Source organism: Pseudomonas sp. Z3-8, assembly GCF_051131975.1.
GTDB lineage: Bacteria > Pseudomonadota > Gammaproteobacteria > Pseudomonadales > Pseudomonadaceae > Aquipseudomonas.
In genome coordinates this window covers 3,679,847-3,790,808 of the sequence record NZ_CP071643.1, presented here as the reverse complement: position 1 = coordinate 3,790,808, position 110,962 = coordinate 3,679,847, and the positions used below count along the sequence as shown (strand labels likewise).

Sequence of the window (110,962 nt, the reverse complement as noted above, 5' to 3'; positions counted from 1 at the left end):
AAATGCTCGAACAACATCTCGGTGTCTCCCTACTGCTACGGACTACGCGCAGGCAAAGCCTTACTGACTTCGGCAGGACGTTCTACCAGCGCGCGAAACTAATCCTTGCAGACATGCAGTCTGCCGAAAGCCTGGCTGCCCTTACTCGTGGCACACCAATCGGTCGCCTTCGTATCAACGCACCGGTCACGTTCGGAATTCGCGCGCTTTCGCCACGCCTGCTGGAATACATGGTTCGATATCCACAGGTGTCTATCGACCTAACTCTATCGAACGAGCTGGTCGATATCGTCGATCATGGTTACGACGTGGTCTTTCGCATCGGCGAGCTGGTGAGCAGTGGGTTGAAGGCGATGCCGCTAGAGCCCTATCAAATGGTTTTGTGCGCTGCACCGTCCTACCTTGCACGTCGCCCTCCCATCACGAATCCATGGGATCTACAGCAACAGGAGTGTCTGGGTTTTACCTATTCTGACGGTCGTTCGCACTGGAGCTTCGATAGCCAAGAGGGGAGTATCGATGTTCCAATTACAAGCAAATTGACGATTAATCAGGGTGATCCTCTGCTGGCAGCAGCTGTAGCGGGTCTGGGTGTAGTTCTACAGCCGATAGAGCTGGTTAGCGATGCGTTGCGTGATGGGACGTTGGTGCGTCTGCTCCCGCAGTACCCAGTGCCGACCACCTCAATGCATTTGCTTTACGCCCCTGACCGAAGAATGACCCCAAAGCTGCGCAGTTTCTTGGAATTCGCACGTGAGGCGTTTGGGCAACGGGGGCCTCTCTAACTACAGGAGAATCAATGTCCGCTCCTGGCCGATTGCTGCCGTTCAGTACTCTTCAAAATGCGCCACGGCGCCAAACGCAAAACTTTCTAGTACCCCATTCGTTCATCTGAGGCAGAAAAACGGGCGCTTCCAGCGCCCGTTCTCTTTCACCCCTCAACGCCCTCCTGAAGCCGCCGCCCAATCACCTCCAACAAATCACACCCATCCCTTAGCGGAATCGCCAGCAACTGCGCAAAATCCATTAGCACTACCGTATCGCTACCAATCTCGGCACGAAACGCAATATTTTCCAGAACCTGTGTCACAACGCGGATACGGTAATCAGCCGTAGCATGCAGAACATCAAGCGGTGCCTGACTATCAATCAGCAGCGAAGCCGGGGTGCAGTCGATGCCGGTGATGGGGATGTATCTTTCCATGGGATTGCTCCGATCAGATTAATGGGCTGATCCGATCCCAGGTCGCCAAACCTGGTCGCTCTTCAAGGCGACGCAACCGACTATAAGTTCAAGTACCCGTCACGAACAGGTGACCATTTCCGAGACTCGCGTAGGAATTATCACAACTCACCCCCAACGCGTCCCCAACACAATCCCCTGCGCCTTGAACCCCTCAAGCGCCGCTACCCCCATCGGCATCAACTCCCGCACCGACACTCCAACCACTTCAGCCAACGCCACCAAATGCTCGCGCCCACTGCGCCGATTCTCCATCAGCGAAACCAACAGCGCATACGCCATCGGCGCCATCCGCGAAAACGTCACTTGCCCTTCGCGCCGCTGCAACAGTACCAACGTTGGGGCGGTAGGCTTTTCTGTGGGTTGATGATCCGGCCCGATGTCGCATACCGGCCATTCATAGGCGTGTGCCTGCGCGAGTCGGGAGACCACGGGGGCGCCTTCCATCAGATCGCCGTGGGGATTGTGTGACGGCTCCACCGCATCGCTCAGCAGCAGGGCACTTTCGCTCCATTCGTGCTGGGCGAGTTCGGGCAGCCATGGTGGGAGGCCGTGCAGATCCTCGTGTTGCTCCAGGTAGGCGACAAATTCGCCGGCCAGCTGTGTGAACAGTGGCGTCTGGCAGCGGTAGTTGGCGTAGAAGTCGTGAACCAGTCGTTGCCAGTCGGCGCGCGGCAGGGTTTGGTGGATGACCGGGAAGCTGGCGGCGAGCAGTGATTCGATGTTGCCGATGAACAGTTGGCGGTAGATGGCCAGGCGTCGGGCTTCCAGCCCGGGTGGGGGCGGGTGGTGGGGGTTGCGGACGTAGTTGGCCATGCAGTTGAGTTGGTCGAGCAGTTGTTCAGGCATGGCGGGCCTCCGGGGTGGCCGGGCAGGCGAGTTGTTGGAGCTGTTTGATCTGCTCGACTTCGGCGAGCAGTTCGGTCAACGGCGGGAAGTTGAAGTCGCGTTCCAGCAATGTCGGCACCGGTCCGAATCGTTGGTAGGTCTGGTACAGCAGTGTCCAGACATCTTGCTTGACCGCCGCGCCGTGGGTGTCGATTTTCAGGTCGTCGGCTTCGTCGTAATGGCCGGCGACGTGCAGGTAGCTGACGCGTTGCGCGGGCAGGGCGGCGAGGAATTTCTGGGCGTCGTAGCGGTGGTTGATGGCGTTGACGTAGAGGTTGTTGACGTCCAGCAGCAGGTCGCAGTCGGCTTCTTCGAGGACTGCGGTGATGAAGTCGATTTCGCTCATGGCCTGGAAGGGCGCGGCGTAGTAGGAGATGTTTTCCACGGCGATGCGCTGGCCCAGTAGGTCCTGGGTCTGGCGTATGCGCGCGGCAACGTGGTGCACAGCTTCTTCGGTGAAGGGGATCGGCAAGAGGTCGTAGAGGTGGCCGCTGGCGGAGCAATAGCTCAGGTGCTCGCTGTAGATCGCCACGCCGTAGCGATCGAGAAAGCGCCGGGTGCCGCGCAGCAGGTCGAGGTCGAGAGGTTGTGGGCCGCCGAGGGACAGGGACAGGCCGTGGCAGGTGATGGGGTGTCTTGCGGCCAGTTGATCGAGTTGTTCGGCGTAGACACCACCGACGCCGATCCAGTTATCCGGCGCGCATTCGAGGAAATCCGCGGCGCCCGAGGGCATTTTCAGCAAGTCGCCAAGCATGGCGCGACGCAGGCCGAGCCCGGCGCCGTTGGGTGAAGTGAAGGTGCTCATCGCAATTCTCCAGGGATGGCCAGACCCTCCCGGTGTGAACCGCCGGGAGGGCGCGGGCGAAGGGCTTTATTCCTTGGCTTGGCTCATGCGGGTGAACAGCTCGGTGGGCACTTTCTTGCCATTGGCGGTGTATTGGCCGGTGCGATATTTGTAGGTTTCCGCTTCGGACAGGTAGCCGTCGTGGTTGCTGTCCATCTTTTCGAACTCGGCTTTTTCGGTCGGCACCACGCTGAGGAATTCCTTCAGCGACACGCGATCATCTTTGTCGGTGTCAGTGCTGGCGAAGGACGCGTCGCCACATTTGCCTTCACCGCATTTGCCTTCGGCCTGGGTGACTTTTTTGCCCGATTCGGCGGCGCCGCATTTGCCTTCGCCGCACTTGCCTTCGGAGGTTTTTTCCGCCGAGGCCAGTTGATAACCCTGGGGCAGGGCGTCGACCGCGAAAGCCGACTGGGCGAGGCTCAAGCCGCCGGACAGGGCGAGGGCGGCAAGGGCGAGGCGAGCGGTGTTCGAGTTTTTTGTACGGGTCATGAGATTTCTCCAGATAAGAGCTGTTTGGCCCCTGGCAACGTTGCGCGGGGCGTGTGCCGTGGCGGCGTCACGTTGCTTGCCCGGTGCTGGGCACGTCGGGTCGAAGCAAGGCGCGACTGGCCTGTTCGGACGGGGCCATTTGGCGCTTGTCGTGTATCTGGGATGTGTCGTGCGGCGGTGTGTTTGTATTGCTGTGTGTCGCGGATACAGAGCGCTGCAACAGGGGCCGCGCTCAGGTCAGATCATGCAAGTCCTTGCCCAGCGCAGGCCCTAGGGTCCAGTCGGAAAAAGCGACTTTCAAGCCGCCGCGCTTGGGGCTGCACGCCATCGGGCCGACGCGGTAGGTCGGTGCGATGGGAAACGGGCATAAGCGCACCAGCGGCCAACGAAGTCCATCGGCGGAAACCTGCAAGCGTAGTACGCCGTTGGCGACCGTGGCGCGCATCCAGAAGTCGTTGGGATCGGCGGTGTACGGGCTGGTCGCCCAGTCGGATTGTCCGTCGGTGAGTACGCTGCCGAGCATCGCCTGGCCGTCGCTCAGTTCGATCCCGGCCTTGACCCATTGGCGTTCGTTGATGCGGACCATGAGACCGGCCTGGTCGTACAGGGCTTCGAAGGTGCCTTGGATGCGTAGTTGGCAGGTGAAGCTGGGTGGGGCTTCGACGCCGAGGAAATGGCCGCTGTCGTGGGTGAAGCCGTAGTGGGTTTCGCGCCAGAAGTCAGTGTTGGTGTCGGTTTCCAGGCGCAGGGAATTCGTTGTGGCGGTGCTGTGGATTTTGGGTTCGTTCAGCCATGAGCCGTTTAGCAGGCTGTGGGGGTGTGTATCGTTTTTGATGTTTTGATCAGGCGTGGTCATCACGAATCCTTCTGTAAGCTTCGCTGTAGAAAGCTGGGGGACCCCGGGGACCTATTGATCCTCAGCATAATCAACGATATGACTGATCGGACGAAAAGAAAGCACAAACCCAATAAAAAAAGGAGAGTTGATGGACGCATGGACGTTGCACTGGCTAGAAGCCTCGGGGAGTCTGGCTGAGTTTCGCAAGGAGCTGGTTGGTGAGTTCGAAACCGCTTTTGAGGCCTTGGCTTATCGGATGGTCCCGCCCCGACTTGATGTCCTGGTCCAGCGATTGCCGGGCGAAACCATTCCGGAATTGGGCCTGGTAGGGCGAGCGTATCGAAGCTCGATGTTCAGCATGACGCTTGATCCAGATAATCCCAACTTCATTCCCAGCCTGCGCGCTGGCGCGCTACATCGTCAGATTATCCATGAGGTCCATCATTGTCTGCGCATGGCAGGGCCGGGCTATGGCTGGACGTTGGGCGAGGCTTTGGTGAGCGAAGGACTTGCCGGACAGTTCGTCCGATATCTGCTCAACACCGATCCAGAGCCTTGGGAGCGGGAAGTTAGCTCAACTGAGCTGTTGAATTCGCCGGTTGGGCTGCAAGCACTTGAATCGAGTTATTACGATCACAGCGAATGGTTTTTTGGTAGTGGGAACAAGCCCAAATGGCTGGGGTACTCGCTGGGCTACGAGATGGTGGGGTGTTGGCTTGGGTCCAGGCAGGAGGTAGACATTTTTACTTGGGTCAACGTACCTGCAACCGACATCATCGCTACCGCGCTTGAGCGAGGTCTGATAACAGCGACTTCTTGAACGACCGCATGAACGGTTTATTCACGATCGGTTGAAGCTCTTACCGAGCCGCTGGTGGGGTGGGGCCGCTGCGCAGCCCAGCGGGAGCAAGCTCCCTCGCCACGGTTTCGTGATTACTTCTTGACCGAATAATCCGCCCCCCAGACCCGTACGGCACTGATCGCTTCGTTCATGCCTTCGAAAACGAATTTCTGTCGTACGGCGATCTTCGGTGGGACGGTGACTTCGTCGGGGTTGTCCAGACCGGTGAGGCGGTTGGCGTAGCCGGCCTGGTCGATGGCCAGCAGGGTGCCGGTTTGTCCGAGGTTGATCAGGCGCAGTTGGGTGTCGGTGCTGTTCTTGAAGCCGAGGGTGATGGTGACGTTTTCTTCGCTTGGCTCAAGCTTCAGCACTTCGATAGTGATGCGGTCTTTCATTTGCTCGCCGGAGGAGATGATCGCGGCGCCATCGGTGCCCTGGACCGACTCGCGCCCGTCGAGCACGCCTTCGCTCACACCGCCCAACAGGTTCTTGCCTGCGGTGATGAACGACGAGACCGCGGATTTGGTCGAGTCCTTGATGACGCTTTCCGCCGGCTCGCCCTCGGCCAGGCACAGAGAGCTGATCAGAAGACCTGAGACGAGGAAGGTGGCGCGTGAAGGCAGAAGGGGCATACCTGAATCCTTTAGGGTGGCTAGCAGCACGCCGGGCAAATAAGCGTGCGGCATGATAGCCGGGATCATGGCGTACTTCTGCAGTTCTGGCTTGGCGGGTTTCTGGCTTTATGCACTGATCCGCATTTTTTGGTCGCAGGTGCGTCTGTAACGGTATCAGTTACCGCTCCACAATTCGGCCGTGCCGCAATGGCTCTTATTGGGGGAATGCTCATGGCGAAGATGGCGATTTTTCTGGGTGGTTTTCTGGCGTTGACGTTGCTGATCGGTGTGCTGGCGACGATCTCGCCTGTTTAAACAGCTTTTCTTGTGGCGAGGGAGCTTGCTCCCGCTGGGGCGCGCAGCGGCCCTGAACCCTGGCAACTCGATCTGCAACGGCGCCTCCGAGTATTTGGGGCCGCTGCGCAGCCCAGCGGGAGCAAGCTCCCTCGCCACAACAGCTCTCACTCAACAACAGGTGCTTTGTTCAGCGATGCAATATCACCTGCGCAATCTCCTGCAACGGCATCACCCGCTGCGCGGCGTTGAGTTTGATGGCTTCCTTGGGCATGCCGAACACCACGCAGCTGGCCTCGTCCTGGGCTACGGTGGCGCTGCCGGCGTCGAGCATTTCCTTCAGGCCGCGGGCGCCGTCGTCGCCCATGCCGGTCATGATGATGCCCGTGGCGTTACGGCCGGCGAACTTCGCCACCGAGCGGAACAGCACATCCACCGAAGGGCGATGGCGATTGACCAGCGGGCCGTCCACTACCTGCACGTGATAGAACGCGCCGCTGCGGGTCACCATCATGTGCTTGCCGCCGGGGGCGATGAGGGCCAGGCCCGGGTGGATGCGGTCGTTGTTTTTCGCTTCGCGCACTTCGATCTGGCAGAGGCTGTTGAGCCTTGCGGCGAAGGATGCGGTGAATTTTTCCGGCATGTGCTGGACGATGACGATGCCCGGACACACCCGTGGCAGGGCGGTGAGCACCGCTTCCAGCGCCTGGGTGCCGCCGGTGGAGGTGCCCATGGCGACGATGCGTTCGGTGGTCTGGGCCATGGCGTGGCCGTTGGCGGCGGGCAGCATGGCGTCGGCGGTGAGTTTGGTCGCCGGGGTCAGCGGCGTCGCCGGAGCCGGGCGCTTGCCCAGGTTGCGGACGTTGACCTGGGCGGCGGCGCGGATGGCGGACACCAGTTCCGGGGCCGATTCCAAGAGGAAATTCTTCAAGCCGCTGGTGGGCTTGGTGATGATTTCCACCGCACCGGCGGCCATGGCTTGCAAGGTGGTTTCCGCGCCCTTGGGCGTCAGCGACGAGCAGATCACTACCGGGGTAGGCCGTTCGCTCATGATTTTTTTCAGGAAGGTGATGCCGTCCATGCGCGGCATTTCCACGTCCATCACGATCACGTCGGGCCATTCCTTCGCCAGTTTGTCCATGGCAAAGATCGGGTCGGAAGCCGCACCGATGACGTTGATGTCCGGCGTGTCACTCAGGATCGCCAGCAATACCTGGCGGACCACGGCGGAATCATCCACCAGCAATACGTTTATTTTTTTGCCTGACATGGTTAGTGCAGGGTCCTTATCGGTTGGTGCCTGACCCAGACGTCGCCCGTGCAAAGGTCGAAAATGATGCTGCGGTGGCCGGTGCTGCCCATGTCCTGGGCGATCAGGTCCAGGCGATAGAGCGCGGCCATCTCCAGCGCCGCGTTGACGTTCGACCGTGCCACGTCGCCGAATGCCACATGGCGTTGCAGTTCGGGAAACATCTCGCCGCCGCCGAACAGCTTGAGCTGGTATTCCTCGGGCTCGGTGTGATGGGCACGGGCCTGACGGACGAACAGCTCGATGGCTTCATCGGCGTACATCCCGTTCAACGCGGTGGAGCACCGTACCCGGCTGGGCAACATGAAATGGCACATGCCGCCGATCTTGCGTTGCGGGTGCCAGAGCGTGATTGCCACGCAGGAGCCGAGGATCGTCCGCAGCCGGGTCGGGCAGGTCGCAAAGCGAAACTCTCCCGGCCCGAGGTAGACCTCCGCTACCTGCTTTATCGCGGCGCTCATGGCTTGCGATAAATCGAAGGGGCGACCAACTTCAGCGCATCGGACACGCCATTGAGGCTCTCCGAATGGCTGACGATGAAATACCCGCCGGACTTGAGCCGAGGGATCAGCCGCGCAACCACTTTGCTCTTGGTGGGCTGGTCGAAATAGATCATCACGTTGCGCAGGAAAATCACATCGAACTCCCCCAGCTCCGGCAGGGTGTCGTTGAGGTTGACCTGGATGAAGTTGACGCGGTTGCGCAGCGCCCGATCGATGAGCATCGTGCCTTGCTGGCTGCCGGTGCCCTTGAGGCAATATTTCACCAGCAACGGATGGGGCAGGTTGCGCGCGCGTTCCATTGGGTAATGCCCGGAACGGGCCTTCGCCAACACCTGGGTGCTGATGTCCGAACCGATGACTTCCCATGGCGTGGTGCCCAGGCTTTCGGCCAGAGTCATGGCGAGGCTATAGGGCTCCTCGCCGGAGGAACTGGCCGCGCTCCACAGGCGGAAGGTCTTGCCCGGCGTCGCGTGGGGCAGCACATGGTCGCGAAGAAAGTCGAAGTGCTTGGGCTCGCGGAAAAAATAGGTCTCGTTGGTCGTGAGCAGGTCCAGCGCCACCTGCAGTTCGTCGCTGCGCTGGCCGCTCATGATCAGCGTGAAATATTCGCCATAACTGTCCAGTTCATAGTGCTTGAGGCGCTTGAACAGCCGCCCGGCCACCAGGGCTTTCTTGGCCGGCGACAGGTTGATGCCGGCGGCCTGGTACAGCCAGGACTGGAACTGGCTGAACTCCCGGTCGCTGAGGGCCATTGAATTCACTGTGCGTTCCTTGCAAGTGTCTGTGCTCATGAGACTGGTGCTTCCAACGCAGCGGGGCTGGCCTGGGCGAGTTCGGACATCTCGTCGATGGACAGCACCCGGTCGACCTCCAGCACGATGACGAACTTGCCATCGACCTTGGCCATGCCGCTGATGAAGTCGGCGCGGATCTTCGCGCCGAAACTCGGCGGTGGTTCGATCTGCGAGGCCGGGATCTCCAGCACCGCCGACACCGTGTCCACCAGCAGGCCGATATCCTGGGCCTGACCATCAGCGCTGGCGGCCTCGATGATGACCACGCAACTGCGCCGGCTGATGGCGGAATTTGGCCGGCCGAAACGGGCCGACAGGTCCACCACCGGCACGACCGCACCCCGCAGGTTGATCACCCCGCGCACGAAGGCCGGCATCATCGGCACGACGGTCAGGTTGCCGTACTCGATGATTTCCTTGATGCACAGGATGCCGATGGCGAACATCTCCGTGCCGAGCATGAACGTCAGGTATTGCGCTTCTTCCTCGACCGCGCTGACGGTTTGACGTGTGGTCGCGATGGCGCCCATAGCTTTTTCTCCTTTAGGCAAGCCTGTGGAACCGGGCCATCAGAACCGGGTAAATTCCGATTCGTCCGGCGCGCTGGCCATGTTGTAGGCAAATGCCTTGGGCATCACCGGTGCCGGTGCCCGTGCCGGTTTGCGGCTGGACGGACCTGGGGTGTTATCGACCCTGGCGCTCTGCATGGCGGACTTGGCTGGCGTGTCCAGAGTGAAGAAGCTCATGGCCTGTTGCAGCTGTTCGGCCTGGCTGCTCATCTCTTCGGCGGTGGCGGCCAGTTCTTCGCTGCTGGAGGCGTTCTGCTGGGTCACCTGGTTGAGCTGGGTCATGGCGGTGTTGATCTGCGCCACGCCGGCGGCCTGTTCTTCGGACGCGGCGCTGATTTCCTGCACCAGGTCCGAAGTCTTGTTGATGGACGGGACCATTTCGTTGAGCAGGTTCCCGGCCTTCTCCGCCATGTCGACGCTGCTGGACGACAGTTCGCCGATTTCCTGGGCGGCAACCTGGCTGCGCTCAGCCAGTTTGCGCACTTCGGCGGCGACCACCGCGAAGCCTTTGCCATGTTCGCCGGCGCGGGCCGCTTCGATGGCGGCGTTAAGCGCAAGCAGGTTGGTCTGGTAGGCGATGTCGTCGATGATGCTGATGCGCTGGGCGATTTTTTTCATCGCCACCACGGTCTGCTGCACCGACTCGCCGCCGTCGGTGGCTTCCTTGGCGGCCTTGCTGGCCATGCCGTCGGTAACCTTGGCGTTCTCGGTGTTCTGGTTGATGCTGGCGCTCATCTGCTCGATGGAGGCGCTGGTTTCCTCGACGCTGGCCGCCTGTTCGCTGGTGGCCTGGCTCATCGATTGCGCGGTGGCGCTGACTTCTTCGGAGGCGCTGGCGAGGTTGTCCGCCGCGTTGCGCACTTCACCGATGATGTGCGAGAGCTTGCCAACCATATTCTGCATGGCATTGAGCACCATGCCGGTTTCGTCCTTGGAGCCGGCTTCGATTTTCGCGTTCAGGTTACCTTCGGCCAGTTGTTCGGCGACGGCGGCGGCCTGCTTCAGCGGACGGGAAATGATCCGCGAAATGAACAGCGCCAGACCCAGGCCCACCAGCAGGGCGGCAGCCAGCACGGCGATGATCGACAGGCGTGCATTCTCATACAGCTGGGTGCCGTGTTCGCTGGCGGCGCCGGCACCGACGTCGTTCAGTTCCACGAGTTTTTGCAGGTCGCTTGTCACCAGGTCGAACTGGCGTTTGGACTCGCCTTTGAGCAGCGCCATGGCTTGCTCGGTCTGGTTCTGCCGGGACAGCGCGAACAGATCCTTGCTGACCACCAGGTAAGCGGCCCAGTCGTTGCGGGTGGTTTCGAACAGTTGACGGTCTTCGGCGGTGGAGAGCAGTTTTTCATAGGTGCCGAGACGGGTTTCGAAGGCCTTTTTCGCTTCGTCGGCTTCCTGCTCCAGCGTTACGCGTTCTTGCTCGGAGTCGGCGGAAATATGACGGTTTTCCTTGAGGCGAAAGCTCGCTGCGTAGAAGCGCATGCCCGAGGCGGCGCGCATGGACGGCATCCAGTTCTCGCGGATCTCGGTGGTGGTGCCGTTCACCTGGCCCAGCTGGTGGATCGAAAACACGCCCATGACGGCGGTCAGCGCCAACACCACGAGGAACGAGGTGATCAGTTTGGTGGCGATTCTAAGGTCGTAGAACCATTTCATTGGGGAATACCTCTCCATGGAGTGTTGAAGCGTCAGCGAGCGTTGGCTTGTTGTAATGGGGTCGGGTTGTAGCGGTTTTCTGTTTGTGCGATCTGGGTGAGCAGGGCAGGTACGTCGAGAATCAACGCCACCGCACCGCTGCCCAGAATGGTCGAGCCGCTGATGCCGCGCAGTGCGCCGAACAGCTTGCCCAAGGGTTTGATCACGGTCTGGAATTCACCCAGCAGGTCATCCACCACCAGCCCGGCCTTGAGTTCGGCGTAGCGCACCACCACCACGTTCTGCCGGCGCGAGGCCGGGCCTTCGTGATGGAAGTGATCGCGCAGGTACACCAGCGGCAGCACTTCGCCGCGCAGGTCGAGGTAGCCTTGTTCGCGGCTGGCGACGCCATCGTCTTCGCTCAGCTCGATGCATTCCTGGACCATGTCCAACGGAATCACATAGGTGGACTGGCCGATGCCGACGAGGAAGCCATTGATGATCGCCAGCGTCAGCGGCAGGCGGATGCGCACCACGGTGCCCTTGCCCGGTTGGCTGTCGAGGTCGACGGTGCCGCGCAGCAGTGTGATGTTGCGCTTGACCACGTCCATGCCCACACCGCGCCCGGACAGGTTGGTGACGGCCTGGGCGGTGGAGAAGCCGGGTTCGAAAATCAGGTTGTAGATTTCCTGGTCGCTCAGGTTTGCGCCGGCGGCGATCAGGCCGCGCTCATGGGCTTTTTCCAGGATGCGGTCGCGGTTCAGGCCGGCGCCATCGTCGGCGATTTCCAGCACGATGCTGCCCGAGTCGTGGTAGGCGTTGAGGTGCAGGTGACCCTTGGCCGGTTTGCCGGCGGCCATCCGCGCCTCGGCGGTTTCGATGCCGTGGTCCATGGCGTTGCGCAGCAGGTGCATGAGCGGGTCGCCGATCTTTTCCACGACGGTCTTGTCCAGCTCGGTTTCCGCGCCGCTGATGATCAGGTCGATGTCCTTGCCCAGTTCCTGGCTGACGTCGCGCACCACCCGGCGAAAGCGGTTGAAGGTTTCGCCGATGGGGATCATCCGCAGGCGCAGGGCGCCGTCGAGAATCTCTTCCACCAGCCCGGACACCGATGAGGTGGCTTCCTGCAACGGGTCGTTCTGGCACGTGCGGGCCAGCAGGCTGGCGCCGGCACTGGCGATCACCAGCTCGCCGACCAGGTTGATCAGTTCGTCGAGTTTGTCGGCGTTGACCCGGACGTACGTGCCGTCCCTGCTTTTGCCGTCGCTGGCCACGGCCTGTTTGTCGGGCGCGACCTGGGCCGGCATGCGCGGGGTTTTGCGCTGGTCTGGCAACAGCTCGCCGGTGGTGACCATGGCGGTGCTTTCTTCGCTGGCTGTCTGGGCGGTGGTGACCAAATCGGTGCTCGCCTGGGGCTCTGCCTCCGCCTCTGCCTCTGGCGCGGCAACGATCTCGATCACGCAATCTTCGCGGACAAAATCGAAGACTTCGTTGATCGCGGCATGACCGGCGGCGGAGCGAAACCCGATATCAAAACCCAGGTAGCAGGATTCGGCATCCCAGGCTTCGATAGCCGGCATCGCTTCGGTCAGCGTGGTGATCTCGACGATCTCACCGAGGGTCTGCAGATAGCGCAGGAACGACAGCGGGTCCATGCCATTGCGGAACACTTCCTGCCCAAAGCGCAGGCTGATGTGCCAGAGGCGCGCGTCGGTTGACTCGCTCGTTTCAGTTGCCTCTGCCGCAGTCGTTTCGGGCGCGGTCGGGGGCGCCTGGTATTCCTGGAGGATCTGGCACAACTCCATTTCCCGAGCCAGGGCAGGGGGCTGCAACGTCGAGCCCTGGTTGGCGACCACGTCGATCAGTTCAAGCATGTGATCGCCGGACTTGAGCAGCACCGCGATCAGGCCCGGGTCCACCGCGACGCTGCCTTCACGCAAGCGGTCGAGCACGTCCTCGACGATGTGGGTGAAGCTGACGATCGGCTCCAGGCCGAACAGCCCGGCCGAACCCTTGATGGTGTGCGCCGCGCGGAAAATTGCGCCGATGGCGTCATCGTCGGCGGGGTCGTTTTCCAGTTGCAGCAGCGATTCTTCCATCGCCTGCAACTGCTCTCGTGCCTCGACGATAAACGTTTGTTGTGCCTGATCGAGATTGATGCTCACGCTCATATCCTTTGTCGTGTCCGACGTGTCGCGGGGCCTCTAGGCAACGAGGTTGCACAGGGCGAGTGTCTCCGTAACGGCTTTGCTCTGGCCGGTCACTGTCAGTTGGGTGCCGGCCTTGGGTGCCTCGCGCTGAATCATCAGCAGCAGTTGCAGGCCGGCGCCGTCCATCTCGGTGATCTGCGACAGGTCCAGTGCCATGTTCGGCGTGGCCCCCAACCGTGGCAGCAATTGTGCGGCCAGGTCGGCAGCGGTGTAGATCGTCAGCTCGCCGTCGATCTGCACCTGCGCGGTGTCATCTTCTGTTTCGTACAGCAGCGGCATCGAAGCCTCCGGCCATCAAGGAAGAATCAGCTTGGATACCGCCGCCAGCATCTGCGCCGGTTGGAACGGCTTGACCACCCAGGCCTTGGCACCTGCGGCCTGGCCTTCCTGCTTCTTCGATTCCTGGGATTCGGTGGTGAGCATGATGATCGGCGTGAACTTGTAGCTGGCGAGCTTCTTGACCTCCTTGACGAAGGTGATGCCGTCCATGTTCGGCATGTTCACGTCGCTGATGATCAGGTGCACTTTCTGCCCGGTGAGCTTGCCCAGTGCGTCCTTGCCATCGCTGGCTTCGATCACGTCGTAGCCGGCACTTTTCAACGCGATGCCGACTACCTGCCGAACGCTCGCGGAGTCGTCGACAACCAATACACTTTTAGCCATGAACGGCTCTCCTAAAAGAAGGTTATTTCCTGTGAAGTCTGTTGCGCGGCCGAGTCGCCATGATGATTGCGGCGTTGCTCGTCGGTGGCGTAGGTGGTTTCCATGCGCGCCAGCCATTGGCGGGCGTCGATGGAGGCAGCGTGGTCCGGCGACTGGCTGGCCTGCTGCATATGCACGTGCAGGTCCTCGATGTTGTCGCGCACGTGGCTGAGGATCTGGCTGACCCGATCCTGGAATTGGAGATTGACCAGCACTTCGGTGAGCTCGTCGCGAATGCCGAAGCTTTCCCGTTGCAGCATGTCGGCCGAATCGGCGAGACGCTCAGTGACGCTTTTGAAGCGTTCCAGCACGCGCTGAATGCTGCCTTCGGACACGGCCACGGACTGGCTGTCCTGGTCGGCGCCGCTGGAGGCGGCCTGGACCAGTTGAGTGATGGCGGTATTGATGACGTCGACCTTGGCCGACATCTGTTGGCCGGTCTCGCTGGATTTGCTCGACAGTGCGCGCACCGCATCGGCCACCACCGCAAAACCGCGCCCGGCTTCGCCCGCCCGGGCGGCCTCGATGGCGGCGTTCAGGGCCAGCAGGTTGGTCTGGGCGGCAATCGCCGCGACATCGGCGGCCATGGTCCGCAGTTCGCCGGTGTAGGCGGTCAGGTTGCGGACCTGGGTCAGGGTTTCATCACGGCTGGCCTGGGTGGTTTTCAGCGAGTCGATGACCTTGACCAGTTCACCTTCGCTCTGCGCCAGTACCTGGACGGCACCGCCACCGCCGCTGCCGGCCAACTCGCCGGCGGCCTGTTGCGAGGCTTGCACGGTCTCTTCGAGGCGCGAAGAGATACCGGTGAAGCGGGTGGTCAGCGAGACGATTGCGGTTTCAGTCTGCTGGCGTGAGCTTTCGACTTGCTTGGCCCAGATCGGCATCGCGCCGAGGATCACTTCGTTGAGCTGCGCGCTGGCTTTATGGGAAACATGACCGGCGGCTTGCAACTCGTGGCGGGTGATGGCCGCGGCCGTCGCCTCGTCGAGTTGAAGACGTTGTGAACGCGCGCCCAAGATGCCGACGGCCACGCCAAGAACCACCAGCACGATGCTCAAACCGATATTCTGTGTGCTCGCACCGTTGAGTGCCAGCACGCCGACGCTTGCGGCGACGGCCACGATCAAGGCGTGCCAGAGAATGCGTGGCTGGGTTTTGGCGAGGGAGTGGTCGTGGGAATACGACGTCATGGTTCGGTCCTTGAACAGTGTTGCTGACAGGATATTTGCTGATGACTGGTTATCTGCAAAGCCGACGCGGTCTTGAGGACCAGTCGTCCGGTTTCGATAAAAATAATGGCACATTGCTATCTAAGAATAGACCAAATCGGAGAAATGTCGAGAAGGCCTGACCTGCGGATAACCCGTGGCGAGGGAGCTTGCTCCCGCTGGGCCGAGCAACGGCCCCGTTTTAATCGGGTTTAGCCAGAAGTAATCAGCCTTATGGATTTTGGGCCTGCTGCGCAGTCCAGCGGGAGCAAGCTCCCTCGCCACAAAGGCGACATCTCTGCAACAGAACGAGAGGATTGAGCTAAATTACCCGGCATTGATTTCGAACCTGCCATCGAGCCCCCATGCCTGCCCAGCCGCTCTGGAAAACCTACTTGCTATTCCTGGCCCCCATGGTCCTGTCCAATTTCCTCCAGTCGATGTCCGGTACGCTCAACAGCATCTACATCGGCCAGATGCTCGGTACCCAGGCTTTGGCGGCGGTGTCGGGGATGTTTCCCATCGTGTTTTTCTTCATCGCCCTGGTGATTGGACTGGGCGCGGGGGCGGGCGTGTTGATCGGGCAGGCCTATGGCGCCGGCGAGACCGGAACGGTGAAGGCGATCGCCGGCTCGACGTTGCTGTTGGGGGCGATCATCGGGCTGGTGGCCGCGGTGTTGGGCAGCGTCTTTGCTCGCGAGGCCCTGCAAGGGCTCGGCACGCCCGACGATGTGCTCGAAGATGCCATTTCTTACGCGCGGGTGATGATGTGGATCCTGCCGATGCTACTGGTGTTCGTGCTCTTCACCCAGCTGCTGCGCGGTGTGAGTGATACCGTCTCGCCGCTGCTGGCGTTGCTGGTATCCACCAGCGTCGGGATGCTGCTGACGCCGGTGCTGATCCGCGGCTGGCTGGGATTGCCACAGATGGGTATCCAGAGCGCGGCGTGGGCGGGATTGGTGGGCACCGCATCGGCCATGGCCATGCTGGCGTGGCGCCTCAACCGGCGGGCGCATGCCTTGGCGCCGGACCGCGCGCTGTTCGCCGCGATGCGCCTGGACCGGGATATTCTCGCCAAGGTGCTGCGCATCGGCTTGCCGACAGGGTTGCAGATGGTGGTGATTTCGTTGTCGGAGCTGGTCGTCCTGGCGTTGGTCAATCACCACGGCTCCCAGGCCACGGCCGCCTACGGGGCGGTGACGCAGATCGTCAATTACGTGCAGTTTCCGGCGCTGTCGATCGCCATCACCGCCTCGATCCTCGGCGCCCAGGCCATCGGCGCCGGACACCTGGAACGTCTCGGGCCGATCCTGCGCACGGGGCTGTTGATCAACGTCTGGCTGACCGGTGGCCTGGTGCTGCTGGGGTATCTGTTGTCCCACTGGCTGCTGGGGCTGTTCATCACCGACCCGGCGGCGCGGGTCCAGGCCGAGCACCTGTTGCACATCATGCTCTGGAGCCTGCTGGTGTTCGGCTTCCAGGCCATCATCGGCGGCATCATGCGCGCCAGCGGCACGGTGCTGGTGCCGGTGGCCATCTCGATCTTCTGCATCATCGGCGTGCAAGTGCCGGCGGCCTACCTGCTGGACGCGCACTTCGGCCTGCAAGGGGTGTGGATGGCGTTTCCGGTGGCTTACCTGAGCATGCTGATTTTGCAGGCGGTGTATTACAAACGGGTCTGGCAGCATCAGCGAATCGAGCGGTTGGTATAGCCGGCCCACCACCGACCCCCCTGTGGGAGCGAGCCTGCTCGCGAAAGCGGTGGTTCAGCCAGCACTGATGTGACTGGCCCGACGTATTCGCGAGCAGGCTCGCTCCCACATGAAACCGGCGGTTGGTAGATAGGCGAGTGTTACAGTGCCCACTGCCCCGTCTTGTCATCCACGAGGAATTCAATGCCTGTAAAACTCCCCTCCGTCGCCTACCGCGCCTTCCTCTTCGACATGGACGGCACGCTGCTCAATTCTGTCGCCGCCACCGAGCGGATCTGGACACGCTGGGCCATGCGCCATGGCCTGGACGTGGCGAAATTCCTGCCGACCATCCATGGCGTGCGCGCTGTCGACACCGTCGCCCGCCAGAACCTGCCGGGCGTGGATGCCCAGGCCGAGGCCGCGCAGCTCACCGTCGAAGAAATCGAGGACGTGGAGGGCGTGGTCGAGGTGCCCGGTGCGCTGGCCTTTCTCAAATGCCTGCCGCCGACGCAATGGGCGATCGTCACCTCGGCGCCCATGGCCTTGGCTTTGCGCCGCATGGAAGCAGCCGGGATTGTGCGTCCGGCGGTGATGGTGACTGCTGAAGACGTGAGCGCCGGCAAGCCGAACCCCGATTGCTATCTACTCGCGGCGCAGCGCTTGCAGGTGAAACCGCAGGAATGCCTGGTGTTCGAGGATGCCGAAGCCGGGATCAAGGCCGGCGAGGCGGCGGGCGCGGATGTGATGGTGGTGACGGCCACGCACACGCATCCGGTGGTGACGTTGCACTCGCAGATCGAGGATTACCGTGGGCTGAGTGTCGCGGTGAATGGCGGGTTGATGCGCCTCTCAAGCCACCGCTGAACCCAGTGGGAGCGAGCCTGCTCGCGAAAGCGGTGGTTCAGCCAGCATTGATCTGGCTGACCCGACGCCTTCGCGAGCAGGCTCGCTCCCACATTTCTTATGGGGTGCCTGCGAATCAGGTCACCACGCGATAGCACGGCACATACGCCGCGCCGCCCGGCAGTTTCATCCGGTGCTGGGCGACGAAGGCCTGCAGCAGGCGGTCAAGCGGTTCCATGATGGCGGAGTCGCCGTGGATCTCGTACGGGCCGTGCTCCTCGATCAGACGGATGCCCTTGTCCTTGACGTTACCGGCGACGATTCCCGAAAACGCCCGGCGCAGGTTGGCGGCCAGTTCGTGGGGCGGCAGGTCGCGGCTCAGGCCGAGGCTGGCCATGTTGGCGTGGGTCGGGTCGAACGGGCGCTGGAAACCTTCGTCGATCTTCAACAGCCAGTTGAAGTGGAACGCGTCGTTGCGCTCGCGGCGGAACTGCTTCACTTCTTTCAGGCCCTGGGTCATCTGCCGCGCCACTTCAGCCGGATCGTCGATGATGATCTGGTAGTGCTTCTGCGCGGCTTCGCCCAAGGTCGCGCCGACAAACGCGTGCAACTGGTCCAGGTACGGCGCGGCGCTTTTCGGTCCGGTGAGCACGACCGGGAAGGGTAGGTCCTGGTTGGCCGGGTGCATGAGGATGCCCAGCAGGTAGAGGAACTCTTCCGCCGTACCGGCGCCGCCCGGGAAGATGATGATGCCGTGGCCGACGCGCACGAAGGCTTCCAGGCGCTTCTCGATGTCCGGCAGGATTACCAGCTCGTTGACGATCGGGTTCGGCGCCTCGGCGGCGATGATGCCCGGCTCCGTCAGGCCCAGGTAACGCCCGCCATGGATACGCTGCTTGGCGTGGGCAATGGTCGCGCCTTTCATCGGGCCTTTCATCACGCCGGGGCCGCAGCCGGTGCAGATGTCCAGGCTGCGCAGGCCAAGCTCGTGGCCGACTTTCTTGGTGTATTTGTATTCTTCGGTGTTGATCGAATGACCGCCCCAGCACACGACGATTTTCGGTTCCACGCCGGGACGCAGGGTGCGGGCGTTGCGCAGCAGGTGGAAGACGTAGTCACTGATGCCCTGGGACGAACTCAGGTCGATGCGCTGGCTGTCCAGTTCGTTCTCGGTGTAGACGATGTCGCGCAGGGCGCTGAAGAGCATTTCCCGGGTGCTGGCGATCATCTCGCCGTCGACGAACGCATCGGCCGGCGCGTTCAGCAGCTCCAGGCGCACGCCCCGGTCCTGCTGGTGAATGCGGATCTCGAAATCCTTGTAGGCTTCGAGGATGGTCTTGGCATTGTCGACATGGGCGCCGGTGTTGAGGATAGCCAGGGCGCACTGGCGGAAAAGATCGTAGATGCTGCCGGAACCGGCTTCGCTCAGTTGCTGGACTTCGCGCTGGGACAAGGTCTCCAGGCTGCCCTTGGGGCTTACCGAGGCGTTGATTACATGTCTTTGAGTCATTCAGCTTTCCTTGAAAACGATGCCGCGCGCACGACGGCGGCATCTTTGAAAAAACGTCCACGCAGGAAGATCGCACGATCCTTGCGGTATCGCCATGGACTTTGATCCGGGTCCTTCGGGTCGGTGCAACACAAATGAGCCCCAGCATAGCCAAATCGACCGGGGAGGCGATAATGCGCGAGTCTTTTCACGCCACACAAGGAAAATGCGACGCGATGTTCGAGATCAAACCGTGGGACGCCGTGACCTACCGGCAGCAGACCCGCCGCAGCACGCTCATCCTCGCCGTGGTATTCCTGGCCTTGGCGATGCTGCTATCGAGCCTGGCGGTGATGCTGTTCGGCACACCCGGGGGCGATAATTTTCGCTTCAACGTGGGCGGGGTTTTCGCCGCCGTGCTGCTGATGGCCGCGCTCATGCGCGGGTATTTCTGGCAACAGCCGTGGATGAACGCGGCGGTGTACGGCTGGCAGCTCAAGCGCAGCCTGATGAGCGTTACCAACGTGATGCACCAGGTAAAGGCTGGGGTGCAGGCCCAGGATCCGGCGGCAATGAAGCTGCTGCGCTTCTATCATTTGGGCCTGGCCCAGATGCACCTGCTGGATGCCAACTCCAGCGACCAGGCCTCGTTGAGTCGCGAGGCCGATGAACATCTGCAGAACATGCAGGCGCGCGGTCTGGACCCCGAGCAGTCGCGCCTTGACCCGGCCTGGATCGATACCGTGAAACAGGCCTATAAGGCCCGCGATTAGCGGCCGCTCGTCGGTTGCTCAGGTGAAAAATCAAACCCGGGTGAGCGGGCGCCTTTCTCATGAACAGTCATGAGAAGGAGAGTCGAGATGCCTGGAAAAGTCACTCAAGGAACCTGGGCCATGCTTTGCGTGGCAACGGTGGGGTTGGCAGGCTGCGCGGGCGGCGACAGCCATTCACCGGTGGACGCGCCAGGAGCCGCGAAGAGCCCGACCACCGCGACGCTGGAAGCCGGGGCGGGGCTCATGCAGAACAAACCCCCGTTGCAAGCGCTGGACACCTACCTGGATGGCTTCCATTTCTATAACGGGCGGATGTCCGGGCAAATGGAAGCGCATCACTACTGCACGGCACTGAACGAAGAAGTGTTCCAGTGCGCCATCTTTGATGCCAACACCGCGAACGCCAAGCTCATGGGCGTGGAGTACATCATCAGCAAGCGCTTGTTCGAGGGCCTGCCGGCCAGCGAAAAACAGTTGTGGCACAGCCATGTGCATGAGGTGAAGTCCGGGCAATTGGTCGCGCCAGGGATTCCCGAGGTGGTGGAAACCCGCTTGATGAAAAACCTCGTCAGCACCTACGGCAAGACCTGGCACACCTGGCACACCGAACAGGGCGACGCGCTGCCTTACGGTGTTCCGCAACTGATGATGGGCTTTACCGCCGACGGCCAGATCGACCCGCAGTTGGTGCGTGAGCGCGACAGCCGGATGGGCATCTCCAGCGAAGAGAAAAAACGCGCCCGCGCGGCAATCGAAGCGCCGACAATCGATCCCGGTGCGGATGCGTGGCAGAAGGGGCAGGTGTGGCAGATCAAGGACCCGACGGGGCATGCTCATTAAACGCGAATTTGCCGAATATGCTTTTGTGGCGAGGGAGCTTGCTCCCGCTGGGTTGCGCAGCAGCCCCAAGGCAATCAACTTGGATACTGTGTTTAATTGGATAATTATCAGGGCTGCTGTGCAGCCCAGCGGGAGCAAGCTCCCTCGCCACGGGGCAGGGATAAATTAATTACGGCTGTTTGAAGTGCCCTGGAACATCATGTTCCGTTTCGTTTGGCTTGGTTCTTTTCTGAACTTGGACGTCGCTTATTCCGACGCTTTTCAATTCGGTGAAGGTCACTCTCAAGAGTGCCTCGGCTTCTTCGGTGCTCAGGGTCTCGGTGTCAGCCGCCAGCACCCGGTTATCGGGCTGGCCGTCGGCGATGAAACTGACAATGAATCGGTCCTGGCTCATTCGTGACCTCGACAGGTTTAAGCGCCAGGGCGCAGCAACGCTACGCCCCAACGGTTTTTCCGGGTTACGATTTTCTGCCGCCGCCATGGCTGCGTTCGCCACCTTTCTTACCGGCTTCAGAGGCTTTTTCCCGGTCGTTGGCAAAGTTTCCGCCGGAAGCATGTCCGCCTTTCTTGCCGGCTTCAGATGCTTTTTCTCGGTCGTTTGCGAAGTTACCTGGGTTTTTGTTTCCGCTATTAGCCATTTCGAGAATCCTCATTTTGGTTAAGCGAGTAAAACGTGCCTCGCAGTACTGTGAAAGAAATTTGCGGATGGAAGTTTAAAAAAAACGTTTCGCTGGCGACGAACGGTATCAACTAAAGAATTAACACCTGGGTAACTTATACAACCGTCTCGCTTGAACTTGTACAGCATCGATTTAGTTAATAAGGCAAGCGGCGGCAAATTGTATTTATTCATCATCAAAGGAGTGATTCAGTCCTCGCCGCCGCTGACTTTCCAATGTTTCGCCTCGGGCGCAAACACCACTTGTTCCACCCGGTGTGCAATGCCGAAAGCCAACGAATTTTCCGCCGGTATCACTCGCTCCTCGGCGCACAGGCATTTGAAGATATCCAGTTGCGTGGCGGCGCCGGCGGTTTCCTTGACGTAGATTTCCACGTACCGCGCCACGTCGTTGTCCAGGCTCGAGAGGTATTCACGCAAGCGCGAGTGATCCACTGATTTCTGGCCGAAATACCAATTCATCGGGTGTATCAGGAAGCGTGAATGCGGGGTGGTGGTGCGGTCGCTGGCGGCCAGGTACATGACGATGCCCATCGACTCGATGTTGCCGGCATTCACCGCGCGCACGGGCACCGGAAGGGATTTGATAAAGGTATAGAGGGTGAAACCGAAATTGGTGCTGCCACCGACGGTAGAGAGGTTGAGCATCAGCGAGTCGGCGCCTTTTTCAATGGCTTCCAGGCAATTGTCCCGGAAGCGCTCGGTGGTCCCCTGGTCGATCTGGCAATGGAAATGGACGATGTGTTCGGACATCTGAAACTCCTCTCGACTTCACGCGTTGACGAGTCTGCGGATCAGCGGCTCTGTACAGTTGGGAGTCCACCGGCTGTCGGATGTTCCACTTCCGTCATGCGCTTGTTCAGGTCCGGCAATCAGCCGCCGCTTCGCTCAACAGGCTTCGACGGCTTGGGCCATACGCTGCAGGAACATTGTCAGTGCGGCTTCTTGCGCACTGAGTCCCTTGCGTTCGCGAGGTTTGGGCAGGTCGCTCAGCACACCGCCCATGAAGCCTTCCAGCACGGCGGGGTGGATGTAGCATTTGCGACAGACGGCAGGCGTATTGCCCAACTGCCGGGCGACCTGCCTGACCATTTCGGCAGCGTGTCGCTTGGCTTCGGTCTCGGTTTCCCACTGCAATGTGCGCAGCCCGTCCAGCGCCGCCGCGCTGCCTGCCCAGGTGCGATAGTCCTTGGCGGTGAAATCGGCGCCGGTGAGTGTCTTGAGGTAGGCGTTGATGTCCGAAGAGGTAACGGCGTGGCGCTCGCCGTGTTCGTCCAGGTACTGGAACAGGTTCTGCCCGGGAATTTCCTGGCAGCGCTTGATGATCCGTGCCAGGCGTCGGTCCTTCACGGTGATCTGGTGTTCAACGCCGCTCTTGCCACGGAACTGGAAAGCGATGGCGCTGCCGTTGACCGCGACATGCTTGTTGCGCAGCGTGGTCAGGCCGTAGGAACGGTTGTCCCGGGCGTATTGGCTATTGCCGACGCGGATCAGCGTGACGTCGAGCAGCGTGATGACCGTTGCGAGGACTTTATCGCGGCTGAAACCGGGCGTGGCGAGGATTTCCTCGAGGCGTTTGCGCAGTCGCGGCAGGGTGCGGCCGAATTCGAGCATGCGTGAGTACTTGTCCGCATCGCGCACTTCGCGCCAGCGCGAATGGTAGCGGTACTGCTTGCGTCCTCGGGCGTCGCGTCCGGTGGCCTGGAGGTGGCCGCGCGGGTCGGTACAGATCCACACATCGGTGTAGGCCGGCGGAACGGCCAGGGCGTTGATCCGCTGGATTTCGGCGGGATCGGTAATGCGCTGGCCCGACGGGTCGAAGTAACAGAACTTGCCCCGCAGTTTGCGGCGGGTGATGCCCGGGGCGGTGTCGTCGACGTAGTGCAGATCAGCCGGGAGTGCATCGGGCGGCAGGGTGTCGGGCATGTTTGATCCTTGGCGATGAATTCGAATGGCCTGTGAATTGATTGACCGCTGCCCGTTGCGGTCGTGCCGAGTTTCTTACATCACCCAAATCGCCCCTGTGGGAGCGAGCCTGCTCGCGAAAGCGCCAGCACAGCCAACACTGGAGGAAACGGGGCCACCGCTTCGCGAGCAGGCTCGCTCCCACAGGAGCTGTGTCGATACCTACGCCAACACCGCCACCGCCTTGATCTGTGCCCACAGCATCTGCCCCGGATGCAGCTTCAACTGATCCCGGGAGTACCGGGTAATCCGCGCCAGCAACGGCGTGCCAGCGGCCTCCAGCCGGATCAGTACATGAGCCGCGTTGTCGCCCGCCAGTTCGCTGACGACCGTCACCGGCAGGCGATTGAGAATGCTGGTCTGTGCATCGTTCGCCAGGCTCAGGCTGACATCCCGCGCCTGTACCTTGAAGCGCAACGGTCGGCCGACAGCCATCGGCTGATGGGCGACACGCACCTGCAACTGGCTGTCGGGCAACGTCAGGGTAAGTAGCTGGTATTGCGGGTCATGGGCGCTGACTTTGCCCTGGATCACCACGCCCGCGTCATCGCCCTGGGCCAATGGCAGGTCGAGTCGCGCCAGGGTCTCGGCGATCGGCCCGCTGGCCAGGGCGCGCCCGGCATCGAGTAGCACGATGTGATCAGCCAGGCGCGCGACTTCGTCCTGGGAATGGCTGACGTACAGCACCGGGATGTCCAGTTCGTCGTGGAGTCGTTGCAGGTAAGGCAGGATTTCGTTTTTGCGCCGCGTATCGAGGGCCGCCAGTGGCTCGTCCATCAGCAGCAATCGCGGGCTGGTCAGCAAGGCGCGGGCGATGCCGACGCGCTGGCGTTCGCCGCCGGAGAGGTTATGGGGTTGCCTGTCGAGAAGGTGACCGATGCCGAGCAGTTCCGTCGCGTGGTTCATGTCCACGCGCCGTTGCGCCGGTGCTACGCGTTTGAGGCCGAACGCCAGATTGTCGCGTACCGACAGGTGGTCAAACAGGCTCGCCTCCTGGAAAACATAGCCCAGCGCGCGCTGATGAGGTGGCACGAATACGCCGCGCTCACTGTCTTGCCAGACCTCGCCATTGACCTCGATGAAGCCCTGTGAGGGTCGCTCCAGGCCGGCGATGCAGCGCAGGCAGGTGGTCTTGCCAGAGCCGGATTCGCCGTACAGCGCCGTCACCCCACGGCCAGGCAATTGCACGTCCAGGTCGAGGAAAAAGTCGCCGTGGTCGAGTTGAAATCTTGCCTGGATCATCGCTCAGCTCCAGCCGGCACGGGTTCGGTGGCTGGAGTACAGCGCCAGCAGCACCAGGAAGGAAAACCCCAGCATCGCCGCCGCCAGCCAATGGGCCTGGGCATATTCGAGGGCTTCGACATGGTCGTAGATCTGCACCGACACCACCCGGGTCTTTTCCGGGATGTTGCCGCCGATCATCAGCACCACGCCGAATTCACCGACCGTGTGGGCGAAACCGAGAATCGCCGCGGTGATGAAACCGGGTCGGGCCAAGGGCAGGATAACGTGGAAAAAAGTGTCCCACGGACCTGCTCGCAGCGTGGCGGCGACTTCCAATGGACGATCGCCGATGGCGGAAAACGCGTTCTGCAAGGGCTGGACAACAAACGGCATGGAATAGATCACCGAGCCGATCACCAACCCGGTAAAGCTGAAGGTGAGGGTGCCCAGGCCGAGAGCCTGGGTGAACTGGCCGATCCAGCCGTTCGGACCCAACGCCAGCAACAGATAAAAGCCGATCACGGTGGGCGGCAACACCAGCGGCAGTGCCACCACCGCGCCCACCGGCCCGCGCAGCCAGGATCGGGTGCGCGACAGCCACAGGGCGATGGGTGTGCCGATGAGCAGCAGGATCACCGTGGTCAGCGAGGCCAGTTTCAGCGTCAGCCAGATGGCCGCGTAATCGGCGCCGGTCAGCGGCATCAGCGTTGATAACCGAAGGACTGGATGATGGCGGCGGCTTGCGGGCCCTTGAGGTATTCCATCAAGGCCAGGGCGGCAGGGTTGTCCCGGCCTTTGTCGAGAATAACCGCGTCCTGTTTGATCGGATCATGCAGCTCGGCCGGAACGATCCATGCCGAACCGCTTGCCAGCTTGCCGTCCTTGTATACCTGGGACAGAGCGACGAAGCCCAGTTCGGCGTTGCCAGTGGAAACGAACTGATAGGCCTGGGTGATGTTCTGGCCTTCGACGAGCTTGTTCTTCACCGGCGTGGACAGCCCGAGTTTTTCCAGGACCTGGGTCGCGGCCAGGCCATACGGCGCGGTTTTCGGATTGGCGATGGACAGGTGCGTGAATGCATTGTCGCGCAGGACCTGGCCCTGGTTGTCGACGTAGTTGTCCTTGGCCGACCACAGCGCCAACGTGCCGATGGCATACGTGAAGCGCGAGCCCTTGACGGTAGCGCCTTCGCTTTCGAGCCTGGCCGGGGTGGTGTCGTCGGCGGCGAGGAAAACTTCGAAGGGCGCACCATTCCTGATCTGCGTATAAAACTGCCCGGTCGCGCCATAGGCGGCTATCAGCTTGTGGCCGGTGTCTTTTTCGAAATCGGCGGCGATGGCCTGTATCGGCGCAGTGAAGTTGGCAGCGACGGCTACCTGCACCTCGTCGGCTTGGGCGGCACTGACACAAAAGCAGGTAGCCAGCAGCAGCCGGGCGAAAGGGTTCGAGCGCATGGTCGGGGTTCCGTGGGGATGGGTTCGCTATATAGCGGAATATATAGCGAATGCCTGGGAAACGGAACGCGGTATTTTGCTGGGAATTTGCGGTGACAGGGCCACCGCCTTCGCGAGCAGGCTCGCTCCCACACTGGATTTACGGTGGATGCGGAATCAGATCCGACACAAAACCCTGTGGGAGCGAGCCTGCTCGCGAAGGCGTCAGTCGACCAAGTCAGCCCTTGAACCGCGCCAGCGCTTCTTCGGCCAAGCGCCGGGTCAGTTCGGCGCTCGGCAGCTCACGCCCCAGGGGAAACGCCTGGCCGGCCCAGAGGTTGGCGAAATCCGCTTCGTCTTTCGCCCGCAGCGGCATCAAGGCGCCGCCCGCCAGGGGGAAAGCCGGCGCGAGCGGGCTCATCGGGCCGACCTCGCGCATCACCCGGTTGACGATGCCCCGGGCCGGGCGGCCGGTGAACAGGTTGGTAACGGCGGTCTGGCTTTCCCTGGCCGTGCGTAGCGCCCGGTGATGGGAAGGTGTGATCTTGGCTTCCGGTGTGAACAGATAAGCGCTGCCCAACTGCACCGCCGACGCGCCCAGGGCAAACGCCGCGACAATCCCGCGCGCGTCGCCGATCCCGCCGGTGGCGATCACCGGCACCTTCACCGCATCCACCACTTGCGGCAGCAGGGCGAACAGACCCACCTGGGTGTTGAGGTCCTCGCTCAGGAACATCCCGCGATGACCGCCGGCCTCATAGCCCATGGCGATGATCGCGTCGCAGCCGTGCTGTTCGAGCCAGATGGCTTCTTCGACGGTGGTGGCCGAGGAGAGGATTTTCGCGCCGGTGGCCTTGACCCGATCCAGCAACGATTTTTCCGGCAGGCCGAAGTGGAAGCTGACCACCTTGGGCCGCAGTTCCTCCAGCACGCGACAGGCCGCGTCATCGAACGGGGTGCGATTGGACACCGGCGTCGGCGCTTCGAAGTCGGCGCCCAGTTCTTCGTAATAAGGCTTGAGCCGCTGTTTCCAGGCCTCGGCCCGTTGTTCATCGAACGCCGGTGGCTGGTGCGAGAAAAAATTCACGTTGAACGGTTTGTCGGTCTGTTCGCTGATGGTCGTCAGCGCCTGGCGCAGTTGCTCCACGTCGAGCATCGCCGCCGGCATCGAGCCCAGCCCGCCGGCATTGCAGGTGGCGACTACCATGGCCGGACCGGTTACGCCGGCCAGAGGCCCCTGGATGATGGGCAGCTCGATGCCGAGCAGGTCGAGAATGCGGGTGTCTGGCCACTGACTCATGTTCGGGTGTCTCCGACGGCAGAAGGAAAGCGTGTTTTTAGCAGGTGTCGCCCGGCCAGGACCAGTCGAGTTTTTCAATCGATGTTCGGGTTTGATCCGGGCAAAGGGATGGGTACCATGCGGCTTCCCCCATCAAGGAGCTCGATCCATGGACGTGAAACTCAAAACTGTCGAACCCTTCACCGTCGCCGGTTTGCAGGTGCGCACCCGCAATGCCGACGAGCAGCAAGGCGACACGGCAAAGATCGGCCCGATGTGGCACCAGTTCTTCACCGAAGGGCTGTTCGACAACGTTCCGGCCCGGCAGTGCGAGTCGTTCGTCTATGGGGTGTATTCCGATTACGAGTCCGATGCCACCGGCTACTTCAACGTGACGGCCGGTGTGCAGGTCGATGCCACGAGCGCAGGTTACCCCGCCGTGGACGTCGAGGGTGGGGACTACCTGGTGTTTTCAGCCAAGGGGCCGATGCCAGATTGCGTGATCCAGGCCTGGGGTCTGATCTGGGCGTACTTCGCCGATAACCCGCAGACCGTGCGCCGGTTCACCACCGATTTCGAGGTCTACAATGCGCCCGACTCGGTGGCGATCTATATCGGCGTTCAGTCTGCGGACGAGCGTTCCAGCGCCAGCAACTGACGCTTGCGCTCGACGCCCCAGCGATAGCCCGAGAGGTTGCCGTCGCTGCGCACCACCCGGTGGCAGGGGATCGCCACGGCGAGGCTGTTGGCGCCGCAGGCCTGGGCCACGGCGCGAACGGCTTTGGGCAGGCCGATGCGCTGGGCGATCTCGGCGTAGCTGGCGGTGCTGCCCGGCGGAATCTCCCGCAGGGCCTGCCAGACCCGTTCCTGAAAGGCCGTGCCGCGCAGGTCCAGCGGCAGGTCGAGGCCCAGGGCCGGCGCTTCGATGAACCCCACGACCTGGGCAATCAACTGCTCGAATTCCCGGTCGGCGCCGATGAGGTTGGCGCGGCGGAATTTGTCCTGCAGGTCGCGCACCAGTGCGTCCGGATCATCCCCCAGCAGAATCGCGCACACGCCACGGTCGCTTTGCGCCACCAGGATCGCCCCCAGGGAGCACTGGCCGACGGCGAAGCGAATGTCGGTGTTCTGCCCGGCGGCGCGGTAGTCGGCCGGTTTCATGCCGAGGACTTTGTCGGCGGCTTCATAGAAGCGGCTGTTGGAATTGAAACCGGCGTCATACAGCGCCTCGGTCACCGTCCCGGCTTCGGCCAGGCGTTCGCGCACTTTGCGCGAGCGGTGGGCGGCGGCGTAGGCCCTGGGCGTCAGGCCGGTGACAGACTTGAAAACGCGATGGAAATGAAAAGGGCTCAAACCCGCGCTCAGCGCCAGTTCATTCAGGCCTGGCAGTTCCTCGGCGGCCTCGATCTGCCGGCAGGCGGCCGCGACCCGGGCGGCCTGTTGCGCGGCGATCTGGGTCTGGTCCCTGGCCACGCGTTTGCTGGGACGATAACCGGCCGCCTGGGCCTGTTCCGGTGTGTCGAAGAATTCGACGTTACGCGGGTTGGGCAGGCGCGACAGGCTGCTGGGGTGGCAATAGATGCCGGTGGTTTTCACGCCATAGACAAATTGTCCGTCGGCGCGCGGATCCCGGGCGAGCACGGCCGCCCAGCGTGGGTCCTGTTCAGAGGCGAGAGTGTTTGAAGTGCTGTTCATGGTCGTTATTCCATTGGCCCGTTTTGCCTACAGTAGCGAGCCGTCCAGGTGGCGACACTCCGGGTCTTGCGGTTGAATTCTGCGCTGTTATCCGGCCATGCGGAACGTCAGATTGATCCGCTGGGCACCCAGCGTCGGATGCTCTCCCGGCTTGAGTGGCAGCACGCCGTGGTAACGCAAGCGATCCACACCGCCCCAGACCACGATGTCGCCGTGGAACAGCGCAATGCGCTGGCTTTTGTCGCTGCGCTCGAACCCGCCGAACTGGAACATCGCCGGCAGGCCAAGGGAGAGCGAGACGACGGGGGCCGTCAGGGAGCGTTCGTTCTTGTCCTGGTGCAGCGACATTCGGGCGCCGGGCACGTAGCGGTTGATCAGGCAGGCATCGGGCTCGAAGTGCTCGAACCCCGCCTGCCGGGCGGCGTTACGGGCCAGTTCGCGAAACAGCTGTGGCATGTCGGGCCAGGGCTGGCCGGTCTGCGGATCGTGGGCCGTGTAGCGATAGCCGCTGCGGTCGGTGGTCCAGCCGAGCGCGCCGCAACTGGTCAAGGCCACCGACATGGTAAAACCGCCGGGCGTGACCATCTGCCGGAATGGCGCCGCTTGCAAGACGCTTTCCAGCGCGGGCAGCACGCGGTCGAGCCAGGGCAGGGCAAACCCGCGTAATACGAAGGATTGCTGGCCGATCTGTTCGACCTCGCCGGGCGTGGTGGGCGGTTGATCGGCGAACAGATCCAGGGTGATGGGCGTGTGGTCATTGCGCATCATGAAAAATGATCCCAAGTGTATGCCGGCGGCCGCTGTGCAAGCGGCTGACGCCATGGCGCAGGTTCACTCGATAATAACCGCGAACGCCTTTGACGGGTCGCTGGTGTACGGCGAACATCACGGCGTCGCCCTGTTTCAGATCGATGACCTGTGGTCGTGACTGCATGCGCGGGCGCTGTTCGGTGAGGACAAACTCGCCGCCGGTAAAGTCCTCGCCCGGCTCCGCCAGCAGGATTGCCACCTGCAGCGGGAATACGTGCTCGCCGTACAGGTCCTGATGCAGGCAATTGTAGTCCTGCGGGCCATATTGCAGCAGCAGCGGCGTAGGGCGTTGTTGGCCGGCGTCGTGGCAGCGCCGGATGAAATCGGCGTGCCGGTCGGGATAGCGCACTGGCAGGCCCATGCAATCGTTCCAGCGATTGGCCAGCGGCACCAGCCGGGCATATAGCGATTGACGTAATTGCTGAACCACCTCGGGCAGCGGATAAGCAAAGTACTGGTACTCGCCGCGTCCGAATCCATGACGGGCCATCACCACCCGGGAGCGAAACAGCCCCGGGTCGCTGTACAAGCCTCGCAGCTGCAGGCACAGCGCTGCCGGAAGCAGCTTGCGAATGATCGCGCAGCCGTCCTGGTCGAGGCTTTGTTCCAGGGCGGGCCAGTCGAGGTCGGCGATGGGGCGGGGCAGGGAGGACTCAGAGGGCATGATTGCAATCCTGAATGGGAGGACTGCCCAGTCTGAGCACTACCGCGTCGCCCGCACCCCGATTCTTGCGGTGTGATGAGCTTTCTGTGGCGAGGGAGCTTGCTTCCGCTGGGTGGCGCAGCCGCCCCAATCAGGCAGATGAAGCCATTATGATGTACCGCGTCAATGCGCTTTACGACTGCTGCGCAGCCGAGCGGGAGCAAGCTCCCTCGCCACGAAAGGCATTTTGTCCCGCCGTTCAGAGTGCCTTGCTGACCTTGAGGTCGCTGATCACATCATCGCTCTCGCCATGCAGCTTCTTCAGCTCTGCCAGGGCTTCTTCCTCGGTGCCATTTTGCAACTGCGCGAACTCGAAGCGGCGTTCGCCGTTGAGCTTGTACTTGATGACGTATTTGGTCGTCTGGGCCACGGTTATTCCTGTCTTCGTCTGGGACGCTGCTCAGCTCAGTTTCGAGCTGGAGCGCCGGATGATCTTGATCTTGTGGGTCAGGGTCGGCTTGCGGGTAACGCTGATGGCGCGACGGTTGACGGTATCGATGGTGATGTTCCAGAAGCCTGTGCTCGGTGCGGTGATCCGTGCCGGGAACGTGTCGAACGCGCCGCCATGGTACGTGTGCCGGCCACCGTTCTTGAAGCTGCGGAAATTGGCGTCGTTCATCAAACGGATGTTGCACATTTGGGAGCATTCGATAACGACGATATCGTCCTCGTTGAGGTGCTCGCGCTGGTGGATGAATTTCAAGGGTGCCTCCAGAAGGGCATTTCTTGCCGGGTCAGGACAGAAGATGAAGCAAATAATGGCGCGCAGTTTATCAGCACCACGGGTTAATATCCGACCCCTGTCCCAGGCTGGGCTGATTTATTACCGGCCACTGGGTAAAAAAGCGCAGCGCAGGGGAGAAAAGCAGTGTTTATGCTGTCGGAGGGTCTTTATCGGAGGAATCGTATGAAGCGCAGCGTGTGGGTATTGGCTTTGGCCCTGAGTGGATGTGCGTCGGTATCGGACATCAACCAGACACCGCCCACCATGAGCGTCATCTCCGGAAAGAAACCCCATGAATACGCCCGGTGTGTTGCCGACAAGCTGCTCGAGAGCCGTGGCCCGCTGCAAATGGAGCCGCATAAAAACGGCGTTCGGGTGATCGTTCCCGGCAAGCTGTCGGCGCTGCCGGCGGCGGTGTTCGACATTGACGAGCGCTCCAGCGGCAGCAGCATCAAGCTGCATGAAAGCATGTCCAACGTGCCCGTGCGCCCCGGGGATGTACAGGACGCGGCCAACGCCTGCATTTCCGGTTGAGCGTGGGCTCGGCCTGACGGATCGCCAGGCATCGGTTAAACTTCCACCCTCGATACAAGAATGCCGCCACGGTCGCCGTTGGCGGCATTGTCATTTATGGAGCCCGGTCAATGAAACGCGAACAGGTGCGCGAGCGCCATGCAGAAGGCCTGATCTGCGCCACCCACGTGATCCAGAACCCTGGGAGCCCGGGCGAGTGGATTGTGTTTTTCAAGAAAAGCGCCGGACGCAGTTTTTTCCTGGTGGACGACCAGGACGAAGTTGAATCCTTCTCTCGGCTCGACGACCTGATCGAGACCTTGCGGGGCCTGGGGATCAAGTTCGCCGAGATTCACATCTAGTTTATTTGCCCACTTTTATTTGCACACCACGACGACACTGCGGCTGCTGAAGTTGCCCACGTCGACCCCCAGAGTCTTTTCGCTTTCCTTGGCTTGTGGTGTGCCGTCGGTGCCGACGATGCGATAACCCGTGCCGGCGCAGGACGCATCGGCTTTTTCGTAGCAGGTCGCCCAGGAATTGGCTTCGCCCGAGCAGTCGATGGCCAGGCCTTGTTCACCGTTGGCCAGGTAGGTTTTTTCCGCCGAGGCACAGCCCGCCAGGGCCAGGACTGTAAACAGCGCCAAAAGTGTTTTCATGGGATCGTCATCGAGAGGGGGGAGGAATGGCGCGAGATTATAGCGAATGGCCATTCCGGTACAGCTAAACCACAGTTCCCATCAAGGCAATGATGGGATGGCCCGACTATTTCTTGCGGCGAGTATTGCGTGCCGGAGCCTTTTCGCGCTCCCGGGGCGCCGGGGCAGAGCGTTCATCCTGGAATACCGCAGCCACTTCCACCGCCATGGCCTTGCTGGGCAAGGGGCCGGCGACCTGTTCACCGTGGTAATTGGTAATCCACCACTGGCCGTCCTTGTCCTGGCTGACCGAGTAACCGTTTGCGTTTGGAGTTGCCGACATCTAATTGCCCCGTTGGCGTGATCAAGGCGGCCATGATACGTCAAAAGCTCGCAAACAGCGCCCATGGGCGTAGAGTGGGACCGCTGGAACCATCGAAGCGAAAGGCGATTGAACTATCCGCCGGTTTATTTCTCTATGATGGCATCGGTTGGCCAGCGTGGGCATTGTAAGGTGCCTGCGGCCTGATTAGACTGCGCCGAAACTCGTACATACCGCCTTTTCAAGGACTTATATGATCAAGAAATGCTTGTTCCCAGCAGCCGGTTACGGTACTCGCTTCCTGCCAGCGACTAAAGCCATGCCCAAAGAAATGCTGCCGGTGGTGAACAAGCCACTGATCCAGTACGGTGTCGAAGAAGCCCTTGACGCAGGCCTGACGGAAATTTCCATCGTCACCGGCCGTGGCAAGCGCGCCCTGGAAGACCATTTCGACATCAGCTACGAGCTGGAAAACCAGATCAAGGGCACCGACAAGGAAAAATACCTGGTCGGCATCCGCAAGCTGCTGGACGAGTGCTCGTTCTCCTATACCCGCCAGACCGAAATGAAAGGCCTGGGCCACGCGATCCTGACCGGTCGCCCGCTGATCGGTGACGAACCGTTCGCCGTGGTGCTGGCGGACGACTTGTGCGTCAACCTCGAAGGCGATGGCGTACTGACCCAGATGGTCAAGCTGTACAAGCAGTTCCGCTGCTCCATCGTGGCGATCCAGGAAGTGGATCCGCAGGAAACCAACAAGTACGGTGTGATCGCCGGCGAGATGATCCGCGAAGACATCTACCGGGTTCACAGCATGGTCGAGAAGCCAAAGCCTGAAGACGCACCGTCGAACCTGGCGATCATCGGCCGCTACATCCTGACTCCGGACATCTTCGACCTGATCGAACAGACCGAGCCAGGCAAGGGCGGCGAAATCCAGATCACCGACGCCCTGATGAAACAAGCCCAGAACGGCTGCGTAATGGCCTACAAGTTCAAGGGCAAGCGTTTCGACTGCGGTGGCGCCGAAGGTTACATCGACGCGACCAACTTCTGCTTCGAGAACTTCTACAAGACCGGCAAGGCTTACTGATAGCCTGCACCGCGCCTTGAAAAAACGCCCCGACTGGTTCGGGGCGTTTTTTTGTGTACAGGAAAGGCACCCGCAACTCATCAATTCGCTAGTACACCCCGTGGGAGCGAGCTTGCTCGCGATAGCGTCGGCACATTCAGCCTTGGTGCAAGCTGGCCCACCGCCATCGCGAGCAAGCTCGCTCCCACAGGGATTGCGCTTGACCTGAGCAATGGCCATCCATTGATCCGATCCAGCTGGCTTTCCCATTTTCCGTCCCCATAACCATCGCAACGCTGCCGCAGCTGGAAACAGCAGGTATGCTGACGGCCTGCCGAAGGAGATGAATGATGGCCTACGATTTTGACCTGTATGTGATTGGCGCCGGTTCCGGCGGTGTTCGAGCCGCACGGTTTGCCGCCGGTTTTGGAGCCAAGGTGGCCGTGGCGGAAAGCCGCTACCTGGGCGGCACCTGCGTGAATGTCGGCTGCGTGCCGAAAAAACTGCTGGTCTACGGCGCGCATTACGCCGAGGACTTCGAGCAAGCGTCGGCCTATGGCTGGACAGCGGGCGAGGCGAGTTTCGACTGGGCCACGCTGATCGCCAACAAGGATCGCGAGATTAATCGCCTCAACGGCATCTATCGCAACCTGCTGGTCAACAGCGGTGTCACGCTGCATGAAGGTCACGCGAAGATTACCGGCCCTCACGAAGTGGAAATCAACGGCCAGCGCCACACCGCACAGCACATCATGATCGCCACGGGCGGCTGGCCGGTGATCCCGGAGATTCCCGGGCGCGAGCACGCCATCAGTTCCAACGAGGCGTTTTTCCTCAAGTCGCTGCCCAAGCGCATGCTGGTGGTCGGTGGCGGCTATATCGCGGTGGAGTTCGCCGGGATTTTCCATGGCATGGGCGCGCAGACCTCCTTGCTGTATCGCGGCGACCTGTTCTTGCGCGGTTTCGACGGCGCGGTGCGCAAACACCTGGCCGAAGAGCTGCAACGCCGTGGCCTCGACCTGCAATTCAAGGCCGACATCCAGCGCATCGACAAGGAAGCCGACGGCAGCCTGAAGGTGACGCTCAAGGACGGTCGCACGCTGGTCACCGATTGCGTGTTCTACGCCACTGGCCGCCGCCCGATGCTGGACAACCTCGGCCTGGAAAACACCGGCGTCACGCTGGACGACAAGGGTTTTGTGCAGGTCAACGAAAAGTACGAGACCGCCGAGCCGTCGATCCTGGCGATTGGCGACGTGATCGGTCGCGTGCAGTTGACCCCCGTCGCACTGGCCGAAGGCATGGCAGTGGCGCGGCGCCTGTTCAAGCCCGAGCAATACCGTCTGGTGGATTATCGGATGATTCCCACAGCCGTGTTCAGCCTGCCAAACATCGGCACCGTTGGCCTGACTGAAGAGCAGGCCCGGGAGGAGGGCCATGAGGTGCAGATTTTCGAAAGCCGTTTCCGGCCGATGAAGCTGACTCTCACCGAGTGCCAGGAGCGCACGCTGATGAAGCTGGTGGTCGATGCCAGCTCCGACAAGGTGCTGGGTTGCCACATGGTCGGGCCGGACGCCGGGGAAATTGTCCAGGGCCTGGCGATCGCCCTCAAGGCCGGGGCCACCAAGCGCGACTTCGACGAGACCATTGGCGTGCACCCAACCGCCGCCGAAGAATTCGTCACCATGCGCACGCCAACCGCCTGATTGGCGCCTGCGAACCAAGGCTGTGATCCATCGGTCCAGCCTTGTGAACTGTTTGGCAACTGCCACGATCAACAAAGGGTCGCCTGTGGCAGGTCCACAGATTTCTTCTATCTATATAGATTCCTGATAGCCAAAACCAATCATTCGCATGAGCTTTGCCAATGAGCCAGCGGCGGCATGAGTGGCTAAGATTCACTTCATCAACTTCTCAACCCCTGACGGAGAGTCAACGATGCCTATCATCAACAGCCAAGTTAAACCGTTCAAAGCTACCGCTTTCAAAAACGGCGCATTCGTCGAAGTCTCGGACGCCGACCTGAAAGGCAAATGGTCTGTCGTGTTCTTCTACCCGGCTGACTTCACCTTCGTTTGCCCAACCGAACTGGAAGACCTCGCCGACAACTACGCCGAGTTCCAGAAGCTGGGTGTCGAGATCTACAGCGTGTCGACCGACACTCACTTCGCCCACGCTGCCTGGCACAACACCTCGCCAGCCATCGGCAAGATCCAGTACACCATGATCGGCGACCCGACCCTGGCCATCTCCCGCAACTTCGACGTGCTGATCGAAGAAGCCGGTCTGGCGGATCGCGGTACTTTCGTGATCAACCCGGAAGGCCAGATCAAGATCGTTGAAATCAACGACGGCGGTGTAGGCCGTGACGCTTCCGAGCTGCTGCGCAAGATCAAGGCTGCTCAGTACGTTGCTGCCCACCCAGGCGAAGTCTGCCCAGCCAAATGGAAAGAAGGCGAGGCCACTCTGGCTCCGTCCCTGGACCTGGTCGGCAAGATCTAAACCAGTGCGTTATCCGAGGGCGATTCGCTCTTAGCCAAGTAAGCCGCTTCGCCCCAAAAAACGCCCGGGCGAGATTCGCTCGGGCGTTGTTTTTTCTGAAATTCAAACATGGAAATCGCCCGTATGTTGGACGCCAATCTTAAAGCTCAGTTGAAGTCATACCTGGAACGGGTCACCCAGCCGATCGAGATCGTTGCATCCCTCGACGACGGTGCGAAATCCCAGGAAATGCTTGCATTACTCAAAGACGTTGCCAGTCTTTCCAACCAGATTACCTTGCTCGACAACGGTACTGATGCGCGCAAGCCATCGTTCTCGTTGAATCGCCCGGGAGCCGATATCAGCCTGCGCTTCGCCGGCATTCCCATGGGGCACGAATTCACTTCGCTGGTGCTGGCCCTGCTGCAAGTCGGCGGCCATCCTTCGAAGGCCAGTGTCGAAGTGATCGAACAGATCCGCTCGCTCAAGGGCGAGTTCAACTTCGAGACGTATTTCTCGCTGTCGTGCCAGAACTGCCCGGACGTGGTCCAGGCGTTGAACCTGATGGCGGTGCTGAACCCGAACATCCGTCACGTCGCCATCGACGGCGCGCTGTTCCAGGCCGAAGTCGACGAACGCCAGATCATGGCGGTGCCGAGCATCTACCTGAACGGCGTCAACTTCGGCCAGGGTCGCATGGGCCTGGAAGAAATCCTCGCCAAGATCGACACCAGCGGCATCGAGCGTCAGGCCGAGAAGATCAGCGCCAAGGATGCTTTTGATGTACTGGTGGTCGGCGGTGGCCCGGCCGGTGCTTCGGCAGCGATCTACGCGGCCCGTAAAGGCATCCGCACCGGCGTCGCGGCCGAGCGTTTCGGCGGCCAGGTGCTCGACACCATGGCGATCGAGAACTTCATCTCGGTCCAGGAAACCGAAGGCCCAAAACTGGCCGTCGCCCTGGAAGAGCACGTCAAGCAGTACGACGTCGACATCATGAACCTGCAACGTGCCGACGCTTTGGTCGCTGGCAAAGACGGCGGGCTGCATGAAATCAAGTTCGCCAGCGGTGCGAGCCTCAAGGCCAGGACCGTGATCCTGGCGACCGGTGCCCGCTGGCGTGAAATGAACGTGCCGGGCGAGCAGCAATACCGCAACAAGGGCGTGGCGTACTGCCCGCACTGTGACGGTCCGCTGTTCAAAGGCAAGCGCGTAGCGGTGATCGGCGGCGGCAACTCCGGCGTCGAAGCGGCCATCGACCTCGCGGGTATCGTGGCTCATGTCACCTTGCTGGAGTTCGACGTGCAATTGCGTGCCGACGCGGTGTTGCAGCGCAAACTGCACAGCCTGCCGAACGTGACGGTGATCACCAACGCCCAGACCACCGAAGTGACGGGCGACGGCCAGAAGGTCAACGGTTTGCGCTACAAGGACCGTCCAAGCGGTGAAGTGCGCGACGTGACGCTGGAAGGCATCTTCGTGCAGATCGGCCTGTTGCCAAACACCGATTGGCTCAAGGGCACCGTCGAGCTGTCGCCGCGTGGCGAGATCATCGTCGATGCGCGCGGTGAAACCTCGATTCCGGGTGTGTTCGCCGCCGGTGACGTGACCACCGTGCCGTACAAGCAGATCGTGATCGCCGTGGGCGAGGGTGCCAAGGCTTCGTTGAGCGCCTTCGATCACCTGATCCGTACGTCCGCCCCGGCCTGACGCCAGCCGCTGGAAAAACAAACCCCATGGGCCACGGCTCATGGGGTTTTTTTTGGATCATGCATAACCCTGTGGGAGCGAGCCTGCTCGCGAAGCGGTGTGTCAGCTACGTCATTGTCAACTGATCCGCCGCCTTCGCGAGCAGGCTCGCTCCCACAAGGGCTCCACCATAAGGAGAGGGCCGTGAGGTCTACAGCGGTGCAGGCTGAATGATCTCGACCCAGTAGCCATCCGGGTCCTTGATGAACGCCAGGCTTTTCATGCGGCCATCGCTCAGGCGCTTCTGGAAGTCGCAGCCCAGCGCTTCGAAGCGCTCGCAGGCGGCAACGACGTCCGGCACCGAGATGCAGATGTGGCCGAAGCCGCGCGGGTCGCTGTTACCGTTGTGGTAGGCAAACGCCGGATCGTTTTCGGTGCCATGGTTATGCGTCAGTTCGAGGATGCCGGGGATCGACTTCATCCACTCGGTACGTGCCGCGGCGTCTGCCGGGATCTGGCTCTTGTCGACCAGTGCGAGGAAGTAAAGGCTGAATTCGGCTTCGGGAAAGTCGCGTTTTTCCACCAGCGAGAAACCCAGTACACGGGTGTAGAAATCGAGGGACTTGGTGATTTCCTTGACCCGCAGCATGGTGTGGTTGAAGACGAATCTGGCCGTGGCGGCGTCGGGCTGGGCAGTAACGCCTGGGAAAGTGTCGAGTTCGTGCAGGCTCATGGGCCCTCCGGAAAATAAGTGGGGCAAACGGCGTCGCAACCGGGCTGCGACGGTTCCTGGGCTTGCGTCAGATGGCTTCCTTGCAGGTGCGTCCATGATACGCAAGGCGCACGCCATCGCCAAACCGCGTGTGGCTATTGCCTGGTGCTGCGGCGGGCTTCAGACTTTACGATTCGTCCTTGAGTGCAACGCAATGATTCGACCTTGTCTTACGCTGTTCATTCTCTTGTCAGCCGGCATTGCGAGTAGCGGTGCCCTTGCGCTCGAACTGCAGGTTGCATGGCCATCGGGCTGGGTAGTCGAATCGCTCCCCGCGCAGGCGTCCGCGCCGGCGGCTGCGCAGTCGATCAGTCGTGAACGCGCGACCAAGAACGATTCCGCGGGTAATGCGGTGATGGTGATGGAACTGACAACCACGCCCGTCGAACCCGATCATCAGGTCAACTTGCAAGGTGTGTTGCTGGAGATGCGAAAATCCGTTCAGAAGGATTTTTTCCAGGGCGGTTATCAAAGCGTCTGCAATAAGATTCATTCTTCCCTGTTGGGCGGGACTGCAGCGCTGGAAACCACTTGCACGATCACGCAGAACGGCAGACATGTGTTGTCTCAAACACTTGTTGCTGCGCTAAAAGAGGGCAGGGCGTATGTGCTGTCCTACGCCGGTCAGGCCCAGGTATTTGTTCAAAGCCAGGAGGAAGTTCAGTCTGTAAGAAATAGCCTGAAATTCTAATGCGTCTAATACTCAAGGCTTGATACTGAAGTTGTCCGGCACAAAAAAGCCCTGAACCAGTCAGGGCTTCTCAATAATGCCGATGGTCAACCGCGCAACCAGGAATCAACGGTTTGAGCCCCGTATTGTTCCTTCCACGCTTTCAGGCCGCGGTGGTTGCCGCCCTTGGTTTCGATCAGCTCGCCGGTGTGCGGGTTCTGGTACACCTTGACCACGCGGGCGCGGCGGGTCTTGGTTGGCTTGACCGCCTGCGGGCCGGCCTTGGACGGCTTCGGATCAAGAATGGCGACGATGTCGCGCAAGCTCTTGCCGTAGGTTTTCATCAGCCCCAAGAGCTTTTCTTCAAATTCGATCTCTTTTTTCAGCCCGGCGTCATTCTTCAGAGATTCCAGCTGTTTGAGCTGCTCCTGAAGGGCCCTTTCGGCTGCACGGAATTCAGCGAGTCTGGACAATATCGTTACTCCAATCAAAATGTCTGGCTGATACAAACCGCCAACAAAGCATTAAGCCAAGCGCTTTGCAGCGACTCGATGATAATGACTTCCTGCTCTCTGGCACAGGCAAAAAAATTGTAGTAGTTAATTCAGAAAGTGTAAATCGTAACTTTTTCGTTATGTAACAGGAACAATTGTTCCAACGCGTGTGGCGTGTATCGGTCAATCGAGCGGTGTCGTGGGCGGGTTTTTAGCGGCGGTCAGCGCAGCATTGAAGTCTTGGCCACTAATAGGCCGGCCAAACAGATAGCCTTGTAGAAAGTTGACGTTGTGAGCCGTCAGGTAATCGCTTTGCTCAACGGTTTCGACGCCCTCTGCGACGATCTCCAACTGCAGTTTTCCCGACAACTCGATGATGCTGTCCAGGATATGGCGTGACAGCGCATCGGCGCCGATCATCGCGACGAAGCTTTGATCGATTTTCAGAAAGTCGACGTTGAACTGCTGCAAGTACCCCAGGCTGGAATGGCCGGTGCCGAAATCGTCGATGGCGATCTTGACGCCCAGATCGTGCAGCAGCTCGAACAGTTGGTGGGTCACTGGGCTCGGTTCGATCAGCTCGCGCTCGGTCAGTTCCAGCACCAGCGTGACGACGCCCGGTGGGAACGCGGCCAGGAACTCGCGGCAATCCTCCAGCAGCGCCAGGTCCTTGCAGTGGCGGGCGGTGATGTTGATACCGACATGGAACGGCGCCTCCAGCAGAGGCGCGAGCGGCGCCAGCAATTGCCTGGTCTGCTGCATCAGTGCCTGGGTCATCGGCACGATCAGCCCGCTGTGTTCGGCGAGCGGAATAAACAGGTCCGGACGCACCAGGCCTTCCTTGGGGTGGTTCCAGCGCATCAGCACCTCAACCCCGGCCCAACGCTTGTCGTCGCCGCGCACCACCGGTTGCAGATACGGCACAAACTCCCCGGCCTCGAGAGCGCGTAGCAGTTCATGGCTGGGGGAGGAGGCGCGTTTCTGTGTCCAATGCGCGAGCAGCGCCGCGATGGCGCCGAAGACAATCAGCAGGCTGAACAGCGGCGGATATTCCCGCGTCATGTAGCGCCAGGTTTCCCCTTCATCGAAGCCGGCTTCGACGTTGAAGGCATAGCGTGACGAGGCCAACTCGTTGCGAGCTACCGGCTGGGCAGGCGGCGGGGTTTGCCGAACCTTGCCGTCCGCCGCCAGCCAGCTCGGTCCTACTTGCAGCAACAAACGCGTCTCGCCGCCAATCAGGCGCAGGACATTGGCCAGGTGGAAACCGTCCAGTGTCGCCAGTGCCCCTCGCCGACCCTCGTTGAGCCGGTAGACCAGCAACGCGGTGTCGGGCGTGACCGGGTTGCCGTCCATCAGCCACAGAGTGCCTTGGTGGTAATTGTGCGGGTTGACCGGCTCCTCGAATTCGCCGAACAGCGAGCTGCAATACAGCGTGTCGTCCCATATCAGGTTGGTCGAACGGACGAAGGGCCGGCGGGTCACCTGGTCACGCAGGGCCAGTTTTACCGCTTCGCAAGGTTGACCGGCCAGGGGCAGCAGTGCGCGCGCCGCCAGCGCGGTATTGTCGAGCATCAGCTCGACTTGCCGGACCAGCTCTCCCGCGGTCTGGCGGGCCTGCTGTTGCAATGTCCGTTCGGCCTGGATATGGAGAATGCCCACCCCCGAGAGCACCGGCAGCACCCCGCAGAGCAGGGTGATCAGATTGCGACGGGACCGCTTGCGTATCTGTGTGGCGGACAATGGCATCGGTACGACCTTGTTGAGCCTGGGCGGGGGACAGCGTCGATGATAGACGGCCAGGCGGTTGCGCGCCCGCCGGCCTCCAGGTGGCTTATGGTTGCCGGGCCACTTCGATAAACGCCAGCGTCGCGGGCGAGGCCTGGCGGCTGTCCAGCACCGCAAGGCCGATCTGGCGCGGAACGCGCGGCGACAAGGGACGTACGACAAACCCGGGATTTTCCATGGCTGGCAGCGAACCCTCGGAAACCACGGTCACGGCTTCGCCCCGGCTGACCACATCCAGCGTGCTGAGCAGTTGCGAACAGCGATAGCGGATATTCGGCGTGAGCCGGGCGGCGCTGAACAGCCGCCGGACCACTTCCGAGGAGCCGGCCTCGGTGAGTATGAAGGGGTCGTTGCACAGCGCCTTGAGCTCCATGCAGGCGCGCTCGGCGAGGGGATGATGGGTGGGCAGCAGGGCGACCATCTGGTCTTCCATCAAGGCGAACGTATCGAAACGTTCCTCGGGCAGGACCACGAAACCGACGTCGATCCGTCGTTCATCCAGCCATTGCAGCACTTGCCGGTCCGGCCCTTCATCGATGTGCACTTCGATTCCCGGATGCAGGGTGCGGTACCGCTGCAGGATGGCGGGCAGCAGTTTCATCGACGACGTCGGTCCGAACGAGCCGATACGCAGGGTCCCACGGCGCATGCCGCGGGCATCCGCGGCCTCCTGTTGCAGGGTGTTGGCCAGGCCGAGCATGGCCCGGGCACGCAGCAACAATTGCTGGCCGATGTCGCTGAGCTCGACAAGGGATTGATGACGCCTGAACAGTTCGACGCCCAACTCCTGTTCCAGGGATTTTATCGCGTGGGACACCGCTGACTGGCCGATGCCAAGGCGTGTCGCGGCCGCGGTGAAACCTTGCAGTTCGGCGACCAGCGAAAAGATTTCGAGTTGGGTGAGGGTCATGAGTAAACGCTCATTTTACGATGATGTTTCATGAGCGGAACAATACGCCATCCCAGCGACACACGGGACATTGATTAATCTCCTAGTGGTGGACTATGAAAGCCCTGGAACAAACTGCCTCGACACCCTCGGACCTGCCGGTCTACCTCAAGCTTGCGATGGTCACGATGATCTGGGGCGGCACCTTTGTGGCCGGTAGGATCCTTGCCGATGCGCTGACGCCGATGTTCGCCGCCAGCTTGCGTTTTCTCCTGGCGAGCATCGCGTTGTTGCTGTTTCTCGGCGTCGCCGGTATCCCCCTGGCCAGGCCCGGCTTGAAGCAGGGCCTGCAGCTGGCCGCGCTGGGGTTCTTCGGGATTTTTTTCTACAACCTGTGTTTCTTCCATGGCTTGCAATACATCAACGCATCGCGCGCCTCGTTGATCGTCGCGTTGAACCCGGCAGTGATCGGCTTGGCCTCCTGGTGCTTGTTCAAGGAACGGTTGGGCCGCTTTAAAGTCGCCGGTATCGTGCTGTGCATCGGCGGGGCGGGGTTGGTCATCATCAGTCGCGAACCGGCGCTGTTGCAGGCGACGGAACAGGCTTGGCGCGGGGATCTGCTGATTTTCGGCTGTGTGCTGGGGTGGGGCATCTATTCGCTGTTTTCCAAAGGCCTGAATGAGAGTCTGGGTCCTTTGCAGACAGTGACCTGGTCGATCCTGCTGGGCACGCTGATGTTGTGGCTGGCGTGCGCAGCCGGCGGTGAGGTCCGCTTCGAGGCATTGCGCGGGCTGGATCTCAGGCAATGGTTGAGCCTGCTGTACCTCGGCGTGCTGGGTTCGGCCCTGGCCTATATCGCCTGGTATCAGGGCATCCGCCGGATCGGTGCGACGCGTTCCGGCGTCTTCATTGCGCTCAACCCGCTGACGGCGGTACTGCTGGGCGCGATGCTGCTCGACGAACGGCTCACTTTGTTGATGTGCGTAGGCGGCGGGTTGATCCTGGCGGGGATCTTCCTGTGCAACAAACCGCTTGCACGTTCGGCAAAAAAGACGATTTGATACCTGAGGCGGACAAATCTGGTTACGCTGTGTAGAATCGGGTTACGCATATAAGAATAAGGTCTTCTGGCAGCAGAAGCCTCGCCCACAATAGCCTTGGGTCGACAATGAAGATACTTGGGTTTCAACTGATCTATGGCGACTTCCTCGCCCGCAGTGTCCGCGGCATTTCCTGCGCGCCGCCCCGCGTCCTCAGCATCACTGGCAACTAACGTTTTTTTGTTAATTGATAAGTTTGATGAGGCGCCGACATGGCAGATCTATACGAAAACCCGATGGGCCTGATGGGCTTCGAATTCATTGAGTTCGCATCCCCGACCCCGAATACCCTGGAGCCGATCTTCGAGATCATGGGCTTCACCAAGGTGGCCACCCACCGTTCCAAAGACGTGCACCTGTACCGCCAGGGCGCGATCAACCTGATCCTCAACAACGAACCGCACAGCGTGGCGTCCTACTTCGCGGCCGAGCACGGCCCGTCGGTGTGCGGCATGGCCTTCCGCGTCAAGGATTCGCAAAAAGCCTACAAGCAGGCCCTGGAACTCGGTGCCCAGCCGATCCACATCGAAACCGGCCCGATGGAGCTGAACCTCCCGGCGATCAAAGGCATTGGCGGCGCGCCGCTGTACCTGATCGACCGTTTTGGCGAAGGCAGCTCGATCTACGACATCGACTTCGTCTTCCTCGAGGGTGTCGATCGCAATCCGGTGGGCGCCGGTCTGAAGATCATCGACCACCTGACCCACAACGTTTATCGCGGGCGCATGGCCTACTGGGCCAACTTCTACGAGAAGCTGTTCAATTTCCGCGAGATTCGTTACTTCGACATAAAGGGCGAATACACCGGCCTGACTTCCAAGGCCATGACAGCCCCGGACGGCATGATCCGCATCCCGCTGAACGAAGAGTCATCCAAGGGCGCCGGGCAGATTGAAGAATTCCTGATGCAGTTCAATGGCGAAGGCATCCAGCACGTGGCCTTCCTGACCGACGACTTGATCAAGACCTGGGATGCGCTCAAGAAGATCGGCATGCGCTTCATGACCGCGCCGCCGGACACCTACTACGAAATGCTCGAAGGCCGCCTGCCGAACCATGGCGAACCGGTGGCGGAGCTGCAATCGCGGGGCATCCTGCTGGACGGGGCCTCGGAGCAGGGCGACAAGCGCCTGTTGCTGCAGATCTTCTCGGAAACCCTGATGGGGCCGGTGTTCTTCGAGTTCATCCAGCGCAAGGGCGACGATGGCTTCGGCGAGGGTAACTTCAAGGCGCTGTTCGAATCGATCGAGCGTGACCAGGTGCGGCGTGGTGTACTCACTACCGAGTAAACCCGACAGGTAAAAAAGCCCGCCCGGCAGTGATGCCGGGCGGGCTTTTTGTTGTCGATGCAAGACCCCTGTGGGAGCGAACCTGCTCGCGAAAGCGCTGTGTCAGTCACCTAAGCCTTCGCGAGCAGGCTCGCTCCCACAGGGGCGGGGGCAGCCTCAAGCCCGGCGCCGCTGCCGCACCAGGTGCCTGAAGCCTTCCAGTACCAGCACGGCCACCGCCATCCAGATGGGGATGTAAGTCAGCCATTGCTCAGCCTGGATGCTTTCCCCCAGCAGCAGTGCCACGCCCAGCAGCAACACCGGCTCGACATAGCTCAACAGCCCGAACAGGCTGAACGGCAGCAGTCGGCTGGCGATGATGTGGGCCACCAGCGCCGAGGCACTGATCACGCCAAGTCCCGGGATGAGCAGCGAAAGCCGAGGGTACTGGTTGAAAATCGCGAAACCTTGTCCACCGCTCTGCACGAACCAGAACGCCAGGGGCAGCATCAGCGTCATGTCCAGCCAGAGCCCGCCCAGGTTGTCGGTGCCCAGGCGCCGGCGCAGGACGAAGTAGATCGGATAGCCCATCACCACAAGCAAGGTCGCCCAGGAAAAACCGCCCACCCGGTAGAGTTCGTTGAGCACGCCCAGCGTGGCGAAGAACACGGCGATCTTTTGCAGGCGGGAGAGCCGCTCGCCGTAGACGATACGCCCGGTAATGACCATCGACAGCGGCAATAGGAAATACCCCAGCGATACGTCCAGGCTGTAGCCGTTGAGCGGCGCCCACATGAACAGCCACAGTTGCACTCCCATCAAGGCCGAAGACACCGTCGCGCCGATCAGCAGGCGCGGTGTGTCGACCAAGCGCCCGACAAGTTGCCTGACGAGTGTCCACTCCCGTGCCACCAGCATGAATGCGGTCATGCATGGCAGGGTGAGCAGCATGCGCCAGCCGAAAATTTCCATCCCGGTCAAGGGGTCGAGCAATGACGTGTAGTAATACAGGACCGCGAACAGGGCGGAGGCCGATACCGATAGAGCGATGCCTTTGGACACTGATGCCTCTTGTTATTGGAATTGCAGCAGGGAGTTGTTTACCCGTGGCGAGGGAGCAAGCTCGCGCTGGGCCGCGTAGCGGACTCGAAATAGCGGCTGCTACGCAGCCGAGCGGGAGCAAGCTCCCTCGCCACAGGGTCATGCGTTGAATATCACGACGTATGCGGCACGCGGCCCGGCACGAAATGACTGATGTCGTTGAAACCCGGCGTCGAAGCATGCCCCGGTGTCACCAGCGAATCGATGAACGCTTCGTCATCCGCCGTGATCCGCACCGCTTGCGCCCTGGTGTACGCGTCCCATTGTTCTTCGGTGCGCGGTCCGACGATCGCCGACGTGACGGCACGGTTGTTCAACACCCAGGCAATGGCGAACTCGACGATGCCGACGCCGCGATCCCGGGTGTATTGCTGGATCTGCTGGGCAATGCGCAAGGATTCGACCCGCCATTCGGTTTCCAGGATGCGCTTGTCCTGGCGTCCGGCGCGGCTGTTGGCATCCGGTGCCACATCGGGTGCGTACTTGCCGCTGAGCACACCTCGGGCGAGGGGGCTGTAGGGCACCACGCCGAGGCCGTAGTTCTGCGCGGCGGTGATCTGTTCGGTTTCCGCCTGGCGGTTGACGATGTTGTACAGCGGCTGGCTGATCACCGGCCGATCGACGCCCAGGCTGTCGGCGATACGGATCACTTCGGCGATGCGCCAGGCGCGGTAATTCGACAGGCCCCAGTAGCGGATCTTGCCCTGGCGAATCAGATCGCCGATGGCCGACACCGTGACCTGCAATGGCGTGTTGTGGTCTTCGCGGTGCAGGTAGTAGATGTCCAGGTAATCGGTGCCCAGGCGCGTCAGGCTGGCCTCGATGCCGTTGAAGATATGCTTGCGGCTCAAGCCGCTGCGGTTGGGCACACCGTCCGGCGGGCCGAAGCCGACCTTGGTGGCGAGCACCCACTCGTGGCGCCGGCTGGCAATCGCCTCGCCGACGATTTCTTCGGAACGGCCGTTGGTGTAGACATCGGCCGTGTCGATGAAATTGATGCCCTGGTCCCAGGCCTTGTCGATGATCCGCAGCGAATCTTCGGTGCTGGTCTGTTCACCGAACATCATCGTGCCCAGGGTCAGCGTCGAGACTTGCAACCCGGAATGGCCCAGCGTGCGGTAGCTCATGGACAAGATCCTTTTATCGATGGGAAAGGTCCCATCAAATACCAGAACCGCCGTGTGGATCCAACCGTTTTATCCAAACGGCACAAATCAACTGTGGGAGCGAGCTTGCTCGCGAAGGCGTACTTCCAGGCACCCTCTACAGTGACTGACACAGCGCTTTCGCGAGCAGGCTCGCTCCCACAGCAGGCAAACCGCGTCAGCCCCGCAGGGTGCGCGTCATGCGCAACGCCAGCAGGCTGCCGCAGACAATCACTGCCGCCAGCACATAGAGCGCCGCATCGGTCGAGCCGGTGGCGTCCTTGACCCAGCCCACCAGGTACGGACTGAGGAAGCCGGCCATCTGGCCCATGGAATTGATCAGCGCCAGGCCGCCGGCCGCCGCCCCCGCGCTGAGCAGGGCGGTGGGCACCGGCCAGAACATCGGCAGGCCGGTGAGGGCGCCCATGGTGGCGATGGTCAGGCCGAGGATGGCGATGGCCGGCGTAGTGGCGAAATTGACGGCGATCAGCAGCCCGACCGCACCCATCAGCATCGGCACGACCAGATGCCAGCGGCGCTCCTTGTGCAGGTCCGCCGAACGGCCCACCAGCAGCATGAACACCGCCGCCAGCAGATAGGGGATCGCACTCAGCCAGCCGATCACCAGGTTATCGCTGAAACCCAGGTTCTTGATGATCGACGGCAGCCAGAAGTTGATCGCGTACACGCCGCTCTGGATACAGAAGTACACCAGGCCGAAGGCCCAGATCGCCGGGTTCTTGAATACGGCTGCCAGGGAATCGGTAGTGGTCTTCGGCTTGTTGGCCAGGTCTTCGGCATGGTCGGCGGTGAGCACGGCGCGCTCATGGTCGGTCAGCCACTTGGCATTGGCGAAGGTGTCGCTGAGCAGGAAGAACGCCAGGCCCCCGAGGATCACCGTCGGCACGCCTTGCAGCAGGAACATCCACTGCCAGCCCGCCAGGCCACCCTGGCCAGCGGCGAAATGGTTGAGGATCCAGCCGGAAAACGGGCTGCCGAGCAGGCCGGACACCGGGATGGCCGACATGAACAGCGCCATGATCCGGCCGCGACGGAACGTCGGGAACCACTGCGAGAGGTACAGCACCACGCCAGGGAAGAACCCGGCCTCGGCTGCGCCAGTGAACAGCCGCAAGGTATAGAACCCGGTCGGGGTGGTGACGAACAGCAGGCAGGTCGACAGCGTGCCCCAGGTGATCATCATCAGCGCGATCCAGCGCCGCGGGCCGAATTTTGTCAGCGCCAGATTGCTCGGCACGCCACACAGCACGTAGCCGATGAAGAAGATCCCGGCACCAAGGCCGTACACGGTTTCGCTGAATTTCAGCGCATCGAGCATCTGCAACTTGGCGAAGCCAACGTTGACCCGGTCCAGGTAGTTGAACAGGTAGCAGATGAAGATGAAGGGGATCAAGCGCAGGGTGATGCGCTTGTAGACGGTATTTTTTTCGTCGGGGGTAGCCAGGAGGGCTGCTGCGCTCTGGGACATGGCGGGTCTCTCTTTATTATGATTTTGGCGTGCCAAGGGGTAACGTTGACCGCCCCTTGAGTCTCGGCCAGCCTGAGGGCCCGTGTCTTTGTGCCGGGGCACAGGGTTTGGGCGTGGACCCTGTGCGGCTGACCAATCGCGCTGAAGCATTACGCCCAAAACCAAGAACCCTGCTCACAAGGAATCGCCCATGTTCGAACTCGATCACGACCTGGCCCAGGACATCGTCGACCGGGCGATGGCGATTCTGCCCTATAACGTCAACGTCATGGACAACCAGGGCCTGATCCTAGCCAGCGGCGAGCGCGAGCGCATCAATACCCGTCACGAGGGTGCGCAGCTGGTCTTGGCGAATGGGCGAGTGGTGGAAATCGACGAGCACACCGCCGTGCACCTCAAGGGCGTGCAGCCGGGAATCAACCTGCCGTTGATGCTCGACCAGCGGCTGATCGGCGTGCTCGGTATCACTGGCGAACCCGCGCAGTTGCGCACCTACGCCGAACTGGTGCGCATGACCGCCGAAATGCTGCTCGCCCAGCGCAATCAGCAGGCCGAGCAGCAATGGCGGCGCCAGCGTTGCGATGATTTGCTGGCGCTGCTGCTGGGTGATGCCGGGGATTCGCCACGGTTGCTCGACGAAGCCCTGCAGATGGGCCTCAAGCCGCAGCTGTCGCGGGTGCCGTACCTGTTTGAATTGGGCCAGGAACATGGGCCCGGGCAAACCGTCGAGGCGCTGAGCGCGTGGCTGATGTCGCGCTACCCGGACAGCTGGTGCCTGACCTCGTCCAAATCTTCTTTGCTCTGGTGCCGGCCGGTCACGGCTTCGGTGGAGAACGAGCGCTTGCTTGGCAAGCTCGACGGGCTGGGCTGGAACATCCTCAGGGTGGCGGTGGGCGGTCAGGCCGAGGGTCTGACCGGCCTGCGCCGTTGCTACCGGCGTGTGGCGGACCTGCTTGCCTACGGCCGTGATGTCCTGCCGCAGTCACGCCTGTTGATCCTCAATCGTTATCGCCTGCCGGTGCTGCTCTGGCGCCATCGCAGCGACGATGCGCTGGACGAGTTGCTGACACCGCTGCGCAAGGTGATCGCCAAGGACAACAACGGGCAACTCCTGGCGACCCTGCGCAGCTGGTGCGAACACGACGGCCAGAGCCAGGCCTGCGCCGACGCGCTGGGCATCCACCGCAACAGCCTGCGCTATCGCATGGAACGCATCGCCGAGCTCAGCGGCGTGGACCCGCTGCGGCTGGATGGAATGCTGGCGCTGTATCTAGGCGTCCAACTGTTGCCCCATGATCAAAATTATCCGGCGTGATCCCTTCGCGAGCAGGCTCGCTCCCACATTGGATCTGCTGTGATCCCATATCCAGTAGAAATACTTGTGGGAGCGAGCCTGCTCGCGAAGAGGCCAGCAATGCCGAACCGCCATTTTTGTGAAATTGACCAATAATGCCCAAGGAGTTTTGTGCGGCGGACCGGCGTCAGGGCTGCGGTCAGCTGGCAGCATGCTGTGCATCGGAACCGGAGAACAAAAATGAAAATAATCATCGCCCCCGACTCGTTCAAGGACAGTCTCAGCGCCCAGGGCGTGGCGGACGCGATTGCCCAGGGGTTGGCTGAGGTCTGGCCGGATGCGCAGTTGATCAAATGCCCAATGGCCGACGGCGGCGAAGGGACGGTGGAGTCGGTGCTGGCGGCGTGCAACGGCCAGTGGCGTCGCACCCTGGTTCGCGGGCCCTTGGGCGCCGCTGTCGAGGCCCGCTGGGGCTGGCTGCCCGACAGCGGCACCGCGATCATCGAGATGGCTGAGGCCAGCGGCTTGCAATTGGTGCCGCCGGGACAGCGTGACGCGTGCTCCAGCAGCACCTTCGGCACCGGCGAACTGATTCGCGCCGCCCTCGATGAGGGTGCCCGGCGCGTGATCCTGGCGATCGGCGGCAGTGCCACCAACGACGGCGGTGCCGGGGCGATGCAGGCTCTGGGCGTGGCGCTGCTGGACGCACAGGGCCAATCGCTGCCGCCCGGCGGCGTGGCCCTGGGCAAACTGGCGCGCATTGGCCTGAGCGAGTTGGACCCGCGCCTGGCCGGGGTGCGTTTCGAGATCGCCGCCGACGTCGATAACCCCTTGTGCGGGCCCCACGGCGCTTCAGCGGTGTTCGGCCCGCAGAAGGGAGCTTCTGCCGAGCAGGTGCAGCAACTGGATCGCGCGCTGGGGCATTTCGCCGAACACTGCGCCCAGGCGTTGCACCGGGACGTGCGCGACGAACCGGGCAGTGGCGCCGCCGGAGGCCTGGGATTCGCCGCCAAGGCCTTTCTCCAGGCCCGGTTTCGCACCGGCGTGGAAGTCGTGGCGCAATTGACCGGCCTGGCCGAGGCGATCAACGGGGCCGATCTGGTCATCACCGGCGAAGGCCGTTTCGATGCGCAGACCCTGCGCGGCAAGACGCCTTTTGGCGTGGCCCGCATTGCCCGGCGCCAAGGTGTACCGGTGGTAGTCATTGCCGGCACGTTGGGGGAGGGTTACCAGGCGCTGTATGAGCATGGCATCGATGCCGCCTTTGCCCTGGCGAACGGGCCAATGACGCTGCAAGAAGCCTGCACCGATGCGCCACGCCTGTTGGCCGAGCGCGCGCGGGACATCGCCCGGCTCTGGCGCGTGGCGGCCCGCTAGATCGGCCGTGCCGGTGCCGACGATAAGGCACCGGCCCGCGGAGTTTGCCTCAGGGACATTGACCCGCCCGCGCACCCTGCGTAGCCTTGCGCCTTCGAGGTTCTTTGGCGTACGCCGAAGCTAAGAAGGGAACGCGGTCCAAGCCGCGGCTGCCCCCGCAACTGTGAACGGTGCTGTTTCTGCAAGGCCACTGTGCATGCCCTTTTTCAACGGGCGCACGGGAAGGCGCAGCAAATTGTCGGTCCAGGCTTTGTATGAAGCGTGGACCGGCCCGCCGTCAGCCAGGAGACCTGCCTCGACAACAGATTCTCACTACAACCGGGCGGGGTGATCCGGTGGCGAAATCTTCCGCGCGCGTCTGTGCCAGCGGTTGTCGTCCCGTTTGCCCGCCACCTTGCCAAAGGGCATCCGATGAAAACACTGGCCAAACTCCCCGTCACCATCGTCACCGGTTTCCTCGGCTCGGGTAAGACCACCTTGCTGCGGCACATGCTCGACAACGCCCAGGGCCGGCGCATCGCGGTGATCGTCAACGAATTCGGCGAGCTCGGTATCGACGGTGAGATTCTCAAGCAGTGCTCCATCGGTTGCACCGAAGAAGAAGCCAACGGCCGGGTCTACGAATTGGCCAACGGTTGCCTGTGCTGCACCGTGCAGGAAGAGTTTTTTCCGGTGATGCGCGAACTGGTGGCCCGTCGCGGCGACCTCGACCACATCCTCATCGAAACCTCTGGCCTGGCCCTGCCCAAGCCCTTGGTCCAGGCCTTCCAGTGGCCGGAAATCCGCAGCGCCTGCACGGTCGATGCGGTGATTACCGTGGTCGACAGCCCGGCCGTGGCCGCCGGTACTTTTGCCGCGTTCCCCGACCAGGTCGATGCCCAGCGCAAACTGGACCCGAACCTGGATCACGAATCGCCGCTGCACGAGCTGTTCGCCGATCAACTGGCGAGCGCCGACCTGGTGATCCTCAACAAGGCCGACCTGATCAGCCCTGAGGACTTGGCAAAAGTCCGCCTGGAAGTCGCCGAAGAATTGCCGCCAGCGGTCAAGGTCATCGAAGCCAGCAGCGGTCGACTGCCGCTGGACGTACTGATCGGCCTGGGCGCCGGCTCCGAAGAGCACATCGACAGTCGCCACAGCCACCACGATCACCACCATGACGGCGATGATGACGATCACGATCATGACGCCTTCGACTCGATCTCCCTCGAACTGCCCCAAGCCGATGAAAGCCTGCTGCTGGACGCGCTGACGCAACTGGTGATCCAGCATGATGTGCTGCGGGTCAAGGGTTTCGCGGCGATCCCGAACAAGCCGATGCGCTTGTTGATCCAGGGCGTCGGCACGCGCTTCGACAAGCATTTCGACCGCCAATGGGGCGCCGACGAAGCGCGGGTGACGCGGCTGGTGCTGATCGGCCAAGCGCTGGATGCCGGGCTGCTTGAAGCGCAGCTGCGCGCCGCCCTCAGCGTCTAAGCCATGCACCTGCTCAGGACCCAGCCCGGCGGTTTTGTGTCGGATGACAACATCGCCGACCTCGGACAAACCCCCGCCGAGCTGGTGATCCTGTGCAGCGGCGATTCCAGCCTGGCGCTGCTGGCCGAAGCGGCGCGGCAATTGCCGGACGACTACCCGCAGTTTCGCCTCGCCAACCCGATGCAGGTGCAGAACCACGCGTCGGTGGACCTGTATGTCGACGACGTACTGCGCCACGCCAAGGTCATCCTTTTATCGCTGCACGGTGGCATCGGCTATTGGCGCTACGGCATCGAGCGCCTGATGGAACTGGCCGCGCGCGGCGTGAAGCTGATCCTGGTGCCGGGGGATGATCGCCCCGACCCGGAGCTCAGCGACCTGAGCAACGTAGCGTTGGAGGATCGCGACCGGCTCTGGCAGTTCTTGCGCCAAGGCGGATTGGCCAATGCCCTGAACCTGTTCCATCACCTCGGCAGCCAATGGTTTGGGCGCGATTATCCGTGGGCCGAACCGCAGCCCTTGCCGCGCACAGCGATCTACCACCCCGAACAAACCCACGCGACGCTCGATCATTGGCAAGCCGACTGGCGCGCCGACGAGCCGGTGGCGGCGGTGTTGTTCTATCGCTCACACCTGCAAGCGGCGAACACTGCTTTCATCGACGTATTCTGCCAGCGCCTGCAAGCGGCGGGGCTCAATCCGCTGCCGATTGCCGTGGCGAGTCTCAAGGAACCCGGTTGCCTGGCACAGGTGGAAGGTTGGCTGGACGAGGCAGGGGCGGGGGTGATTCTAAACACCACCGGCTTCGCCCAATCCAGCCCTGAAGCACCGCATCTGCGGCCGTTTCGCCGCGACATACCGGTGATCCAGGCGATCTGCGCGCAGGACAATGAGCCCGGCTGGCGCGCCAGCGAACAAGGCCTGGGGCCACGCGACCTGGCGATGCACATCGCCCTGCCGGAACTGGATGGACGGATCATCAGCCGGCCCATCAGTTTCAAGGACCTGGCCTGGCGCAGCGAGCGCAGCCAGAGCGATGTGGTCTGCTACCGGGCGGTGCCGGAGCGTATGGATTTCGTTGCCGAGCTGGCCCGGCGCTGGACGGCGCTGGCGCGTCTGCCCAACCGCGAAAAGCGCGTGGCGCTGATCCTCGCCAATTACCCGACTCGCGATGGGCGCATCGGCAACGGTGTCGGCCTGGACACGCCGGCGGCGGCGCTGAATATCCTCCGCGCCCTGCAGGCCGAGGGCTATCCGCTGTCGGCCGAGCTGCCGGCCAGCGGCACCGCGTTGATCCAGCAATTGCTCGGCGGCGTCAGCAACGATCTCGACAGCCTGGATTTGCGCCCGTGTCATCAAAGCCTGGCCTTGGACGCCTATCAAGCCATGTTCGACGCGCTACCCGAGGCCAACCGCGACGCGGTATTGGCCCGTTGGGGCGCGCCCGAGCAGGACCCGATGTTCCGCGACGGCCGATTGATGATCGCCGGCTTGCGCCTTGGCCTGACGTTTATCGGCATCCAGCCGGCGCGCGGTTATCAAGTCGACCCGAGCGCGGTGTACCACGACCCGGACCTGGTGCCGCCCCACGGTTACCTGGCGTTCTACTTCTGGTTGCGCCACACCTACGGCGCCCATGCAGTGATTCACGTCGGTAAGCACGGCAATCTCGAATGGCTGCCAGGCAAGGGCGTCGGGCTCTCGGAAAATTGCTGGCCGGACGCGCTGCTCGGACCGCTGCCGAACATCTACCCGTTCATCGTCAATGACCCGGGCGAGGGCGCCCAGGCCAAGCGACGCACCCAGGCGGTGATCATCGATCACTTGATGCCGCCGCTGACCCGGGCCGAAACCTACGGGCCGCTGCGCAACCTCGAACTGCTCGCGGACGAATACTACGAGGCGCAACTGCTCGATCCGCGCCGCGCCCGGGAGCTGCAACGGGATATTCTCAACCTGGTGCGCGAGACCCACATCGACCGCGAACTGCAACTCGACGCCGCTCTCGACAGCGACGCCGACGCGGCAATCTGGCTGCCACGCCTGGACACCTACCTGTGCGACCTGAAGGAATCGCAGATTCGCGACGGCTTGCATATCTTCGGCGAGTCGCCTGGCGGACGGTTGCGTATCGACACCTTGCTGGCGTTGCTGCGTATTCCCCGTGGCGATGGCAAGGGTGCGCAGTCGAGCCTGTTGCGGGCCTTGGCGAAGGCGTTCGGGCTGGGGTTCGATCCGCTCGATTGCGCCTTGGCCGAGCCTTGGACCGGGACGCGACCCGAGGCCCTGGGCGAGGTCAGCGCCGAGCCTTGGCGCAGCGTCGGCGACACCCGCGAGCGCCTGGAGCTGTTCGCCGCGCGGTTGATCGAACAGGCCCTGGAAGGTCCGGTCAAGCAGCTCGACGCGCCGGGCTGGGACGCGGTGGGCTGCATCATCGAACACCTGCGCTGCGTCGTCGCGCCGCGCCTGGACGCCTGTGGTCCGGCGGAAATGCGCGGCTTGCTTGATGCGCTGGGTGGGCGCTTCGTGCCGGCCGGCCCCAGCGGTGCGCCGAGTCGTGGACGCCTGGATGTGCTGCCCACCGGACGCAATTTTTTCTCCGTCGACGTGCGCAACCTGCCCACCACCACGGCGTGGCGCATCGGCTTCCAATCGGCCAACCTGATCCTCGAACGGCACTTGCAAGACCATGGCGATCACCTGCGCCAGCTCGGTCTGTCGGTGTGGGGCACCGCGACCATGCGCACCGGTGGCGATGACATTGCCCAGGCCATGGCGCTGATGGGCGTGCGCCCGGTGTGGGCCACGGGCAGCCAGCGCGTCGACGATTTCGAAATCCTGCCGTTGAGCCTGCTGGACCGGCCCCGGGTCGATGTGACGCTGCGCGTCTCGGGGTTCTTCCGGGACGCCTTCGCCAACCTGATCCGCCTGTTCGATGCGGCGGTGCAGGCCGTTGCGGCCCTCGATGAGCCGGACGACATGAACCCGCTGGCGGCGAAAGTCCGCAGCGAACGCGAAGCCTTGCGGCAAACCGGACTGCCCTTGGAAGACGCGACGCGCCAGGCCGGCTGGCGGATCTTCGGCGCCAAGCCCGGCGCCTATGGTGCGGGCGTGCAGGGCGCGGTTGACGGACGCCTCTGGCAGAGCCGCGAGGACCTGGCCGAGGTGTACCTCAACTGGGGCGGCTACGCCTACGGCGCCAGTGATGAAGGCACCGCCGCGCGGGCTCAGTTCAGCCGGCGCCTGAGTCAGGTGCAAGCGGTGTTGCAGAACCAGGACAACCGCGAGCACGACCTGCTCGATTCCAATGATTACTACCAGTTCCAGGGCGGCATGCTCGCCGCCGTCGAAACCCTGAGTGGCGAAGCCGCGGCCAGTTACCACGGCGATCACAGCCAGCCGGACTTGCCGAAAATCCGCACCCTGAAGGAAGAGCTCAACCGGGTCATCCGGTCCCGCGCGGCCAATCCGAAGTGGATCGACGGCGTCAAGCGCCATGGTTACAAGGGCGCGTTCGAACTGGCGGCGACGGTGGACAATCTGTTTGCCTTCGACGCTACCACGCAGTTGATCGATGATCACCAGTACGCCTTGCTGGCCGATGCCTACCTGCTCGATCCGGATACCCGGGACTTCGTCCGCCAGCACAACCCCGACGCCCTGCGGGACATGACCGAGCGAATGCTCGAAGCCCAGCAGCGGGGGATGTGGCAGGAACCGGGCGACTATCGCGAGGCGCTGGAGAATCTGTTGCTGGATATCGAAGAAGATGGCTGATTTGCCGATGACTGGCGGGCTTTTGTGGCGAGGGAGCTTGCTCCCGCTCGGCTGCGCAGCAGCCGTCATCCGTCATTCAGGTAAACGCCGAGACCTCAGGTTGTCTGGGCCGCTGCGCAGCCCAGCGGGAGCAAGCTCCCTCGCCACGGGGGACGTTCTTACATTCATGAGACATTCAATATGACCGACACCGCCCATTTTCCCCTCTCCGCCGTGGTCGGCGCCGATGCGCTGAAACTGGCCCTGTGCCTGGCGGCGATCGATCCGAAGATCGGCGGTGTGCTGATCGAAGGTCCACGGGGGATGGCCAAGTCCACGCTGGCCCGGGGCCTGGCGGATCTGCTGGCAAGCGGTCAGTTCGTGACCCTCCCACTGGGCGCCACCGAAGAGCGGCTGGTGGGCACTCTCGACCTGAATGCCGCACTTGGGGAAGGGCGCGCGCAATTTTCCCCCGGCGTGCTGGCCAAGGCGGACGGTGGCGTGCTGTATGTCGATGAGGTGAACCTGTTGCCGGATCACCTGGTGGACCTGCTGTTGGACGTCGCCGCCAGCGGCACCAACCTGATCGAGCGCGACGGCATTTCCCACCGGCATCCGGCGCGTTTCGTGCTGATCGGCACCATGAACCCGGAAGAGGGCGAACTGCGTCCGCAATTGCTCGATCGTTTCGGCCTGAACGTGGCGCTTGATGGTCATACAGCGCCTGCCGAGCGCGGGCAGATCATTCGCCGGCGGCTGGATTTCGACAGCGATCCGGCGGCGTTCTGCGCCGAGTGGGAAACCGCTCAACGACAGTTGCGTGAACGCTGCCACCAGGCGCGCGCGCGGTTGGCCGGGATCCCATTGGATGACACGGCGCTGGAGCAGATTACCGAGCGTTGCTTCGCCGCTGGGGTCGATGGCTTGCGCGCCGACCTCGTCTGGTTGCGGGCCGCCCGCGCTCATGCTGCCTGGCGTGGCGCGGACGCCATCGCCGCCGAAGACATCGACGCCGTCGCCGAGTTTGCCTTGCGCCATCGGCGCCGCGACCCTGCGACCCAGGCGCCCGCGCCGTCCCAGGCACCGCCGCCGCGCCCGAATGAAGCGAGCGAGTCCGGCGAAGGCCAGGGCCAATGGGGTGACCTGCCGGCCCGGGCGCTGCCGAGCGGTGCCCGGCGTGACGTGCCGAGCTGGCCAAAAAAGCCCTAGGCATTCGCCCCCGGTCGCCCGCGGGGGCGAATGCCAGACCCCGTCCGGGACGGCTCGACCAGGGCCGCCAAGGCCACGGCAAAGCGGCCGCCAGCGGCGCAGTGGATTGGCCGGGCACGTTGCTCAAGGGACGTCCACGCCTGCTGGCGGATTTGCGTTTCAAATGGCGGCAGCGTTCAGCCCATGAGCTGTGGCTGGTGATCGTCGATGCGTCGGCCTCGACCCGTCGCCATCGCGCCCTGAGTGACGGCAAGGGCCTGCTGGCCCAACTGTTCGATGACGCCTACCGACAACGTGCGCGGTTGGCGCTGTTAACCGCCAGCGGCGCCGCGCCGAGGTGGCAAGTGCAGGGGCTCAAGGCCTCTACTGGCCTGGGCGCTTGGCTCGACGCGCTGGGCGCCGGCGGCGGCACGCCGTTGCTGGCGGCGCTGGACGAGGCGCAGCGCTGGCTCATGGTTCGGCGCAAACGCTATCCGGCGGAGCAGCAGCGGGTGTTGCTGATGACCGATGGACGAGTCAAGGACGGGCTGGGCGTGCCGCCTCTCGAACGCCCGTGCCTGCTGATCGACATCGAGCGCGGCCCGATTCGCCTGGGCCGGGCGCGGCAGCTGGCGGAGCAGTTGGGGGCTGAGTATCGGCATATCGATGAAGCGCACTGACTGAACTTTGCGGTGTAACGGCAGGCCCCTTCGCGAGCAGGCTCGCTCCCACATTTCCCGGCCCCCTGTGGGAGCGAGCCTGCTCGCGAAGGCATCGCCTCGGTCCCGGACCTCTATGTTCAATCTGCATCACTGCTCTATGCTCAGGCAGTCTCCACAGGAGTGAACCATGCGCGTACTCGTCACCAACGCGAAGGACGATTTCCGGGTCAAGGCCTATGCCGGCACCAACGGCGTGTTGCTCGCCATGGACCTGGCCGAGCCCCGGCGCAAGGGGCTGCTGGGTTTTGCCATCGAGAAACAGCAGGGCACCAAGCCCTGGCTGTTCCTGTTCAACAGCCTGACGTTCCCCGACAAGGCGCACACCTTTCCCCAGTTCCATGCCACGCCCAGCGACAAGGCGCCCTTGCAGAAATTTCGCTGGGCCGATTACGCGGTCAACCCTGGCGTGACGATTCATTACCGCGTGCACCTGGCCTACGGCAACGCCGATGCGCCGCAACTGGGCGAATCCCTCGAAGTGAGCGTCACCAGCGATGACGGCCAGCCAGCCAACCAGCGGGTCATCTTCAATCGCGCGGTGGCCGCCAGCCAGGCGTTCCAGCGCAAGTTTCCCGAACTGGACGCACTCATTGATGCCAACAAGAACCTGTCCATCGACGACTGGCCCGACGCGCCGCGGCGCTGGCTGGAAAACGGCTTGCTGGGACGCTTGACCGGCTTCATCGATCGGGCGCTCGATGCCAACTGGGCGCTGGACGTCGCCATTTATGAGTACGAATTACCGGTGATCGTCGATGCGGTGAACGCTGCCCATGCCCGTGGTGCACGGGTCAGGGTGCTGTACCACGCCGAACCGGGGGATGACGGTACGCTGCGCAACGAAGCCAGCCTGGAAAAACTGCCAGCGGCGAACAAGCGTGGGCGGGTCACCCACAATATCTTCCACGACAAGTTCATCGTGCTGAGCAAAGTCGAAGGCAACGCGTCGCTGAAACCCGAGGCGGTGCTGTGCGGCAGCACCAATTTCACCGCCAATGGCATCTACCGCCAGGCCAATGTCATTCATGTGCTGGACGACTCGCGCATCAGCGCCAGTTACCTTCAGGTGTTCGAGCAGATCTGGGCCACACCGGAGGATGTCGATGCCACGCGCCAATGGCTGACCCGCAACAACCCCATGGATGCAGACGAGAAGCTATTCGCCGGTTTCTCGCCGCGTACCGGGCAGGGCGATCTGGATCGCTTCGTCGACATCATCGACGGCGCGCGCAAGGACCTGCTGTTCGTCACGGCGTTTGCCTTGCCCGACCGCATCCTCGATGCCTTGCTCGGCCAGCCCAATGACGACGTGCTGCGCTACGGCCTGCAAAATACCACCAGCCGCATCAGCGGTTTTCACGCCGACCGCACCGCCGAATTCGCCGCCACCGCGCTGCTCAATACTGGCCTGGAAGGTTGGCTCAGGGAAAACATGAAAGGCCAGAAAGGCAACCTGCTGGTGCATACCAAAGCGGTGGTCACCGATTTCACCAGCGATGCGCCGACCATCATCAGCGGCAGCCATAATCTCAGCATCGCGGCGAGCAACGGCAACGACGAGAACTACCTCATCATCCAGGGCGACACCGATCTGGCCGACCGCTACGGGCTCGAACTGCTGCGTTTCTACGAGCATTACCGCTTTCGCTACTTCGCGAAAAAACTCGCCCTCAAGCAGGTCAAGCCGCTGGCGGTGGATGACAGCTGGAGCGACGACTATTACCGCGAGGGGGATCTGCGGATGCTGTCCAGGGTGAGGTTTTGCGGGCGTTAGCCACATTAGCTGCTTGAGTGATAGCATAGAGCCACTTATCAGCCTGGAAGCTGTCATGAAGCGCTGTCACGGAAAGTTCTTTCTGCTTCGCACCGGTGTCGCGGTCCTGTTGTTGGCGCTGGGCACTTCGGTTATCGCTGCCAACCAGCCATGTTCCGGACGCAAGGGCGGCATTGCCGGGTGTGACGGCGATACGTTCCTGTGCAATGACGGCTCCATCAGCGCTTCGAAAAGGTCCTGTTCCGCTGTGCTGGGGCTTCGCAATGAGGCTCGCCCGCAATCGCTGCTCAAGTCATCCGACGGCTGCCAATGCGGCAGCGGCAATTATTGCGTCGGTCCCCGGGGCGGAGTCTATTGCCTCACGCCCGGAGGCAGTAAGAGTTACAAGCGTAAATAAACCGACTCCTTCCCAAGGCGCCGCAAATCCAAGTGGGAGCGAGCCTGCTCGCGAAAGCGTCATGTCAGTCGGCATCGTTGTCGGCTGAAACACCGCCATCGCGAGCAGGCTCGCTCCCACAGGGCTAGCCACCCGCAGCGGCACCGATTTGGGGCCTCGCTACCCGCATCCGTGGCCAACGGTAGCAATTACGCAGCGAGCCGCCGGGATACCCTCGATCGTTGTGTTTTTCCATCTCGCTGATTTTCCTCACATTCCATTTTTCCCACCCATGCGCGCCATGCCTGTGGCACACTTTCTGCTGTCTATTCCGTTGTTACATACCATGTTCCGGTATAGCGGAATAAACTCATCCTGGAGTGCTTGCCATGCAATGCCGACCTTCCTTGTTCAAAGCGTGTGTTTTTCTCTTCGCGGCCACGACGGCTGCCATGGGTGTCGCTCAGGCGGCCGACAGCAAGCTGGACAGCGTGCTGCAACGCGGGAAATTGATCGTAGGTACGGGCAGCACCAATGCGCCGTGGCACTTCCAGGGAGCGGATGGCAAGTTGCAGGGGTTCGATATCGATATCGCGCGGATCGTCGCCAAGGGTTTGTTCAATGACCCGGAAAAAGTCGAATTCGTGGTGCAGTCTTCCGATGCACGGATTCCCAACCTGCTGACCGACAAGGTCGACATGAGCTGCCAGTTCATTACGGTCACCGCCAGCCGAGCCCAACAGGTGGCATTTACCTTGCCGTACTACCGCGAAGGGGTAGGCCTGCTACTGCCGGCCAACAGCAAGTTCAAGGAAATCGAAGACCTCAAGGCTGCCGGCGACGACGTCACCGTGGCGGTGCTGCAGAACGTCTACGCCGAAGAGCTGGTGCACCAGGCGCTGCCGCAGGCCAAGGTCGACCAGTACGACAGCGTCGACCTGATGTATCAGGCGGTGAACTCCGGCCGTGCCGATGCCGCTGCCACCGACCAGTCCTCGGTCAAATACCTGATGGTGCAGAACCCCGGTCGCTATCGCAGCCCGGCCTACGCCTGGAGTCCGCAAACCTATGCCTGCGCGGTCAAGCGCGGCGACCAGGACTGGTTGAACTTCGTCAACACTGCGCTGCATGAAGCCATGACCGGTGTGGAATTCCCGACCTACGCTGCGTCGTTCAAGCAGTGGTTCGGCGTCGAGCTGCCATCGCCGGCCATCGGTTTCCCCGTTGAATACAAATGACCCAGTGAGCCCGGGGCGCCAGCGTTGGGCGCCCCGTCGAAGGTACTGCCGACCATGAATTATCAGTTGAACTTTGCCGCCGTCTGGCGCGATTTCGACACGCTGCTGGCGGGGCTTGGCCTGGGGCTTTCCCTCGCGCTGGTGTCGATCGCCATCGGTTGTGTGATCGGCCTGCTGCTGGCGTTCGCGCTGTTGAGCAAGCACCGCGTACTGCGGTTGTTGGCCTCGGTGTATGTCACGGTGATCCGCAATACACCGATCCTGGTGCTGATCCTGCTGATCTACTTCGCCTTGCCGAGCCTGGGTATTCGCCTGGACAAGCTGCCGTCGTTCGTCATCACGCTTTCGCTGTACGCCGGGGCCTACCTCACCGAAGTGTTCCGTGGCGGCCTGGTGAGTATTCACAAAGGGCAGCGGGAGGCAGGTCTGGCGATCGGCCTGGGCGAATGGCAGGTAAAGGCCTACGTCACCGTGCCGGTGATGCTGCGCAACGTGCTGCCGGCGTTGTCCAACAACTTTATTTCGCTGTTCAAGGACACCTCGCTGGCGGCGGCGATTGCCGTGCCGGAGCTGACCTACTATGCCCGCAAGATCAACGTGGAAAGCTACCGGGTGATTGAAACCTGGCTGGTCACCACGGCCCTGTATGTCGCGGCCTGTTACCTCATTGCCATGTTGCTGCGTTACTTCGAGCAGCGCCTGGCGATCCGCCGTTAGGAGCGTTCCATGTACCAATCCCCTAGTTGGTTGCAGGAGTTGTGGGTCGCCCGTGAGACTTTGTGGGCCGGTTTCCTGACCAGCGTGCAATGTTCGGCCCTGGCGATTGTGTTGGGCACCTTGATCGGCGTCGTCGCCGGGTTGGCGCTGACTTATGGCCGGGTCTGGATGCGCGCGCCGTTTCGTTTCTACGTCGACCTGATTCGCGGCACGCCGGTGTTCGTGCTGGTACTGGCCTGCTTCTACATGGCCCCGGCCCTGGGTTGGCAGATCGGTGCGTTCGAGGCTGGCGTCCTCGGATTGACGCTGTTCTGCGGCTCCCACGTGGCCGAGATCGTGCGCGGTGCGTTGCAGGCTCTGCCCCGCGGGCAGATGGAAGCGAGCCAGGCCATCGGCCTGACATTCTTCCAGTCGCTCGGTTATGTGCTGTTGCCCCAGGCGTTGCGGCAGATCCTGCCGACCTGGGTGAACTCCTCCACCGAGATCGTCAAGGCCTCGACGCTGCTGTCGGTGATCGGTGTCGCCGAACTGCTGCTCAGCACCCAGCAGATCATCGCCCGGACCTTCATGACCCTGGAGTTCTACCTGTTCGCCGGTTTTCTCTTTTTTATCATCAACTACGCCATCGAATTGCTCGGGCGGCACATTGAAAAGCGGGTGGCCTTGCCATGACTGACGTTTCCCTTTCAAACGCGCAACCGCTGCTGGATATCCGTGGCCTGCGCAAACAATACGGCCCGCTGGAAGTGCTCAAGGGCGTGGACCTGAGCATGCAGCGCGGCAATGTGGTGACGCTGATCGGCTCCAGTGGCTCGGGCAAGACCACGCTGCTGCGTTGCGTCAACATGCTCGAAGAATTCCAGGGCGGGCGGATCGTGCTCGACGGCGAGTCCATCGGCTATGACGAGGTGGACGGCAAGCGCGTGCGTCACGCCGAAAAAGTCATCGCCCGGCACCGGGCCATGACCGGGATGGCCTTCCAGCAATTCAACCTGTTCCCGCATCTGAGCGCTTTACAGAACGTCACCCTGGGCCTGCTCAAAGTGAAAAAACTGCCCAAGGACGAAGCGGTGGCCCTGGCCGAGAAATGGCTGCAGCGGGTCGGCCTGCTGGAACGGCGCGATCATTTTCCCGGTCAGTTGTCCGGCGGCCAGCAGCAGCGCGTGGCGATTGCCCGGGCGATCGCGATGAACCCCAGCCTGATGTTGTTCGACGAAGTGACCTCGGCCCTGGATCCGGAGCTGGTCGGCGAGGTGCTGAACGTGATCAAGGGCCTGGCCGAAGACGGCATGACCATGCTGCTGGTGACCCACGAAATGCGCTTTGCCTTCGAGGTCTCCGACAAGATCGTTTTCATGAACCAGGGCCGCATCGAAGAGCAGGGGCCGCCGAAGGAATTGTTCGAGCGCCCTCAATCGCCGCGCCTGGCGGAATTTCTCAAGAACACCCGTTTTTAAATCCATCCAATAAGGAGTAACTCATGAGCATTACGCGCTATGGCACCGGCAGCACCGCGGGCGGCGGACAGCCGCGGCCCTTCGCTCGCGCCGTGGAGGCCGATGGCTGGTTGCACGTGTCCGGCCAGGTGCCCGCGGTGAATGGCGAGATCGTCGCTGGCGGCATCGTCGAGCAGACGCACCAGACCATGAAGAACCTGATCGCCATTCTCGAAGAGGCCGGCTATGGCCTGGAAGATGTTGTGCGTTGCGGCGTCTGGCTGGATGACCCGCGCGATTTCTGGAGTTTCAACAAGGTCTTCGGCGAATATTTCAGCCCCGAACACGCCCCGGCCCGGGCCTGTGTGCAGGCGAGCATGATGGTTGACTGCAAGGTCGAGATCGATTGCGTCGCCTATAAGAAAAAGGCCTGAACACGATATTCTGGCGAGGCCACTTTCCGTGGCGAGGGAGCTTGCTCCCGCTGGCCTGCACAGCAGGCCCATTTTTTACGACTGCTGCGCAGCCGAGCGGGAGCAAGCTCCCTCGCCACAAGGTTTTTTTGCCCGATGAAAATTGAGATCTCAGGAACCGCAGACATGACCGAAGACACCATCAAACGCCGGGCCCGGGGATTGGATCGGGCGTTCGATATCCTCGATTTTCTCAAGGAAATCGGCCAGCCGCTGCGCCCGAACGATATTGCCAGCGGCATCGGCAGCCCCAAGTCCACGGTCTACGAACTGGTGGCGTCGCTGCTTGAACGGCGCATTCTCGAGCCGGTCGGCAATGATGGTCACGTCTACCTGGGGCGGCAGTTGTATTTTCTCGGGCAGGCGCACCTGCGGCATTTCGACCTCAGCCGCGAGGCCGACCAGGCCTTGCAGGAGATCGTCCGCCAGACCCGCGAAACCGCGCAGATGTGCCTGCTCAACGGGCGCAAATACACCGTCGCGCTGATGAAGGAAGGCGAGCGGCACTTTCGCATTTCCTCAGACATCGGTGAGAACGCGCCGATCCCCTGGACCGCGTCCGGGCGCCTGCTGCTGGCGCATCTGAGCGACCAGCAGATCGTCGACCTGATCGACCCCGACGACTTCATCCTGCCGGGCGGCGAGCGTTTGCCCCTGGAGCAGTTTCTCAAGGAAATCCGCCAGGCCGGTGTCGATGGATTTTTCTCCTTCGACAGTGTGGCCGACACCTTCACGCATTGCTTCGCCGCGCCGGTCAAAGACCCCAGTGGCGTGGCCATCGCGACGCTGTGCATCGTCGCCCCGAGGGCTGACGCCAAGAACAATTATGCCGACTACCGCCGGGTGCTGATCGAGAGCGCCAACAACCTGGCCCGTCGCATCAACGAATAGACAGCCGCGGCTGTATGAGGAGTTCGAACATGTCTTCTGCCATTGTTAACGCCGGTGTCGAAAAGGGCGCCGCTTCCCCGGGCGCCCATCTGCTGCGCGATGTCAGCCTGCCGGCCCTGGTACTGCATCGCGAGGCGCTGGAGCACAACATTCGCTGGATGCAGAAGTTCGTCAGCGACAGCGGCGCCGAGCTGGCGCCCCACGGCAAGACCAGCATGACTCCGACGCTGTTTCGTCGCCAGCTTGAGGCCGGTGCCTGGGGCCTGACCCTGGCCACCGCAGTGCAGACCCGCGCCGCCTACGCCCATGGCGTGCGCCGGGTGCTGATGGCCAATCAATTGGTAGGCCGGCCGAACATGGCGCTGATCGCCGATCTGCTGGCCGACCCGGCGTTCGAATTCCATTGCCTGGTGGATCATCCGGACAACGTCGCCGAGTTGGGGGCTTATTTCGCTTCGCGCGGCGCACGGTTGAACGTGATGATCGAGTACGGCGTGGTCGGCGGTCGTTGTGGTTGCCGGACCGAAGCCGAGGTACTTGCGCTGGCCGAGGCCATCGGTGCGCAACCGGCGTTGGCCTTGACCGGTATCGAAGGTTACGAAGGGGTGATCCACGGCGATCACGCCATCAGCGGCATCCGGGCGTTCGCCGCATCCCTCGTAGGGCTGGCGATGCAGTTGCAGGACAGCGGCGCGTTTGCCAACGACAAACCCATCATCACCGCCTCGGGTTCGGCCTGGTACGACCTGATCGCCGAATCTTTCGAGGCGCGCAATGCCCACGGGCGCTTCCTCAGCGTGTTGCGGCCTGGCAGTTATGTGGCCCACGACCATGGCATCTACAAGGAGGCGCAATGCTGTGTGCTGGAGCGCCGCAGTGACCTGCACGAAGGCTTGCGTCCAGCGCTGGAAGTCTGGGCCCACGTGCAATCGCTGCCGGAGCCGGGCTTTGCGGTGATTGCCCTGGGCAAGCGCGACGTGGCCTACGACGCCGGGTTGCCGGTGCCGCTCAAGCGCTACTCGCCGGGTTCGGACTCGGCGGCTGGGGACGACGTCAGCGGCTGCAAGGTGACCGCGGTGATGGACCAGCATGCGTTCATGAGCGTGGCGCCGGGCGTTGAATTGCGGGTGGGCGACATCATTGCGTTCGGCACGTCCCATCCGTGCCTGACGTTCGACAAGTGGCGGGTGGGGTGTCTGGTGGATGAGGGGTTGCGGGTGGTCGAGAGCATGGAGACTTGTTTTTAAGAGTTGAGACCGAGTCGCGGCCTTCGCGAGCAGGCTCGCTCCCACAATTGGATCGCGGGTGACCCAGTGATCACCTGTGGGAGCGAGCCTGCTCGCGAAAGCGGCCCGCAACACACCGCTGAAATATCAGGATAACTCATGAGCGACACCAGACCCCGCATCGCCCTCATCGGCGAATGCATGATCGAATTGCAACACCGCGCCGACGGCAGCCTGCAGCAAAGCTTCGGCGGCGATACGCTGAACGCCGCGGTCTACCTGGCCCGGGCCTTGGGCGACAACGGCGCTGTGGATTACGTCACCGCGCTGGGCGACGACAGTTTCAGCGATGCCATGTGCCAGGGCTGGGCCGCCGAAAACATTGGTTTGGGCATGGTCCAGCGCTTGCCCGGGCGCCTGCCGGGCCTGTATTGCATCCAGACCGACGCGACGGGCGAGCGCCGCTTCCTGTACTGGCGCAACGAGGCGGCGGTGCGTGATTGCTTCACCTCGCCAGCCGCCGCGCCGATTCTCGCAGCGTTGGCCGACTACGATGTGCTGTATTTCAGCGGCGTGACCCTGGCGGTGATTGGCGAGCAGGGCCGGCGCAAACTCATCGACACGCTGGTCGAGGCGCGTCGGCGCGGGGCCCAGGTGGTGTTCGACAACAACTATCGGCCAAGGCTCTGGGCCTCGGTCGAGGCGGCCCGTGCGGCTTATCGCAGCGTGCTGCCCTACGTCGAGCTGGCGTTGTTGACCGTGGACGACGAACAGGCACTGTTCGGCCATGCCGACAGCGAGGCGGTGTTCGCTGCCTATGCACAATTGGGAACGCCTGAAGTGGTGCTCAAGCGCGGCGCCGAGGCTTGCCTGATTCGTTGCGACGGCCGGTCTTATGAGGTGCCTGCCCTGCGGGTCGAGCGGGTGGTGGACACGACGGCGGCGGGAGACTCGTTCAGCGCCGCCTACCTGGCGAGCCGCTTGCTCGGCGGCAGCCCGGCGGAAGCCGCCGAGGCCGGGCATTTGCTGGCAAGCCGGGTGATTCAGGTGCCGGGGGCGTTGATACCGAGATGAGATGGCGGTACAGAACCTGTGGGAGCGAGCCTGCTCGCGAAGGCGTCGGGTCAGTCTGCATCAATGTTGACTGGTACGCCGCCTTCGCGAGCAGGCTCGCTCCCACAGGGGTATCGCTTCAGTCGCGGTAAAACACCTGCACCAGGTGATAGCCGAACTTGCTCTTGATCGGTCCGTGCACCACCCGCAGCGGTTTCTTGAAAATCACCGCATCGATCGCGCCGACCATCTGCCCAGGGCGTACCTCACCCAAGTCCCCGCCGCGCTTGCCGGAGGGGCAGGTGGAGTACTTTTTTGCCAACACGTCAAACGCTTCGCCCTTGGCGATGCGTTGCTTGAGCTGTTCGGCTTCTTCGGCGGTTTTCACCAGGATATGGCGGGCTTGGGCTTTCATTGCAGCGGTGACCTGAGCGGTGCAAAAGGGCGGCGATTATGCCTCAAGTCAGCTGCCATGGTTGATCATCGTCCGAATCTTGTTGGCCAAAAGATCGAGGGTGAACGGCTTGGCAACCATGTCCATGCCTTGCTCGAGGAACCCCTGGCGCTCGGTGGCTTTCTGCGCATATCCGGTCATGAACAGGACTTTCAAATCAGGCCGGTGCTGACGGGCGATTTCAGCCAGCTGCCGGCCATTCATGCCCGGCAGGCCGACATCGGTCACCAGCAGGTCGATGCGCTGCCCGGACTCCAGCAACAGCAGAGCCTGCCGGCCGTCCTCGGCTTCGAGGGCGGTGTAGCCCAAGGTGGCCAGCAGGTCGAGCACGAGCATGCGCACCGCCGGTTCGTCTTCGACCAGCAACACGGTTTCCCCGGCAATGGCCGGCGGAGCCTCGGTGGCCGCCGGCGCTGCGGGTTGTTCGGTCGCGGCGACGCGCAGCCGCGGCAAGTACAGCTGCACCCGCGTGCCCTGGCCTGGCACGCTGTCCAGGCTCAGGTGTCCGCCGGACTGCTGGGCAAAGCCGTAGATCATCGAAAGACCGAGGCCGGTGCCCTGGCCGATGGGTTTGGTGGTGAAGAACGGATCGAAGGCCTTGGCCAGCACGGCGGGAGTCATGCCGCTGCCGTTGTCGCGCACGGCGATCATCACGTAATCCCCGGCCTTGACCGGTTCCAGCGTGCTGATGTCGCTGCCGTCGAGGTAGACGTTGGCGGTTTCGATGGTCAACTCGCCGCCGTCGGGCATCGCGTCCCTGGCGTTGATCACCAGGTTGAGCAGGGCGTTTTCCAGTTGGCTGGCATCGGTACTGACCGGCCACAGCTCGTCGGCCAGTTCAAGCCGCAGCACGATGTGATCGCCGGTGGTACGGCTCAACAGGTCTTCGAGTGAGCGCACCAGGCCATTGGCGTCCAAGGGTTTGCGGTCCAGCGACTGGCGCCGGGAAAAGGCCAGCAGGCGATGGGTCAGGGCCGCGGCACGGTTGGCCGAGGAGATGGCCGCTTCGGTAAACCGCCCTATCTCGGCGGCGCGGCCCGAGGCGATGTAGCGCTGCATCAGGTCCAGGCTGCCGAGAATACCGGTGAGCATATTGTTGAAGTCATGGGCAATGCCGCCGGTGAGCTGGCCCACCGCTTCCATTTTCTGCGCATGGCGCAGCGCTTCTTCGGCGCGTTCGCGCTCGAACATCTCGCTTTGCAGGCGATGGTTGGCCTCGGCCAGTTGCTGGGTGCGGGCGATTACCCGTTCCTCCAGCGTTTCGTTGAGATTACGCAGCGCTTCTTCGGTTTTCTTGCGCTCGGTTTCGTCGATCACGAAGATGTAGAAGCCGTTCACCGCGCCGTCACTGCCATGGCGCGGCAGGTAGTTGATCAATGCATGCCGTGGCCGGCCATCGCGATGGGCTGACTGCACGGTGAAACTGCACGGCTTGCCCGCCAGGGCGCCGGCGATCTGTTCGGCGCGCGCCGCGTACGCTTCGTCGCCGATGACCTCGCGAATGGTCTTGCCGTACAGCTCCTGCGGGGTCAGCCCGTACCAGTTCAGGTAGGCGCTGTTGTTCAGGCGGAAACGCTCTTCGCGATCGACATAGCTGATCAGCACCGGCATGGCGTTGATGATCAGTTGCAGCTCGGTCTGGCTCTGGCGCAGGGCGTGCTCGGTGCGCTTGCGCTCGGTCAGGTCCAGCGCCGCGCCAAGGAAGCGCTTGGGCCGGCCGTGGCGATCCTTGTAGCAGCGCCCGCGCACGAACACCCAGCGCAGTTCACCGTCGGGCTGCAGCAGCCGGTACTCCTCGGCATATTCGGTGCCGTGGGTGATGCAATGCTTGATGCTGCGCGCGACCATCGCCCGGTCTTCGGGGTGCACGCCTTCCAGATACGCACTGATCGGCAGCTGCCGCGACAGGCTCGGATCGACGCCATGCAGCAGGGCGAAATGCGCATCGGCGATGAAGCGGTCTTCGCTGATGTCCCAGTCCCAGGTCCCCAGCGCATCGGTGGCCGCCAGCGCCAGTTGCAAGCGCTCCTCGCTTTCCTGCTGGGCCTTGAGGCTGGCCTCGGAACGCCGCTCGAATTCCTGGGCCAGCCGGCGTCTTTCGCTGGTCTCGATGGCCGTCACCAGGATGCCGGCGACACTGGCGCTTTCGTCGTGTATCGGGCTGTAGGTCAGGTCGAGCCACACGTCACAGAGGCGGCCACTGAAGGGCATGCGCCACCGTTTGTCGCGGCAGGCGTACATGCGCCCTTGCAACACGCTGTGATAAATCCCCTCGGTCTCGCCCCGAAGTTCAGGCCAGGCCGTGTGGGTGGGCTGGCCGAAGGCCCTGGGGTGCTTGTCGCCGACCAGCCGGGCATAGGCGTCGTTGTACAGATGGGTCAGCTGCGGCCCCCACAGCACGGCCATCGGCATGGGCGAGTGGAGCATGATGTCCACGGCGGTGCGCAGGCTCTGTGGCCAGGTATCGACGGCGCCCAAGGGGCTGGCGGTCCAGTCCTGACGGGCGATCAATTGCTGTGTGTCGCTGCCGGCGGGTATTGCATTCATCACGGGAGTCCCTGGATGTTCATATCGATGCGGCGGCTTCTACTATCCTCTGGAGAAGGTAAGCGCGGGTTGATCTGAAGTTTTTCTGGCTCGGGTCAACGTGTCCATTGAAGTTTGCGGAAGTTTTTCAGGCTATGGAAATTGATCCTTTGTTACGCATCCTGGCAAGCCAGGACGGTTCCGACCTCTACATGTCCACCGGTGCACCGCCCTGCGCGCGTTTTGAAGGTGTGCTCAAGCCGCTGAGCAACCAGGCGTTCAAGGTAGGCGACATCGCCGGGCTCGCCGAGTCATTGATGGACGCCGAACAGCGCCTTGAGTTCGATCGGGAACTGGAAATGAACCTGGCGATTTCCCTGGCCGGTGTCGGGCGGTTCCGGGTCAACATCTTCAAACAGCGCAACGACGTGTCCATGGTGATACGCAACGTCAAGCTGGACATCCCGCGCTTCGAAGACCTGAAGCTGCCCAAGGTGCTGCTGGAAACCATCATGCAGAAGCAGGGGCTGATGTTGTTCGTCGGTGCGACGGGCTCGGGCAAGTCGACCTCCCTGGCGGCGCTGATCGATTACCGCAACCGCAACAGCAGCGGCCACATCATCACCATCGAAGACCCGGTGGAGTATATCCATCGGCATAAGAAATCGATCGTCAACCAGCGGGAAGTCGGGGTGGATACGCGCAGTTTTCATGCCGCGCTCAAGAATACCTTGCGCCAGGCGCCGGACGTGGTGCTGATCGGCGAAATCCGCGACCGGGAAACCATGGAGCATGCCCTGGCCTTTGCCGACACCGGCCATCTGGTGATTTCCACCCTGCATGCCCACAACGCCAACCAGGCCCTGGACCGGGTGATCAATTTTTTCCCGGAAGAACGCCGGGCGCAACTGCTGCACGACTTGGGCAACAACCTCAAGGCGTTTGTTTCCCAGCGCCTGGTGCGCACCCGCGGCGGTCAGCGGCGGGCGGCGGTGGAGGTGATGCTGGGCTCGCCGACGGTGGCCGACCTGATCCGGCGCAACGAGCTGGGCGATCTCAAGGGCATCATGGAAAAGTCCGAGGAACTGGGCATGCAAACGTTCGACCAGGCATTGTTCAACCTGGTGGTCGAAGGCGCCATCGATGAGGAAGAAGCGCTGAAAAATGCCGATTCGGCAAACAACCTGCGTTTGCGCTTGAAGCTGCATGCGGAGACGGGGGCCGCGCCGCCGGCCGATCCGCCGGCGGGGGAGTGGGGACTGATGGATTGAGTCCGGTTTCAGGGAGCCGCGTTATCGTTCTTCGCGAGCAGGCTCGCTCCCACAGGGATCTGCAATTCAGTGTGGGAGCGAGCCTGCTCGCGAAGCGGTACTGAAGCCAGCAAATAACCAGCGGTCAAGTCGCTAGCTCCGGCCGCCCGCGAAACTGCTCCAGCGCCTCGGGATTGGCCAGCGCATCGGTGTTCTTTACCGCCTCGCCATGCACCACGTTACGCACGGCCAGTTCCACCACTTTTCCGCTGATCGTGCGCGGAATGTCGCTGACGGCGAGGATTTTCGCCGGTACATGGCGCGGCGTCGTATTAGCGCGGATGACCTGGCGGATCTTCTGCTCCAGGGCATCGTCCAGCACGTCACCATCACGCAGGCGCACGAACAGCACCACTCGTACGTCACCCTGCCATTGCTGGCCAATGGCGACGCTGTCGAGGACCTCTTCGACTTTTTCCACCTGCCGATAGATTTCCGCCGTGCCGATGCGCACGCCACCGGGGTTGAGCACCGCGTCGGAGCGTCCGTGGATCAGCAAGCCGCCGTGGGCCAGTTCTTCGGCGTAGTCCCCTTGGGCCCACACTCCGGGAAACTGGCTGAAATAGGAGGCGCGAAGTTTATCCTGGCGCGGGTCGTTCCAAAGCCCGATGGGCATCGCCGGAAAATGCCGGGTGCAGACCAGCTCGCCTTTCTCGCCGATCACCGCCTCGCCGGCCTCGTTCCAGACCTGCACCGCCATGCCCAGGCTCTTGCCCTGCATCTCGCCCCGGCGCACGGCGGACAGCGGGTTGCCGTTGATGAAACAGGAGACGATATCGGTACCGCCGGACATCGAGGCCAGGCAAACGTCGGCCTTGAAGTCGCGGTAAACGTAATCGTAGCTGTGGGGGGCGAGAGCCGAACCGGTGGACAGGAGGGTCTTGAGGCTGCCCAAGTCATGGCTCTGGCGTGGCTGGACGCCTTGGCTTTCCAGGGCGGCGAGGTATTTCGGGCTGGTGCCGAACGCGCTGATGCGCTGTTGGTCGATCAGGTCGAGCAGGCGTTCGGGACCAGGGTGAAACGGCGAGCCGTCATACAGCACCACCGAGCTGCCCACCGCCAGGGCCGAGACCAGCCAGTTCCACATCATCCAGCCGCAGGTGGTGTAGTAGAACAGCCGATCCCCAGGGCCGAGATCGACGTGCAGGCCATGTTCCTTCATATGCTGCAGCAGCACGCCGCCAGTGCTGTGGACGATGCACTTCGGCACGCCGGTGGTGCCGCTGGAGTAGAGGATATACAACGGATGATCGAACGGCACGCTGGCGAACTCCGGCTCGCCACCGCTTTGATAAAAGTCCTGCCACAGCGCAACGCTGGCCTGGGTCTCGAAATCCTCGACGCGAGCATCGGGTCGGGCGTAAGGCAGCACGATCAACTGTTGCAGGGACGGCAGCCGCGCAAGGATCTCGTTCACCTTCGGGCGCTGGTCGATGACCTTGCCGGCATAACGATAACCGGCACAGGTAATCAAAACCTTGGGCTCGATCTGGCCGAACCGGTCGATGACGCCCTGGGTGCCGAAATCCGGCGATGAGCACGACCAGATCGCCCCCAGGCTCGTCGTGGCGAGCATGCCCACCAGCGTCTGCCAGGTGTTGGGCATGCAGGCAGCGACCCGGTCGCCCTGGGTCACGCCGGCGGCTTGCAGGCTTTTCTGCAGGCCGGCGACGTGGGCGGCGAGTTCGGCCCAGGTCAGCGTTTGCTCGGTGCCGTCTTCATCGACGGCAACCACTGCCACGGTGTTATCGCGACGGCGCAGCAGATGTTCGGCGAAACTCAGCGTGGCCCCCGGGAACCAGCGTGCGCTGGGCATATGCGGGCCTTCCACCAGCACTGCGGTGGGGCGCTGGTGAAAACGGATGTCGAAGAAGTCCACGATGGCCTGCCAGAAAGCTTCGCGCTGGTCGATGCTCCAGGCGTGCAGGGCCGGGTAATCGTTCAACTGCAGCGAGTGCCGTTCGTTGACGAACCGGCGCAAGGCGTCCATGCGCGACCGGGCGATGCGTTCGGGGCTGGGTTGCCAGAGGATGTCGGACATGGGGTGCCTCTTGTTTTTCCGGGGCTTGCGAACATTGCAGCACACGGCGTTATTTATGGCGAGAAGCGCTTCTGTGGCGAGGGAGCTTGCTCCCGCTGGACTGCGAAGCAGGCCCCCAATAGGCGGCCGCTACGCAGCCGAGCGGGAGCAAGCTCCCTCGCCACGGGGATCGCGGAGGGTTATTGCGCCAACCACCCTCCATCAACATTCCACGCCGCGCCGCGCACCTGGCTGCCGACTTCGCTGCAGAGGAACAGCACCAGTTCACCCAGCTGCGGCGGGGTGACGAATTCCAGGGACGGTTGCTTCTCGGCCAACAGATCGTGCTGGGCCTGTTGCGGGTCGACGCCGCTGGCGATGCGGTCGTCGATCTGTTTCTGCACCAGTGGCGTCAGCACCCAGCCTGGGCAGATTGCATTGCACGTCACGTTGCTGGTAGCGGTTTCCAGGCCAACCACCTTGGTCAGCCCGATCACCCCGTGCTTCGCGGCGACGTAGGCGGCCTTGCCCACCGAGCCGACCTGGCCATGCACCGAGGCGATATTGACGATCCGTCCCCAGCCCTTGGCGCGCATGCCCGGCAGGCTCAGGCGAGTGGCGTGGAACACCGAGGACAGGTTGATGGCAATGATCGAATCCCAGCGCTCCACCGGGAAGTCCTCGACCGCGGCCACGTGCTGGATCCCGGCGTTGTTCACCAGGATATCCACGCCGCCGAATTCGCGCTCGGCGTAGGCGAGCATGTCGCCAATCTGTGCCGGGTCGCTGACATCGGCCGGGTGATGGCCGACCTTGCCACCGAACTGCTTGACCTCGGCGATCACCGCCGACGCATCGCCGAAGCCATTGAGGATCAGGTTGGCGCCGGCCTTGGCCAGGCTCAGGGCGATGCCCAGGCCGATGCCGCTGGTGGAGCCGGTGACCAGGGCAGTCTTGCCCGAGAGAAATGTCGTCATGGAAACCTCACACAATGCCAGTGGCGTAGAACACACCGATCACGAAGAACACCGCGAGGGTCTTGATCAGCGTAATGCAGAAAATGTCTTTGTAGGCTTCACGGTGGGTCAGGCCGGTGACGGCCAGCAAGGTGATCACCGCGCCGTTGTGGGGCAGGGTGTCCATGCCGCCGCTGGCCATGGCGGCCACCCGGTGCAGTACTTCCAGCGGAATGTTGGCGGCGTGGGCGGCACTGATGAAGGTTTCGGACATCGCCGCCAGGGCGATGCTCATGCCCCCCGACGCGGAACCGGTGATGCCGGCCAGCAGCGTTACGGTGACCGCTTCGTTGACCAGCGGATCGGGAATGTTCTTGAGCCAGTCGGCCAGCACCAGAAAGCCCGGCAACGAGGCGATCACCGCACCGAAACCGTATTCCGAAGCGGTGTTCATCGCCGCGAGCAGGGCACCGCCCACCGCGCTCTTGCTACCTTCGGCCAGTTTGCTGCGAATCGCGCGGAAGCCGAACAGCAGCACCATGACAATACCCACCAGCAAGGCGGCCTGTACCGCCCAGATCGCGGTGAGCTTGGCGATGTCGCTGGTCACCGGTGTCGCCATGCCCGGCAGCGCCAGGCTATGCGTCTTGCCGTACCACTGCGGGATCCACTGGGTAAACAGCAGGTTCATGATCCCCACCGCCAGCAACGGCGAAACGGCGATCCACGGGTTGGGCAGCTTGATGTCCTCAGCGGTTTCCGGCTCGTTGCGCAGTTCGGTGCCATAACCTTCACCGGCGCGTTGGGCCTTGTTGCGCTGGCGCTGCAAAAACAGCATGCCGAAGCAGAAGACGAAGATCGTTCCGATCACGCCCAGCCACGGCGCGGCCCAGGCGGTGGTGTTGAAAAAGGTGCTGGGGATGATGTTCTGGATCTGCGGCGTGCCGGGCAGGGCGTCCATGGTGAACGAGAATGCGCCGAGGGCGATGGTGGCCGGAATCAGCCGCTTGGGGATATTGCTCTGGCGGAACATCTCCGCGGCGAACGGGTACACCGCGAACACCACGACGAACAGCGACACGCCGCCATAGGTCAGCAACGCGCAGACCAGCACGATCACCAGCATGGCCTGGCGCGTACCCAGCAGGCGAATCGCCGCGGCGACGATGGAGCGGGAGAAACCCGACAACTCGATCAGCTTGCCAAACACCGCGCCAAGCAGGAACACCGGGAAATAGAGTTTGATGAAACCGACCATCTTGTCCATGAACACCCCGGTGAATGCAGGAGCGACGGCGGATGGATCGGTAAGCAAGACCGCGCCGAGGGCGGCGATCGGGGCAAAGAGGATGACGCTGTAGCCACGGTAGGCGGCAACCATCAGCAGCGTGAGGGCTGCCAAGGCAATGATCACACTCATGGTGTGTCTCCTGGGATTGTTATTGTTGTGGGTGATGCTTTGAGGAGGGCTATAGCGATATCTGTGCCAGATGGCTAAGTAGCTGATAGATAAGGATAAATTTTGTTATTGAAAAGCGAGGGAGAAGGATGATTCTCTGTTTTGAGATTTTTGTTGGAGGGGCCGGCCTCTTCGCGAGCAGGCTCGCTCCCACATGAGACGGTGATGCACTGACAGAACGCCATACCTGTGGGAGCGAGCTTGCTCGCGATGAGCGCGCAGCGCTCCAATATCGATATTCTAAAAATTGAGACTTGAGTCTCTTTATTGAGACTCCGCAATCCCCAGCGCCACCATCTTCTTGTACAACGTCGATCTCCCCAGCCCCAACCGCTCGGCCGCCTCGACTACCTTGCCATCGCATTGCGCGAGGGTGGTTTCGATCAAGTGCCGGTCAAATCGAGCCCGGGCCTGGCTGAAGGTTTCCTGCGCCAATGACGGCTCCAGGGTCGGGTCTGTCGTGCGCTCAACCGGGATGAAAGTGCCGATGGCCGCGCGGATGTCAGCTGCGCTGAGCATCAGGTCGTCGCTGAGCAACGCGGCTCGTTCCAGCACGTTGCGCAATTCCCGAATGTTGCCCGGCCAGGCGTGTTGACCCAGCAGATCGAGGGCATCGCGGTGTAGTTCGTGCTGGCTGCGCAGCTCTTCGAGAATCGCCTCACTCAGTGCCGGCAGATCATCCAGGCGCTCACGCAGCGGCGGGACCTGGATCGGCAGCACGTTGAGACGGTAATAGAGGTCGGCGCGGAACTCGCCGCGCTTGATTGCCGCTTCAAGATCGGTGGAGGTCGCGGCAATGATCCGCACATCGCTCTGCAACACCTCGTTGGAGCCGACCGGTTCGTATTCTTTCTCCTGGAGCACCCGCAGCAGTTTGCTTTGCAGCGGTAGCGGCATGTCGCCGATCTCGTCGAGGAACAGCGTGCCGCCTTGGGCGATCTGCAGTTTGCCGGCGCGGCCCTTGCGGTCGGCGCCGGTGAAAGCGCCTGGCGCGGTGCCGAAGAACTCGGCCTCGAGCAGCGATTCGGGGATGGCAGCGCTGTTGATGCTGACAAAGGCCTTGTGCGCCCGCGGTGAAGCACTATGGATCGCTTGGGCCAGCAACTCCTTGCCGGTACCGGTTTCGCCGAGCAGCAGCACCGGTGAATCGGTGCTGGCGCTGCGTCGGGCGCGGCGCTTGACCTCCAGGCCGGCGCTGCTGGTGCCGATGAAGTGGGCAAAGTTGTACTTGGTCTGCCGCGCCCGCAGCAACGAGCGGGTGGAGGCCAGTTCTTCCTGCATGCTCAGATAGCGCTTGAGCATCGGCGACAGGCTGCGCAACTCATCGAACAGGGCAAAACCGATGGCGCCGATCACCGCGCCGGCGTTGTCGTGGATCGGCAGGCGCATCACCACCAGCGGTTCCTTGGGCGTGTCCTGCATGTCCAGCAGTATCGGCCGTCCGGTGCGCACCACCTCACGCAGCAAGCTGCCGGGGATCACGCTTTCGCAGGCGCGGCCGATGGCTTCCTGCGCCGAATTCAGGCCGAAACGACGGGCGTAGCGCTCGTTCATCCAGACGATATTCGCATCGCGATCGACAATGACCGTGCCTTCGCTGGACTGCTCGATGATCTCGAACAGCGAGCGGATCGCCAGCGTGCGCACGCGCTTGTAGTCCTTGAGGCTTTCGGTGGGATTCATCAGGCATTCCAAAAAGAGGTGGGCTTGCCGGCACCCTCGGATGAGTCGCGGCATTATGCCTGATCAAACTCGGCGTTCTGTAGTGGGGCCAAGCCGGTGGAGAGGGCTGTTTTTACCGCCAGAATTGCCACAGGAAAAGCTGTACGTATGAAATACTCTGTACATGTTTTTAGGCCCGTTCGCGACTGTACTGGAGGATCCATGAATAAATTCAACCCTCGCAAACTCAAGCTTTCCAAGTGGACCGCCTGCCAGCCCGTCCATCGGGAAAAGCATTTTCTCGTCACCCAATTGCTCTGCGACGAACAGGATTGCCCCGTTCAGGTCGAGTTGCAGGCGGTGTATAGCGGACGGGTTGCCGTGCTGGACTGGCGTGATCTGACCGACAGCGAACGGTGGAAAATTGGTTGGCATTGAGTCTTGGACAGGTGAGCGAATTGCCCTTCAGAAATTGTACATATAAAGAATTATGTACAACTTTTGCGCCGATAGTGGCTTAATGGTGCCTCTTCAGAAAAAAGGCATTCCGCCTTTCAGACGGCTACGGCCAAGCACTCATGTCACCGGGAGCGGCACCCATGTTCATTCGCACTCGCAAACATCAGGACGTCTTGCACGAGGCCCAGGGCGCACTGGCCTCTCTCGAAGCCGAGCGGGCGGCTTTTCACCAATCGATGGCGATCGTCGAGTTCGCGCCTTCAGGCGAAATACTTGGCGCCAACGCGCTGTTCCTGAACATGACCGGCTATGTGCTGGATGAGATCCTCGGCAAGCATCACCGGATGTTCTGCGCGCCTGAGTACGCCGGCAGCCGCGAATATGCGGTGTTATGGCAGCAACTGGCGCAGGGTGAGGGTAGCGAACAGCAGTACCTTCATCTGGCGCGCGATGGCCTGGGATCGTGGGTGCAGGCCAGCTACATTCCTGTGCGTGATCAGCGCGCCAGGGTCGAACGCATCATCCAGGTCAGCCGCGACATCAACGACCGCGTGCTACGGGCTCAGGCGGAGTCGAGTTTCATGCAGGCGATCGATCGCTCCATGGCGGTGATCGAGTTCGATCTGGGCGGTCATGTCATCAATGCCAACGTCAACTTCCAGAAGGTCATGGGTTATGGCCTGGAGGAGGTTCGCGGCCAGCACCATCGGATTTTCTGCGAACCCGGCGAAGTTCAAGGCGAAGCCTATCGCGATTTCTGGGCTGGACTGAACCGTGGCGAATACAAGAGCGGACTTTTCCAGCGCGTCGACAGGCACGGCAACACAGTCTGGCTGCAGGCCACCTATAACCCGCTCTATGATGCCCAGGGACATTTGTACGGGGTGGTCAAGTTTGCCACCGACAGCACGCGTGAAGTCGAGCAACGCCAATCCGAATCAAAGGCGGCGCAGTTGGCCTTCGAGACGTCCCGGCAGACGGATGAGCACACCCAGTTGGGCACCGCCGTCGTGCAGCAGACCGTGACCGTAGTGCAAAGCATCGCCGATGAACTGCAACAGGTCGCCACCGGGATCAGCGCTCTCAGCGCGCAGTCCGAAGAGATCGGCAACATTGTCGATGCTATCCGGGGAATCGCGGAACAGACCAACCTGCTTGCGCTCAATGCGGCCATCGAGGCCGCTCGTGCCGGTGAGCAGGGGCGCGGCTTCGCGGTGGTTGCCGATGAAGTGCGCAATCTGGCCCGGCGTACCAGCCAGGCAACCGTTGCCATTACCGAAGTCGTCGGCAAGAACCGCGACCTGGCCAGGCAGGCGGTGGGCAGCATGCAATCAAGTACCGCCAAGGCCGAGCAAGGCGTGAAGCTGGCGAACCAGGCCGGCACCGTCATCCTCGACATCCACCGGGGCGCGAAGCAGGTGGTGGAGGTCATGGGCGAATTCGCCCAGACCCTGGACCAGCGCCGCGAAGCCTGATCGGGTCAGGCTTATCCCGGATGGGCCGCCGCCAGCAGCTCCCGGGTATAAGGGTGTCGGGGCGAGTCGAATACGTCGTGGCTGGCGCCTTGCTCGACGACCTTGCCGTCCTTGATCACGATCATGTCATGGGCCAGGGCTCGCACGACCGCCAGGTCGTGGCTGATGAACAGGTAGGTCAGGCCGTGTTTTTCCTGGAGCTGGCGTAGCAGGGCGACCACTTGTTTCTGCACCGTGCGATCCAGCGCCGAAGTCGGTTCGTCCAGCAGGATCAGCGCGGGCTTGAGCACCAGCGCCCGGGCGATGGCGATGCGCTGGCGCTGGCCGCCGGAAAACTCGTGCGGGTAACGATGCCGGCTCTGCGGGTCGAGGCCGACTTCCTTGAGCGCCTGGATCACCTGGGATTCGCATTGCTCGGCGCTGGACCTGCTGTGCACCTCCAGACCTTCGCTGATGATCTGCTGCACCGACATTCGCGGGCTGAGGCTGCCAAACGGGTCCTGGAAGACGATCTGCATCTGCTTGCGCCAGGGCCGCAGTTCTTTCTGCGACAGCTGATCAAGGGCTGCGCCGCTAAAACGGATGCTGCCTTCGGATTCGATCAACCGCAGTATCGCCTGGCCGAGCGTGGACTTGCCGGAACCGGATTCGCCAACAATGCCCAGGGTCTTGCCGCGCTGGATGCTCAGGCTGATGCCATCCACGGCGCGCAGGTATTGCTTGCGCCGCAACAGCCCGCCACCGATGGGGAAGCTGACCCGCAAATCCTCGACCTGCAACACGTCTTCGCGCTCGTCCCGGGGCAGGGCTTCGCCTTCCGGCTCGGCGTGCAGCAGTTCGCAGCTGTAGGGGTGTTGCGGTGCACTGAACAACGTTTCGCAAGGCGCCTGCTCGACGATTTCTCCCGCCTTCATCACGCACACCCGCTGGGCGATGCTGCGCACCAGGTTGAGGTCATGGCTGATCAGCAGCAGGGACATGCCGAGCCGCTGCTGCAATGACTTGAGCAGCAGGAGAATCTTGCGCTGGACCGTCACGTCCAGGGCGGTGGTCGGCTCGTCGGCAATCAGCAACTCCGGTTCGCAGGCCAGGGCCATGGCAATCATGACCCGCTGGCGCTGACCGCCCGAGAGTTGGTGTGGATAGGCCTTGAGCCGTTCGGCCGGGTTCTGGATACCCACCAGGTCGAGCAGTTCCAGGATCCGCTGGCGCGCCGCTTTGCCGCCCAGTCCCTTGTGCAGCATCAATGTCTCGCCAATCTGTTTTTCGACGCTGTGCAATGGATTCAGCGACGTCATCGGCTCCTGGAAAATCATTGCGATCCGATTGCCGCGCAACTCACGCAAGGTCTTGGCCTCGGCGCCCACCAATTCCTGGTCTCGATAACGAATGCTGCCGGTGGTGCGTGCGCCGCTGTCGGTCAGCAATTGCAGAATCGAGTGAGCCGTCACCGACTTGCCTGAGCCGGATTCGCCCACCAGGGCCAGGCATTCGCCAGGGCGGATATCCAGGCACAGGTCGCGCACTACCGGCTGGTCGTTGAAGGCCACGTTCAGGTTGCGGATTTCGATCAGGTTGTCGCTCATCTAAAAGTTCCGCTTCAAGACCGAGGATCAAAGGCGTCGCGCAACGCCTCGCCAATGAACACCAGCAGCGACAGAATCAGTGCCAGGGTGAAGAACGCCGTCAATCCCAGCCACGGCGCTTGCAGGTTCTGTTTGCCCTGGGCGATCAACTCACCCAGGGACGCGCTGCCGGCCGGCATGCCGAAGCCGAGAAAGTCCAGGGCCGTCAGGGTGGATATCGCGCCGGTGAGGATGAACGGCAGGTAGCTCAAGGTCGCGTTCATGGCGTTGGGCAGGATGTGTCGCACAATCACCTTGCGGTCGGTGAGGCCCAAGGCCCGTGCCGCTTTCACGTACTCCAGGTTGCGCCCGCGCAAGAACTCGGCGCGCACCACATCCACCAGCGCCAGCCAGGAGAACAGCGCCATGATCCCCAGCAGCCACCAGAAATTCGGTTCCACGAAACCGGACAGGATGATCAGCAGATAGAGCACCGGCAACCCGGACCAGACTTCCAGCAACCGTTGCCCGAGCAGATCCACCCAGCCGCCGTAATAACCCTGCAAGGCGCCGGCGGTAATTCCTATCAGCGCACTGATGGCGGTCAAGGCCAGGGCGAACAGGATCGACACCCTCGCGCCGAAGATCACCCGCGCCAGCACATCACGGGCCTGATCATCGGTACCCAGCCAGTTGACCGTCGACGGCGGGCTTGGCGCCGGCTGGTTGAGGTCGTAGTTGGGCGTGTCGTCGCTGAAAGGAATGGGCGGGAAGAGCAGCCAGCCGCCATCCTGGTGAATCAGGTCCTGTACATAGTTGCTGCGATAGTCGGCCTGGAACGGCAACTGACCGCCGAATTCCTGCTCGGTGTAGCGCTTGAAAACCGGGAAGTACAGCGAGCCCTGATAGCTCACCACCCATGGCTTGTCGTTGGCGATCAGTTCACCGCCCAGGGTCAGGGCGAACAGGCCGATGAACAGCCACAGAGACCACCAGCCACGACGGTTTTTCTTGAAGCGCTCGAAACGCCGCCGGCCCAAGGGCGAGAACTTGAACATCAGGCGTTCCTCGCGGCGAAGTCGATACGCGGGTCCACCAGCGTGTAGCAGAGGTCACCGATGAGCTTTATCAGCAGGCCGAACAGGGTGAAGATGAACAGCGAGCCGAACACCACCGGATAGTCTCGGGACACGGCGGCTTCATAACTCATGCGCCCCAGGCCATCGAGGGAGAAAATCACCTCGATCAGCAACGAGCCGGCGAAGAACACGCTGATGAATGCCTGGGGAATGCCCGAGACCACCAGCAGCATCGCGTTGCGAAACACGTGGCCGTACAACACGCGCCGTTCGCTCATGCCTTTGGCCCGTGCCGTCACCACGTACTGACGGGTGATTTCGTTGAGAAACGAATTTTTGGTCAGGATCGTCAGGGTGGCAAAGCCGCCGATGACCAGCGACGTGACGGGCAGCACCAGATGCCAGAAGTAATCGGCGATCTTGCCCAGCGTCGATAGCGATTCGAAGTTGTCCGACACCAGTCCGCGTACCGGGAACCAGTTGAGCGAGGTGCCGCCGGCGAACATGACAATCAGGAACATGGCGAACAGGAACGCCGGCATCGCATAGCCGATGATGATCGCGGTGCTGCTCCACACGTCGAATGCCGAACCGTGGTGCACGGCCTTGCGGATGCCCAGCGGAATCGACACCAGGTAGGTGATCAGCGTCGCCCACAGCCCGAGGGAAATGGTCACCGGCATCTTTTCCAGGATCAGGTCGGTGACCGTGGCGCCGCGGAAAAAGCTCTTGCCGAAATCCAGGCGGGCATAGCTGGTGAGCATCAGCCACAGGCGCTCGTGGGCGGGCTTGTCGAAACCGTACTGTTTCTCGATGTCCTTGATCAGTTGCGGGTCCAGGCCACGGCTGGCGCGCGAGCTGCCGGCCATGGCATTACCCGAGCTGCCGACGCTGGCGCCGCCGATACCTTGCAGGTGGGCGATGGCCTGTTCGACCGGCCCGCCCGGTGCGGCCTGCACGATCACGAAGTTCACCAGCAAAATGATCACCAGCGTCGGGATGATCAGCAGCAGGCGCCGTGCAATATAAGCCCACATCAGTGATGCCCTCCGGGTGCGCTGCGCTTGATGCGTTCGGCGGTCATCTGTTCGTTGGTCAACGGCGTGGTGCTGACTTCCCACCAGCTTTCTATGGCTTCGTCATTGCTGGCCTGGACCTTCGGCATGCCGAAGCGATTCCACCACACGGTCGAGCTGCCGGGTGGGTAATAGTTGGGGATCCAGTAGTAATTCCATTGCAGTACCCGGTCCAGGGCGTGGGCATGGCGGAGCATGTCGCTCTGGGTGGTGGCCTTGACCAGGCCGTCGATGAGGGCATCCACGGCTGGGTTCTGCAGGGCCATGTAGTTGTTTGCGCCCGGATCATTGGCGGCCGCCGAGCCGAAATAATTGTAGAGTTCCATGCCGGGCGAGGTGCTCACGGGGTAACCGGTGATGATCATGTCGTAATCGCGACTCATCAGCCGGTTGACGTACTGGGACGAGTCGATGCGCCGGATGCTCATGTCGATGCCAATCTGCGCCAGGGTCCGCTTGTAGGGCAGCAACAGACGGTCGATACCGTTCTGGGTATTCAGGAACGTGAAGCTCAGGGGCTCGCCTTCGGCATTCACCAACCGGTCGCCGTGGGGCTTCCAGCCGGCCTGTTCGAGCAGCGCCAGGGCTTGCAGCTGTTTGTCACGGATCACGCCGCTGCCGTCGGTTTTCGGCGCCTCGAATACCTGCGTGAACACCTCTTCCGGGATTTTGCCGCGCAACGGTTCGAGGATCGCCAGTTCCGCCGCATCGGGGAGTTGGCGGGCGGCGAGGTCGGTGTTGGAAAAGAAACTCTGCTGACGCACATAGGCATTGCGCATCATCTGGCGATTGCTCCATTCGAAATCCCAGAGCATGGCCAGCGCCTGGCGTACGCGGCGGTCCTGGAACTGCGGGCGTTGCAGGTTGAACACGAAGCCCTGTGCCGGCTGCGGCGCGTCTGTGGCGAGGTGGGCCTTTTGCAGGCGGCCGTCGCGCAGGGCCGGGCTGTCGTAGCCGATGGCAAAACCGGTGGCGGAAAACTCGCGGTTGTAGTCGTAGGCGCCGCCACGCAGGACCTGTCGGGCCACGTCGGTATCGCCGAAATATTCAATGCTGAAATGGTCGAAATTATACAAGCCGCGACTGACCGGCAGATCCTTGCCCCACCAGTCCGCATTGCGTTCGAAAGTGATGCTGCGACCCGAGTCGACTTTGCTCACCCGGTACGGACCACTGCCCAGTGGGGCTTCGTAGCCGCCGCCATTGGCGAAGTCGCGGGTTTTCCACCAATGCTCGGGAAACACCGGCAGGGTGGCAACATCCAATGGTAGCGTGCGGTTTTCGTTGTTCTTGAAATCAAAACGAACGCTGCGAGGCGATTCCACCACGACGCCTTTGACTGCGGCGAATTGTGTGCGGTAGCGCAGGCTGCCCTGGGTCATCAGCAGCTCGTAGCTGTAGCGCACGTCCTCGGCGGTGATGGGTTTGCCGTCGGCGAAGCGGGCCTTGGGGTTCAGGTAGAAGCGCAGCGACAGGCCATCCTCGGCCCGTTCCATTTTCTCGGCCACCAGGCCGTAGACGGTGTAGGGCTCGTCCAGCGAACGCTGGGCCAGCGGCGAATAGAGCATGCCGTCGACCTGGCTGACACCGATGCCTTTGTCTATATAGGGCAGGATATGGTCGAAATGACCGATCTCGATGGCCGAGCGGCGCATCGTGCCGCCCTTGGGGGCCTGGGGATTGGCATAGGCAAAGTGGCCGAAGCCTTCGGCGTATCTGGCCGGCTCGCCATAAACAGTCAGGGCATGTTGGGGGGCGGCGCTCACACCTGCGGCGCCTGTCAGCAGGACCACGGCAGTGAGTAGCCAGGAGGGAAACGCCAGTCGCATTGTCAGCCTTAGAGCCGGGTGATCGATGATCATGATTTGTACGCGAGCGGCGCGCTCATCGCCAGCCCCTCGCATCACGCAAACATGACGGCCCACCAAAGGGCGGGCCGTCATGTCGATAAACCGGGATCAGTCCTGGCGGCTGGTGACTTCCAGCAGGTGATAGCCAAACTGGGTCTTGACCGGGCCCTGGACCACATTGATCGGGGCGCTGAACACCACGGTGTCGAACTCCTTGACCATCTGGCCTGGACCGAACGAGCCCAGGTCACCGCCTTGACGGCTGGACGGGCAGCTGGAGTTCGCCTTGGCGATCTCGGCGAAGTCAGCGCCGGCTTCGATCTGGGCCTTGAGTTCGTTGCACTTGTCTTCGCTGGATACCAGGATGTGGCGGGCAGTGGCTTTGGCCATGGGAAATCTCCTTCAGTGTTTTCAAAACGTCCAGCCTACCGGAATCAGTAGGGCTTTGTTGTCAAAAATGCGACGTGTCGATCAGAGTCCGACGATTCGCAAACGCTCGGCGTGCCTTATATAGAGCGCTAGCGGGTCCGTTCCCTTGCGGTGCCCACTGGCGTTCGCGTGATTAATGGCGTGCAAGTGGTCCAGTGGGTAATCGGAGCGAATGACCTTGCCCAGGTGGGAACTGAAGCGCCCGACGATGCCATCGTTCTGTCCGGCTTCGGTAATGAAGTATTCGGAAAAGGCCCGGCAGAAATCATGCAGTGGACCTGCTGCACCGCAGGCTTCGCCAGGGGTGTCTTGCAGCGTGCCGCTCCAGGAGTAGTAGCGAACGCCGTTGACCAGCTGCGGCCCGTTGCCGCCCCAGTTTCGGGGCAGGCCCTGGGGGTATCGGTCGTTGAACGCGCCCACGCCTTCAGTCGTCAGTGCCGCCAGCGCCGCGATGGCGTTCTGTGGAAGCCGAGCCTGGCCGCTGAGTGCCGAGATGAAGTCGGCGAAGAGTGTTGCGACCCGGTTCGCTACATGCTCCGGCAATCGCCCGGGGGTCAGGGCCTTGCGCAGGAAGTCGGCCAGTTCCGAGCCCTGGTTGGGGCCGCTGACCGACGTGACCGAGGCGACTCGTTCGGGGGCGGTTGCCCCTGCATAACGTGCCGCCAGCGCACCTTGGCCATGCCCGATCAGGTTGACCCGGGTGGAGCCGGTTCCTTCCAGGACCCGGTCGATCTGCGTCAGCAATTGTTCGCCGCGGGCTTCATTGCAATGGGTAGCCGACAGATAGGGGATGAAGACCCGCGCGCCGGCGGTGCGCAAAGCCTGTTTGACGTTTTGAAAGAGCCCGAAGGCGCCGATCCTGTCGAACCCGAACAACCCATGGACCAGCAGGATAGGAAAGTGAGTGTTTGCATTCCGTTGCATGTTCGTACCTTTTTCGAAGAGGTTCACCTGGATTTGCCGCCACCACTCTAATGCAGGCTACAAGCGAGCGGTGTAGGACCAAACCGCGGTAAGCCAGGGAAACTGGAATAGAAAAAGCAGGAAGATTCACCTGAAAGGCGGACGATGCCCAAGGTTCCGGGACACTTCCGATAGTCGTCGCGGCAGGCAGCTACAACACTTGGCGCAACAGCCCACCGAGCGTGGTCGACTTGTCTGACTGCGCATTTGCGGCGGCCGGGTTCCAATGTCTTCACCGGCGTCATGATGTGAATGGCGCCTTCTCCAAAGGACTGGAACATGAAAATGAAGACTTACCCATCGACGCAGGAGAGCAGCGGCCCATGCTGCGCGAGGCTGCCAGCGCCCTCACTGGCGAAGGCCAGGGGAGGCGTGGTGGATCCGGCCTGGAACAAGGCCGTGATCACGATCAAGCCGTATCCGACGATGACGAGTGGTGATGAAGTGCGGCTGCGTTGGCATGGGCTCAATAATGAAGGCGACCCCTACCGGCATGAAACCAGCAGGTTTATTACCGAACGGCAGGTTGGACGGGACGTGGTTTTTGTCGTTCGTGAACCGCATATCGCCGAGCTCGACGGAGGTTCGCTGGAGATCTCCTACCAGGTAGCCGGAAAGTGGGTCCCCGGCGTGCTGGGGTCGCAAGCCCTGCAACTTGAAGTCGGCGACAGGCCCGAGCTGCTGTTGCCGCCGATTGCCGATGATGCGGTGGGTGGCAGCCTCGATCCCGCCCGGGTGCCGGAAGGCGCGCGGGTGACCATTCGGCCTTATTCGAGGATGGCGGTCGGTGATCGGCTGGCTTTGAGTGTCAGCCAGGATTCGAAGATGCTTTGGCATGACGTGCTGCACATAGAGGAGCATGTATTGGGGCGTGAAGTGTCATTCTGGATCGATTATTCGCACCTGGCCCCGTATGTCGGCCACCGGTTGAGCCTGGGCTATGTTGTCAGACACGGCCGCTCGGCACGCCAGTCCGAGTCTTTGTCGGTGCATATCGGCCCGTTGGTGCGCCCTGCGCTGAAGGCGCCCCAGGTCGCGGCGCTGAACGAAGGAGGGCTCGATGTCGAAACGCTGCAAGGCCCGCTGACGGTGGTCATCGATGGCACCGGACTGGCGGCGGGCGAATGGGTCGGCCTGCAATGCAACGGGACCTATACCCATGTGCAGGAGCGGGAAATCACCGAGGCGATGGTCGGCCAACCGCTGGTCTTCGAGGTGCCGGCTGCGTATTGGCATGAACAGCGAAACAGGTCGGTGCAACTGTTTTATCAGGTGGAACGACTGGACGATGTCAGCCAGCGGTCTGTGGAGATCATTATCGAGGTGCGTACCCGGACGCCTGGTTGAGCGAGGCCCTCCGCTCACGGAGGGCCTGTCGGGCGGGGTCAGGCCTGCAATCGCAACGAGTGATCGGCCTGGCGCAGCAGTTGCTCGGTGGCCTCCCAGCCAAGGCATCCATCGGTCACCGACACGCCGTAGCGCATCGTCGGCGCCAATGGTTGGCAACCCTCAAACAGATGGCTTTCCAGCATCATGCCAATGAGGGCGCGGTTTCCTTGCAGACGCTGTTCCAATACGTCATTGAACACCTGCGGCTGGCGCAACGGGTCCTTGCCGCTGTTGGCATGGCTGCAATCGACCATGATCCGGGCCGGGATCTTGAGGCGGGTGAGGTCGTCGTGTATTTGCGCCACGCTCTGGCGATCATAGTTCGGCCCGCGATGGCCGCCGCGCAGCACCAGGTGAGTGTCGGGGTTGCCCTGGGTCTGGACGATCGCCGGGTGACCCTGGCTGTCGACGCCGAAATGCCGGTGAGGGTGGGCGGCGGAGCGCATGGCGTCGCAGGCGATGCCGACCCCGCCGTCCGTGCCGTTCTTGAAACCGACCGGCATGCCGAGGCCACTGGCCATTTCCCGGTGAATCTGCGATTCCGTGGTCCGGGCACCGATGGCGACCCAGCTGAGCAGGTCGTCGAAGTAGCCAGCGGCCATGGGCTGCAGCAGTTCAGTGGCGATCGGCAGGCCGAGTCGCAGCATCTCACGCATCAGCTCCCGGGACAGGTTCAAGCCGGCAGCCATGTCGTCACTGCCGTCCAGATCGGGGTCGTAGGCCAGGCCTTTCCAACCGATGGTGGTGCGGGGCTTCTCGACATAGGCGCGCATGACCAGCAGCATGCTGTCGCTCACTTCGCGGGCGAGGCGCGCCAGGTTGGCGGCGTATTCAAGCGCAGACTCAGGATCGTGGATCGAGCAGGGGCCAACGACGACCAGCAGGCGGGAGTCCTCGCCGTCGAGGATCGCACGCACCGCTTGGCGATGGGTTTCGACCTGTTGGCTCAGCGCAGTGGCGAGCGGCAATTGCTGTTTGAGCTGCAGAGCGCTTGGCAGACGCAGGGTCAGCGCTTCATTGGCAGGCGTGAGGGTGGACAGTGGTAAAGCAGAAACGGACGAATTCATGATCTGGCTTCCTGGGCGAGCAGCGGGTTCGTTCCCGCGCGCCGGCCCTATTGGGGTGTTCGACAATTGGCCGTGATGGCCGGCAATGAAGGCATGCCACCGGTAGGTGACCGATCGGAGGCGGCAGGCTGTCCCGAGCGGTGGCTGGTAAATCGCCAGGCGGCAAAACTGTCGTAACGGTAATAAGTGGCGTAGTTCATGGTTCGATCCTCAAGTTGTCTGGTGCTGCAATTGTCTGGGCCTGAAAAACAAAACCCCCGGTCGGGAGGCCGACCGGGGGTTTGGAAAACTCTGGTAGGCGACCCGTTTGAAATGGGCGCCGGTTGGGTATCAGGCGCGCCAGTGGCTAAACCAATACCCAAAATAAAAGCTGACCGGAGTCTGGACGGTGTTCACCCGGGCAGCCGCAACCGAGCGCAGGGCGCTGGCGGTGTGAAGCTGTGCAAGGGCGTTGAACATGGTCTGTCTCCGATGAATGATCCGCAGCTTACTAGAGCGAGGCGCGCCGGTTCAATAAGAAAATCCTATCGGATTGATGACACCGTCCACGCCGCTTGAGTCCGGCGGGCTTTGTGACAAACTCAGCCCTTTGTCCCCTCCGTCAAGGACGCACCATGAGCCGAGCCTTTGCTGCCGCCCAATCGATTTCCATTCCGGGGGACATTGCCGGCAACCTTATCCATCATCAGCGCTTCATGGAGTCCGCCGCCGATCGGGATGTGGGGTTGCTGGTGTTTCCAGAACTGTCGCTCACCGGGTACGAGCGAGGGCTGGCCGCGGAACTGGCTATCTTGCCGGAGGATGTTGTGTTGCAACCGCTGCGCGACCTGGCGCGGGAGCTCGGCCTGACTGCGGTGGTCGGCATGCCGATTCGCCTCGCGGCCGACGCCCCGGTGCTGATCGGCGCATTGGTGCTCGGTGCGGATGGCTCCCTTGGGGTCTACAGCAAACAGCATCTGCACGCGGGAGAAGAAATCGTTTTCGCGCCAGGTCACGGCGGTTCGATCCTGGCGATGGGCGCGGATCGCGTGGCGTTGGCGGTGTGCGCCGATTTTTCCCAGGCCAGCCATGCGGCGGCAGCCGCGGAGCAGGGCGCTACGCTATATGCAGCCGGCGTGTTGATAACCGAGGGAGGCTATATAGCGGACACGACGTTGCTGCAAGGTTACGCCCGACAACACGCCATGATGGTCCTGATGGCCAATCACGGTGGCGCTGCCGGAGGGTGGGAGTCGGCCGGTCGCAGCGCGATCTGGGCGGCCGATGGTTCGCTGATTGCCGCGGCGCCAGGCGTCGGCGAGCTTCTGGTCATGGCTCGTCCCCAGGGCAGCGGCTGGGTAGGGCAGGTGGTGCCGCTTTGACGAGGTCTAAAATGATGTTCGAATGGCGCCCGGCTGAAGTCGATGATATCGAATTCGCCCGACAACTGACGTGCAGCAATATGCTTCCCTATTATCTGCGTCATGATTTGCTGTGGCAGGACGAAGCGTTTGACCTGGCCTGGGTGATTCGCCAGAACTTGATCATCCATCGGGGCGACCAGGCGCTGGGTTTCGTCAGCCTCAGCCGCGACGCCCGTGCGCTGTATATCCGGGAGTTGCAGATTGACAAGGCGTTTCATGGGCAGGGGGCCGGAACCTGGGCGATCGGACAGGCCTTGGGGATGGTGGCGCTGGAGCGTCGCCCCGCGTTGCGCCTGACCGTGTTCAAGGATAATCCGGCCAGGCAGCTCTACGAACGCATGGGGCTGCGGGTCGTCGGCGAGGATGAATGTTTCCTGAGAATGCAGCGGGACGTTGCCGCTTGAGGCTGCGGATGTCGGATTTCATGAAGATGTGTTGTAACTTTTATCTGCCCCTTTGCGCTAGGTCTGCCGAATGCTTTTTGCTAAGGTGTGAGGCAACCCATACAAGACCAAATCGTGAGGTGTCTGCTTGATTAGGGTGTTAGTGGTCGACGACCATGATCTCGTCCGTACGGGCATTACACGGATGCTGGCTGACATCGATGGCCTGCAAGTGGTTGGCCAGGCCGAGTCCGGGGAAGAATCCCTGATCAAGGCGCGGGAGTTGAAACCCGATGTGGTGTTGATGGACGTCAAGATGCCGGGCATCGGCGGCCTCGAAGCTACGCGTAAACTGCTGCGCAGCCATCCGGACATCAAGGTTGTCGCGGTGACCGTCTGTGAAGAAGACCCGTTTCCGACCCGGCTGCTGCAAGCGGGCGCGGCGGGTTACCTGACTAAGGGCGCTGGCTTGAACGAGATGGTCCAGGCCATCCGCCTGGTGTTTGCCGGCCAGCGCTACATCAGCCCGCAGATCGCCCAGCAGCTGGCAATCAAGTCTTTCCAGCCGACCAACGACTCTCCCTTCGATGCGTTGTCCGAGCGGGAAATTCAGATCGCGCTGATGATCGTCGGCTGCCAGAAGGTCCAGATCATCTCCGACAAGCTTTGCCTGTCACCCAAGACCGTCAATACCTACCGTTACCGTATCTTCGAAAAGCTTTCGATCAGCAGTGATGTCGAGTTGACGCTGCTGGCGGTGCGCCACGGCATGGTCGATGCCAGCGCCTGAAAATGACCGAACAGTTTGATCCCAGCGCTTTTCTGTCCACCTGCAGCGGTCGCCCTGGCGTGTACCGCATGTTCGACAGCGACGCGCGCCTGCTTTATGTCGGCAAGGCCAAGAATCTCAAGAAGCGCCTGGCCAGTTATTTCCGCAAGACCGGCCTCGCGCCGAAGACTGCGGCCCTGGTGGGGCGCATCGCGCAGATCGAAACGACCATCACGTCCAACGAAACGGAAGCACTGCTGCTTGAGCAGACGCTGATCAAGGAATGGCGCCCGCCTTATAACATCCTGCTGCGCGACGACAAGTCCTACCCGTACGTGTTCCTGTCGGACGGAGCGTTTCCGCGCCTGAGCATTCATCGCGGGGCCAAGAAGGCCAAGGGGCGGTATTTCGGTCCTTACCCCAGCGCTGGGGCCATTCGTGAAAGCCTGAGCCTGCTGCAGAAAACCTTCTTCGTTCGCCAGTGCGAGGACAGCTACTACAAGAACCGCACCCGGCCGTGCCTGCAATACCAGATCAAGCGCTGCAAGGCCCCGTGTGTCGGGCTTGTCGAGCCCGAGATCTACGCTGAAGACGTACGTCACTCGGTGATGTTCCTGGAGGGGCGCAGCAATGCGCTGACCGACGAATTGTCAGCAGCGATGGAAGAGGCATCGATCAACCTCGAATTCGAACGCGCCGCAGAGCTGCGCGACCAGATCGGGCTGCTGCGCCGGGTGCAGGACCAGCAGAGCATGGAAGGCGGCAGCGGTGATGTCGACGTCGTTGCGGCGTTCATCAACCCCGGCGGCGCCTGCGTTCACCTGATCAGCGTGCGCGGCGGCCGCGTTTTGGGCAGCAAGAATTTCTTCCCCCAGGTGGGTATCGAGGAAGACGTGGCCGAAGTCATGGCGGCTTTTCTCGGCCAGTACTACGTCAGTAGCCCCGAGCGCGATTTGCCCAGTGAGTTGATTGTCAACGTGGTGCATGAAGACTTCCCGACCCTGATCGAGGCCATCGACAAGCTCCGCGGTCGCGAACTGACCATCAGTCACCGTGTGCGCGGCACTCGGGCGCGCTGGCAGCAACTGGCTGTGACCAACGCAGAACAGGCGCTAGGCGCGCGCTTGGCCAACCGCCAGCATGTGGCGGCGCGATTCGAAGCCCTTGCCGATGTCCTCAACCTGGATGAGCCACCGCAGCGACTGGAGTGCTACGACATCAGTCACTCCAGCGGCGAGGCGACGGTAGCCTCTTGCGTGGTGTTCGGTCCGGAAGGGCCAATCAAGTCCGATTACCGACGTTACAACATCGAGGGCGTTACGCCGGGCGATGATTATGCGGCGATGCACCAGGCGCTGATGCGGCGCTTCGGCAAGCTGAAGGACGGCGAGGGCAAGTTGCCGGACATCCTGCTGGTGGACGGTGGCAAGGGCCAGTTGTCCATGGCCCGCGACGTGCTCAATGAATTGTCGGTCCCGGACCTGATCCTGCTGGGGGTCGCCAAGGGCGCCACGCGCAAGGCTGGTTTCGAGACCCTTTACCTGAACGACGCGGCCCACGAATTCACCCTGAAGGGAGACTCGCCGGCGCTGCACCTGATCCAGCAGATCCGCGACGAAGCCCACCGTTTCGCGATCACCGGCCACCGCGCCCGGCGGGGCAAGACCCGCCGTACGTCTACGCTGGAAGGCGTGGCGGGGGTTGGACCGACGCGCCGGCGCGACCTGTTGAAACATTTTGGTGGCTTGCAGGAGCTGTCTCGTGCCAGCATCGAAGAGATAGCCAAAGCACCCGGTATCAGTAAAAAGCTCGCAGAGTCGATTTATGCGAACCTGCATAGCGAGTAGAATGCCCGTCAACCTCGTAGCCAGTTGTGCCGATGAATATCCCAAACCTGATTACCGTTCTACGCGTCCTGCTCATCCCAATCTTCATATTGCTGTTCTATTTGCCGTACCACTGGAGCTACGTGGCCTCCGCCTCGGTCTTCGCCTTCGCCGCCGCAACAGACTGGCTCGACGGCTACCTGGCCCGCCGCCTGGAGCAGAGCACGCCGTTCGGCGCGTTCCTCGACCCGGTGGCCGACAAGCTGATGGTCGCGGTGGCGCTGGTGCTGCTGGTGCAGGAACACGGCAACCTCTGGCTGACCTTGCCGGCAGCGGTGATCATCGGACGCGAAATAGTCGTATCGGCCCTCCGCGAATGGATGGCCGAACTGGGCGCCCGTGCCCAGGTTGCGGTATCGAACCTGGGCAAATGGAAAACCGCCGCCCAGATGCTGGCGTTGGTTATCCTGCTGGCGAACCCCTCGGACTTCAGCTTCTGGGTGCTGTTGGGTTACGCATTGCTGCTGGTGTCCGCAGGCCTGACATTGTGGTCGATGGTCCAATACCTGCGCGCCGCCTGGCCGCACTTGCGGACTGACGTTGATCCGAAATAAAACTTTTTTGAATCAAAGGGTTGACGGCGTGTTATGAATCTATAGAATGCGCCACACCAAGACGCGGGAATAGCTCAGTTGGTAGAGCACGACCTTGCCAAGGTCGGGGTCGCGAGTTCGAGTCTCGTTTCCCGCTCCAAGATTCAGAAAAAAGTCACTCAGATGAGTGGCTTTTTTTTGTGCCTGAGAAATGCCGGCATTCATGTCGACTGGCTGCTTTTGGCCGATTGCATCCATTCACTACCAATAGCCAGCCCATCGCAGCAAGTCCTCAATAAGCCGTCTAGACTCCATGCGCGCTCATTCACTCTCAACCCAGCGCAGGTCGCCGAAGCCTCCTGTCTTGAAGGAGTCCGCCATGCGATATCGCATTTTCGGCAATACCGGCCTGCGGGTCTCTTCGCTCGCGCTGGGTACTGGCAATTTCGGTAAAGGATGGGGTTACGGGGCCGAGGTGGACGAGGCCCGTAAAATCTACGACGGTTACCGTGAAGCTGGGGGCAATTTCATCGATACGGCCGATCAATACCAATTTGGCCAATCGGAATCCATGCTCGGCGATTTCATGGCGACCGAGCGCGATGAAGTGGTGCTGGCTACCAAGTTCTCGCTGGGTGATTCAGCCGGTGCCGGCGTCCTGCGCGCCGGTAACAGCCGCAAAGCCATGCGCAGCTCGGTGGAAGCCAGCCTCAAGCGCCTCAAGACGGATCACATTGATCTTTTGTGGGTGCACATGCCCGATGGCGTAACGCCTATCGACGAAATTGTGCGGGGGCTGGACGACCTGATCCGCTCTGGCAAAGTGCTCTACAGCGGACTGTCGAACTTCCCGGCTTGGCGTGTGGCAACGGCCGCCACCCTGGCCGATCTTCGAGGCTGGTCGGCGATATCGGCGTTGCAATTGGAGCACAGCCTGGTAGAGCGCTCGGCCGAACGCGAACTCCTGCCGATGGCCGCGGCATTCAATCTGGGAACCGTCGGATGGTCGCCGCTCGGCGGTGGTTTGCTGACCGGTAAATACCGCAAAGGGGAAACCGGTCGTGCTCAGGGTTTGGGGGCGGTGATCCACGATGAGGACAGCGAGCGCAAGACCTCGACGGTTGATGCCGTGTTAGCGATCGCCGAAGAGACCGGCCACACACCGGGTCAGATCGCAATCGCCTGGGTGTTGGCCAAGGGAACACTGCCGATCATTGGCCCACGCACGCCGGAGCAGATGGCCGATAACCTGGCGTCAGTGGAGGTTCAGCTGACGGCGGATCAACTGGCACAGCTGGACGCTGCCAGCGCCATGCCCCTTGGATTCCCGCACGATAAGGTGGCTGCTTCGGCGCCTTCGCTTGCTGGCGGTAAGGCAGAGCTCATTGATGCAACGAACCGGGTTGTTCGATGAGTCGAGTTTCCAGGCAGTCCGCCCATTTGTCCGCAAACCGGTAGAGGGGCATGAATGCTTCCGATAGCTCCAAGCCAAGTGGCGTGAGGCTGTAGCCGCCGTCGACTCGCTCGACAATGCCCGCGTTGCGCAGCTCGTGGATTCTGCTTTGCAGCACGGTGGGAGAGATGTCTCCCGCCGCACTTCTCAGAGCCCTGGAACTCATCGCGCCATGGCGCAGTTCCCACAGGACCCTAAGCGCCCATTTTTGTCCGAGTAAGTCCAGGAGCGCCATGATTGGCCGGCGTCCCCTGAGTATTGATGAAGCGCACCCCTGATTATCACTCATGGTTATTGCCCTTGTTTGCTACACATTCAGTAGCGACTATCCTTGCTACACATTTGATAGCGGAGGATACGCGATGCCACGAATCAAAGCACTCAATGAACCCTACCCAGCCGATGTCAGGGCGGATTTTGACAAGATAATGGCGTAGGAGTACCGCCACTCGCTCTATTCTCGACCATCGCAAGCAGCGATCGCGCATGGCGGAAATTCAAGGCAGGTTCGCTGCTGGATGGCGCGTTGCTGACACTTCGCCAGAGAGAATTGGTCATCGATAGGGTGTGTGCTCGCACAGGGTGTGAGTACGAGTGGGGGGTGCATGTGATGGCCTTCGCGAAGGCCGCCGGGCTCTCCAAGGAAGAGATTGCCGGCACGTTGGAATATCCGCTTCGCCCAGGGCAGTGGAAGGAGGAAGAGGCCGCGCTATTGACCGCGGTCGATGCGCTTCATGATCGAGCGACTTTAAGCGATGAAGCATTCTTTAACCTCAGAAAACACTTCGACGACGATCAGATCCTGGAGGTTCTGATGCTCGCGGGCTTTTACCGTACGGTTTCCTACATTGCGAATGGCCTAGCATTGCCGCTGGAGCAAAATGCAGCGAGCTTCAGTGAATATCGCAAAGGTGAGACAACTGGGCATTGATTGCTTCTGGTCGAAGTTTTTCGGCCACTGACGCACCCCTGTGATAGCGGTGGGGCAGCTTGCACCAATGTTGAACGTTCTGACGCCATCGCGAGCAAGCTCGCTCCCACAGTGGATCGGGGGGAGGTCGGATCAGCACGTCGCATCGCAGCGGCTTGACCTTGAAGTTGGCTTTAGGCTTAAAGTCGACTTCAAGGGCAACGGATTTTTCAGGGGGAGTTATGAGAATAGGCGAACTGGCGAAAATAAGCGGGTTGGCGCCGTCACGCATCCGGTTCTACGAAGCCAGCGGTCTGATCAAGTCCGTCGGCCGCAAAGCCAATGGCTATCGGGATTACGCACCTGATACCGAGTGGGTTCTGGAACTCATTACCGGCGCACAGGCGGCCGGTTTCTCATTGAAGGAAATCCGCCAACTGATGCCGATGAATGCCGGCGGTTGGCAACACGATGAGTTGCTCAGTGGACTCAAGCAGAAGGTTGAGGAGATCGGCGTATTGCAGCAACGGCTGGCCCAGAACAAGGCGCAACTTTTGCTCGTCATCAAGGGCATCGAGGGTAAGCCCGAAGGCATGGCGTGTGCGGACAACGCGCAGTTACTGATCAATCGACTGCGTGAAGAAGGCGTTGTCCATTCTGCAGGCAAGCGTGCGACAGCGTCCTCCAAGAGAAAAAATACCCGTCAGGCTTCCGGGGCCTGACGGGCGTAAAAATTTCGATTCCGTCAAAAGCACGCAAAAAGAAAAAGCGATTGACCTTAAAGTCGACTTCAATCTTAAGGTGGCCTCATACCCAGCTGAGGACCGCTCCATGAATGTGTTCGACACCCTGATGCTCCCCAACGGTTCGACCATCAAGAACCGAATCGCCAAAGCCGCCATGGAAGAAAACATGGCGGACGCCGACCAGGCGCCCTCCGAAGAACTGATGCGTCTTTACCAGGCGTGGGCCGACGGCGGTGCCGGCCTGCTCATCACCGGCAACGTGATGGTCGACGGCCGCGCCATGACCGGACCGGGTGGCGTGGTGTTGCAGGATGATCAGCCGTTGGACAAGTTCAAGCACTGGGCGCGTATTGGCCGATCCGGCGGGGCGCAGTTCTGGTTGCAGATCAACCACCCAGGTCGACAGATGCAGGCCAACCTTGGGCAAAAAACCTGGGCGCCGTCAGCTGTGCCGTTGGCACTGGGCAACATGTCCAAGCGTTTCGCCACGCCTCACGCCATGCCCCCTGGTTTGATTGAAGAGGTCATCCAGCGCTTCGCGAACACTGCACGCCTTGGCGAACAAGCCGGATTCACCGGCGTGGAAATCCACGCCGCCCATGGTTATTTGTTGAGTCAGTTCCTTTCGCCGCTGACCAATCAAAGGACGGACGAGTGGGGCGGCTCTTTGGAAAACCGGGCGCGGTTGTTGCTCGAAGTCGTCAAGGCGGTCAGGGCTGTGGTTTCGGCGGGATTCGCAGTGGCAGTCAAACTCAATTCCGCCGATTTCCAGCGCGGAGGGTTCACGGCCGATGACGCCAAAAGGGTGGTCGGGCTGCTCAACGACCTGGGGGTGGATCTGGTGGAATTATCTGGCGGCAGTTACGAAGTCCCCGCCATGCAGGGTGAGGCGCGTGATGGGCGTACCTTGGCCCGCGAAGCTTATTTCCTCGAGTTTGCCCGTGAAATCCAGACCGTCGCCAAAATGCCGGTGATGGTCACCGGTGGCATACGTCGACGTCCGGTTGCCGAAAGCGTCGTGCAAAGCGGTGTGGACATGGTGGGCATCGGTACGGCGTTGGCCATTGATCCTTACCTGCCGCGTGACTGGCTGCAGGGCAAAGACAACGCCCCGCAATTGCCGCCGATCACTTGGAAAAACAAGACCCTTGCGGCCTTGGCGAACATGGCGGTGGTGAAGTTTCAATTGCACAAACTGAGTCGGGCCAAACAGCCCGATCCGAGCGTGTCGCCGTTGCGTGCGCTGATCCTGCAGCAGCTCGCCCTGGCATTTCGCACGCGTCAGTATCGGCGTTGGGTGGAGAAGCGTTCGATGTGAGTTGATGTTTGTTGAAGGCTTGATGAGCCAAGTTTGCCTAAGGCCTATCGCGTGAGTAGAATGCGATTAATTATCAATCATGTACTTGCCGGGATTCCGATGCGCAGCGATGAAACGCTAGGTAACGCAGATCTAGGGCTGCTCTATCGAACCCACCACTCGTGGTTACACGGCTGGCTTATCCGACGCATTGGATGTCGCGATAACGCAGCAGATTTGGCGCAGGACACCTTCGTACGTCTGCTCAAATCCCGTCAGTCCAGCCCCTTGCGCGAACCACGCGCCTATTTGAGCAGTATCGCCCGCGGACTGATGATCGATCAGTATCGTCGTCGTGAACTCGAACGTGCCTACCTGGAAAGCGTCACGTTGCTGCCTCAGCACGAGGTCCCCTCGGAAGAAAGCCGGCTGTTGATTCTTGATGCGCTCGAGCGCATAGACCGCATGCTCGGTATGCTGAAACCCAGAGTTCGCCAGGCATTTTTATTTGCCCGACTCGACGGTCTGACCTGCGCGCAAATAGCCGAAAAGCTGGGTGTTTCCCGTGCGACAGTGGAACGCGACCTGGCCACGGCCCTGCAGCACTGCTATCGCTTGCGTTATGTCGAGGCATGAGCCGCAGGCGCTCGAACCGGCCATTGTCGAGCAGGCGATCCAATGGCTGGTGCGCCTTCGCTTCAATCAAGCCGATGAACAAACACAGCGCACGTTCGAGCACTGGCTGCAGCAGTGCCCGGAGCATGTGTTGGCGTGGCAGCGTGTGGAAACGCTTGGGGATGAGTTCGCGGGTGTGCCAGCTCAATTGGCCCGACAAACCCTTGAGGGTACCCATCATGGAATGCGGCGGCGGGAAAGCCTGAAGCTGCTGGGCCTATTGGCTACTGTAAGCACGGCAGCCTGGCTCGGCCGGGACTATACGCCCGTACCCGCCATGCTTGCGCAGCAGCGCAGCAGTACCGGCGAGCAACGACGCTTCCAACTCGATGATGGCAGCCTGATCCAGCTCAATAGCGATAGCGCCGTCGACAGCGATTTCGACGCCCAGCGACGCCTGATAATCCTGCGACGTGGTGAAATCATCGTGAATGTCGGCGCGGATCGACACTCCCCTCAAGCGCGACCGTTCTGGGTGCAGTCACGTGACGGGATCATGCGCGCTCAGAGTTCCCGCTTCCTGGCACGCGAGCTGGATGATGGCACTCTGGTCTCGGCTCAGGAAGGATCAGTCACTGTTTTCCCCGGCTCCAGTCAAACTCCTGCGAGCCGCAGCGTCCAGGCAGGAAGCCAGCTGCTGTTCTCATCAAGTGGCACCCGAATGTTCAGGGACAACGGCCTGGATCTATGGAGCTGGGGGGACGGGGTGATCAGTGCGCGCAATATGCGCCTCAATGAGTTCATCGTGGAGTTGTCGCGTTATCGCCCCGGGGTGCTGCGCTGCGCCGAAGAGGTCGCTGATCTTCGCGTTTCCGGCACCTTCCAGCTCGCCGACAACGATCAGGTCCTGGCATTGGTCGCGCAGTCACTGCACTTGAACATTGATTATCGAACCCGTTATTGGGTCACCGTTACCGCTGCCACCTGAACCCATCAAAAAATTTGTGCTAGCTGAAAAATAATGAGGTAGCTTCTCATTCTCGTTCGACCTCTAAGGAAGGCCGGAATACAGGCCAGTCTGCCGATGTCCTTTCTTGGAGCGAGAAAATGAGTTCGTCCCCCGTTTCACAGCGCCATCCATTAAATCGTGCCTTGCACGCTGCGATTTTGGGTTTGATCGTAAGCAGCTATGCATTGCCATCGCTGGCGCAAACATCGAGCGCTGACCACAGCAACCCAGTCAAGCAGTGGAACATCGCTGCCGGCCCACTGGCGCCGGCGCTAGACCGCTTTGCGCGCGAGGCTGGCATCAGTCTTTCCTTCGACGCGTCAAGTGTCGCGAACCGCACCACTGCTGGCGTGAATGGCACGCTCGATACGTCGGCAGCGCTGTCATCGTTGCTGCAGGGGAGCGAATTGCAAATCGAACAGCAGGGCCCGAATGCCTATCTACTGCTCCCTCAACCAAAGCCCGCTGGCCCGCTGGAGCTCGACGCAACGGACGTCGAGGAATACCGCCTTGCACCCCTCATCATCAATGCCAAGGTCAGGGTCAGTGCCGACGACGATGCCAACTCGGTAGTCGCCAAAGAGCTCTGGGTTGGCGGCAAGGTGGCAACCAGCATTCTCAATACACCGGCATCGGTGTCGGTTGTTACCAACAAGGAAATGGAGCAACGCAGCGTCAGCACCACGGAAGAGGCGCTGCAATACACGCCGGGCGTGATCAGTGATTTCTATGGCACGGATGACCGCAACGACTATTTCCAGATCCGGGGCTTCCAGGCCACCACCTACCGTGACGGCTTGACCTTGAGTTCGATGCGCGGCGTACGCGAAGATCCGTTCGCTTATGAACGCATAGAGATTCTGCGTGGCGCCAACTCCACGCTGTTTGGCCCAGCGGACCCGGGCGGTTCGGTGAATTTCGTGACCAAACAGCCGCGCTTCGAGCGGTTTGGCCAAGGCTACGTGACCTACGGTTCGTTTGACCATGTGGAGACAGGCATCGATGTGGGGGATGCGCTGAATGACGAGAAAACCGTGGCTGGCCGCTTTACTGCCAAAGGCCAGAACAGCGACCGCGAGTACGACCACTCACAGGACGACAACCGGTTGGTGATGGGTGGCCTCACCTGGGCACCCACGGATTACACGTCAGCCACCGTGATTCTGGACTATCTGAAAACTGAAAGTTCGCCCAACAGTGGCGGCTATCCGCTGGACAAAGAGTACGACCGCAGCAAGTTTTATGGTGAGCCCAGCTACAACTTTCACGATGTCGAGCGCACCAGCCTCAGCGGTAACGTCACGCATGACTTCGACAACGGCTTCGTACTGCGCAGCAATCTGCGTTACAGCAAATTGACCGATGATTTTGGCTACGTTTACCTCAGCGACAGCGCTGCACGTGTCGGTACTACTGTCGACCGGTATCTGTTTGGAACGGACACTGAGGCCGACCAGTTCAACGGCAATCTGATGCTGCAATACGATGCCCGCTTCGAGAACATCGACAGCAGCAGCCTGGTGGGCGTGGAGTACCTCGATTCGACCACCAAGGAAAGCTCGGTCTACGCCATGACGACCCCGATTGACATCAAAAATCCTGTGTTTACTGGCGTCCCAGGCTCAATCACGCCGTATGCCGTCAACAAGCGAGACGCGACCACCAAGGCCGTATTCCTTCAGCAGAACCTGTCGTTCTACGAGCGTTTCATCGTCACCGCGGGTATGCGCAACGACTCGATGGACCTTACCAGCAAAGGCTTGCAATCCACTGAGAAGGACAACTTCTCCGAAACCTCCTACCGAGGTGCGTTGACTTATATCGTCAACGACGAGGTGTCCACCTATGTGAGCATGGTGGAATCCGTCTCGCCGCCGCAGGTTGGCGTAACCCCGCAGACGGGCACGCAGTACGAAGTGGGCGTGAAGTATGCGCCGATGGGAATGGACGCACTGTTCTCCGCAGCCGTCTATGACCTGACCCAGGAAAATGTCACCATCGCCGTGGTGCTGCCGAGCGGCATCATCGAGCAACAGACGGTGGGCGAATCGCGGGCGCGTGGCCTCGACCTGGAGGCCAAGGCGCAGGTGACGCAGAACATCAGCCTGATAGGCGGCTATTCCTATATGGAGTCCGAGGTACTGCGCGGTTCGTTGTACGACGGCAGCTCCCTGAAAGGTAATGAATTCGCCACGGCGCCCAAGCATTCCGCTTCGCTCTGGAGTTATTACGACGTGCCCGGTACTGATGTCAGCGTCGGCTTGGGCGCGCGCTACGTCGGCTCTTATTACTTCGATGCAGCCAACTCCGGCAAAAGCGATGGCACCACGCTGTTCGACGCCGCCTTCAACTACGAGATCGCCAAGGGCACCGACCTTGCGGTGAACGTCAGCAACCTGCTGGATGAGCAGCACGTGGTCGGTTCCGGCACAGCGAACTTCTACAACCCGGGTCGCGAGATTACCGCCAAAGTGAGTTACAACTGGTAAGCAGGCGTGTAAGGCCTTCAGTCGCGATTGCGGTATTGGACGGGTACCCACTCATACCTGCCGGCTTCGCGCCTGATGTGGCCTATGCCCGGAAATGGCAAGTGAGCGACTGCTGACAACCGTTGTTCACTCGCGGCAGCCTCGAATTGTTGTAGCCGCTGGGCGCGAGCGGCGTTCTGATTGACATCGAAGGTTATTGTCACCTCCGGCCGCGAGAACTGGATGAGGCCGACATGCATGATGTCGCCCCAGAAATCGATGCTCTCGCCTTCGCTTGTGACCCGAAAAAAGCTGTGGCCGGGGGTATGTCCCGGCGTGGGAATGGCGGTGATACCCGGGAGGATTTCGGATTCGGCTGCGAATGGCTTCAGCTTGCCTTCGCGCTGGTACGGGCCAACCGTTTTCAGCGCTTGCTCCAGATAATCCGGCGGCAACCCCTTGTTCAGGTTGGCGCGGTCCAGGAAGAAGTCGACATCGGCCTGGCCGACGTGGATGGTCGCATTGGGAAATATCATCTGGCCGCCGCGTGTCAGGCCGCCGGAATGATCGGTATGGATGTGGGTAATCAGCACATCGGTGATCTGCGCCGGCTGGTAGCCCGCAGCCGCCAGGCTTTCGGGTAGCTTGCCGCCAACGTTACCGAACAATTCACCGGCACCGGTATCGATCAGTACTACATGTGAACCAGTATCGACGAGGTAGGCATTGATAGACGTCTCCAGCGGGTTGCGAGCAAATCCGCGTTGCAGCATTGCGTCGATCTGCTTTGGGCTGATGCCTCTAAGCAGCGGATGTAGATCGAGGGGCAGCGTCCCGTCGCTCAGTGCGGTGATGCGGAACTTGCCCAGAGCGAAGGCGTAGATGCCTGCGAGTGCAGGTTTATGGGGCGGTGCCGTCGTTGCGGTCGATGCTTGTGACGCTTGCGCTGCGGCGGGCGACGGTGAGTAGGTTGCACCCGTGACCAGGGCGGCTGTCAGTAGGGCCGCAAGATGGAACCGCGCGTGGTTATGCATGATGAGTACCTTTGTGAGTATGACCATCGGTGATCGCTGCGAAAAAGGTAGATAAAGCGCGTTCAGTGTGAGGCACCGCGTACGCCTTAGCCGCTGAAAAGTCAGTACCGGCTTGCATCTACGACATGCTTAGGCTTCATAGCGAAATGTTATATGCTCGGCGCATGCATTTTGCCAGTCGCTGATATATGCTTCGAGCACATATCGGCAATCGGAGAATCTCATGCAGCACATCACGAGCGTCACCAGCAGCCAGGCTGCTCTCACTTCCAGTATTTCGAGACTCGAGAACGTAAATCGGGCAATTGTCTTGTCCGGCGTTGTTCTTCCCCTGCTAATGATTGGTCTACTCAAGTTCACGCAGATCGAGGTGCAGGTACTCATACCCCTGATCAGTGGCACCCCGTGGCTGGCCTGGCTTTATCCAGTTCTTGGCGAAGCCGGTACCTCGTACTTATTGGGTGTAGTCGAGATACTGACTGCACTGCTGCTCATCGCTTCACCCTGGTCTGCTCGTGCAGCTATTGCAGGTGGCCTGTTAGCATCGCTGACCTTCTTTACGACCATTTCCATGATGTTGGTATTGCCAATATGGGAGGCCGGATCGGGAGGTTTTCCATGGCTGAACTTCCTGGGCACATTCCTGATAAAAGACGTTGCGTTGTTAGGGGTGGGCCTGGCGATCCTCACCGAGGGGCTGCAGCGTATGTTGCCCACTCTAGCGGCTAATCAAAATAGGGTTCCAGTACACTCTCAATCCAAGTCATGAAGGCCCGGACGCGTTGGGAAAGGTTACGCCGATGCGCGACTACGAGCGACGCCGACAGCGGCTCTGGTCGTAGATCGGGCAGAATTTCCACCAGATCGCCGCTTTTGATGTGGTGCGCAAGGGCCAGATAACCGGCCTGAATCAGTCCAATCCCCGCCAGGCCCGCAGCATGATAGGTTTGCACGTTATTCACTTGCATCGCCCCTGGCAACGCAAGTGATGCGTAGCTGTCTCCCTCCGGATATTCCCAACCAGCGAGTCGCGCGCCGAGTGTCGGCGTGTAGTGAACCATCTGGTGACCCTGGATGAGGAGGTCGTCGAGTGTTTGCGGTATGCCGTACTTTGCCAGATAGCCTGGACTCGCCACGTTCATCATGCGCAGTTTGCCGAGCGAGCGGGCGATCAGTCTGTCGTCCATGATCGGCCCGAGACGAATCACGCAATCAAACCCTTCTTGAACCAGATCGACACGGCGATCCGTGCTGGATAGTTCCAGCTCCAACTCAGGATTGGCCTTGAGTAGTTGCGGCAGAGCGGGAATCACGACGGTCTTTGCCAACTCAGTCGGCATATCTACGCGCAATCTCCCCCTCAGAGGGGCGCCGCTGTTCGCGAACATGGACTGCACGTCCTGAGCTTCGGCCAGCAGGTCACGAGCACGTGCATAAAAACTACGACCGTCTTCGGTCAATTGCACGCTGCGTGTTGTTCTGTGCAGGAGGGTCGCGCCCATGTCCCGTTCCAGCTCACGAATCACCGTCGACACCCGTCCCTTCTGGATTCCCAGGCTTTCAGCGGCACGCGTGAAGCTCATCATTTCCGCAACGCGGGCAAAAATCAAAAGTGCCTGAAGATTGGGCATTGTTCACCGATTGGATAACAGTGTGTTCGGATTCGGATGGTTTATAACTAATTTTGGACTCAGTAGAGTAACTCTCAGGTTGTCAACAACTCCAGAACTTGTAAGGGAGCACTCATGAACTCAACTTCCACGCCAATCCGAACGGTCATCATTTATCACTCAGGCTATGGCCACACCGTACGAATGGCAGCTGCCGTCGCCGAAGGCGCTGGCACCGACTCTGTATTGGTTGCAATCGACCCCGAGGGCAATATTTCCGAGGATGCCTGGCAAACACTCGCAGACGCAGACGCAATCGTCTTCGGTTCGCCTACCTACATGGGCGGCCCTAGCTGGCAGTTCAAGAAATTCGCGGACGCCTCTTCCAAGCCCTGGTTTGAAGGCGCATGGCAAAACAAGATCTTTGGCGGCTTCACCAATAGCGCGAGCATCAACGGCGACAAGCTCAATACACTTGAGTATTTCTTCCTGCTCTCTGGGCAGCACGCCGGGATCTGGGTTGGTCTGGACATCAAACCAGCGAACGTCAAGGCGTCGAAACGCGACGATTTGAACCGCATGGGTTCTTACATCGCGCCCATGGCGCAGACGCCTGCGGATGCCTCTCCTGACGAGATGTCATCGGGAGATCTGGAGACCGCGCGTCTGTATGGCGCGCGCGTCGCGTTGATTGCCGGACAGTTCCGAGCCGGTAAATCGCAGTCTGTCTGATGTCCGCTCGCGCCGACGATACTCGCCCGCTGCTGTGCTCATTTTCATCCATCGATCTCGAAGGAGAAGTCATGAAATACAAGCGACTTGGCCGTACGGGCCTGTATGTATCCGAGCTGTGCCTGGGCACGATGACGCTCGGTGGTAACGCCAACGCGGGTATGTGGGCTGCTATCGGCGCGGTTGAACAGGGCGAAGCCAACAGGTTGATCGCCCACGCTCTGGCGCAAGGGATCAACTTCATAGACACCGCCGATATTTATTCTTTCGGTCAGTCGGAGCGTATGCCATTTCTTGCGCCCAAGAGCCCATGATCTGCTTTGGTTTTCAGCCCAATTGTTTGGATATAGCGCAAGGCCTGCTCGGCGAGCGTGCTCTTGTTGGCAGCGTGCAACTCGAAGAACTTGCGCCGCGCATGGGCCCACAGCCTGAAGCTCGGCTTCGATCGCCGCAATATTGGTATCGATCAGATCAGATGCCTTGACCAGACGCATACCTTTCAGAGATGGCCAGTGCAGGGATTTTCATTCAACGCATCTGCGACTGGACACTTCGTGCAAGACGCAGGGTCGCACAGTCTACACACTGAATAGCCTTGATCGAGATCATTCACCAGGCCGTTGAGTAGCTTTTCGGTTATCCGTCCGAGGATTTCGCGCTCATCCGGATCAAGCACTTCCAATACACGAGCCATACGTTCCTGGCGGACCGCTAGCACGGCAGCACAGTTCGCATTTCCTGCGGTAGTAAGGTGGAGCGCAACGGCACGCCGATCAGCGTCTGCTTGTCGACGTTCCACTACACCCTGGGTGACAAGCCTATCCACCAGGCGCACAGCTCCAGGATGAGACAACCCCAAGGCTCGCCTCAAGCGCTCTATGGACATGCCTGGCTCGTGACCGAGCAAGGCAATAGCCGCAGCTGCCGGACCAACTTCCGGAGCTTGGTCTTGAGTGCCTTGGTGGATAGAGTCAGAAATCGCCAGCGACAGCGCCCCAACTATGTTTTCGAGTTTCATATCTTTCATGGGCTAAATATGTGTGCATCGCGCATGGAATGCAAGATTTTCAGATGAGAAGGGCCCGTCTTGGGGGAAAGCCACGGGTTCTTTCTTATCAGTAGCTCCATTGCTTAGCTACTTTTAGCTATCGCATCGACATTATCGTTTCCAAGGACCGGCCTGGCCTTCGCATCGCCTTCTACGATGAAAAAAATAAAACGGTCAGCCTTTCAGTTGTGGCCGTCCGTTTTCAAATTTATTACATCCTTGGAACGCTTCTTCCGGCACGGCCACTCAGGTGTGAGGATGCCGCCGCTCATACCGGGGTCATTCGCATTCATCTATCTGCCGATGCCAAGAGGACAAAGCCATGGATACGATTAATGTAGGTGCAAGCCGCGAGCTGACCCGTCCACCTGATGAGATACAGCAGGAAACAACACCGCGGGCCTCTCACTCTCCGGTCCTCGGTGATATCGGGGTAGCAATGCGCACGCGGCTTCATAACCATTTCGAGGCTCACCTTGAAACACAAGCTGACTCCGATCAACCCGCTGCCCCTGCTTCAAGTGCCCGCAACGCGGAGCTGAACGCCATTCGCGATGACCGTGCCCAACGGCTGGAGGCCGGGGGTTATACCGTCCATGACATGGAGAAGGCGGAAAAAAACGCAGCCAGGGCCGACAGATTGTTTGCGTCCATAAAGTCAGGGATGGGGGGGACGCCCTTTGCGGCGCTGACCGAGGCCGGCAATTTCAAACCGTCGATCCTTCAGGTAGCGGGCCAGCATGCCAATACGGTACGCCAAGCGGCTATAGAGAACGCTATGTCATGCTTGTATGCCGGTATGGCGGATGCTGCCGGTAACAAGACGATCGCGGGCTTCAAGCCTGGTTATTACCTTAAACCCGAGAGCAATACACTGCATCCGGCGCTTCAAGCATCGGTGGCGGAAAAGCTGCTGGCGTTGGACAAAGGTCCATTGCGTAATGCTTTCGACGAAGCTAATAAATGGCTTACCGGGTTTGCGGTACGTAACACTGCAATGTACGCATCAACGCTTGCCATGACGGCTGCTGGCAGAGAGGAACTGGATGCAATCCTGCAACCCGCCCTACGACCGGTCACGGCTATCATCGTGGGTATTGCAATCGAGCATTACAATGTGAGCCGTGATCGCAGTAACCATTTGGCTGACCCTGCAATGCTCTATGGTCGTCGAGATGCTGTACCGGAAGGGCAGGCTCATAAGCCTATTGATCAAGATACCGAATGGCTGGATGACTTCGAGACCTTAAAGGGTCTCGATGCCACTGCCCTGGTCAAGATGGTCTCCACGCGGCTGGGTGAAGGCGCGGCCACGGCGCTGAATGCGGTCATCAGTGGCGATGCCTTGAAAGAGATAGTAGACCCGGTCAGTGTTGTAGGAAATGGTCTGCTGATTGGCGGTTTTTCTGCAATGGGCGCGGCTACAACCGCCACAGCCAACCTGGCGAAGTCCACGGAGCTGGGAAAAATGGCGGCTACCGCAGCCTCGGAGGGCGTAAAAAACGTATTGGGTACCCTGGCTTTCGGGCTGTGGGCAGCTGGCGCCTCGCTAGGTGGATCAGTGCCGAAAAAAGCCACCGCTGCTGTCGATGTCCATGTACCAAAAGCGGTAGAAGGGGGCGCAGATGCAGCGGGCAGGGTGGCGGTCAAGGGCGGTGAGCTTGCGCTCAAGACATCGCTCACCGGCGCCAGATTTGCCAAAGAGACAGCGGTGTCAGCGACCCACCACACAAAAAATGCAGCTCAAGCGGTAGGGGATGGAGTCACTAGCGTTGCCAGCGCCATTGGCACCACCTCCCAATCAGCCTGGAATAAAAGCGTTGGAGCCCTGAGGCAACGCTCCGCGGTCACCCCTCAAAGCCAGGCCGCTCAGGGTCAGAGCATACCCATGCAGCCGCTCGCGGGTACGCAGGTCCAGGCATCTTCCTCAGCACCTGCGCGTCCGACTGCCCAGGATGACGGAGATATCGTTTAGCAGCCTTTCCTTCGCTCAATTCAGTTTTCCTTGATGTCCAGGGATCGGACATTTCAAATGATTACTTACGACCCAAAGCGAACGATCTCCCACGTCTACTTTCTATTCAACCTGAATGGCCTCGAATTCGAATTGGCGTTAGCATTTCATTCATCCGGCTTAAAAGCCTGTTTTTTTTAGATCAGGGTCACATTGTGGAAAAGCTAAAACGCCTTCAAAGCGGAATCGAAGGGCTCGACGCTCTGCTTAACGGAGGGCTGGTCGCGGGTGCTTCATACATAATTCAAGGTCGTCCAGGTTCGGGCAAGACGATCCTCGCCAATCAGCTTGGATTCCATCACGTGCGTAATGGAGGCCGGGTTTTAGTCGCCACACTGCTGGCCGAGTCCCATGACCGTCTCTTTCAGTTTCTCTCTACCCTGAGCTTTTTCGACTCATCCAAAGTGGGCGCTGAAATCCAGTTCGTCAGCGCATTCGATACGTTGGAAAACGAAGGTCTCGATGAAGTAGTAAAACTGCTTCGGCGTGAGATCAGTCGGCAGAAGGCTACGGTCATGGTCGTCGACGGTTTGCTCAATGCGCGCTCCAAAGCCGATTCGCCTATCGACACCAAGAAATTTATCCTGGAGTTGCAAGGCCACGCAGCGTTCGCCGGATGTACCGTACTGTTCCTCACCAGTTCACGGCTTGACGACGGTAGCCCAGAGCACACGATGGTTGATGGTGTGATCGAAATGGGAGAGGAGCTGTTCGGCACTCGTTCCGTACGACGTATACAACTACGCAAGACGCGAGGCAGCAGCGCGCTGACCGGTCTTCACGAATGTGAAATCACTGATGACGGCCTGGTTGTCTATCCGCGTCTCGAGAGCCTGTACAGCCGTCCTTCCTCTTCCGACAGTGCGGACATGACGCGCATCGCCAGTGGGATTGATTCACTCGACGATATATTGGGCGGAGGACTGCACAGCTCCAGTGTGTCTCTGGTCATGGGACCCTCCGGGATCGGCAAGACCACGCTGGGTCTCAAATTCCTGGCCAAGTCCACACCTGATGCCCCAGGCTTGCATTTTGGGTTCTATGAGAGCCCACAGCGGCTGCGCTTGAAAGGATCCTCACTGGGCATCGACATCGAAGCCATGGAGGAGAGCGGGGCGTTGAGCATTGTCTGGCAGCCAACCACCGAAGGGCTGCTGGATGGACTCGGCTCAAGACTGCTGAGCATCGTCAAGGAAGAGGGTATCAAACGCCTGTTCATCGACAGTCTGAGCGGGATGACACGCGTTTCGACAAATCCGGGACGGATTACCGATTTCTACAGTGCGCTCATGAATGAGCTGCGCTCCAGAGGCGTTACGGTATTTGCATCCTGGGAAATGCGCGACCTGTTCGGTTCTGAGGTCAGCTCACCGAACTCCGACCTGTCGAGCATCGTCGACAACCTGATGCTGATGCGTTTCTTTGAGAATCGCTCTGAACTAAGCAGGACGCTTTCCATTCTTAAGGTACGAGATAGCTCCTATGACCCCTCGCGATTCGAGGTGGTGATTCGTGATCAAGATGTTTTCCTGAAAAAGGCTTTGAGGAATGAACCTTCAGTTGCCACTGAGTCCTTGCCTGGTTCGATTTCATAAGTCTTTGAGCAGGTTGAAAAATTAACATGACCACCATCCTGGTCGTCGACGACGAGTATCTGATCGCTGACATCCTCAGCTTCGCGCTGGAGGATGAAGGCTTCATGGTCGTAAAAGCCAGCAATGGTCGAAAGGGACTCGAAGTTCTCGAAAGGGAG

The 110,962-nt window shown here is 61.3% G+C and carries 111 protein-coding genes, 1 tRNA gene, 2 pseudogenes and 1 riboswitch (2 of these 115 cut by a window edge); of the genes and pseudogenes, 57 read left to right on the top strand and 57 right to left on the bottom strand.

What is annotated here, in order from left to right; genetic code table 11:
- Positions 1-785, top strand: the 3' portion of a protein-coding gene (locus tag J3P94_RS17155) for a LysR family transcriptional regulator (protein WP_434568932.1). Its footprint begins 112 nt before the window's first position; the window shows 785 of its 897 coding nt (coding positions 113-897); the start codon falls outside the window, past its left edge; it ends in the stop codon at positions 783-785.
- 146 nt (positions 786-931) lie between these two features.
- Here the strand turns inward: J3P94_RS17155 and J3P94_RS17150 are convergent, their stop codons facing one another.
- The 5 genes from J3P94_RS17150 to J3P94_RS17130 all read right to left on the bottom strand — a co-directional run bounded on the left by J3P94_RS17150 (position 932) and on the right by J3P94_RS17130 (position 4,323).
- Positions 932-1,204 (bottom strand): hypothetical protein, encoded by a 273-nt coding sequence (locus J3P94_RS17150; RefSeq protein WP_434568931.1) that lies wholly within the window; start codon positions 1,202-1,204, stop codon positions 932-934.
- Between the two features lie 147 nt (positions 1,205-1,351).
- Positions 1,352-2,092: an HvfC family RiPP maturation protein gene (locus J3P94_RS17145; RefSeq protein ID WP_434568930.1), complete on the bottom strand. Its 741-nt coding sequence runs from the start codon at positions 2,090-2,092 to the stop codon at positions 1,352-1,354.
- On the bottom strand, positions 2,085-2,936 hold the full coding sequence (locus J3P94_RS17140; RefSeq protein WP_434568929.1) for an HvfB family MNIO-type RiPP peptide maturase: 852 nt from the start codon (positions 2,934-2,936) through the stop codon (positions 2,085-2,087). Before J3P94_RS17140 ends, J3P94_RS17145 begins: the two co-directional genes overlap by 8 nt.
- A 66-nt stretch (positions 2,937-3,002) precedes the next feature.
- Positions 3,003-3,467 carry an HvfA family oxazolone/thioamide-modified RiPP metallophore gene (locus J3P94_RS17135; protein ID WP_434568928.1) on the bottom strand — a complete coding sequence of 155 codons (465 nt, stop codon included), beginning with the start codon at positions 3,465-3,467 and terminating at the stop codon, positions 3,003-3,005.
- 232 nt (positions 3,468-3,699) lie between these two features.
- Positions 3,700-4,323, bottom strand: coding sequence for a DUF1349 domain-containing protein (locus J3P94_RS17130; RefSeq protein WP_434568927.1), 624 nt, complete (start codon positions 4,321-4,323; stop codon positions 3,700-3,702).
- 130 nt (positions 4,324-4,453) lie between these two features.
- Between J3P94_RS17130 and J3P94_RS17125 the strand changes: the two genes are divergently transcribed.
- Positions 4,454-5,125, top strand: a complete 672-nt coding sequence (locus tag J3P94_RS17125) for a DUF2268 domain-containing putative Zn-dependent protease (RefSeq protein ID WP_434568926.1) — start codon at positions 4,454-4,456, stop codon at positions 5,123-5,125.
- A gap of 113 nt (positions 5,126-5,238) precedes the next feature.
- Here J3P94_RS17125 and J3P94_RS17120 read toward each other — a convergent pair whose 3' ends face one another.
- Positions 5,239-5,778 carry a hypothetical protein gene (locus tag J3P94_RS17120; RefSeq protein ID WP_434568925.1) on the bottom strand — a complete coding sequence of 180 codons (540 nt, stop codon included), beginning with the start codon at positions 5,776-5,778 and terminating at the stop codon, positions 5,239-5,241.
- 45 nt (positions 5,779-5,823) lie between these two features.
- On the opposite strand from J3P94_RS17120, the gene J3P94_RS17115 reads away from it, so the two are divergent.
- The gene (locus tag J3P94_RS17115; protein ID WP_434568924.1) at positions 5,824-6,075 is read left to right on the top strand and encodes a hypothetical protein; all 252 of its coding nucleotides are present in this window, start codon (positions 5,824-5,826) and stop codon (positions 6,073-6,075) included.
- Between the two features lie 169 nt (positions 6,076-6,244).
- Here J3P94_RS17115 and J3P94_RS17110 read toward each other — a convergent pair whose 3' ends face one another.
- From J3P94_RS17110 to J3P94_RS17070, 9 genes are read right to left on the bottom strand one after another with little or no spacing between them, the layout of a single operon-like run.
- Positions 6,245-7,324, bottom strand: coding sequence for a protein-glutamate methylesterase/protein-glutamine glutaminase (locus J3P94_RS17110; protein ID WP_434568923.1), 1,080 nt, complete (start codon positions 7,322-7,324; stop codon positions 6,245-6,247).
- Positions 7,325-7,326: 2 nt separating this feature from the next.
- On the bottom strand, positions 7,327-7,824 hold the full coding sequence (gene cheD, locus J3P94_RS17105; RefSeq protein ID WP_434568922.1) for a chemoreceptor glutamine deamidase CheD: 498 nt from the start codon (positions 7,822-7,824) through the stop codon (positions 7,327-7,329).
- The gene (locus tag J3P94_RS17100) at positions 7,821-8,657 is read right to left on the bottom strand and encodes a CheR family methyltransferase (protein WP_434568921.1); all 837 of its coding nucleotides are present in this window, start codon (positions 8,655-8,657) and stop codon (positions 7,821-7,823) included. Before J3P94_RS17100 ends, cheD begins: the two co-directional genes overlap by 4 nt.
- Positions 8,654-9,190 carry a chemotaxis protein CheW gene (locus J3P94_RS17095; RefSeq protein ID WP_434568920.1) on the bottom strand — a complete coding sequence of 179 codons (537 nt, stop codon included), beginning with the start codon at positions 9,188-9,190 and terminating at the stop codon, positions 8,654-8,656. The genes J3P94_RS17100 and J3P94_RS17095 overlap by 4 nt, the downstream gene beginning before the upstream one ends.
- Before the next feature lie 39 nt (positions 9,191-9,229).
- Positions 9,230-10,888, bottom strand: coding sequence for a methyl-accepting chemotaxis protein (locus J3P94_RS17090; RefSeq protein WP_434568919.1), 1,659 nt, complete (start codon positions 10,886-10,888; stop codon positions 9,230-9,232).
- 32 nt (positions 10,889-10,920) lie between these two features.
- Complete coding sequence (locus J3P94_RS17085; RefSeq protein ID WP_434568918.1) at positions 10,921-13,032, bottom strand: chemotaxis protein CheA; 2,112 nt, start codon at positions 13,030-13,032, stop codon at positions 10,921-10,923.
- Positions 13,033-13,071: 39 nt separating this feature from the next.
- A complete protein-coding gene (locus tag J3P94_RS17080) occupies positions 13,072-13,356 on the bottom strand; it encodes an STAS domain-containing protein (RefSeq protein WP_305495393.1) in 285 nt (94 codons plus the stop codon).
- A 15-nt stretch (positions 13,357-13,371) separates the two neighbouring features.
- A complete protein-coding gene (locus J3P94_RS17075; RefSeq protein ID WP_042730627.1) occupies positions 13,372-13,740 on the bottom strand; it encodes a response regulator in 369 nt (122 codons plus the stop codon).
- 11 nt (positions 13,741-13,751) lie between these two features.
- Positions 13,752-14,663 carry a methyl-accepting chemotaxis protein gene (locus J3P94_RS17070; RefSeq protein ID WP_434574231.1) on the bottom strand — a complete coding sequence of 304 codons (912 nt, stop codon included), beginning with the start codon at positions 14,661-14,663 and terminating at the stop codon, positions 13,752-13,754.
- Between the two features lie 689 nt (positions 14,664-15,352).
- Here J3P94_RS17070 and J3P94_RS17065 point away from each other — a divergent pair.
- Entirely contained in the window at positions 15,353-16,699 is a 1,347-nt protein-coding gene (locus tag J3P94_RS17065) for an MATE family efflux transporter (protein WP_434568917.1), read from the top strand.
- 183 nt (positions 16,700-16,882) lie between these two features.
- Complete coding sequence (locus tag J3P94_RS17060) at positions 16,883-17,545, top strand: HAD family hydrolase (RefSeq protein WP_434568916.1); 663 nt, start codon at positions 16,883-16,885, stop codon at positions 17,543-17,545.
- 115 nt (positions 17,546-17,660) lie between these two features.
- Here the strand turns inward: J3P94_RS17060 and ppnN are convergent, their stop codons facing one another.
- Positions 17,661-19,034 (bottom strand): nucleotide 5'-monophosphate nucleosidase PpnN, encoded by a 1,374-nt coding sequence (gene ppnN / locus J3P94_RS17055; RefSeq protein WP_305495382.1) that lies wholly within the window; start codon positions 19,032-19,034, stop codon positions 17,661-17,663.
- Between the two features lie 215 nt (positions 19,035-19,249).
- Between ppnN and J3P94_RS17050 the strand changes: the two genes are divergently transcribed.
- Positions 19,250-19,786 (top strand): DUF3087 family protein, encoded by a 537-nt coding sequence (locus J3P94_RS17050; protein ID WP_434568915.1) that lies wholly within the window; start codon positions 19,250-19,252, stop codon positions 19,784-19,786.
- Between the two features lie 87 nt (positions 19,787-19,873).
- A complete protein-coding gene (locus tag J3P94_RS17045; RefSeq protein ID WP_434568914.1) occupies positions 19,874-20,626 on the top strand; it encodes an OBAP family protein in 753 nt (250 codons plus the stop codon).
- 169 nt (positions 20,627-20,795) lie between these two features.
- On the opposite strand, the gene J3P94_RS17040 is transcribed toward J3P94_RS17045, so the two are convergent.
- The 8 genes from J3P94_RS17040 to J3P94_RS17005 form a co-directional block, all read right to left on the bottom strand.
- Positions 20,796-21,107: a hypothetical protein gene (locus tag J3P94_RS17040; RefSeq protein WP_434568913.1), complete on the bottom strand. Its 312-nt coding sequence runs from the start codon at positions 21,105-21,107 to the stop codon at positions 20,796-20,798.
- The gene (locus J3P94_RS17035; protein WP_186614672.1) at positions 21,085-21,264 is read right to left on the bottom strand and encodes a general stress protein; all 180 of its coding nucleotides are present in this window, start codon (positions 21,262-21,264) and stop codon (positions 21,085-21,087) included. Before J3P94_RS17035 ends, J3P94_RS17040 begins: the two co-directional genes overlap by 23 nt.
- 230 nt (positions 21,265-21,494) lie before the next feature.
- Entirely contained in the window at positions 21,495-22,058 is a 564-nt protein-coding gene (locus tag J3P94_RS17030) for an ATP-dependent Clp protease proteolytic subunit (protein ID WP_039592957.1), read from the bottom strand.
- 135 nt (positions 22,059-22,193) lie between these two features.
- A complete protein-coding gene (locus J3P94_RS17025) occupies positions 22,194-23,231 on the bottom strand; it encodes a DNA topoisomerase IB (RefSeq protein WP_434568912.1) in 1,038 nt (345 codons plus the stop codon).
- Between the two features lie 201 nt (positions 23,232-23,432).
- Entirely contained in the window at positions 23,433-24,512 is a 1,080-nt protein-coding gene (gene modC / locus J3P94_RS17020; RefSeq protein ID WP_434568911.1) for a molybdenum ABC transporter ATP-binding protein, read from the bottom strand.
- A 3-nt stretch (positions 24,513-24,515) separates the two neighbouring features.
- Positions 24,516-25,196, bottom strand: a complete 681-nt coding sequence (gene modB, locus J3P94_RS17015) for a molybdate ABC transporter permease subunit (protein ID WP_434568910.1) — start codon at positions 25,194-25,196, stop codon at positions 24,516-24,518.
- A complete protein-coding gene (gene modA, locus J3P94_RS17010) occupies positions 25,196-25,948 on the bottom strand; it encodes a molybdate ABC transporter substrate-binding protein (protein ID WP_434568909.1) in 753 nt (250 codons plus the stop codon). The genes modB and modA overlap by 1 nt, the downstream gene beginning before the upstream one ends.
- A gap of 217 nt (positions 25,949-26,165) precedes the next feature.
- Positions 26,166-27,227, bottom strand: coding sequence for an NAD(P)H-dependent flavin oxidoreductase (locus tag J3P94_RS17005; RefSeq protein WP_434568908.1), 1,062 nt, complete (start codon positions 27,225-27,227; stop codon positions 26,166-26,168).
- 148 nt (positions 27,228-27,375) lie between these two features.
- Here J3P94_RS17005 and J3P94_RS17000 point away from each other — a divergent pair, with 148 nt between their 5' ends.
- Positions 27,376-27,864, top strand: a complete 489-nt coding sequence (locus tag J3P94_RS17000) for a GyrI-like domain-containing protein (protein WP_434568907.1) — start codon at positions 27,376-27,378, stop codon at positions 27,862-27,864.
- On the opposite strand, the gene ada is transcribed toward J3P94_RS17000, so the two are convergent.
- The 5 genes from ada to J3P94_RS16975 all read right to left on the bottom strand — a co-directional run bounded on the left by ada (position 27,828) and on the right by J3P94_RS16975 (position 31,117).
- Positions 27,828-28,901: a bifunctional DNA-binding transcriptional regulator/O6-methylguanine-DNA methyltransferase Ada gene (ada, locus tag J3P94_RS16995; RefSeq protein ID WP_434568906.1), complete on the bottom strand. Its 1,074-nt coding sequence runs from the start codon at positions 28,899-28,901 to the stop codon at positions 27,828-27,830. The two genes, J3P94_RS17000 and ada, sit on opposite strands and share 37 nt — an antisense overlap.
- Before the next feature lie 87 nt (positions 28,902-28,988).
- Complete coding sequence (gene alkB, locus J3P94_RS16990; protein ID WP_434574229.1) at positions 28,989-29,666, bottom strand: DNA oxidative demethylase AlkB; 678 nt, start codon at positions 29,664-29,666, stop codon at positions 28,989-28,991.
- A complete protein-coding gene (locus J3P94_RS16985; RefSeq protein WP_434568905.1) occupies positions 29,656-30,375 on the bottom strand; it encodes a 2OG-Fe(II) oxygenase in 720 nt (239 codons plus the stop codon). Before J3P94_RS16985 ends, alkB begins: the two co-directional genes overlap by 11 nt.
- 238 nt (positions 30,376-30,613) lie before the next feature.
- Positions 30,614-30,784, bottom strand: coding sequence for a hypothetical protein (locus J3P94_RS16980; protein WP_305495364.1), 171 nt, complete (start codon positions 30,782-30,784; stop codon positions 30,614-30,616).
- A 30-nt stretch (positions 30,785-30,814) separates the two neighbouring features.
- Positions 30,815-31,117: a DUF1883 domain-containing protein gene (locus tag J3P94_RS16975; protein ID WP_003182962.1), complete on the bottom strand. Its 303-nt coding sequence runs from the start codon at positions 31,115-31,117 to the stop codon at positions 30,815-30,817.
- A gap of 204 nt (positions 31,118-31,321) precedes the next feature.
- Here J3P94_RS16975 and J3P94_RS16970 point away from each other — a divergent pair, with 204 nt between their 5' ends.
- Complete coding sequence (locus J3P94_RS16970) at positions 31,322-31,672, top strand: hypothetical protein (protein WP_434568904.1); 351 nt, start codon at positions 31,322-31,324, stop codon at positions 31,670-31,672.
- A 110-nt stretch (positions 31,673-31,782) separates the two neighbouring features.
- Positions 31,783-32,013 carry a hypothetical protein gene (locus tag J3P94_RS16965; RefSeq protein WP_305495360.1) on the top strand — a complete coding sequence of 77 codons (231 nt, stop codon included), beginning with the start codon at positions 31,783-31,785 and terminating at the stop codon, positions 32,011-32,013.
- A 15-nt stretch (positions 32,014-32,028) separates the two neighbouring features.
- Here the strand turns inward: J3P94_RS16965 and J3P94_RS16960 are convergent, their stop codons facing one another.
- Both J3P94_RS16960 and J3P94_RS16955 read right to left on the bottom strand, forming a co-directional pair.
- Positions 32,029-32,310 carry a hypothetical protein gene (locus tag J3P94_RS16960; protein ID WP_305495358.1) on the bottom strand — a complete coding sequence of 94 codons (282 nt, stop codon included), beginning with the start codon at positions 32,308-32,310 and terminating at the stop codon, positions 32,029-32,031.
- A gap of 106 nt (positions 32,311-32,416) precedes the next feature.
- Positions 32,417-32,632 carry a hypothetical protein gene (locus J3P94_RS16955; protein ID WP_305495356.1) on the bottom strand — a complete coding sequence of 72 codons (216 nt, stop codon included), beginning with the start codon at positions 32,630-32,632 and terminating at the stop codon, positions 32,417-32,419.
- Positions 32,633-32,864: 232 nt separating this feature from the next.
- On the opposite strand from J3P94_RS16955, the gene galU reads away from it, so the two are divergent.
- The 4 genes from galU to ahpF all read left to right on the top strand — a co-directional run bounded on the left by galU (position 32,865) and on the right by ahpF (position 37,871).
- The gene (galU, locus tag J3P94_RS16950) at positions 32,865-33,704 is read left to right on the top strand and encodes a UTP--glucose-1-phosphate uridylyltransferase GalU (RefSeq protein WP_039592970.1); all 840 of its coding nucleotides are present in this window, start codon (positions 32,865-32,867) and stop codon (positions 33,702-33,704) included.
- Between the two features lie 329 nt (positions 33,705-34,033).
- The gene (gorA, locus tag J3P94_RS16945; RefSeq protein ID WP_434568903.1) at positions 34,034-35,389 is read left to right on the top strand and encodes a glutathione-disulfide reductase; all 1,356 of its coding nucleotides are present in this window, start codon (positions 34,034-34,036) and stop codon (positions 35,387-35,389) included.
- Between the two features lie 232 nt (positions 35,390-35,621).
- Positions 35,622-36,185 carry an alkyl hydroperoxide reductase subunit C gene (gene ahpC / locus J3P94_RS16940; RefSeq protein WP_011061677.1) on the top strand — a complete coding sequence of 188 codons (564 nt, stop codon included), beginning with the start codon at positions 35,622-35,624 and terminating at the stop codon, positions 36,183-36,185.
- 123 nt (positions 36,186-36,308) lie between these two features.
- Positions 36,309-37,871 carry an alkyl hydroperoxide reductase subunit F gene (gene ahpF / locus J3P94_RS16935; protein ID WP_305495341.1) on the top strand — a complete coding sequence of 521 codons (1,563 nt, stop codon included), beginning with the start codon at positions 36,309-36,311 and terminating at the stop codon, positions 37,869-37,871.
- A 190-nt stretch (positions 37,872-38,061) separates the two neighbouring features.
- On the opposite strand, the gene gloA is transcribed toward ahpF, so the two are convergent.
- Positions 38,062-38,583 (bottom strand): lactoylglutathione lyase, encoded by a 522-nt coding sequence (gene gloA / locus J3P94_RS16930; RefSeq protein WP_434568902.1) that lies wholly within the window; start codon positions 38,581-38,583, stop codon positions 38,062-38,064.
- A 193-nt stretch (positions 38,584-38,776) separates the two neighbouring features.
- Between gloA and J3P94_RS16925 the strand changes: the two genes are divergently transcribed.
- Positions 38,777-39,313 carry a DUF4946 domain-containing protein gene (locus J3P94_RS16925; RefSeq protein WP_434574227.1) on the top strand — a complete coding sequence of 179 codons (537 nt, stop codon included), beginning with the start codon at positions 38,777-38,779 and terminating at the stop codon, positions 39,311-39,313.
- Between the two features lie 86 nt (positions 39,314-39,399).
- Here J3P94_RS16925 and J3P94_RS16920 read toward each other — a convergent pair whose 3' ends face one another.
- From J3P94_RS16920 to J3P94_RS16910, 3 genes are all read right to left on the bottom strand, one after another.
- A complete protein-coding gene (locus J3P94_RS16920; protein WP_434574225.1) occupies positions 39,400-39,765 on the bottom strand; it encodes a histone-like nucleoid-structuring protein, MvaT/MvaU family in 366 nt (121 codons plus the stop codon).
- A 204-nt stretch (positions 39,766-39,969) separates the two neighbouring features.
- Entirely contained in the window at positions 39,970-41,532 is a 1,563-nt protein-coding gene (locus J3P94_RS16915) for an EAL domain-containing protein (protein ID WP_434568901.1), read from the bottom strand.
- 85 nt (positions 41,533-41,617) lie between these two features.
- The gene (locus tag J3P94_RS16910) at positions 41,618-42,481 is read right to left on the bottom strand and encodes a LysR family transcriptional regulator (protein WP_434568900.1); all 864 of its coding nucleotides are present in this window, start codon (positions 42,479-42,481) and stop codon (positions 41,618-41,620) included.
- Positions 42,482-42,576: 95 nt separating this feature from the next.
- Between J3P94_RS16910 and J3P94_RS16905 the strand changes: the two genes are divergently transcribed.
- Both J3P94_RS16905 and hppD read left to right on the top strand, forming a co-directional pair.
- Positions 42,577-43,521, top strand: a complete 945-nt coding sequence (locus J3P94_RS16905; protein WP_434568899.1) for a DMT family transporter — start codon at positions 42,577-42,579, stop codon at positions 43,519-43,521.
- A gap of 251 nt (positions 43,522-43,772) precedes the next feature.
- Positions 43,773-44,849 (top strand): 4-hydroxyphenylpyruvate dioxygenase, encoded by a 1,077-nt coding sequence (gene hppD, locus J3P94_RS16900; RefSeq protein WP_434568898.1) that lies wholly within the window; start codon positions 43,773-43,775, stop codon positions 44,847-44,849.
- A 156-nt stretch (positions 44,850-45,005) separates the two neighbouring features.
- Here hppD and rarD read toward each other — a convergent pair whose 3' ends face one another.
- From rarD to J3P94_RS16885, 3 genes are all read right to left on the bottom strand, one after another.
- On the bottom strand, positions 45,006-45,890 hold the full coding sequence (gene rarD, locus J3P94_RS16895) for an EamA family transporter RarD (protein WP_434568897.1): 885 nt from the start codon (positions 45,888-45,890) through the stop codon (positions 45,006-45,008).
- A gap of 152 nt (positions 45,891-46,042) precedes the next feature.
- Entirely contained in the window at positions 46,043-47,056 is a 1,014-nt protein-coding gene (locus J3P94_RS16890; protein ID WP_305495332.1) for an aldo/keto reductase, read from the bottom strand.
- Between the two features lie 196 nt (positions 47,057-47,252).
- Positions 47,253-48,563 carry an MFS transporter gene (locus J3P94_RS16885; protein ID WP_434568896.1) on the bottom strand — a complete coding sequence of 437 codons (1,311 nt, stop codon included), beginning with the start codon at positions 48,561-48,563 and terminating at the stop codon, positions 47,253-47,255.
- Positions 48,564-48,753: 190 nt separating this feature from the next.
- On the opposite strand from J3P94_RS16885, the gene J3P94_RS16880 reads away from it, so the two are divergent.
- From J3P94_RS16880 to J3P94_RS16805, 16 genes are all read left to right on the top strand, one after another.
- Positions 48,754-49,878 carry a sugar diacid recognition domain-containing protein gene (locus J3P94_RS16880; RefSeq protein WP_434568895.1) on the top strand — a complete coding sequence of 375 codons (1,125 nt, stop codon included), beginning with the start codon at positions 48,754-48,756 and terminating at the stop codon, positions 49,876-49,878.
- 219 nt (positions 49,879-50,097) lie between these two features.
- On the top strand, positions 50,098-51,234 hold the full coding sequence (locus J3P94_RS16875; protein ID WP_434568894.1) for a glycerate kinase: 1,137 nt from the start codon (positions 50,098-50,100) through the stop codon (positions 51,232-51,234).
- Positions 51,235-51,314: 80 nt separating this feature from the next.
- Positions 51,315-51,546, top strand: a riboswitch (cobalamin riboswitch).
- 99 nt (positions 51,547-51,645) lie between these two features.
- The gene (gene cobW, locus J3P94_RS16870; protein WP_305495327.1) at positions 51,646-52,710 is read left to right on the top strand and encodes a cobalamin biosynthesis protein CobW; all 1,065 of its coding nucleotides are present in this window, start codon (positions 51,646-51,648) and stop codon (positions 52,708-52,710) included.
- Positions 52,711-52,713: 3 nt separating this feature from the next.
- Entirely contained in the window at positions 52,714-56,487 is a 3,774-nt protein-coding gene (cobN, locus tag J3P94_RS16865; RefSeq protein WP_434568893.1) for a cobaltochelatase subunit CobN, read from the top strand.
- 180 nt (positions 56,488-56,667) lie between these two features.
- Positions 56,668-57,675 (top strand): ATP-binding protein, encoded by a 1,008-nt coding sequence (locus tag J3P94_RS16860; RefSeq protein ID WP_434568892.1) that lies wholly within the window; start codon positions 56,668-56,670, stop codon positions 57,673-57,675.
- 101 nt (positions 57,676-57,776) lie between these two features.
- Positions 57,777-58,334 (top strand): vWA domain-containing protein, encoded by a 558-nt coding sequence (locus tag J3P94_RS16855; protein ID WP_434568891.1) that lies wholly within the window; start codon positions 57,777-57,779, stop codon positions 58,332-58,334.
- Between the two features lie 169 nt (positions 58,335-58,503).
- Positions 58,504-60,150 carry a phospholipase D-like domain-containing protein gene (locus J3P94_RS16850; RefSeq protein ID WP_434568890.1) on the top strand — a complete coding sequence of 549 codons (1,647 nt, stop codon included), beginning with the start codon at positions 58,504-58,506 and terminating at the stop codon, positions 60,148-60,150.
- A gap of 55 nt (positions 60,151-60,205) precedes the next feature.
- Positions 60,206-60,547, top strand: a complete 342-nt coding sequence (locus J3P94_RS16845) for a hypothetical protein (RefSeq protein ID WP_434568889.1) — start codon at positions 60,206-60,208, stop codon at positions 60,545-60,547.
- Between the two features lie 368 nt (positions 60,548-60,915).
- Positions 60,916-61,764, top strand: coding sequence for a transporter substrate-binding domain-containing protein (locus J3P94_RS16840; RefSeq protein ID WP_434568888.1), 849 nt, complete (start codon positions 60,916-60,918; stop codon positions 61,762-61,764).
- Positions 61,765-61,818: 54 nt separating this feature from the next.
- Positions 61,819-62,481, top strand: a complete 663-nt coding sequence (locus J3P94_RS16835) for an amino acid ABC transporter permease (protein ID WP_434568887.1) — start codon at positions 61,819-61,821, stop codon at positions 62,479-62,481.
- Positions 62,482-62,490: 9 nt separating this feature from the next.
- Positions 62,491-63,153 (top strand): amino acid ABC transporter permease, encoded by a 663-nt coding sequence (locus tag J3P94_RS16830; RefSeq protein ID WP_434568886.1) that lies wholly within the window; start codon positions 62,491-62,493, stop codon positions 63,151-63,153.
- Complete coding sequence (locus J3P94_RS16825) at positions 63,150-63,938, top strand: amino acid ABC transporter ATP-binding protein (RefSeq protein WP_305495315.1); 789 nt, start codon at positions 63,150-63,152, stop codon at positions 63,936-63,938. The genes J3P94_RS16830 and J3P94_RS16825 overlap by 4 nt, the downstream gene beginning before the upstream one ends.
- 23 nt (positions 63,939-63,961) lie before the next feature.
- Positions 63,962-64,351 carry a RidA family protein gene (locus J3P94_RS16820; RefSeq protein WP_434568885.1) on the top strand — a complete coding sequence of 130 codons (390 nt, stop codon included), beginning with the start codon at positions 63,962-63,964 and terminating at the stop codon, positions 64,349-64,351.
- Between the two features lie 165 nt (positions 64,352-64,516).
- On the top strand, positions 64,517-65,281 hold the full coding sequence (locus tag J3P94_RS16815; protein ID WP_434568884.1) for an IclR family transcriptional regulator: 765 nt from the start codon (positions 64,517-64,519) through the stop codon (positions 65,279-65,281).
- A 29-nt stretch (positions 65,282-65,310) separates the two neighbouring features.
- A complete protein-coding gene (locus J3P94_RS16810; protein WP_434568883.1) occupies positions 65,311-66,528 on the top strand; it encodes an amino acid deaminase in 1,218 nt (405 codons plus the stop codon).
- 138 nt (positions 66,529-66,666) lie between these two features.
- The gene (locus tag J3P94_RS16805) at positions 66,667-67,581 is read left to right on the top strand and encodes a sugar kinase (RefSeq protein ID WP_434568882.1); all 915 of its coding nucleotides are present in this window, start codon (positions 66,667-66,669) and stop codon (positions 67,579-67,581) included.
- Positions 67,582-67,699: 118 nt separating this feature from the next.
- Here J3P94_RS16805 and J3P94_RS16800 read toward each other — a convergent pair whose 3' ends face one another.
- The gene (locus tag J3P94_RS16800) at positions 67,700-67,975 is read right to left on the bottom strand and encodes a peptidylprolyl isomerase (protein ID WP_019690952.1); all 276 of its coding nucleotides are present in this window, start codon (positions 67,973-67,975) and stop codon (positions 67,700-67,702) included.
- Positions 67,976-68,023: 48 nt separating this feature from the next.
- On the bottom strand, positions 68,024-70,561 hold the full coding sequence (locus J3P94_RS16795; protein ID WP_434568881.1) for a PAS domain S-box protein: 2,538 nt from the start codon (positions 70,559-70,561) through the stop codon (positions 68,024-68,026).
- A 134-nt stretch (positions 70,562-70,695) separates the two neighbouring features.
- On the opposite strand from J3P94_RS16795, the gene J3P94_RS16790 reads away from it, so the two are divergent.
- Positions 70,696-71,811, top strand: a complete 1,116-nt coding sequence (locus tag J3P94_RS16790) for a PilT/PilU family type 4a pilus ATPase (RefSeq protein ID WP_434568880.1) — start codon at positions 70,696-70,698, stop codon at positions 71,809-71,811.
- Between the two features lie 124 nt (positions 71,812-71,935).
- Here the strand turns inward: J3P94_RS16790 and J3P94_RS16785 are convergent, their stop codons facing one another.
- The 4 genes from J3P94_RS16785 to J3P94_RS16770 form a co-directional block, all read right to left on the bottom strand.
- Complete coding sequence (locus J3P94_RS16785) at positions 71,936-73,891, bottom strand: acetoacetate--CoA ligase (RefSeq protein WP_434568879.1); 1,956 nt, start codon at positions 73,889-73,891, stop codon at positions 71,936-71,938.
- A 179-nt stretch (positions 73,892-74,070) separates the two neighbouring features.
- Positions 74,071-74,847, bottom strand: a complete 777-nt coding sequence (locus tag J3P94_RS16780; protein ID WP_434568878.1) for a 3-hydroxybutyrate dehydrogenase — start codon at positions 74,845-74,847, stop codon at positions 74,071-74,073.
- Positions 74,848-74,854: 7 nt separating this feature from the next.
- Positions 74,855-76,246, bottom strand: coding sequence for a GntP family permease (locus tag J3P94_RS16775; protein ID WP_305495295.1), 1,392 nt, complete (start codon positions 76,244-76,246; stop codon positions 74,855-74,857).
- A 303-nt stretch (positions 76,247-76,549) separates the two neighbouring features.
- Positions 76,550-77,968, bottom strand: a complete 1,419-nt coding sequence (locus tag J3P94_RS16770; protein WP_434568877.1) for a sigma-54 interaction domain-containing protein — start codon at positions 77,966-77,968, stop codon at positions 76,550-76,552.
- A 201-nt stretch (positions 77,969-78,169) separates the two neighbouring features.
- On the opposite strand from J3P94_RS16770, the gene J3P94_RS16765 reads away from it, so the two are divergent.
- From J3P94_RS16765 to J3P94_RS16755, 3 genes and pseudogenes are all read left to right on the top strand, one after another.
- Positions 78,170-78,385: a TIGR02450 family Trp-rich protein gene (locus J3P94_RS16765; RefSeq protein ID WP_434568876.1), complete on the top strand. Its 216-nt coding sequence runs from the start codon at positions 78,170-78,172 to the stop codon at positions 78,383-78,385.
- A gap of 140 nt (positions 78,386-78,525) precedes the next feature.
- Positions 78,526-79,278, top strand: a pseudogene (locus J3P94_RS16760) (PAS domain-containing protein); the annotation flags it as partial.
- A gap of 12 nt (positions 79,279-79,290) precedes the next feature.
- Entirely contained in the window at positions 79,291-79,881 is a 591-nt protein-coding gene (locus J3P94_RS16755) for a methyl-accepting chemotaxis protein (RefSeq protein WP_434574223.1), read from the top strand.
- A gap of 11 nt (positions 79,882-79,892) precedes the next feature.
- Here the strand turns inward: J3P94_RS16755 and J3P94_RS16750 are convergent, their stop codons facing one another.
- From J3P94_RS16750 to J3P94_RS16725, 6 genes are all read right to left on the bottom strand, one after another.
- On the bottom strand, positions 79,893-81,467 hold the full coding sequence (locus J3P94_RS16750) for an ABC transporter ATP-binding protein (protein ID WP_434568875.1): 1,575 nt from the start codon (positions 81,465-81,467) through the stop codon (positions 79,893-79,895).
- 14 nt (positions 81,468-81,481) lie between these two features.
- On the bottom strand, positions 81,482-82,504 hold the full coding sequence (locus J3P94_RS16745) for an ABC transporter permease (protein ID WP_434568874.1): 1,023 nt from the start codon (positions 82,502-82,504) through the stop codon (positions 81,482-81,484).
- On the bottom strand, positions 82,504-83,562 hold the full coding sequence (locus J3P94_RS16740; protein ID WP_434568873.1) for a microcin C ABC transporter permease YejB: 1,059 nt from the start codon (positions 83,560-83,562) through the stop codon (positions 82,504-82,506). The genes J3P94_RS16745 and J3P94_RS16740 overlap by 1 nt, the downstream gene beginning before the upstream one ends.
- Positions 83,562-85,430 (bottom strand): extracellular solute-binding protein, encoded by a 1,869-nt coding sequence (locus J3P94_RS16735; RefSeq protein WP_434574221.1) that lies wholly within the window; start codon positions 85,428-85,430, stop codon positions 83,562-83,564. Before J3P94_RS16735 ends, J3P94_RS16740 begins: the two co-directional genes overlap by 1 nt.
- A gap of 129 nt (positions 85,431-85,559) precedes the next feature.
- The gene (locus J3P94_RS16730; protein ID WP_434568872.1) at positions 85,560-85,841 is read right to left on the bottom strand and encodes a peptidylprolyl isomerase; all 282 of its coding nucleotides are present in this window, start codon (positions 85,839-85,841) and stop codon (positions 85,560-85,562) included.
- Between the two features lie 81 nt (positions 85,842-85,922).
- Positions 85,923-86,804: an esterase/lipase family protein gene (locus J3P94_RS16725; RefSeq protein WP_434568871.1), complete on the bottom strand. Its 882-nt coding sequence runs from the start codon at positions 86,802-86,804 to the stop codon at positions 85,923-85,925.
- A 414-nt stretch (positions 86,805-87,218) separates the two neighbouring features.
- Between J3P94_RS16725 and J3P94_RS16720 the strand changes: the two genes are divergently transcribed.
- Positions 87,219-88,190 carry a hypothetical protein gene (locus tag J3P94_RS16720; protein WP_434568870.1) on the top strand — a complete coding sequence of 324 codons (972 nt, stop codon included), beginning with the start codon at positions 87,219-87,221 and terminating at the stop codon, positions 88,188-88,190.
- A 38-nt stretch (positions 88,191-88,228) separates the two neighbouring features.
- On the opposite strand, the gene J3P94_RS16715 is transcribed toward J3P94_RS16720, so the two are convergent.
- Both J3P94_RS16715 and J3P94_RS16710 read right to left on the bottom strand, forming a co-directional pair.
- The gene (locus J3P94_RS16715) at positions 88,229-89,299 is read right to left on the bottom strand and encodes a 3-deoxy-7-phosphoheptulonate synthase (RefSeq protein ID WP_434568869.1); all 1,071 of its coding nucleotides are present in this window, start codon (positions 89,297-89,299) and stop codon (positions 88,229-88,231) included.
- A 330-nt stretch (positions 89,300-89,629) separates the two neighbouring features.
- The gene (locus tag J3P94_RS16710) at positions 89,630-89,758 is read right to left on the bottom strand and encodes a hypothetical protein (protein ID WP_434568868.1); all 129 of its coding nucleotides are present in this window, start codon (positions 89,756-89,758) and stop codon (positions 89,630-89,632) included.
- A 155-nt stretch (positions 89,759-89,913) separates the two neighbouring features.
- On the opposite strand from J3P94_RS16710, the gene J3P94_RS16705 reads away from it, so the two are divergent.
- The 7 genes from J3P94_RS16705 (at position 89,914) to J3P94_RS16675 (ending at position 95,687) form a co-directional block, all read left to right on the top strand.
- The gene (locus J3P94_RS16705; protein ID WP_434568867.1) at positions 89,914-90,660 is read left to right on the top strand and encodes a carbon-nitrogen hydrolase family protein; all 747 of its coding nucleotides are present in this window, start codon (positions 89,914-89,916) and stop codon (positions 90,658-90,660) included.
- 11 nt (positions 90,661-90,671) lie between these two features.
- Positions 90,672-91,106: a GNAT family N-acetyltransferase gene (locus tag J3P94_RS16700; protein WP_434568866.1), complete on the top strand. Its 435-nt coding sequence runs from the start codon at positions 90,672-90,674 to the stop codon at positions 91,104-91,106.
- Positions 91,107-91,233: 127 nt separating this feature from the next.
- Positions 91,234-91,875, top strand: coding sequence for a response regulator transcription factor GacA (gene gacA / locus J3P94_RS16695; RefSeq protein ID WP_003200277.1), 642 nt, complete (start codon positions 91,234-91,236; stop codon positions 91,873-91,875).
- A gap of 2 nt (positions 91,876-91,877) precedes the next feature.
- The gene (gene uvrC / locus J3P94_RS16690) at positions 91,878-93,701 is read left to right on the top strand and encodes an excinuclease ABC subunit UvrC (RefSeq protein WP_434568865.1); all 1,824 of its coding nucleotides are present in this window, start codon (positions 91,878-91,880) and stop codon (positions 93,699-93,701) included.
- A 32-nt stretch (positions 93,702-93,733) separates the two neighbouring features.
- Complete coding sequence (pgsA, locus tag J3P94_RS16685; protein ID WP_030141409.1) at positions 93,734-94,294, top strand: CDP-diacylglycerol--glycerol-3-phosphate 3-phosphatidyltransferase; 561 nt, start codon at positions 93,734-93,736, stop codon at positions 94,292-94,294.
- A gap of 63 nt (positions 94,295-94,357) precedes the next feature.
- Positions 94,358-94,433 (top strand) — tRNA-Gly (locus tag J3P94_RS16680).
- A 219-nt stretch (positions 94,434-94,652) separates the two neighbouring features.
- On the top strand, positions 94,653-95,687 hold the full coding sequence (locus J3P94_RS16675; RefSeq protein ID WP_434568864.1) for an aldo/keto reductase: 1,035 nt from the start codon (positions 94,653-94,655) through the stop codon (positions 95,685-95,687).
- Here J3P94_RS16675 and J3P94_RS16670 read toward each other — a convergent pair.
- Positions 95,656-96,015: a winged helix-turn-helix transcriptional regulator gene (locus J3P94_RS16670; protein WP_434568863.1), complete on the bottom strand. Its 360-nt coding sequence runs from the start codon at positions 96,013-96,015 to the stop codon at positions 95,656-95,658. The two genes, J3P94_RS16675 and J3P94_RS16670, sit on opposite strands and share 32 nt — an antisense overlap.
- Positions 96,016-96,252: 237 nt before the next feature.
- Here J3P94_RS16670 and J3P94_RS16665 point away from each other — a divergent pair, with 237 nt between their 5' ends.
- The 6 genes from J3P94_RS16665 (at position 96,253) to J3P94_RS16640 (ending at position 102,792) form a co-directional block, all read left to right on the top strand.
- Positions 96,253-96,657, top strand: coding sequence for a carboxymuconolactone decarboxylase family protein (locus tag J3P94_RS16665; protein WP_434568862.1), 405 nt, complete (start codon positions 96,253-96,255; stop codon positions 96,655-96,657).
- 221 nt (positions 96,658-96,878) lie between these two features.
- A complete protein-coding gene (locus J3P94_RS16660) occupies positions 96,879-97,358 on the top strand; it encodes a MerR family transcriptional regulator (protein ID WP_434568861.1) in 480 nt (159 codons plus the stop codon).
- 109 nt (positions 97,359-97,467) lie between these two features.
- Positions 97,468-98,700, top strand: a complete 1,233-nt coding sequence (locus tag J3P94_RS16655; RefSeq protein WP_434568860.1) for an NADH:flavin oxidoreductase/NADH oxidase family protein — start codon at positions 97,468-97,470, stop codon at positions 98,698-98,700.
- Between the two features lie 99 nt (positions 98,701-98,799).
- Positions 98,800-99,315, top strand: coding sequence for a sigma-70 family RNA polymerase sigma factor (locus J3P94_RS16650; protein ID WP_305501286.1), 516 nt, complete (start codon positions 98,800-98,802; stop codon positions 99,313-99,315).
- Entirely contained in the window at positions 99,302-100,282 is a 981-nt protein-coding gene (locus J3P94_RS16645; protein WP_434568859.1) for a FecR domain-containing protein, read from the top strand. Before J3P94_RS16650 ends, J3P94_RS16645 begins: the two co-directional genes overlap by 14 nt.
- A 119-nt stretch (positions 100,283-100,401) precedes the next feature.
- Positions 100,402-102,792: a TonB-dependent siderophore receptor gene (locus tag J3P94_RS16640; RefSeq protein WP_434568858.1), complete on the top strand. Its 2,391-nt coding sequence runs from the start codon at positions 100,402-100,404 to the stop codon at positions 102,790-102,792.
- A gap of 17 nt (positions 102,793-102,809) precedes the next feature.
- Here the strand turns inward: J3P94_RS16640 and J3P94_RS16635 are convergent, their stop codons facing one another.
- Complete coding sequence (locus J3P94_RS16635; protein WP_434568857.1) at positions 102,810-103,805, bottom strand: MBL fold metallo-hydrolase; 996 nt, start codon at positions 103,803-103,805, stop codon at positions 102,810-102,812.
- Positions 103,806-104,028: 223 nt separating this feature from the next.
- Between J3P94_RS16635 and J3P94_RS16630 the strand changes: the two genes are divergently transcribed.
- Positions 104,029-104,574, top strand: coding sequence for a YkgB family protein (locus J3P94_RS16630; protein ID WP_434568856.1), 546 nt, complete (start codon positions 104,029-104,031; stop codon positions 104,572-104,574).
- On the opposite strand, the gene J3P94_RS16625 is transcribed toward J3P94_RS16630, so the two are convergent.
- A complete protein-coding gene (locus J3P94_RS16625; RefSeq protein WP_434568855.1) occupies positions 104,531-105,436 on the bottom strand; it encodes a LysR family transcriptional regulator in 906 nt (301 codons plus the stop codon). The two genes, J3P94_RS16630 and J3P94_RS16625, sit on opposite strands and share 44 nt — an antisense overlap.
- 114 nt (positions 105,437-105,550) lie before the next feature.
- On the opposite strand from J3P94_RS16625, the gene J3P94_RS16620 reads away from it, so the two are divergent.
- Together J3P94_RS16620 and J3P94_RS16615 are read left to right on the top strand one after the other, a co-directional pair.
- The gene (locus tag J3P94_RS16620) at positions 105,551-106,147 is read left to right on the top strand and encodes a flavodoxin family protein (RefSeq protein WP_434568854.1); all 597 of its coding nucleotides are present in this window, start codon (positions 105,551-105,553) and stop codon (positions 106,145-106,147) included.
- Positions 106,148-106,218: 71 nt separating this feature from the next.
- Positions 106,219-106,461 carry an aldo/keto reductase gene (locus tag J3P94_RS16615; protein WP_434568853.1) on the top strand — a complete coding sequence of 81 codons (243 nt, stop codon included), beginning with the start codon at positions 106,219-106,221 and terminating at the stop codon, positions 106,459-106,461.
- Positions 106,462-106,490: 29 nt separating this feature from the next.
- On the opposite strand, the pseudogene J3P94_RS16610 reads toward J3P94_RS16615, so the two are convergent.
- Both J3P94_RS16610 and J3P94_RS16605 read right to left on the bottom strand, forming a co-directional pair.
- A pseudogene (locus J3P94_RS16610) lies at positions 106,491-106,568 on the bottom strand (hypothetical protein); the annotation flags it as partial.
- A gap of 78 nt (positions 106,569-106,646) precedes the next feature.
- The gene (locus tag J3P94_RS16605) at positions 106,647-107,033 is read right to left on the bottom strand and encodes a MarR family winged helix-turn-helix transcriptional regulator (protein WP_434574220.1); all 387 of its coding nucleotides are present in this window, start codon (positions 107,031-107,033) and stop codon (positions 106,647-106,649) included.
- A gap of 484 nt (positions 107,034-107,517) precedes the next feature.
- On the opposite strand from J3P94_RS16605, the gene J3P94_RS16600 reads away from it, so the two are divergent.
- From J3P94_RS16600 to J3P94_RS16590, 3 genes are all read left to right on the top strand, one after another.
- Positions 107,518-109,170 carry a RopAA-2 gene (locus J3P94_RS16600; protein WP_434568852.1) on the top strand — a complete coding sequence of 551 codons (1,653 nt, stop codon included), beginning with the start codon at positions 107,518-107,520 and terminating at the stop codon, positions 109,168-109,170.
- Positions 109,171-109,361: 191 nt separating this feature from the next.
- Positions 109,362-110,804 (top strand): ATPase domain-containing protein, encoded by a 1,443-nt coding sequence (locus tag J3P94_RS16595; RefSeq protein ID WP_434574218.1) that lies wholly within the window; start codon positions 109,362-109,364, stop codon positions 110,802-110,804.
- 26 nt (positions 110,805-110,830) lie between these two features.
- Positions 110,831-110,962, top strand: partial view of a response regulator gene (locus J3P94_RS16590; RefSeq protein ID WP_305495236.1) — the 5' portion only. The gene runs 231 nt beyond the window's last position; the window shows 132 of its 363 coding nt (coding positions 1-132); it begins with the start codon at positions 110,831-110,833; its stop codon lies off the right edge, out of view.

What these genes read in the sequence shown, in the direction of transcription:
- J3P94_RS17120 (WP_434568925.1), bottom strand. Translation starts at nt 5,778, where the DNA reads ATGCCCCTTCTGCCTTCACGCGCCACCTTCCTCGTCTCAGGTCTTCTG.
- J3P94_RS16775 (WP_305495295.1), bottom strand. Translation starts at nt 76,246, where the DNA reads ATGAGTGTGATCATTGCCTTGGCAGCCCTCACGCTGCTGATGGTTGCC.
- gorA (WP_434568903.1), top strand. Translation starts at nt 34,034, where the DNA reads ATGGCCTACGATTTTGACCTGTATGTGATTGGCGCCGGTTCCGGCGGT.
- J3P94_RS16725 (WP_434568871.1), bottom strand. Translation starts at nt 86,804, where the DNA reads ATGCAACGGAATGCAAACACTCACTTTCCTATCCTGCTGGTCCATGGG.
- J3P94_RS17100 (WP_434568921.1), bottom strand. Translation starts at nt 8,657, where the DNA reads ATGAGCACAGACACTTGCAAGGAACGCACAGTGAATTCAATGGCCCTC.
- J3P94_RS17005 (WP_434568908.1), bottom strand. Translation starts at nt 27,227, where the DNA reads ATGAGTCAGTGGCCAGACACCCGCATTCTCGACCTGCTCGGCATCGAG.
- J3P94_RS16765 (WP_434568876.1), top strand. Translation starts at nt 78,170, where the DNA reads ATGAATAAATTCAACCCTCGCAAACTCAAGCTTTCCAAGTGGACCGCC.
- J3P94_RS16985 (WP_434568905.1), bottom strand. Translation starts at nt 30,375, where the DNA reads ATGCCCTCTGAGTCCTCCCTGCCCCGCCCCATCGCCGACCTCGACTGG.
- J3P94_RS16810 (WP_434568883.1), top strand. Translation starts at nt 65,311, where the DNA reads ATGTCTTCTGCCATTGTTAACGCCGGTGTCGAAAAGGGCGCCGCTTCC.
- J3P94_RS16835 (WP_434568887.1), top strand. Translation starts at nt 61,819, where the DNA reads ATGAATTATCAGTTGAACTTTGCCGCCGTCTGGCGCGATTTCGACACG.
- J3P94_RS17075 (WP_042730627.1), bottom strand. Translation starts at nt 13,740, where the DNA reads ATGGCTAAAAGTGTATTGGTTGTCGACGACTCCGCGAGCGTTCGGCAG.
- J3P94_RS17065 (WP_434568917.1), top strand. Translation starts at nt 15,353, where the DNA reads ATGCCTGCCCAGCCGCTCTGGAAAACCTACTTGCTATTCCTGGCCCCC.
- J3P94_RS16745 (WP_434568874.1), bottom strand. Translation starts at nt 82,504, where the DNA reads ATGTTCAAGTTCTCGCCCTTGGGCCGGCGGCGTTTCGAGCGCTTCAAG.
- J3P94_RS16615 (WP_434568853.1), top strand. Translation starts at nt 106,219, where the DNA reads ATGAAATACAAGCGACTTGGCCGTACGGGCCTGTATGTATCCGAGCTG.
- J3P94_RS16970 (WP_434568904.1), top strand. Translation starts at nt 31,322, where the DNA reads ATGAAGCGCAGCGTGTGGGTATTGGCTTTGGCCCTGAGTGGATGTGCG.
- J3P94_RS16730 (WP_434568872.1), bottom strand. Translation starts at nt 85,841, where the DNA reads ATGGCCAAAGCCACTGCCCGCCACATCCTGGTATCCAGCGAAGACAAG.
- J3P94_RS16605 (WP_434574220.1), bottom strand. Translation starts at nt 107,033, where the DNA reads ATGTCCATAGAGCGCTTGAGGCGAGCCTTGGGGTTGTCTCATCCTGGA.
- J3P94_RS16890 (WP_305495332.1), bottom strand. Translation starts at nt 47,056, where the DNA reads ATGAGCTACCGCACGCTGGGCCATTCCGGGTTGCAAGTCTCGACGCTG.
- ahpC (WP_011061677.1), top strand. Translation starts at nt 35,622, where the DNA reads ATGCCTATCATCAACAGCCAAGTTAAACCGTTCAAAGCTACCGCTTTC.
- modA (WP_434568909.1), bottom strand. Translation starts at nt 25,948, where the DNA reads ATGCGCTCGAACCCTTTCGCCCGGCTGCTGCTGGCTACCTGCTTTTGT.
- ppnN (WP_305495382.1), bottom strand. Translation starts at nt 19,034, where the DNA reads ATGACTCAAAGACATGTAATCAACGCCTCGGTAAGCCCCAAGGGCAGC.
- J3P94_RS16705 (WP_434568867.1), top strand. Translation starts at nt 89,914, where the DNA reads ATGAGCCGAGCCTTTGCTGCCGCCCAATCGATTTCCATTCCGGGGGAC.
- J3P94_RS17130 (WP_434568927.1), bottom strand. Translation starts at nt 4,323, where the DNA reads ATGACCACGCCTGATCAAAACATCAAAAACGATACACACCCCCACAGC.
- J3P94_RS16675 (WP_434568864.1), top strand. Translation starts at nt 94,653, where the DNA reads ATGCGATATCGCATTTTCGGCAATACCGGCCTGCGGGTCTCTTCGCTC.
- J3P94_RS17080 (WP_305495393.1), bottom strand. Translation starts at nt 13,356, where the DNA reads ATGCCGCTGCTGTACGAAACAGAAGATGACACCGCGCAGGTGCAGATC.
- hppD (WP_434568898.1), top strand. Translation starts at nt 43,773, where the DNA reads ATGGCAGATCTATACGAAAACCCGATGGGCCTGATGGGCTTCGAATTC.
- J3P94_RS16600 (WP_434568852.1), top strand. Translation starts at nt 107,518, where the DNA reads ATGGATACGATTAATGTAGGTGCAAGCCGCGAGCTGACCCGTCCACCT.
- modC (WP_434568911.1), bottom strand. Translation starts at nt 24,512, where the DNA reads ATGATCCAGGCAAGATTTCAACTCGACCACGGCGACTTTTTCCTCGAC.
- ada (WP_434568906.1), bottom strand. Translation starts at nt 28,901, where the DNA reads ATGAACAGCACTTCAAACACTCTCGCCTCTGAACAGGACCCACGCTGG.
- J3P94_RS16740 (WP_434568873.1), bottom strand. Translation starts at nt 83,562, where the DNA reads ATGTGGGCTTATATTGCACGGCGCCTGCTGCTGATCATCCCGACGCTG.
- alkB (WP_434574229.1), bottom strand. Translation starts at nt 29,666, where the DNA reads ATGCGCAATGACCACACGCCCATCACCCTGGATCTGTTCGCCGATCAA.
- J3P94_RS16715 (WP_434568869.1), bottom strand. Translation starts at nt 89,299, where the DNA reads ATGAATTCGTCCGTTTCTGCTTTACCACTGTCCACCCTCACGCCTGCC.
- J3P94_RS17070 (WP_434574231.1), bottom strand. Translation starts at nt 14,663, where the DNA reads ATGCCGATCTGGGCCAAGCAAGTCGAAAGCTCACGCCAGCAGACTGAA.
- cobN (WP_434568893.1), top strand. Translation starts at nt 52,714, where the DNA reads ATGCACCTGCTCAGGACCCAGCCCGGCGGTTTTGTGTCGGATGACAAC.
- J3P94_RS16845 (WP_434568889.1), top strand. Translation starts at nt 60,206, where the DNA reads ATGAAGCGCTGTCACGGAAAGTTCTTTCTGCTTCGCACCGGTGTCGCG.
- J3P94_RS16800 (WP_019690952.1), bottom strand. Translation starts at nt 67,975, where the DNA reads ATGAAAGCCCAAGCCCGCCATATCCTGGTGAAAACCGCCGAAGAAGCC.
- J3P94_RS16645 (WP_434568859.1), top strand. Translation starts at nt 99,302, where the DNA reads ATGTCGAGGCATGAGCCGCAGGCGCTCGAACCGGCCATTGTCGAGCAG.
- J3P94_RS16840 (WP_434568888.1), top strand. Translation starts at nt 60,916, where the DNA reads ATGCAATGCCGACCTTCCTTGTTCAAAGCGTGTGTTTTTCTCTTCGCG.
- J3P94_RS16825 (WP_305495315.1), top strand. Translation starts at nt 63,150, where the DNA reads ATGACTGACGTTTCCCTTTCAAACGCGCAACCGCTGCTGGATATCCGT.
- J3P94_RS16955 (WP_305495356.1), bottom strand. Translation starts at nt 32,632, where the DNA reads ATGTCGGCAACTCCAAACGCAAACGGTTACTCGGTCAGCCAGGACAAG.
- uvrC (WP_434568865.1), top strand. Translation starts at nt 91,878, where the DNA reads ATGACCGAACAGTTTGATCCCAGCGCTTTTCTGTCCACCTGCAGCGGT.
- J3P94_RS16965 (WP_305495360.1), top strand. Translation starts at nt 31,783, where the DNA reads ATGAAACGCGAACAGGTGCGCGAGCGCCATGCAGAAGGCCTGATCTGC.
- ahpF (WP_305495341.1), top strand. Translation starts at nt 36,309, where the DNA reads ATGTTGGACGCCAATCTTAAAGCTCAGTTGAAGTCATACCTGGAACGG.
- J3P94_RS16820 (WP_434568885.1), top strand. Translation starts at nt 63,962, where the DNA reads ATGAGCATTACGCGCTATGGCACCGGCAGCACCGCGGGCGGCGGACAG.
- J3P94_RS16630 (WP_434568856.1), top strand. Translation starts at nt 104,029, where the DNA reads ATGCAGCACATCACGAGCGTCACCAGCAGCCAGGCTGCTCTCACTTCC.
- cobW (WP_305495327.1), top strand. Translation starts at nt 51,646, where the DNA reads ATGAAAACACTGGCCAAACTCCCCGTCACCATCGTCACCGGTTTCCTC.
- gloA (WP_434568902.1), bottom strand. Translation starts at nt 38,583, where the DNA reads ATGAGCCTGCACGAACTCGACACTTTCCCAGGCGTTACTGCCCAGCCC.
- pgsA (WP_030141409.1), top strand. Translation starts at nt 93,734, where the DNA reads ATGAATATCCCAAACCTGATTACCGTTCTACGCGTCCTGCTCATCCCA.
- J3P94_RS16805 (WP_434568882.1), top strand. Translation starts at nt 66,667, where the DNA reads ATGAGCGACACCAGACCCCGCATCGCCCTCATCGGCGAATGCATGATC.
- J3P94_RS16850 (WP_434568890.1), top strand. Translation starts at nt 58,504, where the DNA reads ATGCGCGTACTCGTCACCAACGCGAAGGACGATTTCCGGGTCAAGGCC.
- J3P94_RS16905 (WP_434568899.1), top strand. Translation starts at nt 42,577, where the DNA reads ATGAAAGCCCTGGAACAAACTGCCTCGACACCCTCGGACCTGCCGGTC.
- J3P94_RS16625 (WP_434568855.1), bottom strand. Translation starts at nt 105,436, where the DNA reads ATGCCCAATCTTCAGGCACTTTTGATTTTTGCCCGCGTTGCGGAAATG.
- J3P94_RS17095 (WP_434568920.1), bottom strand. Translation starts at nt 9,190, where the DNA reads ATGGGCGCCATCGCGACCACACGTCAAACCGTCAGCGCGGTCGAGGAA.
- J3P94_RS17025 (WP_434568912.1), bottom strand. Translation starts at nt 23,231, where the DNA reads ATGCCCGACACCCTGCCGCCCGATGCACTCCCGGCTGATCTGCACTAC.
- J3P94_RS16780 (WP_434568878.1), bottom strand. Translation starts at nt 74,847, where the DNA reads ATGACGACATTTCTCTCGGGCAAGACTGCCCTGGTCACCGGCTCCACC.
- J3P94_RS16815 (WP_434568884.1), top strand. Translation starts at nt 64,517, where the DNA reads ATGACCGAAGACACCATCAAACGCCGGGCCCGGGGATTGGATCGGGCG.
- J3P94_RS17030 (WP_039592957.1), bottom strand. Translation starts at nt 22,058, where the DNA reads ATGTCCGAACACATCGTCCATTTCCATTGCCAGATCGACCAGGGGACC.
- J3P94_RS16640 (WP_434568858.1), top strand. Translation starts at nt 100,402, where the DNA reads ATGAGTTCGTCCCCCGTTTCACAGCGCCATCCATTAAATCGTGCCTTG.
- J3P94_RS17145 (WP_434568930.1), bottom strand. Translation starts at nt 2,092, where the DNA reads ATGCCTGAACAACTGCTCGACCAACTCAACTGCATGGCCAACTACGTC.
- J3P94_RS16635 (WP_434568857.1), bottom strand. Translation starts at nt 103,805, where the DNA reads ATGCATAACCACGCGCGGTTCCATCTTGCGGCCCTACTGACAGCCGCC.
- J3P94_RS17060 (WP_434568916.1), top strand. Translation starts at nt 16,883, where the DNA reads ATGCCTGTAAAACTCCCCTCCGTCGCCTACCGCGCCTTCCTCTTCGAC.
- J3P94_RS16735 (WP_434574221.1), bottom strand. Translation starts at nt 85,430, where the DNA reads ATGCGACTGGCGTTTCCCTCCTGGCTACTCACTGCCGTGGTCCTGCTG.
- J3P94_RS16785 (WP_434568879.1), bottom strand. Translation starts at nt 73,891, where the DNA reads ATGTCCGACATCCTCTGGCAACCCAGCCCCGAACGCATCGCCCGGTCG.
- J3P94_RS17000 (WP_434568907.1), top strand. Translation starts at nt 27,376, where the DNA reads ATGGACGTGAAACTCAAAACTGTCGAACCCTTCACCGTCGCCGGTTTG.
- J3P94_RS17045 (WP_434568914.1), top strand. Translation starts at nt 19,874, where the DNA reads ATGCCTGGAAAAGTCACTCAAGGAACCTGGGCCATGCTTTGCGTGGCA.
- J3P94_RS16660 (WP_434568861.1), top strand. Translation starts at nt 96,879, where the DNA reads ATGAGAATAGGCGAACTGGCGAAAATAAGCGGGTTGGCGCCGTCACGC.
- cheD (WP_434568922.1), bottom strand. Translation starts at nt 7,824, where the DNA reads ATGAGCGCCGCGATAAAGCAGGTAGCGGAGGTCTACCTCGGGCCGGGA.
- J3P94_RS16770 (WP_434568877.1), bottom strand. Translation starts at nt 77,968, where the DNA reads ATGAATCCCACCGAAAGCCTCAAGGACTACAAGCGCGTGCGCACGCTG.
- J3P94_RS16620 (WP_434568854.1), top strand. Translation starts at nt 105,551, where the DNA reads ATGAACTCAACTTCCACGCCAATCCGAACGGTCATCATTTATCACTCA.
- J3P94_RS16860 (WP_434568892.1), top strand. Translation starts at nt 56,668, where the DNA reads ATGACCGACACCGCCCATTTTCCCCTCTCCGCCGTGGTCGGCGCCGAT.
- J3P94_RS16875 (WP_434568894.1), top strand. Translation starts at nt 50,098, where the DNA reads ATGAAAATAATCATCGCCCCCGACTCGTTCAAGGACAGTCTCAGCGCC.
- J3P94_RS17150 (WP_434568931.1), bottom strand. Translation starts at nt 1,204, where the DNA reads ATGGAAAGATACATCCCCATCACCGGCATCGACTGCACCCCGGCTTCG.
- J3P94_RS17035 (WP_186614672.1), bottom strand. Translation starts at nt 21,264, where the DNA reads ATGGCTAATAGCGGAAACAAAAACCCAGGTAACTTCGCAAACGACCGA.
- J3P94_RS17135 (WP_434568928.1), bottom strand. Translation starts at nt 3,467, where the DNA reads ATGACCCGTACAAAAAACTCGAACACCGCTCGCCTCGCCCTTGCCGCC.
- J3P94_RS17110 (WP_434568923.1), bottom strand. Translation starts at nt 7,324, where the DNA reads ATGTCAGGCAAAAAAATAAACGTATTGCTGGTGGATGATTCCGCCGTG.
- J3P94_RS17140 (WP_434568929.1), bottom strand. Translation starts at nt 2,936, where the DNA reads ATGAGCACCTTCACTTCACCCAACGGCGCCGGGCTCGGCCTGCGTCGC.
- J3P94_RS17125 (WP_434568926.1), top strand. Translation starts at nt 4,454, where the DNA reads ATGGACGCATGGACGTTGCACTGGCTAGAAGCCTCGGGGAGTCTGGCT.
- J3P94_RS16915 (WP_434568901.1), bottom strand. Translation starts at nt 41,532, where the DNA reads ATGCCATTGTCCGCCACACAGATACGCAAGCGGTCCCGTCGCAATCTG.
- J3P94_RS16750 (WP_434568875.1), bottom strand. Translation starts at nt 81,467, where the DNA reads ATGAGCGACAACCTGATCGAAATCCGCAACCTGAACGTGGCCTTCAAC.
- J3P94_RS16960 (WP_305495358.1), bottom strand. Translation starts at nt 32,310, where the DNA reads ATGAAAACACTTTTGGCGCTGTTTACAGTCCTGGCCCTGGCGGGCTGT.
- J3P94_RS16925 (WP_434574227.1), top strand. Translation starts at nt 38,777, where the DNA reads ATGATTCGACCTTGTCTTACGCTGTTCATTCTCTTGTCAGCCGGCATT.
- J3P94_RS16700 (WP_434568866.1), top strand. Translation starts at nt 90,672, where the DNA reads ATGATGTTCGAATGGCGCCCGGCTGAAGTCGATGATATCGAATTCGCC.
- J3P94_RS16655 (WP_434568860.1), top strand. Translation starts at nt 97,468, where the DNA reads ATGAATGTGTTCGACACCCTGATGCTCCCCAACGGTTCGACCATCAAG.
- J3P94_RS16795 (WP_434568881.1), bottom strand. Translation starts at nt 70,561, where the DNA reads ATGAATGCAATACCCGCCGGCAGCGACACACAGCAATTGATCGCCCGT.
- J3P94_RS17050 (WP_434568915.1), top strand. Translation starts at nt 19,250, where the DNA reads ATGTTCGAGATCAAACCGTGGGACGCCGTGACCTACCGGCAGCAGACC.
- J3P94_RS16670 (WP_434568863.1), bottom strand. Translation starts at nt 96,015, where the DNA reads ATGAGTGATAATCAGGGGTGCGCTTCATCAATACTCAGGGGACGCCGG.
- J3P94_RS16885 (WP_434568896.1), bottom strand. Translation starts at nt 48,563, where the DNA reads ATGTCCCAGAGCGCAGCAGCCCTCCTGGCTACCCCCGACGAAAAAAAT.
- J3P94_RS17040 (WP_434568913.1), bottom strand. Translation starts at nt 21,107, where the DNA reads ATGGCGGCGGCAGAAAATCGTAACCCGGAAAAACCGTTGGGGCGTAGC.
- J3P94_RS16650 (WP_305501286.1), top strand. Translation starts at nt 98,800, where the DNA reads ATGCGCAGCGATGAAACGCTAGGTAACGCAGATCTAGGGCTGCTCTAT.
- J3P94_RS16880 (WP_434568895.1), top strand. Translation starts at nt 48,754, where the DNA reads ATGTTCGAACTCGATCACGACCTGGCCCAGGACATCGTCGACCGGGCG.
- J3P94_RS17090 (WP_434568919.1), bottom strand. Translation starts at nt 10,888, where the DNA reads ATGAAATGGTTCTACGACCTTAGAATCGCCACCAAACTGATCACCTCG.
- J3P94_RS16910 (WP_434568900.1), bottom strand. Translation starts at nt 42,481, where the DNA reads ATGACCCTCACCCAACTCGAAATCTTTTCGCTGGTCGCCGAACTGCAA.
- J3P94_RS16830 (WP_434568886.1), top strand. Translation starts at nt 62,491, where the DNA reads ATGTACCAATCCCCTAGTTGGTTGCAGGAGTTGTGGGTCGCCCGTGAG.
- modB (WP_434568910.1), bottom strand. Translation starts at nt 25,196, where the DNA reads ATGCCGCTGACCGGCGCCGATTACGCGGCCATCTGGCTGACGCTGAAA.
- J3P94_RS16790 (WP_434568880.1), top strand. Translation starts at nt 70,696, where the DNA reads ATGGAAATTGATCCTTTGTTACGCATCCTGGCAAGCCAGGACGGTTCC.
- galU (WP_039592970.1), top strand. Translation starts at nt 32,865, where the DNA reads ATGATCAAGAAATGCTTGTTCCCAGCAGCCGGTTACGGTACTCGCTTC.
- J3P94_RS16710 (WP_434568868.1), bottom strand. Translation starts at nt 89,758, where the DNA reads ATGTTCAACGCCCTTGCACAGCTTCACACCGCCAGCGCCCTGCGCTCG.